General features: G+C 46.9%; 122 protein-coding genes (2 of these 122 only partly in view). 79 read left to right on the top strand and 43 right to left on the bottom strand.

Translation table 11 applies throughout. From position 1 onward, the window contains the following. The 5 genes in view from lepA to pgk are tightly spaced (at most 34 nt apart) and all read left to right on the top strand, a layout consistent with a single transcriptional unit that may run on beyond the window. Positions 1-1,032, top strand: partial view of a translation elongation factor 4 gene (gene lepA, locus QBE54_RS07190; RefSeq protein WP_369017521.1) — the 3' portion only. The gene continues 774 nt to the left of window position 1, outside the view; only the last 1,032 of its 1,806 coding nucleotides appear in the window; the start codon falls outside the window, past its left edge; the stop codon is at positions 1,030-1,032. Then, positions 1,029-2,174: a radical SAM family heme chaperone HemW gene (gene hemW, locus QBE54_RS07185; RefSeq protein ID WP_369017520.1), complete on the top strand. Its 1,146-nt coding sequence runs from the start codon at positions 1,029-1,031 to the stop codon at positions 2,172-2,174. Before lepA ends, hemW begins: the two co-directional genes overlap by 4 nt. 27 nt (positions 2,175-2,201) lie before the next feature. Then, positions 2,202-2,885: a rhomboid family intramembrane serine protease gene (locus tag QBE54_RS07180; protein ID WP_369017519.1), complete on the top strand. Its 684-nt coding sequence runs from the start codon at positions 2,202-2,204 to the stop codon at positions 2,883-2,885. A gap of 34 nt (positions 2,886-2,919) precedes the next feature. Then, a complete protein-coding gene (locus QBE54_RS07175) occupies positions 2,920-3,360 on the top strand; it encodes an HPP family protein (RefSeq protein ID WP_369017518.1) in 441 nt (146 codons plus the stop codon). Between the two features lie 32 nt (positions 3,361-3,392). Next, on the top strand, positions 3,393-4,586 hold the full coding sequence (gene pgk, locus QBE54_RS07170; protein WP_369017517.1) for a phosphoglycerate kinase: 1,194 nt from the start codon (positions 3,393-3,395) through the stop codon (positions 4,584-4,586). On the opposite strand, the gene QBE54_RS07165 is transcribed toward pgk, so the two are convergent. Beyond that, positions 4,587-5,045 (bottom strand): Mut7-C RNAse domain-containing protein, encoded by a 459-nt coding sequence (locus QBE54_RS07165; RefSeq protein WP_369017516.1) that lies wholly within the window; start codon positions 5,043-5,045, stop codon positions 4,587-4,589. A 44-nt stretch (positions 5,046-5,089) separates the two neighbouring features. Here QBE54_RS07165 and QBE54_RS07160 point away from each other — a divergent pair, with 44 nt between their 5' ends. Further along, positions 5,090-6,655 carry a ribulokinase gene (locus QBE54_RS07160; protein WP_369017515.1) on the top strand — a complete coding sequence of 522 codons (1,566 nt, stop codon included), beginning with the start codon at positions 5,090-5,092 and terminating at the stop codon, positions 6,653-6,655. Between the two features lie 32 nt (positions 6,656-6,687). On the opposite strand, the gene purH is transcribed toward QBE54_RS07160, so the two are convergent. Beyond that, the gene (gene purH / locus QBE54_RS07155) at positions 6,688-8,274 is read right to left on the bottom strand and encodes a bifunctional phosphoribosylaminoimidazolecarboxamide formyltransferase/IMP cyclohydrolase (protein WP_369017514.1); all 1,587 of its coding nucleotides are present in this window, start codon (positions 8,272-8,274) and stop codon (positions 6,688-6,690) included. A gap of 75 nt (positions 8,275-8,349) precedes the next feature. Between purH and rbsK the strand changes: the two genes are divergently transcribed. From rbsK to hflX, 72 genes are all read left to right on the top strand, one after another. Continuing rightward, positions 8,350-9,306: a ribokinase gene (gene rbsK / locus QBE54_RS07150; RefSeq protein ID WP_369017513.1), complete on the top strand. Its 957-nt coding sequence runs from the start codon at positions 8,350-8,352 to the stop codon at positions 9,304-9,306. After that, a complete protein-coding gene (locus tag QBE54_RS07145) occupies positions 9,293-9,958 on the top strand; it encodes an MgtC/SapB family protein (protein ID WP_369017512.1) in 666 nt (221 codons plus the stop codon). The genes rbsK and QBE54_RS07145 overlap by 14 nt, the downstream gene beginning before the upstream one ends. Positions 9,959-10,018: 60 nt before the next feature. Beyond that, the gene (gene hisS / locus QBE54_RS07140; RefSeq protein WP_369017511.1) at positions 10,019-11,317 is read left to right on the top strand and encodes a histidine--tRNA ligase; all 1,299 of its coding nucleotides are present in this window, start codon (positions 10,019-10,021) and stop codon (positions 11,315-11,317) included. Continuing rightward, positions 11,287-13,056, top strand: coding sequence for an aspartate--tRNA ligase (gene aspS, locus QBE54_RS07135; protein WP_369017510.1), 1,770 nt, complete (start codon positions 11,287-11,289; stop codon positions 13,054-13,056). Before hisS ends, aspS begins: the two co-directional genes overlap by 31 nt. A gap of 232 nt (positions 13,057-13,288) precedes the next feature. Further along, positions 13,289-15,232 (top strand): S1 RNA-binding domain-containing protein, encoded by a 1,944-nt coding sequence (locus QBE54_RS07130; RefSeq protein ID WP_369017509.1) that lies wholly within the window; start codon positions 13,289-13,291, stop codon positions 15,230-15,232. Then, entirely contained in the window at positions 15,229-16,266 is a 1,038-nt protein-coding gene (locus QBE54_RS07125) for an ExsB family protein (RefSeq protein WP_369017508.1), read from the top strand. Before QBE54_RS07130 ends, QBE54_RS07125 begins: the two co-directional genes overlap by 4 nt. Further along, positions 16,223-18,841: an alanine--tRNA ligase gene (gene alaS / locus QBE54_RS07120; protein WP_369017507.1), complete on the top strand. Its 2,619-nt coding sequence runs from the start codon at positions 16,223-16,225 to the stop codon at positions 18,839-18,841. The genes QBE54_RS07125 and alaS overlap by 44 nt, the downstream gene beginning before the upstream one ends. Next, a complete protein-coding gene (gene ruvX, locus QBE54_RS07115; protein WP_369017506.1) occupies positions 18,784-19,254 on the top strand; it encodes a Holliday junction resolvase RuvX in 471 nt (156 codons plus the stop codon). The genes alaS and ruvX overlap by 58 nt, the downstream gene beginning before the upstream one ends. Further along, on the top strand, positions 19,232-20,218 hold the full coding sequence (mltG, locus tag QBE54_RS07110) for an endolytic transglycosylase MltG (protein ID WP_369017505.1): 987 nt from the start codon (positions 19,232-19,234) through the stop codon (positions 20,216-20,218). The genes ruvX and mltG overlap by 23 nt, the downstream gene beginning before the upstream one ends. Continuing rightward, positions 20,215-20,721, top strand: coding sequence for a YqeG family HAD IIIA-type phosphatase (locus tag QBE54_RS07105; protein ID WP_369017504.1), 507 nt, complete (start codon positions 20,215-20,217; stop codon positions 20,719-20,721). The genes mltG and QBE54_RS07105 overlap by 4 nt, the downstream gene beginning before the upstream one ends. A 4-nt stretch (positions 20,722-20,725) precedes the next feature. Next, entirely contained in the window at positions 20,726-21,577 is an 852-nt protein-coding gene (locus QBE54_RS07100) for a shikimate dehydrogenase (RefSeq protein WP_369017503.1), read from the top strand. Between the two features lie 50 nt (positions 21,578-21,627). After that, positions 21,628-23,325: a type II secretion system ATPase GspE gene (gspE, locus tag QBE54_RS07095; protein ID WP_369019413.1), complete on the top strand. Its 1,698-nt coding sequence runs from the start codon at positions 21,628-21,630 to the stop codon at positions 23,323-23,325. 77 nt (positions 23,326-23,402) lie between these two features. Next, positions 23,403-24,464 carry a type IV pilus twitching motility protein PilT gene (locus tag QBE54_RS07090; protein WP_369017502.1) on the top strand — a complete coding sequence of 354 codons (1,062 nt, stop codon included), beginning with the start codon at positions 23,403-23,405 and terminating at the stop codon, positions 24,462-24,464. 3 nt (positions 24,465-24,467) lie between these two features. After that, positions 24,468-25,700: a type II secretion system F family protein gene (locus QBE54_RS07085; protein WP_369017501.1), complete on the top strand. Its 1,233-nt coding sequence runs from the start codon at positions 24,468-24,470 to the stop codon at positions 25,698-25,700. Between the two features lie 67 nt (positions 25,701-25,767). Beyond that, entirely contained in the window at positions 25,768-26,313 is a 546-nt protein-coding gene (locus QBE54_RS07080; RefSeq protein ID WP_369017500.1) for a type II secretion system protein, read from the top strand. Between the two features lie 45 nt (positions 26,314-26,358). Further along, complete coding sequence (locus QBE54_RS07075; protein WP_369017499.1) at positions 26,359-26,811, top strand: A24 family peptidase; 453 nt, start codon at positions 26,359-26,361, stop codon at positions 26,809-26,811. Next, positions 26,801-27,256, top strand: a complete 456-nt coding sequence (locus QBE54_RS07070; protein WP_369017498.1) for a GspH/FimT family pseudopilin — start codon at positions 26,801-26,803, stop codon at positions 27,254-27,256. Before QBE54_RS07075 ends, QBE54_RS07070 begins: the two co-directional genes overlap by 11 nt. Beyond that, on the top strand, positions 27,253-27,600 hold the full coding sequence (locus tag QBE54_RS07065; protein WP_369017497.1) for a hypothetical protein: 348 nt from the start codon (positions 27,253-27,255) through the stop codon (positions 27,598-27,600). Before QBE54_RS07070 ends, QBE54_RS07065 begins: the two co-directional genes overlap by 4 nt. Further along, a complete protein-coding gene (locus tag QBE54_RS07060; RefSeq protein WP_369017496.1) occupies positions 27,572-28,060 on the top strand; it encodes a type II secretion system protein J in 489 nt (162 codons plus the stop codon). The genes QBE54_RS07065 and QBE54_RS07060 overlap by 29 nt, the downstream gene beginning before the upstream one ends. Then, positions 28,038-28,424, top strand: a complete 387-nt coding sequence (locus QBE54_RS07055) for a hypothetical protein (protein ID WP_369017495.1) — start codon at positions 28,038-28,040, stop codon at positions 28,422-28,424. The genes QBE54_RS07060 and QBE54_RS07055 overlap by 23 nt, the downstream gene beginning before the upstream one ends. A 4-nt stretch (positions 28,425-28,428) precedes the next feature. Further along, a complete protein-coding gene (gene pilM / locus QBE54_RS07050) occupies positions 28,429-29,403 on the top strand; it encodes a pilus assembly protein PilM (protein WP_369017494.1) in 975 nt (324 codons plus the stop codon). 86 nt (positions 29,404-29,489) lie between these two features. Beyond that, positions 29,490-29,954, top strand: a complete 465-nt coding sequence (locus tag QBE54_RS07045; protein WP_369017493.1) for a PilN domain-containing protein — start codon at positions 29,490-29,492, stop codon at positions 29,952-29,954. Beyond that, a complete protein-coding gene (locus QBE54_RS07040) occupies positions 29,944-30,483 on the top strand; it encodes a type 4a pilus biogenesis protein PilO (protein WP_369017492.1) in 540 nt (179 codons plus the stop codon). The genes QBE54_RS07045 and QBE54_RS07040 overlap by 11 nt, the downstream gene beginning before the upstream one ends. Continuing rightward, the gene (locus tag QBE54_RS07035; RefSeq protein WP_369017491.1) at positions 30,480-31,037 is read left to right on the top strand and encodes a hypothetical protein; all 558 of its coding nucleotides are present in this window, start codon (positions 30,480-30,482) and stop codon (positions 31,035-31,037) included. The genes QBE54_RS07040 and QBE54_RS07035 overlap by 4 nt, the downstream gene beginning before the upstream one ends. Before the next feature lie 35 nt (positions 31,038-31,072). Continuing rightward, positions 31,073-32,746: a hypothetical protein gene (locus tag QBE54_RS07030; RefSeq protein WP_369017490.1), complete on the top strand. Its 1,674-nt coding sequence runs from the start codon at positions 31,073-31,075 to the stop codon at positions 32,744-32,746. A gap of 8 nt (positions 32,747-32,754) precedes the next feature. Then, entirely contained in the window at positions 32,755-33,270 is a 516-nt protein-coding gene (locus QBE54_RS07025) for a shikimate kinase (protein WP_369017489.1), read from the top strand. Next, complete coding sequence (gene aroB / locus QBE54_RS07020) at positions 33,251-34,348, top strand: 3-dehydroquinate synthase (RefSeq protein WP_369017488.1); 1,098 nt, start codon at positions 33,251-33,253, stop codon at positions 34,346-34,348. Before QBE54_RS07025 ends, aroB begins: the two co-directional genes overlap by 20 nt. After that, the gene (gene aroQ, locus QBE54_RS07015; protein WP_369017487.1) at positions 34,345-34,779 is read left to right on the top strand and encodes a type II 3-dehydroquinate dehydratase; all 435 of its coding nucleotides are present in this window, start codon (positions 34,345-34,347) and stop codon (positions 34,777-34,779) included. The genes aroB and aroQ overlap by 4 nt, the downstream gene beginning before the upstream one ends. A 3-nt stretch (positions 34,780-34,782) precedes the next feature. Then, complete coding sequence (locus QBE54_RS07010; RefSeq protein ID WP_369017486.1) at positions 34,783-35,832, top strand: aminopeptidase P family protein; 1,050 nt, start codon at positions 34,783-34,785, stop codon at positions 35,830-35,832. 17 nt (positions 35,833-35,849) lie between these two features. Beyond that, the gene (gene efp / locus QBE54_RS07005) at positions 35,850-36,416 is read left to right on the top strand and encodes an elongation factor P (protein ID WP_369017485.1); all 567 of its coding nucleotides are present in this window, start codon (positions 35,850-35,852) and stop codon (positions 36,414-36,416) included. Positions 36,417-36,425: 9 nt separating this feature from the next. After that, positions 36,426-36,746, top strand: a complete 321-nt coding sequence (locus QBE54_RS07000; protein ID WP_369019412.1) for an Asp23/Gls24 family envelope stress response protein — start codon at positions 36,426-36,428, stop codon at positions 36,744-36,746. A gap of 15 nt (positions 36,747-36,761) precedes the next feature. Next, positions 36,762-37,193 carry a transcription antitermination factor NusB gene (gene nusB, locus QBE54_RS06995; RefSeq protein WP_369017484.1) on the top strand — a complete coding sequence of 144 codons (432 nt, stop codon included), beginning with the start codon at positions 36,762-36,764 and terminating at the stop codon, positions 37,191-37,193. Further along, on the top strand, positions 37,190-38,083 hold the full coding sequence (locus tag QBE54_RS06990) for a polyprenyl synthetase family protein (RefSeq protein ID WP_369017483.1): 894 nt from the start codon (positions 37,190-37,192) through the stop codon (positions 38,081-38,083). Before nusB ends, QBE54_RS06990 begins: the two co-directional genes overlap by 4 nt. Further along, positions 38,083-38,913, top strand: coding sequence for a TlyA family RNA methyltransferase (locus QBE54_RS06985; RefSeq protein WP_369017482.1), 831 nt, complete (start codon positions 38,083-38,085; stop codon positions 38,911-38,913). The genes QBE54_RS06990 and QBE54_RS06985 overlap by 1 nt, the downstream gene beginning before the upstream one ends. A gap of 50 nt (positions 38,914-38,963) precedes the next feature. Further along, positions 38,964-39,434 (top strand): hypothetical protein, encoded by a 471-nt coding sequence (locus tag QBE54_RS06980; protein ID WP_369017481.1) that lies wholly within the window; start codon positions 38,964-38,966, stop codon positions 39,432-39,434. Further along, on the top strand, positions 39,431-40,288 hold the full coding sequence (locus tag QBE54_RS06975) for an NAD(+)/NADH kinase (RefSeq protein ID WP_369017480.1): 858 nt from the start codon (positions 39,431-39,433) through the stop codon (positions 40,286-40,288). Before QBE54_RS06980 ends, QBE54_RS06975 begins: the two co-directional genes overlap by 4 nt. After that, entirely contained in the window at positions 40,282-41,973 is a 1,692-nt protein-coding gene (gene recN, locus QBE54_RS06970; RefSeq protein WP_369017479.1) for a DNA repair protein RecN, read from the top strand. Before QBE54_RS06975 ends, recN begins: the two co-directional genes overlap by 7 nt. Beyond that, positions 41,960-42,727 (top strand): hypothetical protein, encoded by a 768-nt coding sequence (locus tag QBE54_RS06965; RefSeq protein ID WP_369017478.1) that lies wholly within the window; start codon positions 41,960-41,962, stop codon positions 42,725-42,727. The genes recN and QBE54_RS06965 overlap by 14 nt, the downstream gene beginning before the upstream one ends. Beyond that, positions 42,693-42,914 (top strand): ferredoxin family protein, encoded by a 222-nt coding sequence (locus tag QBE54_RS06960; protein WP_369017477.1) that lies wholly within the window; start codon positions 42,693-42,695, stop codon positions 42,912-42,914. The genes QBE54_RS06965 and QBE54_RS06960 overlap by 35 nt, the downstream gene beginning before the upstream one ends. A gap of 5 nt (positions 42,915-42,919) precedes the next feature. Then, positions 42,920-43,972 carry a 3-methyl-2-oxobutanoate dehydrogenase subunit VorB gene (vorB, locus tag QBE54_RS06955; RefSeq protein WP_369017476.1) on the top strand — a complete coding sequence of 351 codons (1,053 nt, stop codon included), beginning with the start codon at positions 42,920-42,922 and terminating at the stop codon, positions 43,970-43,972. 6 nt (positions 43,973-43,978) lie between these two features. Further along, complete coding sequence (locus QBE54_RS06950; protein ID WP_369017475.1) at positions 43,979-44,734, top strand: thiamine pyrophosphate-dependent enzyme; 756 nt, start codon at positions 43,979-43,981, stop codon at positions 44,732-44,734. Then, the gene (locus QBE54_RS06945; RefSeq protein WP_369017474.1) at positions 44,724-45,281 is read left to right on the top strand and encodes a 2-oxoacid:acceptor oxidoreductase family protein; all 558 of its coding nucleotides are present in this window, start codon (positions 44,724-44,726) and stop codon (positions 45,279-45,281) included. The genes QBE54_RS06950 and QBE54_RS06945 overlap by 11 nt, the downstream gene beginning before the upstream one ends. After that, positions 45,271-45,933 (top strand): CBS and ACT domain-containing protein, encoded by a 663-nt coding sequence (locus QBE54_RS06940; RefSeq protein ID WP_369017473.1) that lies wholly within the window; start codon positions 45,271-45,273, stop codon positions 45,931-45,933. Before QBE54_RS06945 ends, QBE54_RS06940 begins: the two co-directional genes overlap by 11 nt. Before the next feature lie 2 nt (positions 45,934-45,935). Then, positions 45,936-46,496: an NUDIX hydrolase gene (locus QBE54_RS06935; protein WP_369017472.1), complete on the top strand. Its 561-nt coding sequence runs from the start codon at positions 45,936-45,938 to the stop codon at positions 46,494-46,496. After that, on the top strand, positions 46,493-47,659 hold the full coding sequence (locus tag QBE54_RS06930) for a phosphopentomutase (RefSeq protein ID WP_369017471.1): 1,167 nt from the start codon (positions 46,493-46,495) through the stop codon (positions 47,657-47,659). Before QBE54_RS06935 ends, QBE54_RS06930 begins: the two co-directional genes overlap by 4 nt. Next, positions 47,619-48,452, top strand: coding sequence for a purine-nucleoside phosphorylase (locus QBE54_RS06925; protein WP_369017470.1), 834 nt, complete (start codon positions 47,619-47,621; stop codon positions 48,450-48,452). Before QBE54_RS06930 ends, QBE54_RS06925 begins: the two co-directional genes overlap by 41 nt. After that, entirely contained in the window at positions 48,430-51,033 is a 2,604-nt protein-coding gene (locus QBE54_RS06920; RefSeq protein ID WP_369017469.1) for a CBS domain-containing protein, read from the top strand. The genes QBE54_RS06925 and QBE54_RS06920 overlap by 23 nt, the downstream gene beginning before the upstream one ends. Positions 51,034-51,070: 37 nt before the next feature. Beyond that, positions 51,071-52,027: a tryptophan--tRNA ligase gene (gene trpS / locus QBE54_RS06915; protein WP_369019411.1), complete on the top strand. Its 957-nt coding sequence runs from the start codon at positions 51,071-51,073 to the stop codon at positions 52,025-52,027. Beyond that, positions 52,017-52,616, top strand: a complete 600-nt coding sequence (locus QBE54_RS06910) for a hypothetical protein (protein ID WP_369017468.1) — start codon at positions 52,017-52,019, stop codon at positions 52,614-52,616. Before trpS ends, QBE54_RS06910 begins: the two co-directional genes overlap by 11 nt. Then, on the top strand, positions 52,606-53,169 hold the full coding sequence (gene scpB, locus QBE54_RS06905; protein WP_369017467.1) for an SMC-Scp complex subunit ScpB: 564 nt from the start codon (positions 52,606-52,608) through the stop codon (positions 53,167-53,169). Before QBE54_RS06910 ends, scpB begins: the two co-directional genes overlap by 11 nt. Continuing rightward, a complete protein-coding gene (locus QBE54_RS06900) occupies positions 53,138-53,893 on the top strand; it encodes a pseudouridine synthase (protein WP_369017466.1) in 756 nt (251 codons plus the stop codon). The genes scpB and QBE54_RS06900 overlap by 32 nt, the downstream gene beginning before the upstream one ends. Beyond that, positions 53,880-54,410 carry a cob(I)yrinic acid a,c-diamide adenosyltransferase gene (locus tag QBE54_RS06895; RefSeq protein WP_369017465.1) on the top strand — a complete coding sequence of 177 codons (531 nt, stop codon included), beginning with the start codon at positions 53,880-53,882 and terminating at the stop codon, positions 54,408-54,410. The genes QBE54_RS06900 and QBE54_RS06895 overlap by 14 nt, the downstream gene beginning before the upstream one ends. Before the next feature lie 31 nt (positions 54,411-54,441). Beyond that, entirely contained in the window at positions 54,442-54,816 is a 375-nt protein-coding gene (aroH, locus tag QBE54_RS06890; RefSeq protein ID WP_369017464.1) for a chorismate mutase, read from the top strand. Beyond that, positions 54,813-56,165 (top strand): 3-phosphoshikimate 1-carboxyvinyltransferase, encoded by a 1,353-nt coding sequence (gene aroA, locus QBE54_RS06885; RefSeq protein ID WP_369017463.1) that lies wholly within the window; start codon positions 54,813-54,815, stop codon positions 56,163-56,165. The genes aroH and aroA overlap by 4 nt, the downstream gene beginning before the upstream one ends. After that, the gene (gene cmk / locus QBE54_RS06880; protein ID WP_369017462.1) at positions 56,162-56,812 is read left to right on the top strand and encodes a (d)CMP kinase; all 651 of its coding nucleotides are present in this window, start codon (positions 56,162-56,164) and stop codon (positions 56,810-56,812) included. Before aroA ends, cmk begins: the two co-directional genes overlap by 4 nt. Beyond that, positions 56,809-57,684: a 4-hydroxy-3-methylbut-2-enyl diphosphate reductase gene (gene ispH, locus QBE54_RS06875; protein ID WP_369017461.1), complete on the top strand. Its 876-nt coding sequence runs from the start codon at positions 56,809-56,811 to the stop codon at positions 57,682-57,684. Before cmk ends, ispH begins: the two co-directional genes overlap by 4 nt. Beyond that, entirely contained in the window at positions 57,650-59,026 is a 1,377-nt protein-coding gene (der, locus tag QBE54_RS06870) for a ribosome biogenesis GTPase Der (protein WP_369017460.1), read from the top strand. Before ispH ends, der begins: the two co-directional genes overlap by 35 nt. Then, on the top strand, positions 59,007-59,930 hold the full coding sequence (gene xerA / locus QBE54_RS06865) for a site-specific tyrosine recombinase/integron integrase (protein ID WP_369017459.1): 924 nt from the start codon (positions 59,007-59,009) through the stop codon (positions 59,928-59,930). Before der ends, xerA begins: the two co-directional genes overlap by 20 nt. 56 nt (positions 59,931-59,986) lie before the next feature. Next, a complete protein-coding gene (gene hslV, locus QBE54_RS06860; RefSeq protein WP_369019410.1) occupies positions 59,987-60,463 on the top strand; it encodes an ATP-dependent protease subunit HslV in 477 nt (158 codons plus the stop codon). A gap of 12 nt (positions 60,464-60,475) precedes the next feature. Beyond that, positions 60,476-61,867, top strand: a complete 1,392-nt coding sequence (gene hslU / locus QBE54_RS06855) for an ATP-dependent protease ATPase subunit HslU (protein ID WP_369017458.1) — start codon at positions 60,476-60,478, stop codon at positions 61,865-61,867. Between the two features lie 165 nt (positions 61,868-62,032). Beyond that, a complete protein-coding gene (gene rpsB / locus QBE54_RS06850; protein ID WP_369019409.1) occupies positions 62,033-62,890 on the top strand; it encodes a 30S ribosomal protein S2 in 858 nt (285 codons plus the stop codon). Continuing rightward, a complete protein-coding gene (gene tsf, locus QBE54_RS06845) occupies positions 62,890-63,498 on the top strand; it encodes a translation elongation factor Ts (protein ID WP_369017457.1) in 609 nt (202 codons plus the stop codon). The genes rpsB and tsf overlap by 1 nt, the downstream gene beginning before the upstream one ends. Continuing rightward, complete coding sequence (gene pyrH / locus QBE54_RS06840) at positions 63,488-64,234, top strand: UMP kinase (protein ID WP_369019408.1); 747 nt, start codon at positions 63,488-63,490, stop codon at positions 64,232-64,234. The genes tsf and pyrH overlap by 11 nt, the downstream gene beginning before the upstream one ends. Continuing rightward, complete coding sequence (gene frr / locus QBE54_RS06835) at positions 64,218-64,784, top strand: ribosome recycling factor (RefSeq protein WP_369017456.1); 567 nt, start codon at positions 64,218-64,220, stop codon at positions 64,782-64,784. The genes pyrH and frr overlap by 17 nt, the downstream gene beginning before the upstream one ends. Further along, the gene (gene uppS / locus QBE54_RS06830; protein WP_369017455.1) at positions 64,781-65,476 is read left to right on the top strand and encodes a polyprenyl diphosphate synthase; all 696 of its coding nucleotides are present in this window, start codon (positions 64,781-64,783) and stop codon (positions 65,474-65,476) included. The genes frr and uppS overlap by 4 nt, the downstream gene beginning before the upstream one ends. A gap of 14 nt (positions 65,477-65,490) precedes the next feature. Then, positions 65,491-66,297 carry a phosphatidate cytidylyltransferase gene (locus tag QBE54_RS06825; protein WP_369017454.1) on the top strand — a complete coding sequence of 269 codons (807 nt, stop codon included), beginning with the start codon at positions 65,491-65,493 and terminating at the stop codon, positions 66,295-66,297. 6 nt (positions 66,298-66,303) lie between these two features. Then, positions 66,304-67,458 (top strand): hypothetical protein, encoded by a 1,155-nt coding sequence (locus QBE54_RS06820; RefSeq protein WP_369017453.1) that lies wholly within the window; start codon positions 66,304-66,306, stop codon positions 67,456-67,458. Then, the gene (rseP, locus tag QBE54_RS06815; protein WP_369017452.1) at positions 67,452-68,498 is read left to right on the top strand and encodes an RIP metalloprotease RseP; all 1,047 of its coding nucleotides are present in this window, start codon (positions 67,452-67,454) and stop codon (positions 68,496-68,498) included. The genes QBE54_RS06820 and rseP overlap by 7 nt, the downstream gene beginning before the upstream one ends. After that, positions 68,498-69,637 carry a (E)-4-hydroxy-3-methylbut-2-enyl-diphosphate synthase gene (ispG, locus tag QBE54_RS06810; RefSeq protein WP_369017451.1) on the top strand — a complete coding sequence of 380 codons (1,140 nt, stop codon included), beginning with the start codon at positions 68,498-68,500 and terminating at the stop codon, positions 69,635-69,637. Before rseP ends, ispG begins: the two co-directional genes overlap by 1 nt. After that, positions 69,582-70,829 carry a proline--tRNA ligase gene (gene proS, locus QBE54_RS06805; protein ID WP_369017450.1) on the top strand — a complete coding sequence of 416 codons (1,248 nt, stop codon included), beginning with the start codon at positions 69,582-69,584 and terminating at the stop codon, positions 70,827-70,829. The genes ispG and proS overlap by 56 nt, the downstream gene beginning before the upstream one ends. Positions 70,830-70,847: 18 nt before the next feature. After that, a complete protein-coding gene (locus QBE54_RS06800; RefSeq protein WP_369017449.1) occupies positions 70,848-71,486 on the top strand; it encodes a glycosyltransferase family 2 protein in 639 nt (212 codons plus the stop codon). Between the two features lie 10 nt (positions 71,487-71,496). Further along, entirely contained in the window at positions 71,497-72,783 is a 1,287-nt protein-coding gene (gene hflX, locus QBE54_RS06795) for a GTPase HflX (protein WP_369017448.1), read from the top strand. 105 nt (positions 72,784-72,888) lie between these two features. Here hflX and QBE54_RS06790 read toward each other — a convergent pair whose 3' ends face one another. The 24 genes from QBE54_RS06790 to QBE54_RS06675 form a co-directional block, all read right to left on the bottom strand. Further along, the gene (locus QBE54_RS06790) at positions 72,889-73,203 is read right to left on the bottom strand and encodes a DUF1844 domain-containing protein (protein WP_369017447.1); all 315 of its coding nucleotides are present in this window, start codon (positions 73,201-73,203) and stop codon (positions 72,889-72,891) included. Continuing rightward, positions 73,190-74,146 carry a tRNA (adenosine(37)-N6)-dimethylallyltransferase MiaA gene (miaA, locus tag QBE54_RS06785; protein ID WP_369017446.1) on the bottom strand — a complete coding sequence of 319 codons (957 nt, stop codon included), beginning with the start codon at positions 74,144-74,146 and terminating at the stop codon, positions 73,190-73,192. The genes QBE54_RS06790 and miaA overlap by 14 nt, the downstream gene beginning before the upstream one ends. Next, a complete protein-coding gene (miaB, locus tag QBE54_RS06780) occupies positions 74,118-75,410 on the bottom strand; it encodes a tRNA (N6-isopentenyl adenosine(37)-C2)-methylthiotransferase MiaB (protein ID WP_369017445.1) in 1,293 nt (430 codons plus the stop codon). The genes miaA and miaB overlap by 29 nt, the downstream gene beginning before the upstream one ends. A 151-nt stretch (positions 75,411-75,561) precedes the next feature. After that, entirely contained in the window at positions 75,562-75,828 is a 267-nt protein-coding gene (locus QBE54_RS06775; RefSeq protein ID WP_369017444.1) for a stage V sporulation protein S, read from the bottom strand. A gap of 62 nt (positions 75,829-75,890) precedes the next feature. Next, positions 75,891-76,664, bottom strand: a complete 774-nt coding sequence (locus QBE54_RS06770; RefSeq protein WP_369017443.1) for a TIGR00282 family metallophosphoesterase — start codon at positions 76,662-76,664, stop codon at positions 75,891-75,893. 12 nt (positions 76,665-76,676) lie between these two features. Beyond that, positions 76,677-78,206 carry a ribonuclease Y gene (rny, locus tag QBE54_RS06765; RefSeq protein WP_369017442.1) on the bottom strand — a complete coding sequence of 510 codons (1,530 nt, stop codon included), beginning with the start codon at positions 78,204-78,206 and terminating at the stop codon, positions 76,677-76,679. An 82-nt stretch (positions 78,207-78,288) separates the two neighbouring features. Beyond that, positions 78,289-78,756 carry a regulatory protein RecX gene (locus tag QBE54_RS06760; protein ID WP_369017441.1) on the bottom strand — a complete coding sequence of 156 codons (468 nt, stop codon included), beginning with the start codon at positions 78,754-78,756 and terminating at the stop codon, positions 78,289-78,291. Then, a complete protein-coding gene (recA, locus tag QBE54_RS06755; protein WP_369017440.1) occupies positions 78,734-79,792 on the bottom strand; it encodes a recombinase RecA in 1,059 nt (352 codons plus the stop codon). The genes QBE54_RS06760 and recA overlap by 23 nt, the downstream gene beginning before the upstream one ends. 7 nt (positions 79,793-79,799) lie before the next feature. Continuing rightward, the gene (gene thpR / locus QBE54_RS06750; protein WP_369017439.1) at positions 79,800-80,369 is read right to left on the bottom strand and encodes an RNA 2',3'-cyclic phosphodiesterase; all 570 of its coding nucleotides are present in this window, start codon (positions 80,367-80,369) and stop codon (positions 79,800-79,802) included. Continuing rightward, positions 80,359-81,621, bottom strand: coding sequence for a competence/damage-inducible protein A (locus tag QBE54_RS06745; RefSeq protein WP_369017438.1), 1,263 nt, complete (start codon positions 81,619-81,621; stop codon positions 80,359-80,361). Before QBE54_RS06745 ends, thpR begins: the two co-directional genes overlap by 11 nt. Next, complete coding sequence (gene rimO / locus QBE54_RS06740) at positions 81,618-82,961, bottom strand: 30S ribosomal protein S12 methylthiotransferase RimO (RefSeq protein ID WP_369017437.1); 1,344 nt, start codon at positions 82,959-82,961, stop codon at positions 81,618-81,620. The genes QBE54_RS06745 and rimO overlap by 4 nt, the downstream gene beginning before the upstream one ends. Then, positions 82,958-83,722 (bottom strand): helix-turn-helix domain-containing protein, encoded by a 765-nt coding sequence (locus QBE54_RS06735; protein ID WP_369017436.1) that lies wholly within the window; start codon positions 83,720-83,722, stop codon positions 82,958-82,960. Before QBE54_RS06735 ends, rimO begins: the two co-directional genes overlap by 4 nt. Next, positions 83,715-85,958, bottom strand: coding sequence for a DNA translocase FtsK 4TM domain-containing protein (locus QBE54_RS06730; protein ID WP_369017435.1), 2,244 nt, complete (start codon positions 85,956-85,958; stop codon positions 83,715-83,717). The genes QBE54_RS06735 and QBE54_RS06730 overlap by 8 nt, the downstream gene beginning before the upstream one ends. A gap of 15 nt (positions 85,959-85,973) precedes the next feature. After that, the gene (gene pnp / locus QBE54_RS06725; RefSeq protein ID WP_369019407.1) at positions 85,974-88,103 is read right to left on the bottom strand and encodes a polyribonucleotide nucleotidyltransferase; all 2,130 of its coding nucleotides are present in this window, start codon (positions 88,101-88,103) and stop codon (positions 85,974-85,976) included. Positions 88,104-88,117: 14 nt separating this feature from the next. After that, entirely contained in the window at positions 88,118-88,387 is a 270-nt protein-coding gene (gene rpsO, locus QBE54_RS06720) for a 30S ribosomal protein S15 (protein WP_369017434.1), read from the bottom strand. After that, positions 88,378-89,373, bottom strand: coding sequence for a riboflavin kinase (locus QBE54_RS06715; protein WP_369017433.1), 996 nt, complete (start codon positions 89,371-89,373; stop codon positions 88,378-88,380). The genes rpsO and QBE54_RS06715 overlap by 10 nt, the downstream gene beginning before the upstream one ends. After that, positions 89,370-90,260: a tRNA pseudouridine(55) synthase TruB gene (gene truB, locus QBE54_RS06710; RefSeq protein WP_369017432.1), complete on the bottom strand. Its 891-nt coding sequence runs from the start codon at positions 90,258-90,260 to the stop codon at positions 89,370-89,372. The genes QBE54_RS06715 and truB overlap by 4 nt, the downstream gene beginning before the upstream one ends. Beyond that, positions 90,257-91,252: a bifunctional oligoribonuclease/PAP phosphatase NrnA gene (locus tag QBE54_RS06705; protein ID WP_369017431.1), complete on the bottom strand. Its 996-nt coding sequence runs from the start codon at positions 91,250-91,252 to the stop codon at positions 90,257-90,259. Before QBE54_RS06705 ends, truB begins: the two co-directional genes overlap by 4 nt. Beyond that, on the bottom strand, positions 91,224-91,604 hold the full coding sequence (gene rbfA / locus QBE54_RS06700; RefSeq protein ID WP_369017430.1) for a 30S ribosome-binding factor RbfA: 381 nt from the start codon (positions 91,602-91,604) through the stop codon (positions 91,224-91,226). Before rbfA ends, QBE54_RS06705 begins: the two co-directional genes overlap by 29 nt. 62 nt (positions 91,605-91,666) lie before the next feature. Then, positions 91,667-91,948, bottom strand: a complete 282-nt coding sequence (locus tag QBE54_RS06695) for a DUF503 domain-containing protein (protein ID WP_369017429.1) — start codon at positions 91,946-91,948, stop codon at positions 91,667-91,669. Further along, complete coding sequence (gene infB, locus QBE54_RS06690) at positions 91,945-93,873, bottom strand: translation initiation factor IF-2 (RefSeq protein WP_369017428.1); 1,929 nt, start codon at positions 93,871-93,873, stop codon at positions 91,945-91,947. The genes QBE54_RS06695 and infB overlap by 4 nt, the downstream gene beginning before the upstream one ends. Continuing rightward, positions 93,842-94,174 carry an RNase P modulator RnpM gene (rnpM, locus tag QBE54_RS06685; protein ID WP_369017427.1) on the bottom strand — a complete coding sequence of 111 codons (333 nt, stop codon included), beginning with the start codon at positions 94,172-94,174 and terminating at the stop codon, positions 93,842-93,844. The genes infB and rnpM overlap by 32 nt, the downstream gene beginning before the upstream one ends. Then, positions 94,146-95,225 carry a transcription termination factor NusA gene (nusA, locus tag QBE54_RS06680; RefSeq protein WP_369017426.1) on the bottom strand — a complete coding sequence of 360 codons (1,080 nt, stop codon included), beginning with the start codon at positions 95,223-95,225 and terminating at the stop codon, positions 94,146-94,148. Before nusA ends, rnpM begins: the two co-directional genes overlap by 29 nt. Positions 95,226-95,403: 178 nt before the next feature. Further along, a complete protein-coding gene (locus QBE54_RS06675) occupies positions 95,404-95,868 on the bottom strand; it encodes a QueT transporter family protein (RefSeq protein ID WP_369017425.1) in 465 nt (154 codons plus the stop codon). A 55-nt stretch (positions 95,869-95,923) separates the two neighbouring features. On the opposite strand from QBE54_RS06675, the gene QBE54_RS06670 reads away from it, so the two are divergent. Continuing rightward, positions 95,924-97,873 carry a penicillin-binding protein 1A gene (locus QBE54_RS06670; RefSeq protein ID WP_369017424.1) on the top strand — a complete coding sequence of 650 codons (1,950 nt, stop codon included), beginning with the start codon at positions 95,924-95,926 and terminating at the stop codon, positions 97,871-97,873. 9 nt (positions 97,874-97,882) lie between these two features. Here the strand turns inward: QBE54_RS06670 and QBE54_RS06665 are convergent, their stop codons facing one another. From QBE54_RS06665 to QBE54_RS06585, 17 genes are all read right to left on the bottom strand, one after another. Beyond that, positions 97,883-100,249, bottom strand: a complete 2,367-nt coding sequence (locus QBE54_RS06665; RefSeq protein WP_369017423.1) for an endonuclease MutS2 — start codon at positions 100,247-100,249, stop codon at positions 97,883-97,885. After that, a complete protein-coding gene (locus QBE54_RS06660; protein WP_369017422.1) occupies positions 100,212-100,775 on the bottom strand; it encodes a CvpA family protein in 564 nt (187 codons plus the stop codon). The genes QBE54_RS06665 and QBE54_RS06660 overlap by 38 nt, the downstream gene beginning before the upstream one ends. Beyond that, positions 100,765-103,146 carry a phenylalanine--tRNA ligase subunit beta gene (gene pheT, locus QBE54_RS06655; protein ID WP_369017421.1) on the bottom strand — a complete coding sequence of 794 codons (2,382 nt, stop codon included), beginning with the start codon at positions 103,144-103,146 and terminating at the stop codon, positions 100,765-100,767. The genes QBE54_RS06660 and pheT overlap by 11 nt, the downstream gene beginning before the upstream one ends. A gap of 12 nt (positions 103,147-103,158) precedes the next feature. Continuing rightward, the gene (gene pheS / locus QBE54_RS06650) at positions 103,159-104,187 is read right to left on the bottom strand and encodes a phenylalanine--tRNA ligase subunit alpha (RefSeq protein ID WP_369017420.1); all 1,029 of its coding nucleotides are present in this window, start codon (positions 104,185-104,187) and stop codon (positions 103,159-103,161) included. A gap of 86 nt (positions 104,188-104,273) precedes the next feature. After that, on the bottom strand, positions 104,274-104,627 hold the full coding sequence (rplT, locus tag QBE54_RS06645) for a 50S ribosomal protein L20 (protein WP_369017419.1): 354 nt from the start codon (positions 104,625-104,627) through the stop codon (positions 104,274-104,276). A gap of 20 nt (positions 104,628-104,647) precedes the next feature. Next, complete coding sequence (gene rpmI / locus QBE54_RS06640; protein WP_369017418.1) at positions 104,648-104,845, bottom strand: 50S ribosomal protein L35; 198 nt, start codon at positions 104,843-104,845, stop codon at positions 104,648-104,650. A 13-nt stretch (positions 104,846-104,858) separates the two neighbouring features. Further along, a complete protein-coding gene (gene infC / locus QBE54_RS06635) occupies positions 104,859-105,407 on the bottom strand; it encodes a translation initiation factor IF-3 (RefSeq protein WP_369017417.1) in 549 nt (182 codons plus the stop codon). 31 nt (positions 105,408-105,438) lie between these two features. Then, positions 105,439-106,446 carry an ABC transporter ATP-binding protein gene (locus tag QBE54_RS06630; protein ID WP_369017416.1) on the bottom strand — a complete coding sequence of 336 codons (1,008 nt, stop codon included), beginning with the start codon at positions 106,444-106,446 and terminating at the stop codon, positions 105,439-105,441. Continuing rightward, the gene (locus tag QBE54_RS06625) at positions 106,443-107,441 is read right to left on the bottom strand and encodes an ABC transporter ATP-binding protein (protein WP_369017415.1); all 999 of its coding nucleotides are present in this window, start codon (positions 107,439-107,441) and stop codon (positions 106,443-106,445) included. Before QBE54_RS06625 ends, QBE54_RS06630 begins: the two co-directional genes overlap by 4 nt. Before the next feature lie 12 nt (positions 107,442-107,453). Further along, positions 107,454-108,335, bottom strand: coding sequence for an ABC transporter permease (locus QBE54_RS06620; protein ID WP_369017414.1), 882 nt, complete (start codon positions 108,333-108,335; stop codon positions 107,454-107,456). A gap of 3 nt (positions 108,336-108,338) precedes the next feature. Beyond that, positions 108,339-109,370 (bottom strand): ABC transporter permease, encoded by a 1,032-nt coding sequence (locus QBE54_RS06615; RefSeq protein WP_369017413.1) that lies wholly within the window; start codon positions 109,368-109,370, stop codon positions 108,339-108,341. Positions 109,371-109,445: 75 nt separating this feature from the next. Then, positions 109,446-111,293: an ABC transporter substrate-binding protein gene (locus QBE54_RS06610; protein WP_369017412.1), complete on the bottom strand. Its 1,848-nt coding sequence runs from the start codon at positions 111,291-111,293 to the stop codon at positions 109,446-109,448. Positions 111,294-111,361: 68 nt separating this feature from the next. Further along, positions 111,362-112,402, bottom strand: coding sequence for a nicotinate phosphoribosyltransferase (locus QBE54_RS06605; protein WP_369017411.1), 1,041 nt, complete (start codon positions 112,400-112,402; stop codon positions 111,362-111,364). 39 nt (positions 112,403-112,441) lie between these two features. Then, positions 112,442-112,669 carry a preprotein translocase subunit SecG gene (secG, locus tag QBE54_RS06600; RefSeq protein WP_369017410.1) on the bottom strand — a complete coding sequence of 76 codons (228 nt, stop codon included), beginning with the start codon at positions 112,667-112,669 and terminating at the stop codon, positions 112,442-112,444. 2 nt (positions 112,670-112,671) lie between these two features. Beyond that, positions 112,672-113,445, bottom strand: coding sequence for a triose-phosphate isomerase (tpiA, locus tag QBE54_RS06595; protein WP_369017409.1), 774 nt, complete (start codon positions 113,443-113,445; stop codon positions 112,672-112,674). A 2-nt stretch (positions 113,446-113,447) separates the two neighbouring features. Next, positions 113,448-114,452, bottom strand: a complete 1,005-nt coding sequence (gene gap / locus QBE54_RS06590) for a type I glyceraldehyde-3-phosphate dehydrogenase (protein WP_369017408.1) — start codon at positions 114,450-114,452, stop codon at positions 113,448-113,450. Positions 114,453-114,580: 128 nt separating this feature from the next. Then, positions 114,581-114,629 carry the final stretch of an ABC transporter ATP-binding protein gene (locus QBE54_RS06585; RefSeq protein ID WP_369017407.1) on the bottom strand. The gene runs 1,058 nt beyond the window's last position, so 49 of the gene's 1,107 nt are visible here — the last part of the coding sequence; its start codon lies off the right edge, out of view; its stop codon occupies positions 114,581-114,583.

Below are 114,629 nucleotides of genomic sequence, written 5' to 3'. Positions count from 1 at the left end.
GTAGGGTATTTGGCCTGCAATATGAAGAATATCCGGGATGCCCGAGTTGGTGACACCCTGGTTTCTGCTTCCGACCCCCAACCTCAGCCTATACCCGGTTATAAGAAAGTAAAACCTATGGTTTTTTGCAATTTCTATCCGGTACAATCAGAAGATTATCAAAGACTAAAAGATGCACTGGAAAAACTCCAGCTTAACGATGCAGCACTCAGCTTTGAACCCGATTTTTCAGAAGCTCTGGGCTTTGGTTTTAGCTGCGGTTTTTTGGGGCTTTTGCACATGGAAATCACTCAGGAACGTATCGAAAGAGAATTTGGGGTGGAAGTTGTGGCCACGGCTCCCCATGTCGTGTATCACGTACTTACCACTCGGGGTGATGTGGTCGAAGTAAAGTCGCCTAAGGATTTTCCTTCGCCTACCGAGATAGAAGAAACTGAAGAACCCTATGTGTTGATTCAAATTATCACTCCTCCAGAGTACATTGGGGGAATAATGGAGCTCTGCCAGGCACGCAGAGGAATATTTAAAGACATGGTTTACTTAGATGCCGAGAGAGTGCTCATTAAATACGAAATGCCCCTGGCTGAAATACTGCTTGATTTTTACAGTCGGCTTAAGGCTTTGAGTCGTGGCTTTGCAAGCATGGATTATGAGTTTGCTGGCTATCGTCCCGCCAATCTGGTCCGGGTGGATATTCTGGTCAACCGGGACCGGGTGGATGGACTGTCTTTTATATGTTGCAAGGAACAGGCCTATCATCGTGCCCGACAGGTGGTTTCCCAGCTCAAAGAAATCATTCCCCGACAGCTTTTCGCAGTGGCTATCCAAGCCAGTATTGGAGGTAAAGTTATTGCCCGGGAGGACATTCCTGCCCTGCGTAAGGACGTCCTGCAAAAGTGCTACGGTGGAGACGTGACCCGCAAAAGGAAATTGCTTGAAAAGCAAAAAGAAGGCAAAAAGAGGATGAAGGCAATCGGTAAAGTGCGCATACCCCAAGAAGCTTTCCTGGCGGTCTTAAAAAGTGGACAATGAGAACGCTCTCACTTTACCTGCACTTCCCGTTTTGCCTTGGGAAATGCACCTATTGCGATTTCGCCTCTTATCCCTGGAGCTCGCATCACGACAGAAATAGCTATCTCGCCTTGGTTTGCACAGAGCTTTCGCTCAAGGTCAAATTTTTTGAACTGGAAGGGAGTGTCTTAGAGAGTGTTTACTTTGGTGGGGGCACTCCTTCCTTGCTCGATGCCCCCTCAATAAGTAGCTTCTTGCTTTATCTTCAACGTTTCTTCAGATATTCAGGAAAAGTGGAGATTACTGTCGAGGTAAATCCGGGAACCGTTGACCAGAACTGGATCCGTGAGGTTGCTCGTGGAGGAGTGAACCGCATCCAAGTAGGTGTGCAGAGTTTTGATCAGCGCTTTTTGCTCTTTGCAAAGAGAGCTTGCAAAGTAGAGGACATTTACGCTATTTTGGAGTTACTCAGCACCCAGGGCTTTCAGAATTGGGGGGCAGACCTCATTTACGGCTGGCCTTTTCAGGGTTTTGCTGAGTGGCAAAAAGAGGTGAAAGAACTCCTCAAATTTGAGCCTTGCCATGTTTCCATTTATGAGCTTTCGCTGCATTTTCCTTCCCCCATGGCTTGGTTTGCAAAAAGACATCCCCGCAGCTTCCCCTCCGATGATGAGAAGGCCAACTGGTTTTCCTGGACCAGAGAATGGCTTATCCAAAGGGGTTACCTCCACTATGAGATTTCCAACTTTGCCAAACCCGGCTTTGAGTGCCAACATAACCTCCGCTATTGGCGTAACGAAGAATACCTCGGTTTAGGAGTAGCCGCTTGGTCCTACTTGAGAGGTGAACGCCACCGAAATTCCAGGCATTTGAGAAACTACCGCTTTCATCTTGAAAACGGCTCTTTGCCAATCGAATATCGGGAAGCCCTTTCACTTCCCCAAAGACTGGATGAAGAAATATTTTTACGTTTGAGAACCAGCGAGGGATTGGATACTGAAATACTTAGCCAGAGGTATCCCGTTGCACTGGTTAAAGAGAAAATCGAACGTATGGAATTCCTCCTGCAAGAAGGCTTTCTGCAGAAAGAAGGTTCTCGTTACTTTCTTTCTGCAAAGGGAATGCTGGTTGCCAACCAAGTTTTTTCCGAAATTATTGATTGAAGCCACTTTTTTTGCTATTTTTAGTGCATGATTCCGATTAGAGATGAGTTACCAACTCGTAGATTTCCTTACGTTACGGTTGCACTCATCATTTTGAATGTATTGTTCTTCCTGTACGAGCTAAGTCTGGGCTCCCGCCTCGAAGCTTTTGTTTACCAGGCAGGGCTGATTCCAGCAGTACTGTGGGGCAAGGTCCATTTCTGGACAGGTTTACCCTCCTACCTCCGGATTTTTTCCTCCATGTTCTTGCATGGAGGATTTGCGCACCTTTTTTTTAACATGCTCTATTTGTGGATTTTTGGTAACAACGTCGAGGATTTCCTGGGGCATTTTCATTTTCTCCTCTTTTACCTGAGTTGTGGTCTTTCTGCTGCACTGGTGCACGCTATACTCTTTCCCACCTCAACTGTTCCCGTAATAGGAGCGAGTGGGGCCATAGCTGGAGTTATGGGAGGATATCTGGTGCTTTTCCCTTACGCTCGGGTTATTGTCCTGGTTTTTCTTGGTTTTTTCGTCACTTTCATACGTGTTCCTGCTGCAACACTCTTGCTTTTGTGGATTTTTCTGCAGATAATGTATGGGGTTTTTTCCTTTGCTCTGCCCAATGCAGGGGGTGTCGCCTGGTTTGCCCATATAGGCGGTTTTCTGGTGGGAGCTCTCTGGTGTAAGATGATAGCGAGCAGTTATTACTATAAAAAGTTTTTCTGGTAATCTGGAATGATAAAATTAAAAGGGGGCAAAAACGGTGTTAGCTGAAGAAATTATGTCTTCAGAAGTTTTTACAGTAAACGATTTCGACCCGCTTTCCGAAGTGCTCCATTTTCTGGATCGCAGAAAAATCGATGGAGTGCCGGTTGTTGACCTGGAGCAGCGCCTGGTTGGATATTTTTCAGCCAAAAAATTCATGCAGTTAGTATCAGAAGAAGCCCAGAAAGAAGTAGCTTTGGGTAAACCGTTTTCCAGGTCTTTTGAAGAAGTGTTGAAGGAGTATGCTTCCAGTGAAATTTCAGAGTATATGATGGAAAATCCCGATTACTTGGAAGCCGATGAAGAAATCGATGATGTACTTGACTTTCTCATGAACACCGACATGGAAGTTGTTCCGGTTATAAAAGAAGGAAAAGTAGCTGGTGTCATTTACCGAGCTCGTTTTTTAAACGCTTTGCTCAAAAACAAGGGTAAGTGATTTATACTGAAAGATAAAAGGAGGTAGGAGGCATGAACAAAAAAACCATAAAGGACCTTAGCAAAGAGGAGCTTCAGGGTAAGAGAGTGCTGGTACGGGTAGACTTCAACGTGCCACTCAACGAAAAAGGAGAAGTTACCGATAATACACGTATTGTGAGCAGTCTGCCCACCATTAAATACTTGCTTGAAAATGGTGCTAAGGTTATACTGGTTTCCCATCTGGGAAGACCCAAGGGTAAAGTTAAGGAAGAGCTACGCATGGACCCTGTAGCCCGGGAACTGGAGAAGCTCCTGGGGAAGAAGGTGCACAAAGTAAACCAGTGCATTGGGGAAGAAGTGGAAAAAGCAGTAACTGAGCTGAAAGAGGGAGAAGTATTGCTCCTTGAAAACGTTCGCTTTTACCCTGAAGAGGAGGCTGGCGATGAGGAGTTCGCCCGCCAGCTTGCCAAACTGGCTGACATCTATGTCAACGACGCCTTTGGCACTGCCCACCGTGCTCATGCTTCAACCGCTGTGGTCGCTAAGTTTCTCCCTGCTTATGCAGGATTTCTTATGGAAAAAGAGCTTCAGGTGCTGGGTGAGAAGCTCAATAATCCTGACCGGCCATTCTTGGCCATCCTGGGTGGAGCAAAAGTCTCAAGCAAAATTGGTGTTATCCGGAAACTACTTGAGAAAGTCGACATCCTGCTTATAGGCGGAGGCATGTCCTATACTTTCATCAAAGCCATGGGTTATGAAGTGGGTACCTCTCTCCTTGAAGAGTCCATGATTGAAGAAGCCAGGAAAATCATGGATAAGGCAAAAGAGCTGAAGGTAACCTTTGAACTTCCTGAGGATTTTGTGGTTGCCCCGGAAGGCAAAGAAGGGGTGCCTACTCAAGTGGTAAAATGGAATCAAATTCCCCCTGACATGGGTGGCTTTGATATTGGTCCTGAAACCGTAGAAAAGTTCGGACGCTTCATAGCAGGAGCAAAAACCATTTTCTGGAATGGACCGCTGGGGCTCTTTGAAGTGGATGCATTTGCTAAAGGAACCATCGAAATTGCCAAAAAGGTAGCTGCAAGCGGTGCAGTTACCATTGTTGGTGGTGGAGACACCATCGCAGCAATTAAGAAAGCAGGGGTTGAGGATAAAATCACCCATATTTCAACTGGAGGAGGGGCATCACTGGAGTTTGTTGAGGGCAAAAAGCTCCCCGGAGTGGAGGCGCTTCTTGATAAGTAGTTATTCTGATTTGTTGGCTACGCACTGGCAGAGATGGGTAATCTTCTGCCAGTGCGTTCCTGGCCAGTATACCCTCTGACAGGAAGGGCATTGGGTAAACTTATCGAAACTTTGATATACAAAAAGAGGAATGTGCTTTTTAGCCTGGTCACGGCTGATTGGCACCAGCACTTCGTTGCAGTGGGGACAGCGTGATTCGTCGAGCCTGGGAGACAATCTAAAACGTTCAAAAACCTCTTGAAGTTGTTCCTGAAGAGAAAGAGATTCAATAAGACACACCAGGTTTGGTTCCAGACGCTGCATCTCGCGGTCCCGAGTAAGAATGAATCTTTTCTCAAAGCGGGCAAGAGCTATTATTTTCTGATCAGAAAGATAGCGTACATAAAGAGTATCGTAACCGCTAATCCTTAGCCATCGCGCCAGCTTACCCAGCATGCAGTCAACGATAAATTTAACCATGGCAGAATTATTATACCCCTTTTGGAGGGATGGGAGGTTTTAGAATGCCGGAAGTTGGGCCTCCGTACTTTTTGGGAATTGTGGTTGGTACCCAGGGGCTACAGAGTGGAATTTTTGACCTGCGTGGCAACGTGGTGGCTATGTCCTTTTATTCCTATCCAGAGTATCACCCTCGACCTGGCTGGGCTGAACAGGACCCTCTCGACTGGTGGAAGGCAGCTCAAGACACAGTAAGGCGTTGCATTTTTGAGGGGGAAGTGCGCCCTGAGGATATTGCAGCCATCTCGGTTAGTGCCGTTTCCTGCACCGTCCTGCCAGTGGACCGCTTCGGTAACCCCAAGTATCGGGCTATCATGTGGATGGATGTCAGAGCTTTTGAGCAGGCAGAAAGGATTAACGCTACCCAAAACCCCATCTTACGTTATGCTGGGGGTCATGAATCCCCAGAATGGATGATTCCCAAAGCACTGTGGATTAAGGAGAACCTGCCTGAAGTTTTCGCCAACGCAGACCTGATTGTAGAGTGCCAGAACTGGATGGTTTTCAAATTAACCAATCGCTGGGTTACTTCACTCAACAACGCAATTTGCAAGTGGAACTACTGCCCTACTGAGGGTGGTTGGCCAGTTTCCCTTTTAAGAGAACTACGATTTGAAGAAATTCTGGATAAGTGGCCCCGCGAACTCCTTGCAGTTGGGCAGCCAGTCGGAGAGCTTACTAAGCACGCCGCGTACGAACTGGGTCTTACACCCGGCATTCCAGTTATCCAAGGCGGTATCGATGCTTACGCCGCAATGGTAGGCCTTGACGTAGTGCATCCCCAGCGGCTGGCTCTGGTTATCGGGCCTTCTACCTGCCACATGGCTGTTTCCGAACACCCGATTTTCAGCTCTGGTATCTGGGGACCGTATTACGAAGCAGTAGTCCCCGGTCTGTGGATTCTTGAAGGTGGTCAAAGCTCCACCGGTTCGATCATCAAATGGTTTGGAGAAAACTTTGCGCCTGAAGAGTGCCGTGAAGCCTGTGAAGTTGGAGAAGACCTCTTTGTAGCACTGGACAGAATTGCCGCCCAAGTAAACCCCGGCGCTGATGGTTTAATCGTGATTGATTACTTTCAGGGCAACCGAAGCCCCTACCAGGACCCGCTGGCCAGGGGAGCCATATGGGGGTTGTCTTTGAGCCACACTAAAGCCCACATCCTGAGGGCGGTTTACGAAGGTACGGCTTTTGGTACCTATCACATCCTGGAAACTCTGGCCAGAGACGGCTTTGAAGTTCAAGAGGTCTATGCCAGTGGAAGCGGAGCAAAAAGCAAGCTCTGGCTCCAAATTCACGCTGACGTAACCAACATACCCATTTATCTGACCACTGTTGAGGAAACCAGCGTTCTGGGCACCGCGATTTTTGCCGCTTATGGGAGTGGCTTTTTTGAAAGCATTGCCGATGCCACCTTAAGGATGGTCAAAGTCTCTGGGCAGATTTATCCCAACCAGAATCACCATGAGATTTACCGTTTTTACTATGATAAATATGTCCGTAGCTATTTTGCTTTGCGGGATTTGATGCACGAGGTTTCAAGCAAAGAAGGAGGGAAACGGTTTTCTACCTGAGGGGGGTATCCGGGGGATACCCCCCTCCTGGTTCAGTGCTTAAAGTGCCGTATCCCAGTAAACACCATGGATATTCCCAGCCGATTGCAAGCCTCGATTGACTCCTGATCTCGTATAGAACCGCCGGGCTGAATGATAGCCGTTACACCGTATTTTGCTGCTTCCTCCACCACGTCTTTGAAAGGAAAGAAAGCGTCGGAAGCAAGAACCGAACCTTGAGTCTGATTCTGGGCTTTAATCACGGCTATTTTTAAAGCATCAATACGGCTCATTTGTCCTGCTCCGATGCCTACCGTCTGCTTGTTTTTAGCCAGGACGATAGCGTTGGACTTCACAAACTTGGCCACTTTCCAGGCAAAATAGAGGTCTTCCCACTCCTTTTCGGTGGGCTGTTTCTGAGTGACTATCTGAATTTTTTCTTTTTCAAGATCTATAGCATCAACGTCCTGAATCAGCAATCCACCATCGACCTTCTTTATGTCAAAAGAGGCGCTCTCGGCCAGAGGTGCTCTAAGGATACGGAGGTTTTTCCTGCTGGTCAAAATCTCGAGCGCTTCTGGTTCGAAATCCGGTGCAATAACCACTTCCAGGAACAGTTTTTCAAAAACCTGGACGCTTTCTGGAGTTACCTTTCTGTTGAAGGCCACTATACCACCGAAAGCCGAAACTGGGTCTCCTGCCAGGGCCTTTCTGGCTGCCGCAGCAAGGTCTGGGTCGGAAGCCACCCCGCAGGGATTGTTGTGCTTCACAATCACTACCGCAGGGTCCTGAAACTCCCGCACCAGAGCGAAGGCAGCCTGAGTATCGTAGAGGTTGTTAAAGGAAAGTTCTTTCCCGCCCAGTTGTTCCAAATGGTTCATAAAACCAGAAGTGTCAAAAGAGAGATCCTGATAAAAAGCTGCCTTCTGGTGGGGATTTTCACCGTACCGAAGGTCTGCTTTCTTGGTCAAAAAGATATTCACATACTCGGGAAATTCGGCCTCTTCTTTCTGGGATAATTTGCTGAGGTAATTTGCAATCTGGCTGTCGTAAAGAGCAGTTCTGGAAAAGGCTTTTATAGCCCACTCGAGGGCCTTATCTTCACTGACCGCCCCGCCGTTTTTCTTCATTTCCTCTATCAGTTCCGGATACTGGTTTGGTGAAGAAACAGTGACCACATAGCGATGATTTTTGGCTGCTGCCCGCAGTAGGGTAACTCCCCCAATATCGATTTCTTCAACCACCTTTTCCAGATCTTTTTCCTGAGAGGCAATCATTTTTTCGAAAGGATACAGATTACAAACCACCAGATCTATGGGCTGAATGTTATGCTTTTGAAGGTCTTCTACATCCTGAGGAAGCTCTCTCCGAGCCAGAATACCGCCTTCAACCGCTGGATGCAGCGTTTTTACCCTTCCTCCCAGGATTTCCGGAAAGCCAGTTATTTCGGAAACCTCTTTTACTGGAATTCCCATCTCACTGATAAACCTTGCCGTACCACCAGTAGCTATAAGCGTTACCCCCTGGTTGTACAAAAAGGCAACCAATTCTTGAAGACCACTCTTGTCAGAGACGCTCAACAGGGCTGTTTTTATGCGGATCACCGTTTTACCTCCTTTGAGGGATGGTTTTTGCAACATTGAAATTGTAAAATAAAGAAGCTTTCTTGAAAAGGTTAGTGGAGTGAAACAGGGCAGGAAAGGAGATAAACCAAAATGGTAAAACCGAGAATCCTGGTGGTAGGCAGTATGAACATGGATATGGTCCTTGAAATTGAGAGGATGCCTGCTGCTGGAGAAAATCTTTTCGTAAGAAAGTTTTCCATGCATCCAGGGGGAAAGGGCAATAACCAGGCCATTGCTTGTTCGAGATTGGGTGGCATAGTGCGCATGGTGGGGAAGGTAGGCAACGATGACTTTGGGGAGCGGTTATTGCTTAACCTGGAACAGGAAAATGTGGATTACTGCTTTGTTTTCAGAGAAGAGTTGGTGCATACCGGTTTGGCTTTCATTTTTGTGGAGGAAAATGGGGAAAATCGCATACTGGTTGCTCCTGGAGCCAATATGGCACTGAGTTGCGAGGACCTGGAACGTACAACCCACCTTTTTAAGAGTTCTGATTTCTTACTCCTGCAGCTTGAAGTTCCCCTTGAGGTGGTGAAAAGGGCTATCGAGATAGCCCATGAAATTGGCTTGCGAATAATCCTTAACCCTGCCCCTGCCCGGCCTTTCCCACTTGAGATACTGGGACCTCGGGATATCATCACTCCCAATAAATACGAAGCCGAAGTGCTGAGTGGAGTAAAAATTGAAGTAATTCAAGACGCTATACGAGCTATTAAACTCCTTGACGAACGATGTCCCTCCTGGAAGGTGATCACCCTGGGGGAAATGGGAGCCGTTGCCAGTTACCAGAAAGACAGCTTCATCTATCTACATCCCAGAAAGGTAGAGGTCAAGGATACCACTGCCGCTGGCGATGCCTTCAATGCAGGGCTGGTGGTGGGAATTGCCCAGGGCAAAGAATGGATTGAAGCATTGCTACTTGCTAACAATGCTGGTGCCATTGCCTGTACCAAGATAGGAGCCCAGAGTGCACTACCTTATTTACGAGACATTGAGCGTTTCGTGAGCAAGAACGGAAGAGGTGAGTTTGAAATTGTTAACCTTTGATATGTCCTGGGGGGAGCAGGGAGACATTGTCTTACGGCTTTTTGCAGCCTTCTTAGCTGGAAGCCTAATTGGCTTCCAGAGGGAACGAGCGGAAAAGCCAGCAGGCCTGAGGACCCACATCCTGGTTTCGGTAGGATCCTGCGTGATGACCCTGGTTTCGCTTCTGGGTTTTACGCGCTTTGGCTCTGATCCTGCTCGCATAACTGCCCAGATTGTAAGTGGAGTGGGCTTTCTGGGAGCAGGAACGATTTTTCGCTATGGCTGGGGGGTAACTGGCCTGACCACCGCTGCCAGCCTTTGGGCAACCTGTGGCATAGGCATTGCTTTTGGCTCTGGACTGTACTTTCTGGGCTTTACAGGTACTGGGTTTGTGATCTTTACCCTGGCTGCCCTCCGTTATCTGGAAAGCTTCCGAAAAGGGATAACCTACCTTTCCATGCGTCTTTTAGACCGTCCAGGTTCCCTGGGGGCGGTAGCCTCACTACTTGGCAAACTCGGGGTGGACATCAAAAACGTGGAACTCAAAAAGGGAGAAGAAAAAGATTTGGTGACCTGTATTATGGGAGTGCATATCCCACCCCACTTCGCGGTTGAACAAATGGTGGAGTCATTGCAGGAGCTCGAAGTGGTGAGAAGGATTGAGGTGCGTTGATTGAAAAAGGGGAAAGTGTGCAATACAATATATAAATCCCATTCTGGCGAGTGAGAGAAGATGCAAAAAGTACGTGCGCCTAAAGGAACCAAAGACATTCTGGGTGAAGAAATCCGTATCTGGCATTTTCTGGAAGAAACGGTTCGTGAAACTGCCCGTTGTTTCAGCTATCAGGAGATTCGGACTCCAGTGTTCGAACATACCGAGCTTTTCCAGAGAAGCGTTGGCGAAGCAACCGACATAGTGCAGAAGGAGATGTATACCTTTCTCGATAAGTCTGGCCGAAGTCTCACCCTGAGACCCGAGGGTACTGCAGCAGTAGTGCGGGCCTATGTTGAACACGGTTTTCACGTGAAAAAACCCCGGGTCAAGTGGTACTACCTGGGGCCCATGTTCCGTTATGAACGGCCTCAGGCGGGAAGAATGCGGCAGTTCCATCAGTTTGGTTTCGAAGCCATTGGTTTTGCCGGCCCCGGTGCGGACTTAGAAATTATACTGATTGCCTGGTTCATTTGTCAGCGTTTAGGTTTACCCCAGCTTTCTTTGGAAATAAACAGCCTGGGATGCCCTGAATGTAAAGGAAAATACCTTGACGAACTGATAAAGTTTTTGCAAGAGCATAGTCAGGAGCTCTGCGTTACCTGCAGGGAGCGCGCACAACGCAACCCTTTGAGAGTGCTCGACTGTAAAAACGAAGGTTGCCAGAGGGTTTTTTCCAATCCTGATTTTCCAGTTATCCAGAATTTTCTCTGCGAGAAATGTGCGGAACACCAACGAAGAGTTGAGGAAGGGTTGAGAAAGCTCCAAGTGCCCTTTCAGGTGAACCCCCGATTGGTGAGGGGTCTTGACTACTACACACGCACTGCCTTTGAAGTGAAAAGTGGTGAATTGGGTGCTCAGAACGCAGTGATGGGTGGTGGTCGCTATGACGGCCTTGCTGATTTCCTGGGAGTAAAGGGTGTAGCTGGTGTGGGCTTTGCAGCAGGTATGGAGCGGTTAGTTCTTTTGTTATCGGATAAAAAAAGCGTGTTTGAGGAAAAAGGTCCCCTGGTTTATCTGGCTCCGCTTTCTCCTTCAGCAGAGTCCCAATGCTTACGGCTTGCCCTGAAGCTTGCCGACTTGCACGTTCCCTTTTACCTTGGTGAAGCAGAGCGCAGTCTCAGGGCTCAGCTCAAGGAGGCCCAGAATGCGGGAATCCGTTTTGTGGTTCTTTTGGGCGAAGATGAGGAACAACGTGGAATCTTTTCCCTGAAAGACCTGGACCGGGGAATCCAAGAGGGATATTCTGAAGAAGAGCTTTTAAGCTTTCTGGAGAGGGAGAGAAGAAAATGTTGCGTACACACACCTGTGGAGAGCTGAGAAAAGAAGATATTGGAAAAGAAGTTGTTCTCTGTGGCTGGGTTAGTAGATTACGCCATCACGGTGGAATTGTCTTTATTGACTTGAGAGATCGCTATGGGCTGACTCAACTGGTGGTGAACTCCCAAGACCCTGCTTATGAACAGGCCGAAGAGCTCCGGATTGAGTACGTTGTTCGAGCTTTTGGAGTAGTCAGAGCAAGACCTGAAGGAATGGTTAATCCCAACCTTCCTACCGGCGAGATAGAGGTAGCAGTTAATCGGCTGGAAATCCTTTCTCAATCTCAGCTTCCCCCTTTTGAAATAGAAAGCCGCAAGGAAGTTGACGAAGCTTTGCGCCTGCGCTATCGATATCTTGACCTGCGCAAAACTAAAATGCAACGGAATCTTTTGCTCCGACATCGTGCTGCCTGGGCAACCCGTAATTTTTTGAGCTCCGAAGGTTTTGTAGAGGTGGAAACTCCCTTCCTCACCCGGAGCACTCCGGAAGGAGCCCGCGACTTTCTGGTGCCCAGCCGCTTGAACCCCGGTAATTTCTACGCTCTTCCTCAATCTCCGCAGCTCTTTAAACAGCTCCTGATGGTTGCCGGCATGGACCGCTACTTTCAAATTGTGCGCTGCTTCAGGGACGAAGACCTGAGGGCCGATCGCCAGCCCGAGTTCACCCAGATAGATCTTGAAATGTCTTTCGTAGATCGAGAAGATGTACTCTCGGTGGTAGAACGATTGATGGTAGAGCTTTTCTCCCAAACGCTTGGTGTATCGCTTTCCATTCCTTTTCCCCGACTGAGCTGGGAAGAAGCCATGGCAAAATATGGCTCTGATAAACCAGATTTGCGCATTCCATTGTGTATTGACAACCTGAATGATCTCTTTCAGGAAGAAGAACTTCCCGGTCAAAAAGAGGATAATGCAGATAACTTCTTAGTGGCAGGGATATTTTTCGAATCCTGGCAGCAGTTTTCGCGCAGGTTAGCTGATGATTTTTCAGAGAGAGCCCGGGAGAGAAAAATCCACTTCAGCTTTTTCCGAAAAACCCCTGAAGGAGTCAGCTCACCACTTAAAAAGAAACTTTCTCCTTTCTGTTCTGAAAAGATAGAGCAGCGTTTCTGCTTTGGAGAAAATTCGGTTTTGCTTCTTGCCTGGGGCAACAGGGAAAGGGTCCTGGAATTTTTGGGAGAAATCAGGGTAGAAGTGGGACGCCAACTGTTCCCGGTGTCGGAGAAGGAATTTTCTTTCCTCTGGGTGGTGGATTTTCCGCTCTTTTTCTGGAACGAAGAGGAGAAGCGCTGGGACTCCAGTCACCACCCCTTTACTTCTCCTTTCGATGAGGATATACCACTCCTTGACGTTGATCCTGCCCGGGTTCGTGCCAAGTCCTACGACCTGGTCCTCAACGGCTACGAGATTGCTTCAGGAAGCATCCGGATTCACCGGCGGGATCTTCAGGAAAAAATTTTCAGGTTGCTCAACATTGGGGAAGAGGAAGCTAAACTAAAATTTGGCTTTTTGCTGGAAGCCTTTCAGTATGGATGCCCTCCTCATGGGGGGATTGCCGTGGGTTTCGATCGACTGGTTATGCTTTTGTGCGGAGAAAAATCCATCCGAGAGGTTATTGCTTTTCCCAAAACCCAGAAAGGAGTGTGTCTGCTTACCGACTCTCCGGCACCGGTTTCTGAAGAACAGCTGGAGGTGCTGGGGATTACTTTGCGGGATACTTGCAATTTGAAAAGAGGTTAGTATTGTGCTATTATTTAGGTGTGAAGTAAACGGATTTGGCCCTGCTTTGCAGGTGATGCCAAAAGAGGCTTTGACCCAACATCCTTGTCTTGGGAGCTTATCTTCGGGTAAACCGTGGTTTGCCCGAGGGGCACCCACTTTTTTGAGGGCGAGGATCAAAGCAGTTGGCACACCGCAAAAGCGGGGCCATAATTTGTGATAGAGGGAAATCGGAGGAAGGAGAGTGTGTGGTGTGAGTGAAGAAAAAAGTATGGACCTTTTTAACGAGAACCTCGAGAATGTCCGCCCCATTAAAGTAGGTGAAATCCTCAAGGGCAAAGTCATCAAAAAAGGAGAAGAAGGCTATTTCGTTAACATAAATTACAAAGCTGAGGGGATTCTTCCTTTTTCTGAAAAAGCCCTGGGAAGAAGCGGTGAAGTCAAGCACGAATTGCAAGAAGGAGAAGAAATATGGGTTATGGTAAACCGCATTGATGAACAGGGCTATGTCTGGCTTTCCCGGGAACGTGCCCGCTACCAGGGTGCCTGGTTTGATATAGAGGAAAGTGTGCGTGAACAAAAACCCCTCCAGGCCAAAGTGGTGCGCAAAGTCAAGGGAGGGCTCATTGTTGACATTGGTATCAATGCTTTTCTTCCCGCCTCCTGCATTGACGTCGTCCCGCAGAAAAATCTGGATGAGTGGATAGGCAAAACTCTGGAAGTGAGGGTAATTGAAGCGGATCGCAAAGCCAGGAATGTAGTGGTTTCTCGTCGCATAATCCTTGAAGAAGAGGAGCGACGGAGAAAGCAGGCCCTTATAGACTCCCTTGAAGTTGGACAAGTGCGTAAGGGTGTGGTAAAGAACATCACCAGTTTCGGTGCTTTTGTGGACCTGGGAGGTCTGGATGGTTTGCTGCACGTTTCGGAACTTTCCTGGGGGAGAGTGAACAAAGTTGAAGATGTGCTCCAGAAGGGCGATGAAGTAGAAGTCAAAGTTATTGCCTGGAACCCTGAAAAAGAGGAAGTCTCCCTGAGCTTGAAAAGGTTAACTCCGGACCCCTGGGATAGCATCACTGAACGGATAAGCCCTGGAGATATTGTGAAAGGCAAAGTGGTTTCCATGCGTGATTTCGGCGTCTTTGTGGAAGTCGAAGAGGGAATAGAGGGTCTGATTCATGTTTCAGACCTCTCCTGGAGTTACGTACGTCACCCTCGAGAAGTGGTCAAGGTGGGCGATGTCGTCGAAGCACGAGTGCTGGAGATTGACCCTGAAAACCGCAAGCTTTCCCTGGGCTTGAAACAAGTTTTCCCGGACCCCTGGGAAAACATTGATGAAAAATGTCCCCTGGGAAGCACGGTAAAGGTTCGGGTTACCAAAATCACGCCCAGGCGTGCCCTGGTTGAAGTTGAGGAAGGCATTGAGGGTCACATTCCACTGGAAGAACTCTCCTGGAAGAGAATCACCAGAGTTAACGAGGTTGTCAGGAGAAACCAACTGGTAGAGGCGAAAGTCATCGATGTGGACCGGGAGTCAAGGCGGGTTACCTTTAGCATCAAGCAACTGCGCCCCAATCCCTGGGAGGAAGTGGCCCGTAGATGGAAGGTCGGCGACATGGTAGAAGGGAAAATTCAGCGCTTGATGGGATTTGGTGCTTTTGTTGAGCTTGCCCCCGAGGTTGAAGCGTTATTGCCTCTCTCTGAAATTGATTGGGAACCGGTAAAACACCCAGGTCAGGTCTTAAAGAAAAACCAGAGCCTCCAGCTCAAGATCATAGAGTTTGTCCCCGAGGAGCAAAGAATCGTGGTTAGCCGTAAGGCCCTGCTTCCCGACCCCTGGGAAAGGGTAAAAAGCAGGTATCCGGTAGGAAGCATCCACGATGGCAAAGTAGTAAGACTGGTTGATTTTGGCGCCTTTGTGGAACTGGAAGAAGGATGGGACGGTCTGGTCCACATCTCCGAAATTTCTGAAGAACGCATTTCTTCCCCAGCCGAAGTGCTTTCGGTCGGTGAAAACGTTCGGGTGAAGGTTATCAAGCTGGACGACCAGGAACGCAAAATCGGGTTGAGCATTAAGCAAGCCCAGAAAGAAGAAATGCTGACCAGCAAAGAGGAAACCTCTGCCCAGGATGGAAGAGTGACCCTGGGAGATGTTATTGGAGAAAAGCTGAGCTCTATCCTCAACAACCTTCGTAAATGATGCTGGATAAGGAACGTTCTTCGCTTTTTAAGCTTTTTAGTTCGGTCAAGGAAGAACTGAAGAACGTAGCTTCCTCTTTCGAAAAAGTGGTAGTTGCTTTTTCGGGGGGCGTAGACAGTACACTCGCCCTGTTCATTGCTATCTGTGCGCTGGGCAGAGAAAAGGTTATTGCTTGCACCGTAGACTGGGGTAAGTACTTACCCTCCCAGGCAAGAAGGAATGTGGAAGCGTTGGTTCGCGAATTTGGAGTAAAGCAGGTATGGATTGACGGAGAAAAAGATATTGTCTCTGTGGCCCGGGGAGGTCCTGCTTGTAACCGCTGTACCCGTAAAGCCAAGTTGGGCAAAATAAGGGCTCATTTTGGTGAAAAAGTGCTTATCGTGGGAGGGTTTAACCGCAGCGACAGCTGGGGTATGCGGGGAATCAAGTTTTTTAACGGCACCTTTTCGCCGCTTTTTCAGTTTGACAAGACAACGATCCTGAAACTTGCTCATTTTCTGGAAATTCCAATTCTGCGCATTGGAGAAAACGAGCAGCGAGAAGGCTGCTTTCTGAAACACCTTTTAAAACCCTTGGCTTCGGACTTCCATGGTAGCGCTGTGGCCAAGAGTAATGCCTACCTTTTGAACACCCTGGAGCGCTCAAACTTTCATGCCCGAATAGCCAACGTCAAAATCATCGGCACCCTTCGCAAAAACATCGCTCTGGTGAACCTTTCACCCTCTCCACCCCCCACCCTGCGAAAAACACTGGATGCAAACCTGCGGGCAATTTCGGAAGTTGATGAAATTTTCTGGGTGGAAAAACCACTCACTCTGGTAGCCAGAGCAAATCCTGGCCAGTATAATAACGCTGAGGCTCTCTACTGGATAGAGCGGGGGAAACTGCAACCAGACTTTGTGGTTCCCATAACAGTGCGATGGTTACCATCCACCAATCGGCGCTTGAACACTTTTCAGGTTGTGGACTTCGAAGAAAGGCGGTCGAGCTATGAACAGCAACCAACTGAGGCAGCTGTTTCTATCCTTCTTTGAAGAAAAAGGACACCGGGTCCTTCCCAGTGCTTCCCTGATACCAGATGATCCTACTCTCCTTTTGACCATAGCGGGTATGGTTCCCTTCAAACCTTTCTTCCTGGGTAAAAAAGAGCCCCTGTATCCGCGCGTGTGCACGGTCCAAAAGTGTGTACGGGTGAGCGACCTGGACAAGGTGGGCTTTACCAGGCGCCATCATACTTTTTTTGAAATGTTGGGCAACTTCTCCTTCGGAGATTACTTTAAAAAAGAAGCCTGCATCTTTGCCTGGGAGTTCCTGGTGCACAGGCTGAAGCTGTCTGAAGAGAAACTCTGGGTTTCGGTTCACGAAAAAGACGAAGAAGCTTTTCACATCTGGAAGGACGTGGTGGGGGTACCTGAAGAGAAAATCGTCCTTCTGGGGGATGAGGACAATTTCTGGGCCTCTGGTCCCGTGGGTCCCTGCGGTTACTGTTCAGAAATCTATTTTGACTTTGGAGAGAGGCTTTCCTGTGGGAAGCCAGAGTGTAAACCCGGCTGCGATTGTGACCGCTATCTTGAGGTCTGGAATCTGGTATTTATGGAATTTGACCGACAGAGCGATGGCAGCTTGCGTGAGCTCCCGCGCAAAAACATTGACACCGGAATGGGGCTGGAGCGCATTGCCTCGGTGGTGCAGGGAGTAGACAGCAATTTCGAAACCGATCTTTTCCTACCCATCATCGAAGAGCTCAAGAAGCGGAGCGGACTTGATTACCATTCTTCTACTCTTCCTTTTTTTAGAGTAGTTGCTGACCATGTGCGGGCAGTTACTTTCTTGATTGCCGACGGAATTTTTCCTTCCAACGAAGGCAGAGGCTATGTCCTGCGCAGGTTGATTCGCAGAGCCTATCGCTATGGCAGGAAGTTGGGACTTGAGAAGCCTTTCCTGTATGAACTGGTCTTCAAAGTTATTGAAATAATGAAGGATTTTTACCCAGAGCTCGTTGATAAATCACGCCTGATTTCTCAGGTAGTTTTTCAGGAAGAAGAAAAGTTCGACCTTACTCTGAAGTCAGGGCTTTCTCTGCTGGAAGAGATGGTGAGCAAAGCCAGAAAAGAAGGGCTGAAAACAGTTTCAGGTAGGGAAATATTCAAGCTTTACGACACCTATGGTTTTCCAGCCGATGTGGCTCGGGAAGTGCTTCAGGAAGAGGGCCTGGACTATTCTGATGAAGAGTTCAAGCAGGAAATGGAAGCCCAGCGCCTGCGGGGCAAAAAGGCTTTCCAAGAAAAAGAACAGGCACTCAGGGATTACAAAGCCCTTGAAGAGGCGCTTGGTTCATTCAAAAGCGAGTTCACAGGCTATGATAGCCTGGAAGGGGAGAGCAAAATTCTGGTTTTGTTGAGCAAAGAAGGCTTCTGTGACCAGGCTGCACAAGGAGAAGAGGTTTTTCTGGTCCTGGAACGGACTCCCTTTTACCCGGAAAAAGGTGGTCAAGAATGGGATACCGGCTTTATCATTGCCCCACAGGGGTTGGCAAGGATAAATAGGGTTTTCTTGGTGGGGGAGTCCTGCATTGTCCATCAAGGACGGGTGGAACGAGGCAGGCTGCAAGCGGGCGAGGTGGTGGTTGCCCGGGTTGATTCCCGAAGAAGGAGAATGCTGGCTATTCATCACACCTGCACCCATCTGCTTCACCGGGCGCTGCGCAATCTGCTTGGAGAACAGGTTAAACAGGCTGGTTCCTGGGTAGGTGAGCAGGGGTTGAGGTTTGACTTTGCCCATTTTGCTCCCCTCACTGAGGAGGAAATCAAAGCGGTGGAAGCAGAAGTCAACGCAAAAATTTTTGAAGACCTGCCAGTTGTGGTGAGCTATACCACCCTGGAGGAGGCCCGCCGGAGTGGAGTGATTGCTCTTTTTGACGAGAAATACCAGAAAGAGGTACGGGTAGTGCGGGTTTTGGGGTACTCTGCAGAACTGTGCGGAGGAACACATCTTACTCGAACTGCTCAAGCTGGCCTTTTTCGAATAATTTCTGAAGGAAGCATAGGTTCTGGCATACGCCGTATAGAAGCTGTAGCTGGTCCACTGGCTCTGGAAAGGTTCCAAAAAGACGCACAATTGGTAAAATCGCTTAAAGAAGCGGTTGAAATCGATGAATCGCAACTTCTTGATAAAGTGCAGGGGTTACTCGAAGAGAATAAGCAGCTTAAAAAGGAGTTAACTCAGTTTAAAAGACAGGCAACAGTGGACCTCGTTCGCCAGAAAATCCTGGAAAGCAAGGAACGGGTATTTTCCCATCTCTTTAGCGACGCCTCCTTGGATATCGAAACTCTGCGTCCAGTTTTTGATGAATTACGAGACCAGCCTCTTTCCCGGGTGGTTGTTTTGGGGATGGAAAAAGAGGGTCGAGTTCAGGGTCTGGTGGGCACCACCGGACAATTAGTAAGGAATCTGGACCTTAAAAAGCTGGTCAAAGAAGCCCTCAAGGTTTCCGGGGGTGGGGGAGGAGGTCGACCTCACCTGGTCCAGTTTGGGGGTGTACCCCGGGACAAATGGGCAGCGTTCGTGGAGGAACTGTGCAGGCTGGTAAACAGAGAATCCCCAGAATAATGGCTATCGACTGGGGAACCAGGCACCTGGGCCTGGCTTTCAATCGGGGCAGCAACTTTGCTTTTTCAGGGGGAGTCTTGGCTGGAGGCACTCTCCAGGAGACGGTCTCCAGAGTACTTGAGCAAGCCCGAAAAAACCAAATTGAGCTTATCGTGGTGGGTTTTCCGCTGCGGCTGGGAGGAGAGGAAAAGCGGGAGGCCAACCTGGTGAGAAAGTTCCTGGAAAAGCTAAAGAAAGAGTTTTCCGGAGAAGTGGTTCTCCTCGATGAGCGTCTCACCACCAAAGAAGCAGAACGTAGGCTACTCGAAGCGGATCTTTCCCGTAGTCGGAGAAAAAAAATCATTGACCAGCTTGCAGCGGTTATCCTGCTTGAAACCTACCTTAAACGCTATGAAGTCAAAAACCGTTCTTGAGCTCTCCCTTTTGTGGATAATATGTGTTCTGGTCTATCTTTGGTTTTACGCTGACTTTTCCGAAGGGGAAAGTTTTAAAGAGGTGCTGATTCCCAAAGGGCTGTCGGTGAGGGAAATAGCGCTTCTTTTGAAAGACGAAGCAATCATTCGAAATCCCTGGCCTTTCCAGGTCATGGCTGGTTTGGTTGCTCCCCGGGGACTGCGTGCTGGGAGTTACCTCCTAAAACGAGGAATGCCCCCTGCACAACTCGTGGAAATACTTACCAGGGGTGAACAGCTCCTCGTTAAGGTTACCTTTCCAGAAGGCTTCACTTCTCAGCAAATGGCCCAGGTGCTGGAAGAAAAGGGGATTTGCTCCAAGGAAGAATACCTCTCTCTGGTTGATAATCCTACCCTTTTTGATCGGGAGTGGTTGAAAGGACTCTCTTCCTTAGAAGGTTTTCTTTTTCCAGATACCTATTTTTTCTCAGTGCCCGCTTCCCCTCATCAGGTCATCGAAGCACAGCTTGAGCGCTTTGAAGAAACTTTCCTGAGAGAACATTACTGGAAGAGCGAGGCCCCGCTTCCTTTGCAGGGCCTGGTTATCCTGGCCTCACTGGTAGAGCGGGAAGCCAAAGCTGCTGAAGACCGTCCCCTGATTGCTTCTGTATTCCTGAACCGCCTGCAAGCCGGCATGAAGCTGCAATCCTGTGCCTCTGTAGTTTATGCTCTGTATAGGGAAAAGGGGGTCTGGGTTGACCATCTAACGCTTGAAGATTTAAAAATCAATTCTCCCTTTAATACTTATCTTTCCAAGGGGCTTCCTCCCCAACCTATTTGCAATCCGGGTCTTGCTTCTTTGCTTGCAGTACTTTATCCTGAAAAAAGCGACTACCTTTACTTTGTGCTCGGTGAGGATGGTCGGCACCGTTTTTCTCGTACTTACAGGGAACACCTTGAAAACCGGGAGCAGGTTACCCCATGAAGTCTCTGTTTCGCAGATGGCTGCCGGACCTTTACGTAAGAAAACTTTCTGATATTCCTCTTGATGCACTGCGCAAAAGAGGAATAAAAGGTTTTATTCTGGACCTTGACAACACCCTGGTGGCCTGGAATGGATACCAGCTTTCTCCAGATACCGTTTCCTGGATGCAACGGGTTAAAAACCTGGGCTTTCAAGTGTACATTGTTTCCAACGCTCTACCGCGGCGAGTCCGCTACTTTTCTGAAAAGCTTGAGGTTCCGGGAATCCATTCTGCACGCAAGCCACGCCGTCGTGGATTTCGGGAAGCGCTCAAAGCTATGGGCCTGGAACGCTCAGAAGTGGCAGTAGTAGGGGACCAGGTGTTCACTGATGTGTGGGGCGGGAATCGGATGGGTCTTTTTACCATCCTGGTCATTCCGCTCAACAAAAAGGAATTTCTTTTGACCCGCCTGGTCCGCAAAATAGAGAGATGGTTACTCAAAAAGCACTGGAGGAAAGCATAGTGCCATGCGGATAACGTCAGAATTTTCACTGCTTGCGCTCCTGGGACATCCTGTCCAGCATTCCCTTTCTCCTCTTTTTCAAAACGCTGCGCTCCAGAAACTGGGACTTCCCTATGTGTACCTTGCTTTCGATGTTGCTCCCGATGATTTAAAAGATGCGCTCTATGGCTTGAAAGCGCTGGGATTCAGGGGTGCCAATCTCACCGTGCCCCATAAGGAACTGGCAGTGAATTTTATGGATAGCCTGCATGAGCATGCTGCGTTGCTGGAAGCAGTGAACACCGTGGTAAACGAAAACGGAAAGTTGGTCGGCTATAATACTGATGTAATAGGTTTTATGAAAGCCCTGCACAAAAATGGGGCACAGCTTGAAGGCAGAGAGGTACTTCTCTTGGGAGCCGGAGGGGCAGCCCGAGCAGTGGCCTGTGCACTGAATGAAGTAAAGGTTACCAGAATATGGGTTGCTAACCGTAGCTGGGAAAGAGCCAGGCTTTTTCTGGAGTGGTCTCGCAAAGCTCTCACCTGTCCGGTGGAGAGTCTAAGCTGGACAAGCCTTTTTGAACAACCAGATAAAGAACCAACCTTCAGGGAGATTTATGCTATAATCAACGCAACGGCACTGGGCTTAAAAGGTGAGGAGATACCCCTTCCCTGGGGATATCTTTCAGGCCTTCACTGGGTTATAGACCTTGTCTATGGCAAGAAAGGAACGCCGCTTGTGAAAAAGGCAGAGGAGAAAAACATCAGGAACTTTGACGGAAGGGATATGCTGATTTTTCAGGGAGCGGAAAGCTTCCGATTGTTTACTGGGCACCAGGCCCCGCTTGATGTGATGTTCGGGGCACTCGAAAGCTAAATGCCGAAGGGGGTTTCTGTTTGGCTACCAATCACACACAGCTTCCTTCCCTGAATTCGCGAAAACTGGGTGAAATACTGGTTGAGCGGGGCAAGATAACCCCTCAGGAGTTGCAGGAAGCACTAACAATTCAGAAGGAAACCGGCGAAAAGCTGGGTGAAATTCTCCTCAGAAAAGGCCTGGTTACGGAACGAGACCTTTTTGACGCCCTTGCCCAGCAACTGGGAGCTCCCTACGTGGACCTCAGCAATTACCTGATTGACCCCAAGGTGGTCGCCCTGCTTCCCGAAAAGTTCTGCCGCCAGCACAAAGTGGTTTTGATAGGAGAGGAAAACGGTACTTTGCTTTTGGCCATGGCTAACCCTGTGGACGTGGTAGCCATTGACCGGGTAGAGATGATGACCCGTCGTAAAGTGAAACCCCTTATGGCTCCCGCAGAAGATATTGAAAGAACCATAAACACCTATTACGGCATCGGAGAATCGGTTGAAGAGATTGTGAGGGAAGTAGAAGATGAGGGTGGAGCGCTTGCTCTTTCTATGGATGAAGAGGAAATCCGCATCGACCAGCTCCGGGCCTTGGGTGAAGAAGCTCCTATCGTGCGGGTGGTCAACATGATCATTCTCCAGGCTATCCGCAGTGGCGCCAGCGACATTCACATTGAGCCCCAGGAAGAGAAAGTGCGCATTCGCTTCCGGGTTGATGGTATTCTTCGGGATGCAACCTCCACCTCGGTGAAAGTCCACCCCGCCCTGGTCTCCAGGGTGAAAATTCTGGCCCGGATGGACATCGCCGAGCGCCGCCTGCCCCAGGACGGCCGCTTCCAGGTAATGGTTGACAACCGGGCTGTCGATTTCCGGGTATCCTCGCTTCCCACCATTTACGGCGAAAAAATCGTGATGCGCATTCTTGACAAATCTGCTCTGGTTCTGGACTTAGACCGCCTGGGTTTTGAACCTGAAGAACTCGAAAGGTTTTATCGGATTATCCAGTACCCCTACGGCATGATTTTGCTCACCGGACCTACCGGAAGTGGAAAAACCACTACTCTGTACTCAGCGCTCAACTTTATCAACAAACCCGATTTGAACATAATCACCATTGAAGACCCGGTAGAGTACCGCCTGGAGGGTATTAACCAGGTACAGGTAAAACCCCAAATTGGCCTCACCTTTGCCAACGTTTTACGTTCCATCATGCGTCAGGACCCTGATGTCATCATGGTGGGTGAGATTCGGGACCGCGAAACGGCTGAAATAGCGGTTCACGCAGCGCTCACCGGGCACCTGGTTTTCTCCACTCTGCACACCAACACTGCCTGTGGAGCAGTAATCCGGCTTGCTGAGATGGGTGTAGCCCCTTACCTGATTTCTTCAGCCCTGGTTGGTGCCGTGGCTCAGCGCTTGGTGCGCAAGATATGCACTTTTTGTCGGATACCTATTGAGGTGAAAGGAGAAATTGCTCGGGAAATAAGCGAGGGTGAAGAGAGCGTGGTCACCGTGTATCGAGGCAAGGGTTGTTCTCGCTGCAACCAAACCGGCTACCGAGGCAGAGTAGCAGTGAGCGAGGTCTTAGTCATGGACGAAGAATTGCGGCAGATGGTGCTTTCAGGAGTCACCGAGCGGGAGCTTGCCCGCAAGGCGCAGGAAAAGGGTATGCGTACCTTGAGAGAAAACGCCCTGCGCAAGGTCCGCGCAGGTATCACCACCATTGAAGAGGCTTACCGGGTAACCGGCAATTTTCTGTAAAAATTTCTTTGATTCGTTCGATTGCCTCTAAAGTTTTTTTCCTCTTTACCGATATATAAAAGAGAAGAGGATACGCTATGGATATTATTGAGCTTTTGAAAGAGGTAATTGAGCGGGGAGCTTCAGATTTGCACCTTACGGTGGGAAAACCTCCCACTTTTCGGATAGATGGGAGGTTAATTTTTTCTGACCATCCCCCTTTATCTTCCCAGGATACCGAGGAAATGGCTCGCTCGCTCCTTGACAGCAAGAGATGGCAAAAGTTTGTGGAGGAAAATGAGCTTGACTTTTCAACCGGCATTCCCCAGGTGGGACGTTTCAGAGTGAACGTTTATCGCCAGCGCGGCTCCTGTGGTCTGGCAATACGTGCTTTGAGTTACCACATACCCTCCATGGAGGAGCTGGGGCTTCCGGTCTCTGTTCTGCAAAAGCTGGCTTCCCTTCCTCGGGGGCTGATTCTGGTTACCGGACCCACCGGAAGCGGAAAGTCCACCACTCTTGCTTCGATGATTGACTACATCAATTCCACTCGCTCCTGCCACATCGTTACCATCGAAGACCCGATTGAATACTTGCATGCCCATAAAAAAAGCCTGGTCAACCAGCGGGAAGTTGGCTCCGATACGCCGTCTTTTGAAAGTGCCCTGGTCCATGCCCTGCGCCAGGACCCCGACGTTATACTGGTTGGGGAAATGCGTAACCTGGAAACCGTAAACATCGCTCTCCAGGCGGCAGAAACCGGGCACTTAGTCATGGCCACGCTGCACACTAACAACGCTCCCCAGAGCGTTGACCGTATCATCGATATCTTCCCCCCTCACCAGCAACTCCAGGTGCGGGTTCAGCTGGCAAGCTGTATCCAGGGGATAATCTCCCAGCAGCTGCTCCCCCGAGCAGATGGTAAAGGCAGAGTGCCTGCCTGTGAAGTGATGATTGCCAACAACGCTATCCGCAACCTGATTCGCGAAGGTAAATCCTACCAAATCTATAGCGTTATGCAGACCAATCGTGCTCAAGGCATGATAACCATGGATCAGGCACTTTTTGAACTTTACCAAAAGGGGTTAATCACCTGGGAAAGTGCGCTGGAGCGGGCAGTTGACCCCAAGGAACTCTTGCTCTGGAAAGGTGGCAAGTAAAAGATGCCGAGTTTTGTGTACCGGGCACGGGATTTTTCAGGCAAGTTAATCGAGGGAAAGCTTGAAGCCCAGAGTGAGCGGGAAGTGGCAGCAGTCTTGCGGGAACGAGGATATTTCGTGACCGCCATTCAGGAGGACCGTCCCCAATTCCTTCAGAAAGAAGTGCGCCTTTCTCTGGGAACGCAAAGAGTGGGCTTAAAAGATCTTGCTCTCTTTGCCCGGGGTTTGGCAGTAATGCTTGAAGCTGGAGTTCCTCTTCTTTCGGCTCTCTCCAGCCTGGCCCAGCAAACCAGCAACCGCTCTTTTGCCACGGTCATCAGGGATATCGCCTCCAAAATCGAGCGGGGCTATTCCTTCTCTCAAGCAGTGGCTGAACACGTGAATGTCTTTGGAAGGGTGTTTTTGGGCATGGTGCGCTCGGGGGAAGCAGGAGGAAGTTTAGACAGCGCCCTTTCCAGTTTAGCCGATTACTTCGACTGGGAAAAGGACCTGCGCGATAAGGTGCAGTCAGCTATGTATTATCCGGTGATTCTTCTTGTGGCCATGATTGCCGCTTCCTTTTTCATGGTTTACTTTGTGTTTCCCCAGTTTGTGATGCTTTTTGAAGGCCTGAACATTGAGCTTCCTCTACCCACGAAACTGCTGCTTTCTATGGTTCGCTTGGTGAACACTTATTGGTATGCAGTGTATGGGGGTTTGCTGGGAAGCTTCGCTTCTTTTCTGCTTTATGCCAAATCTGAGCGAGGCAGGAGGTGGTGGGATAGAAAAAAACACCGTTTAATGCTTTTTGGAGAGCTCTTTCAAAAGCTGGTTTTGTCCAGGTTTTCCTGGGTGTTGAGTGGGCTTTTGCGGAGTGGCATGTCCATGGTGCAGGCTCTGGAGGTGACCGCTGAAGCCGTCAGCGACTACTATGTGGCTGATATCCTGCGCGAAATTGCCTCAAAAATCCGTCAGGGAAGAAATCTCACCCAGAGCATGGGTGATTACTCTTTCTTCCCCCCTTTGCTTTTGCAAATGGTCAGCGTGGGAGAGGAGTCGGGAAACCTGGAGGCCACCCTCAAGCGGGCTAATGAACTGTATGACAAGGAAGTGAAGATTTTTGTAGAGCGGCTTTCTACCATGATTGAGCCAATTCTCACTTTGATTGTGGGAGTGGGAGTTTTCTTCATAGCACTGGCTTTCTTCATGCCCATATTCGAGATGGCTTCCCAGGGGATGCAAAGCAGTGGCTTTTAATGATGGCAAGAAATTTTATCCTGAAAGTTTAGAGATAAGCGTGAAAATCAACTGGAGGTGAAAAACCGTGTGGAGTGTGATCAGAAAAAAGCAGCGCAAAAAAGGTGAAGAGGGTTTCACTCTGATTGAGCTCATCGTGGTGGTAGCCATTTTAGGATTCCTGATGGCTATAGCCATTCCCCGTTACCTCACCGCCCGAGTAACCGCCGCCCAGAGCGCAACCAAAGCTAACCTGCATAGCTTAGCCAGCGCCTTAGAACTTTACGCAACTGAAAACAACCAGACCACGTATCCGGCAGCCGCTGATGTAAAGAACTGGCTGGATGACTATATTGCTCAGGCACCCACACCGCCAGCGGGAGGCAATAATTACGTGTATGCACCCCTTGACAGCAGTGGTACACAAACCGGCACTTTTACCAGCTTCGTCATCTGGGATCCCAACTCTTACGGTGGCAAGTGCTATGCTGTGGGCCCAGCTGGCGTGATTGGAGAAGGGGCAATTGATGAGGATGGTGAAACTGTAAATGACGCCATCGTAGAAGCTATCAACGCAGCAACAGGCCTTTCGTTAACCGCATTACCAACCACAACTCAAACCCTCGACTGGTAATCCTTTTCCCCAGAAAGCCCTTGGGCTTTCTGGGGAGCCCCTCCTATGCTTTTCACCATCTTTTTCCTCATCCTTCTTTTTCTAATAAGCTGGACTGATGTGCGCGAGTTGCGCATACCCGATGTACTTTCTTTTTCCCTTCTGGGGCTGGCGCTTTTTCGGGCATTCTGGGTGGGAAATCCGGTCTCTTTTTTCCTGGGTGCTGCCTTCTCTTTTGCCTTTTTCTTTCTGCTTCACCTCTTTTTCCCCCGGGGTATTGGCTTTGGTGATGTGAAACTTGCGCTGGGAGTGGGGCTTTTTCTGGGCTGGCCACTTGCTGTTTTGGCGGTGTTTTTTGCTTTTTTATTTGGGGCTCTGGTTGGTGTTTTGCTCATTGTCCTGCGCAAAAAAAGCCTCAAAGACGCCCTTCCTTTTGCTCCTTTTTTATCCTGCGCTGCAGTAGTGACTTTATTTTTTGGAAACTCTATTTTAAACTGGTACCTGTATGGTGCCTTATAAAGCAAGAAAAAGGGTAAAAAACGGGAAAACTGCAGCAGGTTTCACCGTTTTGGAGTTGGTACTCACTGTTTCGCTCTTTGCCTTGCTTTTAAGTTTTGCTCTGCCGCCTCTCACTCGCTTTGCAGAGAGAACCTCCCTGGAAAGCACCGCCTCCTTGCTTGCCCAATGCCTGCGCCTGGCTCGGGTAGAGGCCCTAAAGCGCGGAGGGTGTGTTTCCATCTTTTTCGGTCAGGACTTTTTCGCCCTCTACTACCCTGATGGAAGCACAGCGAGCTTTTCCCTGCCCCAAGGTGTTGCGGTGAGTTACACCAGTTTTCCGGGACAGCGCCTTTTCTTTTTCCCAAGTGGAGTTCCTGCTTCAGGAGGCAGTGTGACTTTGGAAAGCGGTGGAAACCGCCTCCGGCTTTTCATCACTCCGGTTACCGCAAGGGTGCGTCTTGAATGAGCCGTTTTACAGAGAACCGGGGAGTTACCCTGTTGGGGGTATTGATTTTTCTGGGTTTTCTCTCTTTTTCCTTTTTTGCACTGGGAAGGAGCATCGCTTTGATTGAGCGTCTAAAAAGAGAAACCCGCTCCAAAAAAGAAGCACTCTTTCTGGCTGTAAACACTCTGGAACACCTGAAAAAAGAGCCTCTCCAAATCCCCACCCAGGGAGAGGTGAGTGAAGGAAACCTCCGGGCAAGGTTCAGGATAGAGGAGTTTTCAGAAGACCTTTTGCTCTTTAAGGTAGAAGTTTTCGAAAAAGAAGGCAGAAAGCTCTATGCTCTGGAAACGCTGGCTTTTAAGTAATAAGGAAGAAGGGTTTTCGCTGCTTGAAGTGCTGCTTGCGATTTTTCTCTTGGGTGCGGTGGTTGCCTCTTTTTTCTTCTTTCTGCGCAACTTTTCAGCTTATCAGTTGAAAAGCCAGCTTTCCTTTGAAGAGGAGGCCAGCGAGCTGGTTGCCTCCCTGGCTGTGCTCGACCTTTTGCGCTACGGGAGTTCCCCACTGGCACATACTCAGGGAACACGTCTCAAAGTCTGGATGGGCAGAAATCCCCTCGAGATTTACGCTTTGCAAGATGCTTTGCTCATCAAAAATCGGGGTGTGGCCAATCCGGTGGCTACTTTGGAAGGACTGAGGCTTTCCTTCAGGATTTTGCCCTCTGAAGAAGGGCAATTTGTGGAATTTACGCTGGACTTTCAAGGAAGCAATGGACATCACTTGAGGACGCTCTGTGGAGAGGTAATTGGCGAAAAAATTTATCGTTGAGGAAAAGGGATTTGTGGAAATAGCGTTAATCCTGGTCTGCCTTGCGCTCCTGGGTGCTCTTTTTCTCATTTCAGGGAGTGTACGCTCCCAGTACCAGTTGGTAGAGGCTTACTGCACGAAGGTGTCTCGGGATTATCGCTTTGAGGGGGTGCTCTGTGAGGCAGTAAGCAGGATTAAGAGGGGAGAAGAAACTATAGACGCTGCTTCTTCCTTTGCAGAAGGTTTCTGTTTTACGGCCTTTAATGGTAAAATAACTCTAAAACACGAATCTGGCGCTTTCTGGGAAGCAGAGTATTCCAGGGAAGAAGCGGGTGTGGTGGTGAAAAATCTGGTCACCCCGTTCACGCTTCCCTATGTGAGGTAAGCAGATGCTGGGCATTGACCTTGGTTCCTATGCGCTGAAATATGCGCTTTCAGAGCGTAAAAAAGGTGCAAGTTTTGAATGCAGAAAAGCGGGATTGCTGGCTTTTGCCAAGGATATTTTTTCGCGAGGGGATGTCAAAGATACTGCGTTTCTCACTTCTGAGTTGCGTGATTTGTGGCGCAGGCAACGACTCCCCCGGGAAGCGGTGCTTAGCCTCCACCATCCTCGCATGGTCATTCAGCGTGCCTCTTTACCCCGGATGAGTGAGGAAGAGCTGAGAAATGCTCTGCACTGGGAAGTCCGTTCTCTGATTCCTGGTGAGGAAGACCTGCAAATTGGCTGGTATGCGCTGCGAGAAGAAGCCGAGAAAGTGGAAGTGCTCTATGCTGCTATTCCCTCGGTGGTCCTTGGGGTATACCTTGAGGCCTTCCGCAGGGCAGGCATCCGCTTGGAAGGCGTGGAGCCCCAGGTGCTGAGCTTTGTGCGAGGGTTTTTGAGTCTGTATCCTGATTATGTGGATCGGAATTCCTTTATTCTCCTTGATGTTGGCTTCAGCAAAGGAATGGTCCTCTTTTTCAAAACCGGCTTTGTTTTCTCACGCTACATCGACTGGGGGTTGCGCAGGCTCTGGCAGTATTTAAGAGATAAGTTCAACTTGCTTCCTGTAGAGGCCCTGGACCTCATGAGAAGGCCTGTTTCCGAAGCCCCTCCGGAAGTGTATGAAGCTGTGGACAGCGAGATTCAGGAATTCCTGCTCGAGTTGCGGCGCTCCCTAACCTTTTTGCAGACTGAATACGGACCGGATGCCCTGGGAGAGTTTTTCCTGTGTGGAGGAGGAAGCACCATACCTCTTTTTAAAGCCAGAATTGAGTCAGAACTTAATTTGACCTTGCGGGACGTTGCCCTGCAACAGGCTGAAAAAGCCATACCCAACCTTTCTCTCATGCTTGGTGCGGTAGGTGCATCCCTTTGGAGCTGAAAAACGTTTACCCAGTAAAAGTGAATCTCCTGCCTGCTCAGCTCACAGTTAAAAAAACCCCCAACTGGGTACGTCTTTTTTTTATGGTGCTTTTGATATCACTCTCGGTCCTTTACGCTTTTTCCTTTTTAATGCTTTCTGACAAGGTTTTCCTTGCTCGAACCCAGACGGAAGAATTGCGCTCCCGGGTGGAGGTCTTGAGGCGGGAGGAGCAAAAGCTCAGAAACGTTGAAGAAAGGGTTGCTGCCCTCGAGAAGAGATTGGATCTTTTGCAGAGTCTGGTTGGAGCAGAACCCGATTGGTTGCGGGTGTTTGAAGCCATAGGTAATAGTCTTCCTGAAGACGTTTATCTTGAGCGGTTTCGGGCTTCTCAAGGGGAAATGCGCCTTGAGGGAAAGGCATTCAGCATTTTCAGCATTGCACAGCTAATAAGCACTCTCTCTAACTACGAAGATCTTTTCCGGGAAGTGGACCTTGAATCGCTGTCGCTTGAAGAGAGTCTGTACAAATTTACCCTGAAAGCGGGGCTGGTGGAAAAGAGTGCGTCTTGAAAAAAGCTGGCCGTTCATTTTAATGGTTTGGGGTGGAGCGCTGCTGGTCTTTCTTTATTTTCTCCTACAGCCCTTAATCTTTGAACTTGACCGCATCAAGCAAGAAAGAGAGAATCTCGCCCAGCAGGTTTTGAGATTGGAACGTCGGGTGGCCAGCCTGCGAGCTATGGAAAAGCGCCTTGAAGAGCTACGTTCCACGGTGGAAGCCATCGAAGCACGTCTTCCTCAGGAAAAGGAAGTGCCCCAGCTCCTCCTTGCTGTGGAAGACGCTGCTTTCCTCTCGGATTCAGAAGTAGAATCCCTAACCCCTCAGGCTCTAAGAAATGAGAAAGACTACACCGAGGTTCCCCTAAAAATAAAGCTGCGCTCTTCGTATCGAGGAACGCTCCTTTTTTTGAATACCTTACGCCGTATTCCGCGCCTCATTCAGCTTGAAGAAATCAGCTTCGTTCCTGGTTCAGAAGGTGGCTTCGACGTCGACCTCACTTTGAAGACCTACATTCTCGGGGTTTCAGGAGGCAACAGGTGAGAAGTCAGGAGTTTTACCTGGAAATCGCTCTGGCGGTATTGATTGCCTTTCTGGCTTTTTCAGGCATCCGAGTTCTGGATGTGGCCCTGCAGCCCCAGGAAGCTTCTGTCTTGCTTCCGCAACGACTGCAGGATACTGCTCCCAATCTCCTCAAAAACAGAGAGCTTGAGAAACTATTTCCCACTGCTTATCCTGATGCACAACTCCTGGCCTTCCGAGATATTTTCGAGCCACCACCCCAGCCAGTTGCGGCGCTTGCGGCCCAGGAAACGGTAAAATATCCCCAGGAAGAGGGTTCTGTGCAGGTTGCACAAAGTGCAGCTCCTGGCTCTCAGGAAGAAACAGAAAAAGCGGAGCAGCAACCCGAAATCAACCTGAAGGGCGTCGTTCTTTCCCCTCAAGGGCAGGTGGTATTACTCGAAATCGATGGCCAAATTGAATTTCTAACTCCTGGAAAGACCTTGTCTTCTGGAATAAAATTGGTTAAAGTGAAAGAAAAAGAAGTAGTTCTTGAATATCAGGGGAGGGAAATGACATTAAACCTTGCCGACTAACATCTTCGAAGTGCCTTTTTTTCTGGAGCATTGTTTTGCTTGGGGTTTTATTCCTTATTCATTCTGCTTCTGCGCTGGAGCTTACTCATTTTTTCTGGAGAGCCGATGCCGAGGAAATCAAACTCACCTTCAAATTTTCGGGAAAGACAAACTGGAGCGATGTCTCTCCAGATCCCTTCCACATCGTCCTTCAAGTTGAAGGAGCGGTGAACGCCCTCTCTTACGCCGAAAGAGCTATGGGAGTGGGGCCTCTGCGCAGGATAATTTTCAAACCCCACCAGGAAGGTCTCAAAATCTGGCTGGAACTCACCGAGAAAGTAGCCTATGAAGTCTATGAAGAGGCTGGAGGTAGACTGGTAAGTGTTCTCCTGAAAGGCCCTTTCCAGGGAGCTCCACAGAAGAAAAACCTCCTTTCCTTTGATTTTCGGGATGCTGACCTGCGGGACGTTCTCCTGGCTCTTGCCAAAGCTGAGGGTGTGAATATGGTCATTGACGATTCGGTAGAAGGCAAAATCAGCGTTTCTTTTGAGGGTCTAACCTTCGACCAGGCGCTGAGCTACATTCTGGGAATGAAGGGCCTGGCCCAGATTCGCTTTGGGAACAACGTCATTGTGGGAGACCGGGAAGTCCTGGAAGAAAACTTTGGGCTGCTTGAGGTCCGCCGCTACAGTCTCCGTTTTGCAAACCCTGAGGATGTGAAAAACGCCCTTTCTCTGGTAATCCCGGACCCGGAGAGAATTCAGGTGGACCTGGCCTCAAAAAGCTTGCTTATCAAAGGAAGAGCACCTGAATTCGCCGAAGTCGAAAAAATTCTTGCAGAAATGGACCGCCCCCTGGAAACTCGGGTTTTTACCTTGAGTAACAACCTTTACCAGGATGAGGCTGAATTTAGTAAGTTCAAATCGCTCTTGCAAATCATTATTCCTGATGAGGAACGGGTGGAGTACGATTTTGCTCAAAAATCCATAATTGTAAAGGGCACCAAAGAAGAGTTGGAAGCAGTGGGTGAGCTTCTTGAAAACCTGGATCGGAAACGTCCTCAAATTATGATTGACGCCAAGTTGGTGGAAATCAACCGGGATAAAATAAAAGACCTGGGAGTCAGCTGGAAAGTTGGTGGCGAAGAAGGTCAGATTTCTTTCGGTGAAATTGCCTTAGGAGGTACCATGGAGCGCCAGGATCTGGTAGAAGCCACTATTAAGGCGCTGGAAACCAAAAATCTGGCCCGTTTAGTGGGCAATCCCCGTATTCTTACTTTGAGCGGCAAGGAAGCCCGCATTGAGGTAACCGACACTATCCCCTATCTTGAAACCTCTGTGGATGCTGAAGGAAATAAAAGTTATACTGTGGTTAAGGAAACAGTAGGCGTAAAGCTCACGGTGACGCCGCTTCTCGCCTCCGACGGCAAAGTGCTGGTACAGGTTAAGCCTGAAGTCAGCACTGGACAGCTTACCGAAGTGAAAGCAGAAGGGCTGAGCTGGACGGTTCCTCAAACCTCGGAAAAAGTTGCGGAAACCACTGCTCGACTGCGCCCCGGAGAGACCCTGGTCATTGGTGGTCTAATCCGCAGCGAAGACATCGAGAAGATAACTCGCATTCCTCTTTTGAGCGATATTCCTCTGCTGGGAGAGTTTTTCACCCTGCGTAACACCACCCATAAAGAGACCGAACTGGTGGTCTTCCTTACTCCCCACATCATCGACTATTGAGGATCGCTATGCCAATCAAGAATATAGCACTTCTGGGTTTCATGGGTTGTGGAAAGACCACTGTGGGACGTTTGCTGGCCAGAAAGCTGGGTTTCCGATTTTTGGACACCGATTCTCTGATTGAAGAGAAAAGCGGCTTGAGCATTCCACAGATCTTTGAGCGCTTTGGAGAAAAGCATTTCAGAAAGCTGGAAACTCAGGTGCTTGAAGAAGTTGCTTCCTGGAAAAAGCTGGTGCTTTCCACAGGTGGGGGCTTGCCCATGAAAGACGAAAACTGGAAACTCCTCCAGGAAAAATTTCTTACCGTTTTTATCGAGGTTCCCTTTGAAACTCTCTGGAGAAGAATTGCTGCTGACCCCGGACGCCCTCTTCTCCGTCGTTACCCCCGGAAAGACCTGCTCGAGAAGTTGTATTTAGAACGCCTTTCGCGTTATCGTCAAGCGGATGTTATAATTAGTGCTGGAGAATCAACTCCAGAGGAAATTGCCGAGGCGATTATTGACCATGCGCAAGCTGATTGTTGAAACCAGAGACCGTGTTTATCCAGTGTTCATAGGGTATGGTCTTTTTGAGGGGGGAATACTCTCTGAACTGGATTTACCATTTAGCAGTGGAGCGCTGATAACCAACCAGAAAGTGGGCCCCCTGCATGCCGAAAAAGTCAGTCAGGCTTTCCTGAAGCGAGGATTCAGGCTTTCCTCTTTAGCACTTCCCGACGGAGAAGAGTTCAAAACTTTGGCCTCTGCGGAAGTGGCCTATCACTTTCTGCTTCAGGAAGGACTTGACCGCAAAGGCTTTCTGGTAACCCTGGGGGGTGGAGTAATCACCGACTTGGGAGGGTTCGTGGCCTCCACTTTTATGAGAGGTATTGCCTATTACCAGGTTCCCACCAGTCTCCTGGCTCAGGTGGATAGCTCGGTAGGGGGGAAAACTGGTGTCAACCTGGAAGAAGGGAAAAACTTAGTAGGCACTTTCTATCAGCCTTACGGTGTGATTATAGAGCTCTCTTTCCTGAAAACGCTGCCTGAGCGGGAATACCGGGAAGGCCTTGCGGAAGTGGCTAAGGCGGCCTTTTTAGCTGGTGGTGAGTTTCTGGAAGTTTTGCGTGTACAAAGTGAAGCTCTTCTTGGGCGGGACTATAGCGTCTTGGAAGATGTGGTGGAAAGAGCGGTGCTCTTCAAGAAAGAAGTCGTGGAACAGGATGAAAAGGAAAAGGGGTTAAGAAGTATTCTCAATTATGGTCATACTGTAGCTCACGGTCTGGAAAGGGCTCTTGGCTATGGTACCCTGCGCCATGGCGAGGCGGTGGCTATCGGTATGATGGTGGAAGCGATGATAGGCCTTGAGCTGGGAATTACCAGACCCCAAGTCATCGAAATCCAGAAAGTCATCCTGCAGGAGCTGGGTCTGCCGTTACGAGTTGAAGTTGCCCTGAGCGCGGAAGACTTTTGGGCAATACTCAAGTACGACAAAAAAAGGGAGGCACAACATATCAAATTTTCCCTGCTCAGAGATTTTGGTGACCCCGTTTTTGGAGTCAGCGTTCCCGAGGAAACGTTTAAAAAGGTTTTTGATTCTGTGAGAGGAGCGGTTTTACAATGAAAATCTTGGTCGTCTTGGGTCCCAACCTTAACCTTTTAGGCAAGCGAGAAGTGAATATATACGGCACCATGACTTTTCCGGAGCTGGTGGATTGCATAGAACAGGAAGCCGAAAAACTGGGTATGGAAATTGAGATTTTCCAATCCAACCATGAGGGAGCAATCATTGATAAAATACAAAAAAGCGCCCATTTTGACGGTCTAATTATCAATCCAGGTGCGTTGACTCATTACAGTATTGCTCTTCGAGACTGCATTGCTGCAGTGGGTATTCCCACTATTGAGGTGCACATGTCCAACGTTTACGCCCGGGAAGAATTTCGCAAGCATTCGGTTATAGCTCCTGTGTGTTGGGGACAGATTTCCGGACTGGGCCATTTGGGATACCTGGCTGCCCTGCACGTTTTTTCAAGAAAAGAAGAAGAGGCTTGAGCTATGCTGAAGTTGCACGAGTTGCAAAAGAAACTGGTTGCAGAGGGTAACCTTCCTTTTCTCATCCGTGAGAGGAGCAATCTTTTCTACTTGCTGGGTTTCCGAGGTTCAGCAGGCCTGCTCCTGGTTTTTCCTGAAGAAGCGATTTTCATATGTGATGGCCGTTACAGCGTTCAGGCCCGGGAAGAAGTCCCTCAGGAAATTACGGTCAAAGAGTATCGGGAAAAACCTCTGCTGCTTATCAACGAACTCCTTAAAGAGCGGGGACAGAAAACCCTTCTGGTTGAGGAATCCCTGCCCATCGGAATGGTCAAAAAACTGGAAGAGCAGGGCATCAGCGTGAACGTGGCTCCTCCTTTCCTTGCCAGTTTGCGTTCCCGAAAATCCGATGCGGAGCTTGCCAAAATCTTGAAAGCGGTCGAGATATCCGAGCAGGCCTTTTTGGAAACCCTTCCGCTGCTTAAAGTCGGTGTGAGGGAAAGAGACATCGCTCTGGAACTTGACTACAAAATGCGCCTTGGAGGTGCTGAGGAGCTGGCTTTTCCAACCATCGTTGCTTTTGGAGAGCGTTCGGCTCTTCCCCATGCTTCTCCAGGCAAATGGGCCTTAAAAGAGGGAGACTGGGTGCTTATTGACTGGGGAGCGAGGGTGGAAGGATACTGCGCAGACATGACCCGAACGCTGTGTTTTGGCGCCAGTGACACCCAGTTTGAAGAGCTTTTTGAAGCCGTTTTCGAAGCCCAAAAAAGAGCTCAGGCCATCCTTACCGAAGGTGTTGAAGCTGGGAAGGTGGACGAGGCTGCCCGCTCCTTGTTAAAGGAAAAGGGCTGGGGAGAATATTTTGTACATGGCCTGGGCCATGGAGTGGGCGTTGAAGTCCATGAAGAACCCCGACTTGCTCCCCAAAGCGAAGTGGTGCTTAAAAGCGGTATGGTGTTAACCATTGAACCGGGGGTTTACCTTCCCGGGAAGGGTGGGATCAGGCTTGAAAACCTGTTTTTCCTGGATAAAGAAAATCTGCGCAAACTGAATAACTTACCTGAAAGAATTTGAGGGAGGTCTGTATCTCTATGCCTGACTACATTTCGAGCAACGACCTGCGAGTGGGAAACTGCATCGAGGTCGACGGAAATCTCTACATTGTGGTTGCTTTTCAGCACACCAAAGTCGGTAAGTGGGGAGCAATTATCAAAACCAAGCTCCGGGATGTTAACACTGGATTGATAATTGAAAAGAGCTTCCGAGCTGGAGAAAAAGTGATCAGAGCGGTCCTGGAAGGGAAAAAGGCCCAGTTCATGTATGCTGACAATCAGGGTTACCACTTCATGGACCTTGAAAACTATGAGGAGGTTGTTCTGCCTGAAGATCTGATAGGAGAAGCAAAGGACTTTCTGGTTGACGGCTTGGAAGTGGAACTGCTCAAATATGGTGATCGGGTAGTTGGTGTTAACATTCCCTCTTTTGTGGAACTTGAAGTGGTCGACACTTCACCGGGCATACGTGGTGATACGGCCTCTGGCGGTTCTAAACCAGCCGTACTGGAAACTGGCCTCACCATTCAGGTTCCTCTGTTTGTCAACAAGGGTGACCGGGTAAGGGTTGATACCCGGACCCGGGAATACCTGGAAAGGGTGTAGTTGAGGGTTGTGCGAATTGCAGAAGTCAAGCGCAGCGAGGGCAAAATTACCTATCCTTATGGAGTTTTGCAACGCATTGTGGCCTTTCTGGCACTCAAGGTTCCCGGCGTTGAAGCTCTGGACAGAGGAGTTGAGGAAGGAGTAAGGCTGGAGATAAGCAGGGGGCTGGTGAACATCAGACTTTACTTAATTCTTAAGCTGGAGCGCCGGGTTCCAGAAATAGCCTGGCAACTGCAAAAGTTCCTCAAAAATAGTGTCGAAGAAAAAACCGGCCTTCGAGTTGGCAGCATTGATGTTTACATTCAGGATTTTATCGAAATTGTTATTTGAAGCGGGTGAACCCTGGTGCGAAGAAAGGCCAGAGAAATAGCTTTGCAGGTGCTCTTTCAAAAAGATTTGCGAGAGTGTTCCCTTGGGGAAGTGCTCAGGTACACGGAGCTACCCGAGGAATGGGATGAGGAGACACGTGCTTTTTTCTTTCAGCTGGTGCGGGGAGTAGACCGCAACATAGATTTCATTGATGCCGTTCTGGCTAAGACGGTCGAAAAGTGGAGCTTGAGCCGCATGATGAATGTTGACCGCAATATCCTGCGCATGGCAACCTTTGAAATTATGTTCATGCCGGATATCCCGGTGGGAGTTGCCATTAACGAAGCAGTGGAGCTGGGTAAAAAGTACGGCAGTGAAGAGTCGGGAAAATTCATAAACGGAGTGCTGGCCAAACTGGTTAAAAAAATCGAGTGCAAAGAGATAACTGTGGAGGAAAGCTCAAAGTGAAAACGGTGCTTGACTACTTGGAAGAAAACGCTCTGCTGGTTGATGCTTTTCTGGAAGAAAAACTCCGTTATCAGAATGCGCCCCCGGTGCTCGAAAAAGCAATGCGCTATGGAACCATTGGGGGAGGGAAAAAGGTAAGGGCTTCGTTGCTCTTTGCCTCTGGAGAGGCTTTTGGGGTGGAAAGAGAAAAGCTCCTGCCCCTAGCTGCAGGTATTGAAATGATTCACTCTTTCTCGCTGGTGCACGACGACTTGCCCTGCATGGACAACGATGATTATCGCCGGGGAAAGCTGAGTATGCACTGTGCCTTTGGAGAGGCTATGGCGGTTCTGGTTGGAGATGCCTTGCTGGTTGAGGGCTTGCGCATTTTTGCAACCGACCAACGCTTTCTCAAGGAGTTCGGGAAAGAGTTGATATGGGAAATACTGGTGGTTCTTTTTGAAGTTCTGGGGGTGTCCGGTATGCTGAGCGGGCAGGTGCTGGACATCCAAAACGAAGGACAACCAGTCAGTGAGTCGGTGGCAGAGCAGATAATAGTCATGAAAACTGCACGCTTTATTCAGGCGGCGGTGCTTTGCGGTGCAATACTTGGCGGAGCTGGAAATGCAGAGCGCTCCTTACTGTCTAATTTTGGGCTGCTCCTGGGAAAGTGTTTTCAGCTTAAAGACGACCTTCTGGATGTCACCAGTTCCAGGGATAAGCTTGGTAAAACCGCTGGCAAAGACCTGATTCAAGAGAAAGCAACCCTTTTGCGAGCAACAGGGTTTGAAAACGCAAAAAGACAGCTCCAGAGCTGGTATGAAGAAGCGCTGGGTGTACTTTCTCACATCAGGCGTCCTGTTGGTCGCTTACGGGACATTGCGCGCTTTGTGGTGGAAAGAGAACATTGATGACCTGCAAAAAGCTGCGACTGGATGAACTGTTGGTAAAACGGGGCCTGTGCGAGAGTCGCGAAAAAGCAAAAAGATTGATTATGGCTGGCAAAGTCTCGGTGCGGGGACATTCTTACCCCCTCAAACCGGCTACTCGCATTGAAGAGGAAGCAGAGATTGTTTTGCTCGAGGAGCCACGCTTTGTGGGTAGAGGGGGCGAGAAGCTGGAACACGCCCTGCGGACATTTAGCATTTCAGTTGCTGGAAGAGTATTTCTGGATGTGGGTGCCTCTACCGGAGGGTTTACGGACTGCCTTCTCCAATGGGGTGCAAGAAAGGTTTTTGCGGTTGACGTTGGCTTTGGTCAGCTCCATGAAAAGTTACGCTCCAATCCCCAGGTGGTGGTAATGGAACGCTGTAATGCTCGTTTTCTGAACAAAGAAATGCTGGGCGAAGAAGTGGATGGTGCGGTTGTTGACGTATCTTTCATTTCTCTGTGCCTCATTCTACCGGCTGTTGCAGGAGTGGTCAAAACGGGCGGAGACGTGGTGGCTCTGGTTAAACCTCAGTTTGAAGCAGGGAAAGAAGAAGTCCCCCGGGGTGGAGTGATTCGGAAGCGAGAAACCCATGAAAGGGTCTTAAAAAAAGTAATAGAGTGTGCCGCTTCCGTAGGGTTTCTTTTCAAAGGGCTTACTTTTTCTCCGCTTCGCGGTGATAAGGGCAACATTGAGTTCTTTGTGCACTGGGTTCGGCAAAGTGGGAGCCTGGAGCACCAGGAAGAGCTGGAACTGAAAATCCGGGAAACCGTGAATGAGGCCCATCACCTTCTAATGGGTGATGCACTATGAGCTGGCTTTACCTGCTCTTGCTCCTGACAGCTTTGCTGGGAGGGGTTTGCTTGACTGTCTGGTTTTTGCGCTGGAGGCGCTCTCACCTCCAGCGAAAAGCCTGGCGTAGAGCTAAAGCGGCAGAGGATGAAGCGGTTTCCCTTCTTGAAGAAGCAGGCTTCAGGATTCTGGCTCGACAACCCTTGCGGAGAGTGAATATAATGGTAGATGGAAAAGTGGTGGGATTTGAAATTCGCCCTGATTTCTTGCTTAAAAAAGGAAAGCGACTTTATGTTGGCGAAGTTAAAAGTGGCAAGGAAACGGCCTTTCTTTTTCGACCTTCAATAAGGAGGCAGCTCCTTGAGTACTTTGTCGCCTACCGTCCTTATGGGGTAATTCTGGTGGATGGAGAGCAAAGGGAAATACACCAGGTATTTTTTCCGGAACTGGCTTTGAGGAGCAACCGTTGGAAAGGTCTCTGGGTGCTGATTCTGGGTGTCTTTCTGGGAGTACTGCTTGGAAAATGGGTGGGTGGAACTTGAACGGAACAGATGAAATTCATATTTTTGTCAAAAAAGAGAGCCCCGAAGTTTTAAAAGAAGCACAAAAGTTGCAGAGTTTCTTGGCAAGTAGAGGCCACAGAGCTTTGATTCTGGATTCTGCAACTAATCTGGTCGGAAAACCCGCGTTGGTCTTCGTTCTGGGAGGAGACGGTACTTTTCTGAATGCTGCCCGTTGGTATGCACCTTCTGGGGTTCCCCTGCTGGGAATAGATATGGGAGGATTGGGTTTTCTTGCTTCAGTGAGTGTTGATAACATGCTTGATGCGGCCCTGGCCGTCCTGGAGGGTCGTTTCCGTCAAAGCAAAAGGATGATGCTTGATTGCTTCGTCCATTATCGAGGAGGCAAGGTGCAGCAGGACATTGCCCTTAACGATGTGGTTATCTACAGAGGTGCTTTTGCTCAGATGATCAGGCTTTCCACGTACGTTGACTCTGATTTTTTGGCTTCTTTTCCCGCTGATGGCTTGATTGTGGCCACTCCCACTGGGTCCAGCGCCTATTCGCTTTCAGCGGGGGGACCAGTGGTGTATCCGGAACTCGAGCTTTTGATCATCACCCCCATCTGTGCCCATACCCTTTATGCCCGGTCGGTGGTAACTGCTCCCAGCTCAACTGTTAAGGTGGTTCTGGAGTCTGAAAAGGAAGGCACTATGGTAACCCTTGACGGTCAGAGAGGGTACGCCCTGCACCAAGGAGAGTTTATCGTGGTCAAAAAGTCCAACGTTGAGTTGTTGGTTCTGCATCCCTTTGACGAGCAGCCCTTTTATTCCCTGTTGCGTAGAAAGCTTTCTTGGGGTATGGATATCCGCAAGCGGGTTGATGGAGAATGCTAAAGGAACTGGTAGTTAAGAATCTGGTTATTGTGGAATATCAGAATATTGCTTTTGATAAAGGCCTCAATGTCCTGACGGGTGAGACCGGTACTGGTAAATCTCTGGTTGTCGACGCACTGGCTCTGCTTTCTGGAGTGAGAGCCCGAGAAGACCTGGTCAGAGCACAAGCTCCCTGTGCGCTGGTGGAAGCTCTTTTTGGTATCGAGAACAACCCGGAAGTTCAAGAGCTACTTCGAGAAAACGACCTGTTGCACGGCGATGAGGTGGTGCTTTCCCGGGAAATTTCTCCTCAGGGTAAGAGCAAATGCAGGGTCAACGGCCGGTTAGTCCCTCTGGCTTTTCTCAAAAAGCTAAGCACCAAGCTGTTTGATATTTATGGACAGGGCGAACAGGTGAGTTTTTTTGAGCCACGCAATAAACTTCGTATTGTGGACGCGCTGCTTGGGGGGGAAGCTTTATCTTGGAAAGAGGAATATCGCAAATTATTCAGAGAGTGGAAAGCAGTTGCTGATAAGCTGAATACCTTGGGGAAAGACGTGGAGGAAAAACTTTCCGAGCTGCAACGAGTTGTTGAAGAGCTAGATTCGCTGGGCCTTGCGGAAGAGGAGGTATTTCAGCTGGAGAGTGATTTCAACCGTATGGCCCATGCACAGCGTTTTCTGGAGGTTTTGGGAAAGGCATTGCGCGAAATCGAAGGTGATGATTTTGAGGAGGGTATTTTGAAAAGGCTGAGCCAGCTCGAAGAAGATTTACGCTCTTTGCCTCAGGAAAACGCAAGACTTGAGGAGCTTGAACTTGCCATTCAGAACATGAATGGAGTTTATGCAGGTTTACAGGAGGTTTCCTATCTCCTGGGCAAACTCAGGGAGAGTTTCTGTTTTTCCGAAGAGGAGATTAGAGAACTTGAGGAGAAAATAGCGCTCCTTGAGCGCCTGAAAAGAAAATATCGTTGCTTAACCACAGCGAGTTTCGTCACTTTCCAGAAAGAAAGCAGAAGAAAGCTGGTGGAGCTTGAAAACACCCGTTCGCTGGTGGAAAGTTTGCAAGAACAAAAAGTGCTTCTGGAAGAAGAACTGGGTAAGCTTTCCGAAAAGCTCTCGTTGGCAAGAAAGAAAGCGGCGCAGAGCTTTAGCGAACTAATTGAAAAAGAGCTTGCTCAACTGGGACTTGAAAAGGCACGCTTCAAAGTGGATTTTGGCAGGGAACGAGCTTTTACTGAGGAAGGGACCGATGTGGTTGAGTTTCTCATCTCCGTCAACCCGGGTCAAAAAATGGGTAAAGTGCTTGAAGTCGCTTCGGGAGGAGAAATTTCTCGCATCGTGTTGGCTATTAAGTCTCTGATCTCTGGCCTGGAAAGTCTACCGGTTCTGATTTTTGATGAGATAGACCAGGGAGTGGGAGGCAAGACCGCTTTTTGGGTCGGTGAGCGGCTGAAAAAGCTGGCTGAAAATCATCAGGTGATATGTGTAACCCATCTGCCCCAGATAGCCTGTTTTGCCAATCACCACCTCAGGGTGAGAAAGCGTTTCGCCGAGGAAAGGGTCGAAGTCGAAGTACAACCCCTTCAAAAGCCTGAGGAACGTATCGAGGAGCTGGCCCGGATGCTTGGAGCAGAAGAAGGAGACCACTTTGGGGTGGAGTACGCACGAACCTTACTGGAGAGAGTCAGTGGTGCGGATACTTAAAGCAGGTGGTTTTTTCACCGAAAGCTGGCAGGATAGCGAAATTATAGTCCTTGGTGGACCAAGTGGCACTGGAAAAACAGAGCTGACCCTTAACCTGGCTACCTATTTACGAAAGACTCTGGTTCGAGGATGTGAGCTTCTGGATCTTGATTTTGTGAAGAGCGACTTTACTCTGCGCAGTGGGCGCTATCGTCTCGAAGTTCCCCTCCGCCAGAGCTTCTCGGTTGCTCGCTTTTCAGAGTATCCAGTCTGGGAGAAAGATGTTCTGAAGCTGTTCAGTGATGCTTCACTGGAAAGTCCACTCATAATTGACCTGGGTGGCGATGAGCGCGGCCTGCGTATTTTCAGAAGTCTGGCTCCATTTTGGCAAAAAAAGCGAGTCTACTGCAGCTTGGTGGTCAATTTTCATCGCCCTTTTTTTGAGTCAGTGGAAAGCTACTCCTCTTTTGTGTACCAGACAGAGAAGCGAGTGGGAATTCGCTTCCATTCGCTGATTTTAAACGATCATCTCGGCCACCACACCGATGAAACACTGGTAAAGCAAGCCTTTGAAAAAGCGACTCTGCTTTCTCAAAAGCTTGCTTTACCAATCTGGTTTGTGGCAGTTTGGGAAGAGCTGGGGTTGCCTTTTTCTTTTCTGGACTCTTTGGACTGTGCAGTTTTGGGTATACGTCGTTATCTTAACTTAGCCTGGAACGTGGGAGGCGATGAGGCCAATGGTGGTTTCCAAAAACACCAATCAGGTGATAATTGATTTCGAATTCTGCAAGGGGTGCGGTCTGTGCGTGCGGGTATGCCCCCGCAACGTGCTGGGTATTTCTGAAGACTTTAATTCCCGAGGATACTTTCCAGCTAAAGTTTGTGCACAGGAAAAGTGCATTGGTTGCGGTTTCTGTGCCGAAGTTTGCCCTGAAGTGGCGATTGCCGTTTATAAGGAGTGAGTACGGTGGAAAGAATTTTGATGAAAGGCAACGAAGCGGTTGCTGAAGCCGCAGTTCGAGCTGGCTGCCGCGTTTACTTTGGCTACCCCATCACTCCCCAGACAGAAATCAGCGAATACCTTTCCAAACGTCTTCCTGAAGTGGGAGGTGTTTTTCTCCAGGCAGAGAGCGAGGTGGCAGCCATAAACATGGTCTACGGTGCAGCAGCCACAGGCATGCGGGTGCTGACTTCTTCTTCAGGGCCAGGTCTGAGCTTGAAACAGGAAGGACTTTCTTACCTTGCTTCAGCAGAGCTGCCCTGTGTGGTGGTAAACATGGTTCGAGGAGGACCGGGCTTGGGCAATATTCAACCTGCCCAGAGCGACTATTTCCAAGCCACCCGTGGGGGAGGACATGGAGATTATCGGGTGCTTACCCTTGCTCCCTCTTCGGTGCAAGAACTCGTGGACCTGACCTATCTCGCTTTTTACCTTGCTGACAGGTATCGTAATCCAGTCGAAATACTGGGTGATGGCATGCTGGGCCAGATGATGGAGCCAGTAGTGTTCCAGGAACCTTCGCTACCCCCTCTGCCGGATAAAGATTGGGCAATCAAGGGGAAGGGGAGAGGGGAACGAAAGTACATTCTCTGTTTTGCTCTGGACCCCCGAGAGCTGGAAAAGCTTAATCTGAAATTGCAGGAAAAATACCTGCGCATTGAACAGGACGAGGTTCGCTTTGAGTATTTTGGTTCTCCGACTCCGGAAATGCTTCTCGTGGGTTTTGGAACCGTGGGTAGAATTTTAAAGAGCGTGGTGAGAGAAGGGGAAAGAGTTGGTTTGCACCTTGGTCTTTTGCGCCCCATCACTCTCTATCCTTTCCCTAAGCAGGCCGTCAGCGAGTGGGCACAAAAGGCAGGCCAGGTGTTGGTTGTGGAAATGAACCTGGGGCAAATGCTTGAAGATGTGCTGCTGGCTGTATCCGGCAAAGCTCAGGTGCATTTTTATGGGAGAACAGGAGGGATGATTCCCACCGTTGATGAGATACTGGAACGGGTCTTTGCACTGAGAAAGGGGTGATAATCCATGAAAGCAATATTTGAAAGACCCCGCACTTTGATAAAGAAACCTTTCACGTACTGCCCAGGCTGCCACCACGGTCTGGCCCAAAGGATTATAGCCGAAGTGATAGATGAGCTCAACATTGCTGATAAAACCATTGGGGTTGGACCGGTGGGTTGTTCAGTATATATCTACGAGTTCCTGGATATAGATTTTGTAATGGGTGCTCACGGCAGAGCTCCTGCGGTAGCCACTGGTATCAAGCGTTCGCTTCCAGACCGAGTGGTTTTTTCTTATCAGGGAGATGGTGACATTGCAGCCATAGGAACTGCAGAAATTGTCCACGCAGCCAACCGGGGAGAACTGATAACTTCTTTTTTTGTCAATAACGCTGTTTTTGGTATGACAGGAGGGCAAATGGCGCCCACCACCCTCCTGGGCCAGAAGACCAAAACGTCTCCAGAAGGCAGAGATGCCAGAATGCACGGTTTTCCCATGCGTCTTAGCGAAGTGCTGGCTACCTGTGAGGGTAGTGCCTACATAGCAAGAGCCGCTCTCACCAATCCCCGTTTTATTCGCAAGGCTAAGGAAATGGTACGCAAAGCGTTTCTTACCCAGATAGAAGGAAAAGGTTTTTCTATGGTGGAATTTCTTTCTCCCTGTCCTACCAACTGGGGTATGAATCCTGTGGAAGCAGTGGAATGGCTGGAAAAGGAAATGCTTGCCTATTTCGAAATTGGTGAAATCAAGGTTAGGGAGGACGTGTTCAATGCATGCTGAAGTGGTTATCGCTGGGTTTGGAGGACAGGGAATTCTCTTTTTGGGACGAGTCCTTGCTGAAGCAGGAATGATTGAGGGATACGAAGTCACCTGGTTCCCATCCTATGGACCTGAGATGCGAGGGGGAACAGCCAACTGTACGGTGATAATTTCTGAAGAAGAAATTGGAGCCACGGTTACCGCTCATCCTGATATTTGTGTGGTCATGAATGAACCGTCCTTGAGAAGGTTCGCCAGTTCGGTGCGCAAGGGAGGGCTTTTGCTGGTTAACTCTTCTCTGGTCTCCACGAGTTATCAATCCAGCGCGGTGGAAGTTTTAGAGATACCTGCAAACGAGCTGGCAAAAATGGTGGGCAATCCTCGGGTGATCAATATGGTGATGCTTGGGGGATTGTTAGCCAAAAGAGAGCTGGTAAAGTTTGCAAGCGCTGAAAAAGCGCTGCAAAACATTTTGCAGGGGAAAGAAGACCTATTGGAGGCCAACCTGGTAGCTCTTCGGGTAGGCCGAGATTTTGTCATCAAGGGGGGCGAGATACATGTTGGTTAGAGACCGGATGACCCGGGAAGTCATCACCATTAACAGTCATACTCCTATTCTGGAAGCCCAGAAAATCATGAAGGATAAAAAAATACGTAGGTTGCCAGTGGTTGATAATCAGAAGCTGGTAGGTATTGTAACCTATAATGACCTCCTTGAGGCAACACCTTCCAAAGTTACTACCTTGAGTCGTTTTGAACTGACTTATCTTCTGAGCAAGATGACCGTGGCTGAAATTATGAAAAAAATGGTTATTACCGTTTCTCCTGATACCCCCCTTGAGGAAGTGGCGCTGATTATGAAGCAAAATGAAATCGGTGGTGTACCTGTAGTTGAAGATTCAAAGGTGGTGGGTATTATCACGGAATCAGATATCTTTGAGGCTCTTGTGGAAACGTTGGGCGTTGAAGAGGGTGGAAGCAGAATTACTCTGGAACTTCCTCAAAAACCAGGCATCCTGCACGAAGTAACGGGTATCGTGAAAAAACACGATGTTAACATACTGAGCCTGGCTACTTTTTATGATGAGGAACATCCTCAATTCCGCTACGTGGTCATGCGCGTTGCCGTTCGCGACCCGGGTCCGCTTGTGGAAGAACTCAGTCAACATCCAGAAATAGTGGTCAAACACGTATGGGTTAGCCCGGAAGAGGAGGTATAGCGGTGTTTTATCGCTTTGAGGAAAATCAAGAATTGTCTTTGGAAACTCCAAAACTTGAGCACAGCGAACTGATCCTGGATGCCTGTATTTTCAAGGTGGTTCGCAACACTTACCAGGGGAATATGAAGCGGATTTTCATTCAGCACCCGGGAGCAGTCAGCATTGTAGCGACTACCACCTCTTCGAAAATGCTCCTCATCAAGCAGTTTAGGGCTCCAGTTGGTGAATGGCTGTGGGAAATTCCAGCCGGTACACTGGAAAAAAACGAGTCGCCCCTCCTGTGCGCCCAGCGAGAGCTTGAGGAGGAAACGGGGTATGTTTCCCAGGACTGGGAATATCTTTTTCAAGTAGTCCTTGCTCCCGGCTACAGCAGTGAAGTAATTCACTTTTTTAGAGCTCGTAATGCAAAACCCGTTTCCGAACCCCGCCAGGGAGACACGGATGAGCTTATCTACTGCTGGGAGGTGGACACCAAGCAAGCCCGTCAGATGCTCCAGAGTGGCGAAATAAAGGATGCCAAAACCATGGTAGCCATATGGCACTGGCTGGGAGAGAAACAATGAGAATTTTTATAGCGCTCCTGGATGGGGTGGGGGTGGGAGAGTTGCCGGATGCGAGTCAGTACGGCGATCAGGGTAGTCACACCCTGCGCAACACCTCCCAAGCAGTAGGAGGATTGCGGCTGCCCAATCTGGAAGCACTGGGCTTGGGTTGTATTGATTCCATAGAAGGGGTAGCGCCGGTTCCCAATCCCAAGGGATATTATGGAAAGATGCGCGAGCGCTCGGCGGGCAAGGACACCCTCACCGGTCACTGGGAAATTGCAGGCATTATTCTGGATAAACCTTTTCCCGTTTATCCTCGGGGGTTTCCTCCTGAGGTTGTGCAACGTATCGAAGAAGCCATTGGCAGGCCCATTCTCGGCAATAAGCCCGCTTCAGGCACGGCCATAATTGAAGAGTTGGGCGCTGAACACCTGCGCACTGGCTATCCCATAGTTTACACTTCTGCCGATTCCGTGTTGCAAATAGCAGCCCATGAAGAGATTATTCCTCCTCCTCAGCTGTATGAAATGTGTCGAAAGGTTCGGGAAATAATGACTGGAGAACACGCTGTGGCCCGGGTTATCGCCCGCCCTTTCGTGGGTTCACCGGGTAAGTTCGTACGTACGCCTCGTCGCAAAGACTTCTCACTTCCACCTCCTTCCCAGACGGTGCTTGATGCCCTGGTTGCTTCTGGCAAAGAGGTAATCGGTGTGGGAAAGATTGGAGAAATTTTTGCCTTTCGGGGTCTAAGTGACTCCATAAAGACAGCTGACAATGCAGACACCTTCCGAGTGTTTTTAAAGCTTCAGAAAAGCGGTCGGGGCGACCTAATATGGGCCAATTTCAATGACTTTGACACCCTTTACGGGCACCGCAACAACCCTCAAGGTTTTGCGCAAGCGCTTCAAGACTGGGACGCCACCTTAACTGATTTCCTGGCTTCCATGAGAGAGGAAGATCTCTTGATCATTACCAGCGATCACGGTTGTGACCCCACAACTCCAAGCACCGACCATTCCAGAGAATATGCCCTGCTTCTGGTCTATTCTCCCAGCAATCAGCGAGGTCGGAGCCTGGGTGTCAGAGATACTTTTTGCGATGTGGCACATTCTATAGCAGAATTTCTGGGAGTCAAATGGCATGGACCTGGCACAAGCTTTGCTTCAGAAATTTTGTCCTGAAAACATTCGTCTTGCTGCCGAGTTTTTCGCTGCCCACTTGAAAATGGTTCCCACAATGACTTTTGTTCTCGGTTCGGGATGGGACCGTGTCTTGTGGGAAATAGAGGTGGTGCAGGAATTCGACTATCGAGAGTTTTTTGCCCTCCCAGATGCCATACCCGGGCATCGCTACAGAATTGTGATGGGCCAGTGGAAGGGTAGGGGAATCTTGTTTTTTATGGGAAGATTGCATCTCTATCAGGGCTACAGCCCCTGGGAAGTGGCTTTCCCGGTGCTTTTTTCTGCTCTGGCGGGGGTTTCGACGCTGATTTTGACCAACGCTGCAGGAAGCCTGAGAAGGTCTATTGAGCCTGGAACGCTGGTGATAATTCAAGACCAGATTGATTTTACCTTCTTTCCAGATTTTCCCTGTAGCTTACGTCCTTCCTACGATAGCTTTCTAAGCTCCTTGCTTTTTGAGCTGGCTTGTGAGAAAAGGATTAAGGCCTGGAAAGGTATTTACGTGGGTGTGCTGGGACCTACTTACGAAACACCCCAGGAAATCCGGATGTTGAGGAAAATCGGTGCTGATGTGGTGGGTATGTCCACCGTAAAGGAGGTAAAATTGGCCTGTGAGCTGGGCATGAAGGTCGCTGGGATTTCGTTGGTAACCAACTGGGGGAGTGGTATTTCCGGGAAACCGCTTTCTCACGCCGAAGTTTTACGGGTTGTTGCTCAGCAGGAAGAGAATCTGCAAAAGCTTTTTCAGTGTTTTGTGGAGGAGTTATACGGTGCAAATTGTAGTAGCCCATGAGGGAACTGACTTTGACGCTTTTGCGTCTATGTATGCTGTGACCCGTCTTTTTCCTTCTACCCAGATAGTTCTGGGAGGTAGCGTAAACCGCAATCTGAGGCGCTTTCTTTCTCTTTATGGGCAGTTTTTTGATTTTTTGAAAGAGAAAGAAGTGTTTTGGGAAGAGGTGAAGAAGGTTTTTGTGGTGGACACCTCTTTCGTGGAGCGAGTGGGCAAAGCAGGCTTGCTTATCAAAGAGGGTAAGGTGGACTACTACATCATCGACCATCATTTAACCGATGACCAGGAGAAAAGAAGTGAGAAAGAGCTTTTACTCAAGCGGGGAGCTTGTTCGACCATCATGGTTGAGCTTTTGCAAGAACAAAAGATAGAAATTAATTCCCTGGAGGCCACTTTGCTTGCTCTGGGCATCTACGAGGATACGGGTTTTTTTACTTTTTCCACCACTACTTTTCAGGACCTGGAGGCTGCTTCTTTTTTGCTCCAAAAAGGAGCATTGCTTTCTTTCATCCCCCGCTTCACACGTATCCAGCTTACTTCTATTCAACGTCGTATTTTAAAGGATATGATAGACTCTCTGGAAACCAGAGAAATTGCAGGTTGCGTGGTTCACTTCACCCAGGTGAAGCCCCCAGAGTACGTGGAAGGAGTTTCTTTTCTGGTCCACAAACTCATGGACCTTGAGGAAATAGATGTTCTCTTTGCCCTCTTTGCCATGGAAGAAAAGACTTACGTCATTGCCCGTAGCAGGATTGAAGAGATTGACTTAAATTGTGTGTTACAGGAACTGGGAGGTGGAGGACACCGCAGTGCAGCTTCCTGCAGCGTAAAGGGAATGTCGTTTTCCGAGGTTCGACAAAAAATCGAAGAAGGCATGCAACGCTGTGTTCGCCTGGTGAAAGCCAGAGAAATCATGTCTCATCCAGTAAAAGTGGTTTCTCCATCGACCACTGTGGAGGAAGCATTTTCTACTATGATGCGCTTTGGTTTTTCAGGCCTGCCGGTGGTTGAAGATAACAAGCTGGTGGGACTTATTTCGCGCAAAGACGTGGAAAAGGCAATAAGTCATGGGCTCCACAACGCTCCGGTTAAAAGCTTCATGAACCCTCAGGTGATAAGCGTTGAGCCTGAAGATTCTATTTTCAAAGTGTGGCAGCTCATGGTAGAGCAGGACATTGGCCGAGTACCGGTCACCAGAAATGGTTTGGTCCTGGGCATTATAACCCGAAGTGACCTTTTGAGAGGCTTACACCAAAGACAAAACCTGGAAATACGGAGCTTGAAGCGCGTTAACTTTGCCGAAAAAATCTTTACTCATTTTAACCGTGAGGACCTTCAGTATATCCAGCTTATCTCGGAACTGGCCAAGAGGAAGCGCACCAGGGTTTACCTGGTTGGTGGAGTAGTTAGAGACCTTATCCTGGGCTTTCCCAACTACGACCTGGACCTGGTAGTCGAAGGCGATGCTATTGAGTTTGCCAGTTTCGTGGCTCAGAAACTGGAAGCAAAATTGGTCACCTATCAACCCTTTGGTACTGCTTCTCTTTTCGTGGGTGAGCGAAAAAGAAGAATAGACTTTGCTTCGGCCAGACAGGAATTCTATGCCTATCCCGGTGCACCTCCTCAGGTAGAGCACAGCAATCTGCGACGTGACCTTTTCAGAAGAGATTTCACCATTAACGCCATGGCAATAAGCATCTACCCCGATGATTGGGGGGAACTTTTTGACTTTTTTGGCGGTTTTAAAGATTTACAGAAAAAACTCATACGAGTTTTACATCCACTCAGTTTTGTGGAAGACCCGGCGAGAGCGATAAGAGCAGTCCGCTTTGAAAAGAAGTACGGTTTTCAAATCGAACCCTTCACCATGAGTCTTCTCAAGCAGACCGTTCGTGAAGGATTGCTGGCAAAAATTAAGCCTGACCGCCTTAAAGAGGAAATCCAGCTCATTTTACGACTGCCCGGATTTTACTCCTATTTACAGCGCCTGTACCAACTGGACATGTTTCCATATCTTTTTCCAGGTTGTGTCTGGAAAAGCGATTACGATATCCTTTACCCCAGGCTTGAAAGACTGATTCAGGAAGAAGCATCTACGGAAAGACTGGATTTCTTCCTCTTGAAAATGACGCCCCTGCTTTCTGACATCCAGTTTGATTCCTTGGAGGCGTTTGTGGAGCGCCTCCACCTATCCAAACGTTTTTATTCTCAAGTAAAAACCTATCTCGGAAGACGAACTGTACTCGAGAGAATCTTGCAAGAGAAAACCTCCCCTCCCTCGCGTGTCTTTGAAGTGTGCTCGGAAATACCACTTGAATTTCTGTATTTTACTCTGGCCAAATTTCATGATCAGGACCTGGCAAGGGAACGAATCAGAAACTACCTGACCAAATGGAGGTTTGTCAAGCCAGAGCTAACCGGCTCTGACCTTAAACAACTGGGCATACCTCAGGGCCCAATTTATGCTAAAATTTTGCGAGAGTTGCAGAAAGCCAGGATTGATAACCTGGTCTATAGTCGTGAAGAAGAAATAGCGTTAGCCATAAAACTTTGGGAAAGGATGAAAGCCAGTGACCAGTAAAGAGAAAATTTTCAGCGGCATGCGTCCCACTGGTCGGATGCACGTGGGCCACTACTTTGGCGCTTTACAAAACTGGGTTCGTCTTCAGGATGAATATGACTGCATCTTTGGCGTAGCTGACTGGCACGCCTTGACGACCGCTTTCGATAATACTCAAGAAATAGAAAAAAACCTGATAGAAATGGTCACTGACTGGTTAAGTGTAGGGCTGGACCCCGAAAAAAGCACATTGATGGTTCAATCCCTGGTTCCGGAACACGCCGAACTAAACCTACTTTTTTCCATGATTACTCCTGTGGGCTGGTTGGAGAGGAACCCGGTATTGAAGCAGCAACTGCAGGATATGGGTCTGAAGGAAGCAGTGGGTTTTGGGCATCTGGGTTATCCGGTGCTGATGGCAGCAGATATTCTGATATACAAGGCGTCGCGAGTTCCGGTTGGTGAAGACCAGGTTCCACATATCGAAATCACCCGTGAGATTGCCCGTCGCTTTAATTTTCTCTACCAGTGTTCGGTGTTTCCCGAACCAGAAGCTTTGTTGACCTCTTCACCTCGAATTCTGGGAATTGATGGCAGAAAGATGAGCAAAAGCCTGAATAATTACATCGCCTTAAGCGATACCAGAGAAGATATCCAGAAAAAAGTAATGGCCATGTTCACGGATCCCGAGAAGATTCGGCGCCATGACCCGGGACATCCAGAGCGTTGCAACGTGTTTACCTTTCATAAAGCGATAGCCAACCCCAAAGCTGAAGAAATTGAGCGGGATTGTCGTAGTGGTTCCTTAGGGTGTGTGGCCTGTAAAAGGCAGCTGGCCGAGCTACTTGCCGACTTTATTGATCGGGTTACCTTCCTGCGTACGAGATACCAGGGGAAGGAAAAGCTAGTTCGGGAAATCCTTGTTGAGGGAAGCCGAAAAGCTCGAGAGATTGCTCGCAAAACGATGGAAGAAGTAAGAGAGGCGATGAAAATTTCTTATGGAATTGCTCGATAAGTGGAGCAAGGTTGACTTTGCAAAAACGACTTCCTTTATGGAGCGGGTAACCCTGGTTGAGGAATTGCTTGCTGATATCGAGCAGGCTATCAGTGATATTCTTGGCGATGAAGAAATTGAGGAACCGGAACCAGCACTGGATTCTTCTCCCTATCCGGAAAAAAGCTGGTTGGATGAAATAAGCGAGCTTCTCGCTGCTTTGTACGAGAGGGAAGAAAATCTGTTTAAGGCACCGCGAGAGCGCTGGAGTGGGCTACAGCGTAAAAAATACTCTGACCTGGAAGAGCTTGACCTGGCAGAGCTTCTAAAGCTCTGCCAAACGCTACTTTCTGCGCAAAAAATGGAAAACGTCTTACCGTTGGACGCCCAATTTGCAACGCTGGTTGAAAAATGCAGGCAAAGGGTGCTGGCTATCATCAAAAAGCAAGAAAAAAAAGAGTATGCCTGGTCGGTATTTTTCGAGCATGTTCGCTCAAAGAAGGAAGCGATTGCTACTTTTTTGGTTCTTCTGGACCTCGTTTTCAGAAAGGTCCTCTTTTTGCGGGAGAGAAACGGCGACTACGTTTTGAGTACCAAGGATGAACGGTAAACACTTAAAAACTAAAGAGTTGGTGGAAGCCCTGTTGTTTTCTTCTCCGCGCGCTCTCGCTTCGGAAAAAATATGCGAAGTCCTGGGGTGCTCTCTCGAAGAGGTCGAAAAAGCATTACAGGAACTTTATCTGGAACTGAAGAAGCGCGAAGGCGCCATTGTGGTGCGCAAAGTAGCCGGTAAATGGCAAATGGTGGTTCGCCCCGAAATTGGCTCTTTTTTAAAAGAAAAGCTGCAGGTTGTTTCTCAGGGTAAGCTCTCCAGGGCAGCTTTGGAAGTGCTGGCAATCGTGGCACTTCATCAACCAGTAAGCAAAGGAGAAATCGACTTAAAACGGGGGGTTGATTCAGGAACCGTTCTGCGGTCTTTGCTCGAAAAAGGGTTGGTTTCAGTGGTCACCGAAGATGCGGGTAAGAAGTTTCCTCTCAAGTACCAGGTAACTGAAAAATTTTATGAAATTTTTGGATTGGAAAGTGAAGAGGCTTGGCGTAGAATATGCGATAACCTGCTGGGAGACGAACATGGAAGAACGTTTAAACAAATTTCTGGCTAAAGCCGGCGTTGCTGCGCGAAGAAAATGTGATCGTTTAATTCAAGAGGGTCGTGTTATGGTAAATGGTGAAGTAGTACTTTCGCCAGGATACCGGGTTACCGAGAAAGACCGCGTAACCGTGGACGGTAAGCTGGTCGAATGCACAGGGAAACAGCATGTTTATCTCCAACTTTACAAACCTCGAGGTTATCTGACCACTCTTTCTGATCCTCTGGGAAGGAAAACAGTTGCTGACCTTCTCCGAGATGTGCCGGATCGGGTCTTCCCGGTTGGTCGTCTGGACCAGGACAGCGAAGGTTTGTTACTTTTCACCAACGACGGCCAGCTTGCTTATGTTCTTGCTCACCCTTGCTTTGAAGTCGAGAAAAAGTACCTGGTTTATGCTTCAGGCAAAGTGACCCCGCAAGAGTTGGATACGCTTAAACGGGGTATAAGGTTTAATGACCAGGACTACCGGATTCGCGAGGGTTTGGTGATTGAAAGCAATGCCTCTTTAAGCCTGGTTGAAGTAATCCTTACTGAAGGGAAAAAACATGAAGTGAAAATTCTTTTTGAGGAAATCGGACATTCAGTGTTACGACTTATTAGAATTAAAATGGGTCCTGTGGTTCTGGATTCTCGGCTTCTTCCTGGGAAATGGCGTTATTTGACAAGTCAGGAAGTAGAAGCCTTGCAAGATTTAAAAACCAGCCTCCTGCGAGGAAAAACCAGTGAGAAAACCTGAAGGAAAAGGCCTGGTGCAACTTTACATAGGTGATGGAAAGGGTAAAACCACGGCTTCCTTGGGGTTAGCGCTCCGGGCAGTTGGTTGGGGATGGAAGGTTCTTTATCTCCAGTTTTTTAAAAAGCGTTTTACTGGCGAACTGGCTTCCACACAATGTCTTCCCGGTGTAGAATTCTACCAGTTTGGTTCTGGCGAATTTCTTATAGGTCGCGAACCTTCGGAGCTGGATTTTAAAGAGTTCAGATGTGGTTGGGAAGTAGCAAAGAAGGCCTTGCTCGAGGGAGGATGGGACCTTCTGGTGTTGGACGAATTTTGTTATGCTTTCCTGTATCAATTTTTGAGTTTTCCCGAGTTCGAACAGGTTTTGCAAAATAGAGTGGAATCTCTTGAAGTGGTGATCACAGGTAGAAAAGCACCTTCAGAACTCATTGAAAGAGCGGACTTGGTTTCAGAAGTCAAGTGTTTGAAACATCCTTTCCAAAAAGGGATTCCCGCTCGAGAGGGTATAGAGTTTTGACAGTAACTGCTTTTAAGGAGGTCGAGTATTATTGATACGGGGAATAAGAGGAGCCGTGGTTGTGGATAGCGATGAGGCGCTTCAGGTGAAAAAAGCGACTCTGGAGCTTTTTGAAGCGATTATGGAAAAGAACTTACTCAACGTTGAGGACATTGCGGCAGTTTTCATAACCCTAACTCCTGACATCCAGTCCGTTTTTCCCGCAGAGGCTATAAGGGAGCAGGAAAAGTTCCGTTATATTCCCATCCTCTGCGCTCAGGAAGCTCAGGTAGCAGGTGGACTGAAAAGATGTATACGGATTATGGTACTGGCCAATACGCCCTTCGACCAGGAAACGGTGAGACACGTTTATCTTGGAGAAGCAAAAAATCTTCGTAGAGATCTTTTAGGTGAGGTTGAGTCATGAAAGTCGCGCGGGTGCATCCAGCGAACCATCCCCTTACGGGTTCTGTTCTTTGCGCTCGAGACAAATCCTTGAGTCATCGAGCAGCAATTCTGGCTGCCCTGGCCCAGGGAACCACGAAAGTGTCTGGGTTTTCTTTTTGTGAGGATTGCCTTTCTACGCTGTCTTGCTTGCGTCAATTTGGGGTCAGAATTAAAACCTATCCGGATGTGGGTAAAGTGGTTGTGGAGAGTGGTGGTTGGAGAGAACTCACAGAACCTGAAGACGTCCTCTACGCTGGTAACTCGGGCACCACGGCGCGCCTTTTGTGTGGAGTGGCTTCTTGGATAAAGGGGCTCACCATAATTACCGGTGATGCAAGTTTGCGCCGTAGGCCCATGCGTAGGGTTATTGAGCCTCTTTCTCTTACCGGCATTCAAATTGGAGGACGTGACAATAACCGATTTCTACCCGTTTTTATTCGGGGCAAATATCCTCTTACGCCCTTTGAGTACCGCCTTTCCGTTGCCAGTGCTCAGGTAAAGTCAGCACTGCTCCTTGCAGCACTGGGAGCTGATGCCCCCTCCTGTGTAAGAGAACCCTTTGCGTCCCGAGACCATACTGAAAACATGCTCTCTTACCTTGGAATTCGTTTGGAGCGAGAACCTGGCCGGGTAGTAATTCATCCTCCTGCTAAACCGCTAAAAGCCAGAGATTTTTCTCTACCTGGAGATGTTTCCTCTGCTGCTTTTCTGGCCGCAGCGGCGCTGATGGTACCTGATTCTGGCATCTACATCCAGGATGTAGGGCTCAACCCCACCCGGTCTGGTTTTCTGGAGTGCGTTTCTCGGATGGGTGGTCAAGTAAAAATCCACAATTTGAAGGAAGAATTCGGTGAACGTCGAGGAGATTTGGAAGTTGCCTTTTCTTCTTTACGCGGTGTCAGTATTGGCAAGGAAATCATCCCTTCACTCATTGATGAAGTGCCTATCCTTTCGGTTCTGGCCACTCAGGCTCAGGGGGTTACTTTCATAACCGGTGCGGAGGAGTTGCGGGTAAAAGAATGTGACCGCTTGCGAGCAATGTATCTGGGTCTGAAAACCCTTGGGGCCAAGGTAGAGGAGCGCAGTGACGGACTGATCATTGAGGGTCCCGTTACGCTGCACGGAGGCAGAGTGGAAAGCTTTGGGGACCATCGTATTGCCATGAGTTTTGCCGTAGCAGGTCTGATTGCCAGGGAAGCGGTTGAAATCGTGGACGTTGACTGTGTGAAAATAAGCTATCCAGAATTTTTTGACCACTTACAATCGCTGGGTTGTAAAAGGGTGGAGTTTTACGAAAGTGAGGAGGAAGGAGAGAAGAGCTGTTTATGAAAAAGACAATTGCCATAGACGGTCCAGCAGGAGCTGGTAAAAGTACGGTAGCTTCTGAGTTAGCGGCAAGACTGGGTTATCTCTACGTAGATACCGGTGCAATGTATAGAGCGGTGACTCTCTTCCTGATTCTCAGGGGAGTGGACATTCAAAACCAGAAATTGGTGCAGAAACTGCTTGATGAAGTCGAAATCGAGCTCACCGAAGAAGGCAGGGTATTCCTCAACGGAAAAGAGGTAACCCGGGAAATTCGAACCCCCTTGGTGGACCAGATGGTCTCTCCGGTAGCTGCCTTGAAAGAAGTGCGTCGGTTCTTAAGAACCAAACAGCGCAATCTGGCCCTTTCACGTCCTTCCGTAACCGAGGGTAGAGACATTGGTACAGTTATCTTGCCGGATGCCGATTTGAAAATTTTCCTTACTGCTTCCCCTGAAATCCGAGCCCGGAGAAGATGGTTACAGCTTAAAGAGCGAGGACAAAAAATAGATTACAAACTGGTCTTGAGGAATATTTTGGAGCGAGATTACATTGATTCTAATCGCAGCGAAGCACCCCTCAAGATGCCCGAGGGGGCTTTATTAATAGACTCCTCATTCTTGAGCAAAGAGCAGGTGGTGGACCTGATCTATAATCTGGTGCGACAATGAGTAAGAAGGTGTTGATAGCTAAGAAAGCTGGATTTTGCCCTGGTGTGGAGAGGGCTTTTCGGAAGGCTCTCCAAGCTTTAGAGGACAATCAGAAGCCGGTTTTTTTGCTTGGGGAACTGGTCCACAATCGGCAGGTTATGGAGTTTTTAATCAACAAGGGAGCGCTGGTTGTTGATAATCTCCTGGATATCCCTTCGGGAGCAATAGTAGTTACTCGCTCCCACGGCATCAAAAAAGAAGATCTTGAAATCTTAAAAGCAAAAGGAGCAAAAGTTGTGGACACTACCTGCCCACGAGTCAGGAAGGCACGTTTTCTGGCTCAAAGAATGCAAAAAGCAAACGAAGGCCTGGTTGTTCTGGGAGATTTACAACACCCGGAGGTTGAAGCTTTGCTCAGTTATCTTAAACCCGAAGTGGTGGTCTGCAGCAAAAATCCTGAAGAATGGGAAAATATGGCGCAATGGTTGGAACAGTGGCACTCCGTTGGATTGGTGGAACAGACCACGCTTCCCAGGTTTGTGGTGGATGAGTTCAAGTTGTGGTTCAAAAGACGCTTTTCAGACGTTATGCTTCAAGTTGCTTATACTCTTTGTCCAGAAACCGAAGAGAGACAGCAAGAACTCCTGGAAACGATACACAAAAGAAAAATCGATGTGGTAATAGTGGTAGGAGGCAAAAACAGCGCTAACACCCGGGCACTGTTCCTTCTGGCACAGCAGAAAGGAGCTAAAGTCTTCTGGATTGAAACTGCAGAAGAGCTTTCCTCCTTGCCTCAGCTCGAAGGTGAGATTTTGCTGGTAAGTGGTGCTTCCACTCCTTGGGCTATAGTGGAGGAGGTTGGAAAACGCCTTCAGACAGAAGCTGGTGAGTAAAATGAACGAGGGCAAAAAGCAACCGCTGGTTGCAATAGTGGGAAGGACCAACGTTGGGAAATCCACCCTGTTTAATCGCTTGGCAAAAAAGAGAATAGCCATCGTGGACCCTACACCAGGGGTAACCAGAGATTTTTTGGAAGAGATTGTTGATTTTCAGGATATAGAAGCCAGGGTTGTGGATACCGGAGGTATTGAATTTAACCCTCAGGAGCCTCTTCAGAGTGCGGTTGAAAGAAAAGCTTGGGAGATTATCGAGGAAGCTGACCTGGTGATGTTTGTGGTTGATGGAAGAGCATCTCTCACCCTTCCTGAACAGGAGTTGCTTGCTCGTCTGCGCCGCCTGGGAAAGCGACTACTGCTCGTAATCAACAAAAGGGAGGGAATGACCCACGAAGTTCCGCCTGCTGACTTTTTCAGCCTGGGTGTTGAGAACATGTTACAAGTATCTGCATTGCACGGTGATGGAATAAGACGCCTCAAGGAAGTAGTAGGTGAAATCCTGAAAGAAGTGGTTTCTGAGGGCAAATTAGCAACCTCACCGCAACGGTCTAAAGTAGTAGTGCTTGGGAAACCCAATGTGGGCAAGTCCACTTTGTGCAACTTGCTTTTTGGTCGGGAGCGCTGTATCGTTAGCGATGTACCGGGAACCACCAGAGATGCTGTCACCATAGCCGTTGATACTCCCTTTGGTCATTACCAGCTGATTGATACGGCGGGACTGATACGAAAGGCCCGCCTTCAAGACGCAGTTTCTTTTTATGCGCAGACCAGGGCTCAGCACGCCCTGGAGGAAGCTGACTTGTGTATCCTGGTGATTGACCCCCTGAGCGGGGTTACTCGCCAGGATAAGAGAATTGCCGCTCAGGTTGCTGAACACAAAAAATGCTGCCTGGTTTTCCTGAACAAATGGGACCTGGTGCAAAAGCTTAATCCCGGTTTCCCCCAGGCCAGGATTGAAGAGTGGGCTCGTCGTGACCTGAGCTTTCTCCATTATGCAAGCTTCCTGATAGGCTCAGCACTGGACACCAGTATTAGGGAAAAAATTTTTGCGGCCCTGGCTGGTATAATTACTCGTTATCATCAGCGAGTCAAAACCAGTGTTCTCAACGAGATTCTGCAACAGGAACTGAGTGAACTCAAGACAAAAGGTTTTTTGCCTGAAAGGAGCAAGCTCTACTACGCAACCCAAACCCGTATTGCTCCCCCTTGCATACGTGTTTATACTAACTCCATGGACGAGGAAACGAAAAAGAGAGTTGCCAAAATCGTGGAACAAGCATTAAGGCGAAGGCTCAACTGGGAAGGGGTGCCGCTGGACGTTGAACTACAAAGAAAATGATTTTATAAAGGCTTTTACCCAGTACCTTGAAGCGGAGCGCGGCTATTCGTCGCACACTGTTGAGAATTACCGGCGAGTAGTTGAACAATTTGCTCTTTTTTTACAAGGCAGAAAGAAAAACTTGTTGGAGGTCACTCCGGAAGAAATCAGTTCCTTTCTGGTTCACCTCAAGGTCCAAAATGGACTGAGCAGAGTTTCGCAACAAAATAGACTCTCCGCTCTGAGAACGTTTTATCGTTTTCTGAAAAAGAGGGAGCTGGTACCTTTCAATCCTGCACAGGAAGTGGGTGGCATCAAAACCGAAAAGAAGTTACCAGCTTTTTTAACGCTTTCAGAAATCGATAAACTGTTATCGTTCTTGAAAAAGAAGTACCTCGAGAATAAATGTTTTCTTAATGCTCGTAACTGGGCAGTTTTCGAACTCTTTTATGCCAGCGGCCTTCGAGTCAGCGAACTGGCAGACTTAAAAAGAGAAAATGTTGACTTGCATAACCGCCTGGTGAGAGTACACGGGAAGGGCAAGCGAGAAAGGATTGTGCCTTTTAACGAAAGCGCTCGTCAGGCACTGCAGGAATACCAAGTGTTCAGAGGGCTTTTTGAAGATAAAGAAGGATACTTTTTTGTAAACCGCCGAGGAGGAAAATTGAGTACCCGAGGTATAAGAAAAATATTCGAGCGGGTTTTGAAAGAAGCCGGCATATTGGAGAAAAAAGTTTCTCCACATACTCTAAGACATACTTTTGCGACGCATTTCCTGGCTGGTGGTGGTGAGTTGAGAGTAGTGCAGGAAATGCTTGGCCATGCCAGTCTTTCCACCACACAAATTTATACCCACATAGATTGGGAGAGGATGCGTAGAGTGTATGATCTCACCCATCCTCATTCTGGGAGGCGAGGAAATTGAACCAAAATTTTCATGGGACTACGGTCATCGCTGTGTTGAAAGAGGGTAAAGGAGCCATGGGCTGTGACGGGCAGGTCACATTTAACGAGGCTGTGTTGAAGCATGGAGCTCGCAAAATTCGCCGCCTCCTGGAGGGCAAAGTTCTGGTAGGTTTTGCTGGTAGCGGGGCTGACTGCCTGGCTCTTCTGGAACGCTTTGAAGAAAAGTTGAACACCTATAGCGGCAATTTGCCCCGAGCGGCTATTGAGCTTGCCAAACTGTGGAGAACGGACAGGGTACTGCGGCATCTCGATGCATTGCTTCTGGCAATGGATAGTTCACATATTCTCATTATTTCTGGACGCGGCGATGTCATAGAACCTGACGAGCCGGTTGCAGCAATTGGTTCAGGAGGCAATTACGCCCTTGCTGCTGCTAAGGCACTGCTCCGCAACACTGACCTTCCACCAGAAAAAGTAGTGGAAGAATCTCTAAAAATAGCTTCGGAGATATGCATTTACACCAACCAGCAGTTAACACTTGAGAAACTTTAAGGAGGCTATACGATGATAGACGAGTACCTGACTCCTGAAGAGATTGTTAAAGAGCTCGACAAGTACATTGTGGGTCAGGAAGCAGCGAAAAAGAGCGTGGCTATTGCTTTACGCAACCGAATAAGACGTCGCAAACTTCCTCCCGATATTGCTGAAGAAATCACCCCCAAGAACATCATCATGATTGGACCAACTGGTGTTGGTAAAACCGAAATAGCTCGCCGTATTGCTCGGCTCACGGCGGCTCCCTTTATCAAGGTTGAGGCCACCAAGTTCACCGAGGTAGGATACGTGGGTAAGGATGTGGAGTCCATTATTCGAGACCTGACCGAGCTTGCAATTAGAATGGTTAAGAGTGAGCGGATTCAAAACCAGGAAAAAAGAATAAGGGAATTGGTGGAAGAACGAATTCTTGATGCTCTGCTTTCCAAAAGTAGTAGCGAAATTTATTTTGATGAAGAAGCAACCTCTTCAGAGTCACCGCACGTAGACGTGGTGTGGCCAACAGCTTCATCATCTCTGCAGCGCACCAGAGAAAAGCTTAGAGACAAACTTCGCAAAGGTGAGCTCGATGAAAGGATTATAGAGATAGAAGTGGAAGAAAGCTCTTCACCAGTAGAGGTGATTGCCTCATCGGGAGTGGAAATGCTGGGTATAGATCTCAGAGATATGTTTGGCAGTATGTTTCCACCTCGCAAAAGAAGAAAGAGGGTGAAAGTCAAAGATGCCAGAGAAATTCTCTTTAACCAGGAGGCACAAAGACTGATTGATATGGAAGAGGTCACTGCAGAAGCAATACGCCGTGTGGAAGAAAGTGGTATTGTTTTTATCGATGAAATCGACAAGATTGCTTCTCCTGCAGGTCGTGATACGCATGGCCCCGACGTTTCGCGAGGTGGAGTTCAGAGGGACCTTTTGCCTATTGTGGAAGGGTCAACGGTGCTTACTAAGCACGGTCCAGTCAGAACCAACCATATTTTGTTTATAGCGGCTGGTGCGTTTTCCCAGGCTAAACCTTCCGACCTTTTGCCCGAGCTTCAGGGGCGATTTCCCATCAGGGTAGAACTTTCGCCCCTTTCTGAAGAAGACCTTTATCGCATTTTGATTGAACCCTACAATTCTCTGGTCAAACAGTACAAAGCCTTACTGGCTACCGAAGGGGTGGAACTCGAATTCACTGAAGAAGCCCTGCGTGAGATAGCAGCCATTTCTTATCGTTTAAACCAGAAAATGGAAAACATCGGCGCAAGACGATTACACACGGTCATGGAACGGGTACTCCAGGAGGTCTCTTTCAACGCTCCTCGACTTAAGGGACAGCGGTTAGTAATTGATAAAGACTATGTAATCGCACAACTTGAAGATGTACTGAAGGACGAGGATGTAGCTCGCTATATACTTTAATCGATGCACTTGTTGCAAACTTTTCCCCAGCCGTGCTATACTTACCAAGGCTGTTTTTGAAGCCAAAACGCTTGTGGAGTGTGAACCGGTGTTCTCCAGTTCTGGAGAATGAGTTTACTCCACAGAGGAAAGAACCGGAAGGAGGTATATTCAGTGATTGTTACTATGAAACAACTTCTTGAAGCTGGTGTGCATTTTGGACACCAGACCCGCCGCTGGAACCCAAAAATGAAGCCTTACATTTTCACCGAGCGCAACAACATCTACATCATCGACCTTCAAAAAACAGTAGAGCTCACCGAAAAAGCCTATAACTTTGTGCGGGATTTGACCAAAGAAGGTGGCATAGTGCTTTTTGTGGGCACCAAAAAACAAGCCCAGGAATCCATCCAGCAGGAAGCTACCCGTTGTGGCATGTTTTATGTTAACCAGCGCTGGTTGGGTGGAATGCTGACTAATTTTGCAACCATACGCCGTAGTATAGAAAAACTGAAAAGGTTTGAAGCAATGGAAGAACAGGGCATTATGGAGCGTTTGCCCAAAAAGGAAGTCATGCGCATCAGAAAGCGCAAAGCACGTCTTGAGAAGTACCTGAGCGGTATCAAAGATATGGAAAGACTTCCTGACTGCGTTTTTATTGTTGATCCTCGCAGAGAAAGAAATGCGGTTCTCGAGGCCCGGAGAATGGGCATACCCACAGTTGCCATTGTGGATACCAATTGCGACCCCGACGAGATTGATTACGTAATTCCTGGCAACGACGATGCCATTCGAGCCATTCGTCTTTTTGCCTCTATCATCGCTGACGCAGTGCTTGAGGGTCGGCGTCTGGCTCAAGAGGGTAAAGAAGAAATTCCACCAGTAGGCGAGGTTGCACAAGCCGAGGAAGTTGCTCAGGAAGGTGTTTCTGAGGAAGAGATTCCCGTCTCTGAAGAACCAGTGGATATCCTCGAAGAACTTCAGAAAGAAGAATTCGAGGAAATTGGAGAGGATGAAGAAATAAACAGTGAGGAGGATAAGTGATGGTTGAGATAGGAGCAAAGGAAGTTTACGAACTTCGTAAGCGCACCGGAGCCGGTGTAATGGATTGTAAAAAAGCTCTGCAGGAGTCCGGTGGTGATTTGGAAAAAGCTTGTGAAATTCTACGCAAAAAGGGTATAGAAACTGCAGCCAAAAAACAGAGTCGTGTGACTAAGGAAGGGCTGATTGGTTCTTACGTGCATACCGATGGAAAAATCGGTGTGCTGGTAGAGGTCAACTGTGAAACAGACTTTGTTGCCCGAACGGAAGAATTCCAAAAGCTGGTTAAGGAGCTTACTCTGCAGATTGCTGCCCAGGCACCCCGCTGGATTGCTCCTGAGGATGTTCCTGAGGAAATAAAGCGTCAGGAAGAGAACATTTACTGGGAACAGCTCAAAGAGAGCAACAAACCGGATCATGTAAAACAGAAAATAGTGGAAGGCAAGATGAAGAAGTTTTACGAAGAAAACTGCCTGTTAGAGCAGGAATACATTAGAGACCCAGACAAAAAAATTAAAGACCTGGTAGTTGAAGCGATAGCCAAATTGGGTGAGAATATAGTAGTCAAGAGGTTTGTTCGCTTCAAGCTGGGTGAAGAGGATGAACAGTGATTCTTCATTACGCTTTAAGAGAATTCTTTTAAAGCTTTCTGGAGAAGCGCTGGCTGGCGCTCTCTCCTGGGGTATTGATGTCCGTTTCCTTGATTATCTCAGCGAAGAAGTAATCAAAGTGAGAAATTTGGGAGTAGAAGTTGCCATAGTGGTAGGTGGGGGCAACATCTTTAGAGGGCGCTCTGCAGATAAAGACGGCATCAGTAGAGTAACTGCCGATTATATGGGCATGCTGGCCACAGTAATCAACGCCCTTGCTTTTCAGGATTTCTTAGAAAGCAAGGGCGTTCCCACCCGTGTCCAGACGGCAATTGAAATGCGTGCCATCGCTGAACCCTATATTAGAAGGCGAGCTATTCGGCACCTTGAAAAAGGAAGAATCGTTATTTTCGCAGCTGGCACTGGCAACCCATATTTTTCCACCGATACGGCCGCTGCCTTGCGAGCTGCTGAAATACGAGCAGAAGCGGTTTTAAAGGCTACCAAAGTGGATGGCATTTACGAGGCTGATCCCCTTTTGCACAAAAACGCGATTAAGTTTGAGAAATTGAAGTATCTGGATCTCCTTAATAAGGGACTCAAGGTTATGGATTCTACCGCAGTTTCACTGTGCATGGAAAATAATATTCCCATTATTGTGTTCAGTATTAGTGAACCGGATAGTCTGGTCAAAATAGTTACCGGACACCAAATTGGAACTTTTGTTGGGAGGGAGGAAGATGCTCGACAAGGTTAAAGAGTTATTGAAAGACATCAAAAAAAGGATGAAGCAAGCAGTGAGCGTAGCCCAGGAAGAGCTCTCTCATGTGAAAACCGGTCGTGCTTCTCCAGCGCTGGTGGAAAATGTCCAGGTCGAGTACTACGGCACGTTAGTCGAATTAAAGCAGATTGCATCCATTACCACCCCTGATGCCCGCACCATACTCATCCAGCCCTGGGACAAAGCTTCTCTGAAAGCCATTGAGAAAGCAATATGGAAATCAGAGCTGGGTTTTAATCCGGCAGTGGATTCTGATGTGATAAGAGTTGCAGTTCCTCCACTCACTGAGGAACGAAGGAGAGAAATAGCGAAAATGGCAAAAAAGATTGCCGAGGACGCGAAAGTGGCTATACGTAATTTGCGTAGAGAAGCCAATGAAGAAATACGTAAGCTAGAAAAAGCAGGCGAAATATCTGAGGACGAAAGCAAGCATGCCCAGGCTGAAGTTCAGAAGCTCACCGATGAACACATTAACGAAATAGAGGGATTATGGGAACGTAAAGAGAAGGAAATAATGGAACTATGAACCCTGAACTAAAGCACATTGCGATAATTATGGACGGAAACGGCAGGTGGGCGGAAAAAAGGGGGCTTCCTCGTATAGAGGGCCATCGTAAGGGTGTGGAGGTTATTCGGGACATTGTAGCGAAAAGTTCTGAAAAGAAGCTGGTTTCCCTAACGCTTTATTCTTTTTCTACTGAAAATTGGAGAAGACCACTTGGTGAAGTCCAGGCCCTGCTGAGGCTTTTTGAAGAAAGTATAGACCGATACGGTCCCGAACTTAAGGAAAAAGGGGTTAAAGTCATTTTTATTGGTCGCAGAGAGGGTCTTCCAGAAAATCTGGTTGCCAGAATGGCACAGCTTGAAGAAGAAACTACCCACAATACTGGCCTAAAGTTAAACATCGCCCTCAACTACGGAGGGCGTGACGAAATTTTACGAGCCTTTCAGAAATGGTTTGCAGTTTATAGAGGCGATTTTGAATTTCTCAGAGAAGAAATTTTCTCCCGTTTTCTGGATACTGCTGGGCAACCAGATCCTGATTTGGTAATTCGCACTGGGGGAGAACAGAGGTTAAGCAATTTTTTGTTGTGGCAAACAGCTTATGCTGAGCTGTGGTTTACTTCCACTCTGTGGCCGGATTTCACCCCTGAAGAATTTGAGGTGGCCATAAGCGATTTTTCCAGGAGGAAAAGAAAATTTGGGGGAATTCGCTGAAAAGCACTGTTTCTATGGAAAGAAACGAACTCAGGCAAAGGACGTTAAGCATTGTAATTACAGTTCCTCTTTTTTTGATTCTGGTTCTTCTCAATAAATGGAGTTTTGTTTTTCTTTTCTGGACACTTTCACTCCTGGCCATGCGAGAGTTTTCAAGGATGGTTTTTACGAGAGAAGAAAGAACTTTTGCTTTAACCCTTTTTGCTGTTGCATCTTTTTTGGTCTATGGAAAAGTCTTTTGGGAAGCTGCAAACATTAATCATCTCTTACTTACTGGTTGGTATGGGCTATTCATAGCCTTAATTTGTTGGAGTATAGGTGATCTATCTCGACTTTTGGAAAGGCTGGGGCTTTTTTTGTTTGGTGTTCTTTACTGCTTTCTCCTGCCCCTTTCCTGGGTCAAAGTGGGCATAGAGTGGGGCAGACTGACAGTAATAGGTTTTGCTTTGGTGGTATGGTTGAACGACATTGGAGCATACCTTCTGGGTAAGCGATGGGGAAAACACAAAATAGTCCCCCGCTTGAGTCCGGGCAAAAGTTGGGAAGGATTTTGGGGAGGTCTGATTTGCGCTGCGCTGGGGGCTTATCTGGTCGGGGAGTTTTCACTGTGGCCTTTTTCAGAAAGTGCGAGCTGGTGGTTCGGCTTGGCTCTGGGAAGCGTAGCTTTTCTGGGAGACCTTTTGGAATCCGGCTTCAAGCGTCGCTCAAACCTCAAAGATTCAGGGTTTTTTTTGCCCGGCCACGGAGGTGTACTGGACCGTTTCGATTCCTTCTTCATGGTTGGGCCTCTAGCATACCTTTTCTGTACAATTTGGAGGTAGAAGGCTTTGAAAGTTGCTATTCTGGGATCTACTGGATTTTTAGGTACTCAAATTTTGGAAGTACTTTCTGAATACCCCGATAGTTTTGAGATTTGTCTTCTAAGCGGCTTCAAAAATTACCGGAAGCTGAGAGAGCAAATCGATGCCTATCATCCCGATTACGCTTTCCTCAAAGAAGTGAAGGAGGAAAAAATCAATAATACGGTCTTTTTATCTGAAGAGAAGTTGAGAGAAGTTCTCTTTTCCTCAAAAATAGAAGGGATTTTCATTGCCTCGGCCGGATTGGATTTTCTGGATATTTTTGCAGGCCTGTTAGGTCTTCCTAAAACCCTCTGGATAGCCAGCAAAGAGCTAATGATAGTTGCTGGCGAAATTCTGAAGAATAAAATCTCCGTGTTTGCCAATCAGAACCTGATACCCCTGGATAGCGAACACTATGCGTTGTGGAGCATCCTTAAGGGCATGCAGGACCCTGGACGGGTAGAAAAAGTTTATTTGACCGCTTCCGGTGGTCCTTTTTACGAATGGCGGGGTAGCTTTGAAGACATAACTCCTGAAATGACCCTGGCTCACCCCAACTGGAAGATGGGTGACAAAATTACCGTCGATTCGGCTACTCTGGTCAATAAAGGGCTGGAAGTAATAGAAGCCTGTTACCTGTTCGAGCTTTCTTATCATCAGATTGATGTTTTTGTACAGCGTGAAAGCTATCTCCACGCCGGGGTTAGATTAAAGGATGGTATGTATCACATGGTTATGTTTCCACCCGATATGAGAAAGGTCATCAGAGCCTCACTATATCCTTTCTTAAAAAAGAAGACGATGCCGAGCCCGGACCTTTTTGCGCAAGAGTTAGGTGGAGTTCGCACTCTCAGTTTTGATTATCCGGTCTCTGAGCGTTTTCAGGGCTTTTACCTGGCACTGGAAGCGGCCAGGAAAGGAGGGGGGTATCCGGCGTTTTTCTGCGGAGCCGACCAGGCCTGTGTCGAAGCTTTTCTTACCCGCAGGTTATCTTTTGGAGAGATAGCAGTGGTACTTGAAGAATGTTTACAAGCCAGGGTTCCTAATCCTTCCAACCTGCAAGAAGCCTTTGAAATATATCAGAGGGGCTATCATCTGGCTAAAGAGCGTATCGTTGTGCGGGGGCGCTCTCAGTGTTAAGTTTTTTGGCTTTCATTTTCGTCATTGGGCTTTTGGTAACCTTCCACGAGTTCGGGCATTTTATTTTCGCCCGCCTGTTTGGGATTAAGGTACTCAGTTTTTCGATTGGTTACGGACCACCGATTTTCTCCTATCGTGGTAAGGAAACGGAATTTTCGATACGCTTGCTTCCCTTGGGTGGCTTTGTAAAAATGGCTGGCATGGAGGGAAATCCTATCGAAGGTTACGAAGAAGCTCAGGTGCCACAGGCACAGCGCTTTGACGGGAAACCAGTATGGCAGCGAAGTCTGGTCGTGCTTGCTGGACCGCTGATGAACATCGTTCTTTCTATATTGCTGGTGTTCATTGTTTTTCTGGCAGTTGGCGTCCCTGCACAGGAGTTGAGAGTTATCGAAGTCATTCCTGGTGGTCCTGCCGATAGGGCTGGTTTGCAAGCAGGAGATGTAGTGCTTCAGGTAAATGGCAAAACTATGGACCTGGAAAAGTTTGTTTCTTTTCTTTCCCAAAGTGCAGGAAGGGAGATAGAGCTGACCATTCAACGCCAGGGTGAGACCAAACGGATAACTGTTGTTCCGGAGTGGGATGAAAATGAAGGTAGGGCGCTGGTGCGTGCGGTTTTCGGGATCAATAATCGCCGGGTTAATCCCTTGCTGGCCCTCGGGAAAAGTGCTTATACGGTGATCAACTGGTTTTTGCTGAGTATAGTGGGCCTTCTCTACACATTGCTTGGCAGGTTGCCTCTGGAACTGACCGGTCCTTTGGGAATTGCTCAAATGGCAGGTCAGGCAGCAAGTCTGGGATTTTTAAACTTGCTTATGTTTTCGGCCATCATCAGTGTTTTTCTGGCCATTTTTAATCTGCTTCCCATACCTTTGCTCGATGGTGGTCACTTGCTGCTTTTTCTGGTTGAAAAGATACGCGGTAAACCTTTGGAGCAAGAAAAGATAGGATTGATTTACCTTATTGGAATTCTTTTTATCTTTCTTTTAGCTGTTTTTGTTACCTATCAGGACGTCATGAGAATTGTGGTGGGTGACTGATGCAGAGAAAAGACACCAGAGAAGTAGTTATGGGAAAGCTGGTTATCGGTGGCCAAAACCCCGTCTATGTAGAAGGAATGGGAAGACAGAACCCTTATCAGGTGGAACTGGCTATTCAGGAAATTAACAGGGCTCAGGCTGCAGGGTGTGAAATTTTTCGTCTCTCTATTCCCGAAAAGGATGCATTAGAAGGAGCAAAGAAAATCAAAGAGTGGACAAAAATACCCCTTATTGCCGATGTTCACTTCGATCTTGACCTGGCCACCGAGTGTGTTCGTTTGGGGTTTGAAGCAGTGAGAATCAATCCTGGAACCCTGGGGGACCGGTCGCGCCTTGAGGAGCTTTTTTCTGTGTTGCAAGACCACAATACTGTCTTGCGAGTGGGAGCCAACGCCGGTTCTCTTCCTACCCACCTTAGAAGCCTTCCCCGGGTGGAGGCACTTTTTGAAAGTATCGCCGAAATGGTGGATTTCGCAGAAAAAAAGGGAGTCAGAAATTTATTCCTTTCCGCAAAGTCAACAGAAGTTGAAGAAACGGTAGAAATCAACCGCCGATTGAGTAAGGCTTTTCCCTACCCGATTCACATAGGTGTTACTGAAGCTGGTGAAGGGTTAGAAGGCGTAGTAAAATCAGCGCTGGGTATTGGTTTGGTCCTTTTTGAAGGGATTGGGAACAGTATCCGGGTTTCTCTGACGTCTCGAGATCCGGTACTTGAAGTAAAGGTAGCCTGGATGATTCTCAACTTTTTGGGCTTACGTAAAAGAGGAGGGGAGATTATTTCCTGTCCTACCTGTGCACGCTGTCGGGGAGATGTGGTTGGCGCCGTGGAGAGGGTAAAAACGTTTTTCGAGGAACAAGGAATTGCGCCTCCTTTTCGAATAGCTATAATGGGATGTGAGGTAAATGGACCTGGTGAGGCCAGGGAGGCAGAAGTGGGGTTAGCTTTTTCTCGTTCGGGTGCAATTATTTTCTCAAAGGGGAGAGTAGAGAAGGTTGTTTCAGACCGCGAAGTTCTGGAATATTTTATCGCATTTCTGGCTGAAAAAATAAAGTCAGTTGAAGGCAAAAAAGGGGGTAGTTCCTTTGAAGATGTCAGCTCTGTTTGCCCCAACTTTGAAAGAAACTCCTCAGGAAGCTGAAGTTGTAAGTCACAGTTTAATGCTCAGAGCAGGCTTGATTCGTCAGCTTTCCTCTGGTATTTACAGCTTCTTGCCCTTGGGGCTTCGAGTTTTGAACAAGATTATCGAGATTGTAAGAGAAGAGATGAACCGGGCTGGTGGCCAAGAACTCTTGCTCCCTGCTTTACATCCAGGTGAATTGTGGAAAGAAACAGGCAGGTGGGATATTTATGGTCCGGAGCTAATTCGTTTTAAAGACCGGCGAAACCGCGACTTCTGTTTAGGCCCCACCCATGAAGAGGTCATTACGGACTTGGTGCGTCGAGAAGTTCGCTCCTATAAACAGCTTCCCCTCATGCTTTACCAGATACAGACCAAATTCAGGGATGAAATAAGACCTCGCTTTGGTGTTATGCGCTCGAGAGAATTCCTTATGAAAGACCTTTACAGCTTCGATGTGGATTACGAAGGCCTGAAGAAAAGCTATGAAAAAATGTACCACGCCTATTGCAGAGTTTTTGAACGCTGTGGCCTCGATTTTATAGCTGTGGAAGCTGAGTCGGGAGTCATCGGTGGGGATGTATCTCATGAGTTCCTTATCCTCGCTGACTCAGGTGAGGAAAAGGTGGTCGTTTGTCCTTCCTGTGGTCTGGGTAGCACTGAGGAACGGGAAAAGTGCGCACGGTGTGGTACTCCCCTGGAAGAGAAAAGGGGTATAGAAGTGGGGCATATCTTCCAGCTGGGTACCAAGTACAGTGAACCCATGAAAGCGTATTTTGTTGACCGAGACGGCAAGGAGAAACCTATAATCATGGGCTGCTATGGCATAGGAATCGGCAGGACCATGGCTGCAGCCATTGAAGCCCATCACGACGAGCAGGGAATTAAGTGGCCTTATTCCATAGCTCCTTATCAGGTGATCGTTATACCAGTCAATGCCAGTAATGAGGAGCAAATGCAGGAAGCCCAAAGGATTTATGAAGAACTTTTGAATCAGGGCTTTGAAGTGCTTCTTGATGACCGCGACGTAAGTGCCGGTGTAAAGTTCAATGAAGCAGACCTTTTAGGTTTTCCCGTCCAGGTAATTGTGGGAACAAAATTTTTGAAAACGGGCAAAATTGAAGTAAAATTTCGTATGACAGGAGATAGAGAGGAACTCTCTGCACAGGAAATCGTAAACCTGGTGCACCGAGCAAAAAGCGGTCTTCGTTGATGGAGGCGTTAACTTTTAATGAGTAAAGTAACCGCAATAATTGCTGCTTATAACGAAGAGAAAACTATAGGGCCAATTCTTGATGTTCTGAAGAACTCGCCTTATGTGGAGCAAGTCGTTGTGGTTAGCGATGGCTCCACAGATCGCACGGTGGAAGTGGCCAGAAATAAAGGGGCTGAAGTGGTTGAGCTGAGCTCCAACATTGGCAAAGGTGGTGCTCTCTACCGGGGGCTGGAATATATAAGGACGGACGTTGTTTTATTACTTGATGCAGACCTGGTAGGTTTGCAGGAATTCCATGTGAAAGACCTGGTTGAACCAGTTTTGAAAGAAGAAGCGGATATTACCATTGGTGTCTTTGAGAAGGGAAGGCTGGCTACTGATTTTGCTCAGAAAATAGCGCCCTTCCTCTCCGGGCAGAGAGCGATTAGAGCTGATCTGCTGCAGAATATTTCTGACATGGAAGTTTCCAGATTTGGTGTTGAAGTAGCCATCAACCGCTACATACGAAGAAATGGCGTCAGAGTGAAACTGGTAAATTTGCCGGGGCTTACCCATGTCATGAAAGAGGAGAAGTTTGGTCTGGTCAAAGGTTTTAAGGAGCGAATGAAAATGTATTGGGAAATACTTAAAAACGTCTATCAAGGGGGTCGATAAGCAAAAAGCTATGAAGGATTATGAACACTTCAACTCACGCAAAAGCGCGATTGTGGTGGTTCGCGATGCTTCCTCTCGTGCTTTTTCTGAGGAAGTGCTGGTGGCAGAAATAAAGGAGATAGCCAAAAGCGCCGGTTTTTGGGTATCTGAGGTTTTTGAGTGTACGGTTAGAACTCCTTTTTATCGTTATTATCTAAGTCGGGGCAAGGTCGAAGAAATCAAGCGACGATTGGAAAGTTTGCCAGAAGTTGGATTTGTCATCCTCAGCACTGAAGTCACTCCTTCCCAGCAACGTAATCTCGAGAACGAATGGCAAAGGAGAGTTCTCACTAAGAGTGAGGTTATTCACGAAATATTTGCCGAGAGAGCTAAAACCCACGAAGGTAAGATACGTGTCGAATTAGCTCGCTTACGCTTTGAGCTCTCCAGGCTACCCGGCAAAGGTCATGTCCTTTCCCGAACCGGTGGAGGTATCGGCACCAGGGGACCGGGAGAGCAAAAAATAGAGGTTGAACGGAGAGCTATTAAGAGAAAAATCGCTTTTCTTGTCCAGCGTCTGGAACAACTTGAGAAACAGAGGAAAGTTCAGAAAAAATTGCGCAATGAAAACAAAGTACCAGTTGTTGCCATAGTTGGTTACACTAACGCAGGAAAATCAACGCTGCTTAACACCATCACCGATGCTGCAGTTGCCGTTAAAGACCAAATGTTTGTAACACTGGATACTGTTTCGCGGGAGAGTTTTTTGCCGGGTGTCGGTAAGGTAATTTTTAGTGATACAGTGGGTTTTATCAGGGAAATGCCTTCCACAATTCGAGATGCTTTCAAAAGCACGCTTTTGGAAATCAAGGAAGCAGACCTTATCCTTGAAGTTTTGGACATTACTGATCCTCAGTACCGGACGCATTTCCAGGTTATCAATCAAACGCTCAATGAAATCGGTGTTGGAAATCATCCCAAGATCCTGGTTCTTAACAAAGTGGATTTAATCTCTGGGCAAATACCTAACCTGGAACGAGATTTTTTGGAAACGACTTCTTCCTGCGTTTTTGTTTCTGCTAAGAAAAAAATCGGTATCGAAAATCTGCGTAGAGAAATTGCAGCTTTGCTCTCCAAAAAAATGGTAAAACTCATTCTTGAGATTTATCCTACCCAGGTACAGGAACTACAGCGTGAAATCTATCGCTTTGGCTACGTAGAATCGGTGGAAAGCGTGAAAAACGGGGAAAAGATAAGGATGCACTGTGTAGTACGCAGAGAGAGCAAGGATTATATTGAGAAAAAGGCAGCTGTTTGACCTTTCATCGTTAGTGAGCTCGGCATTTTAGTTCCCATAATATATATTATGTAAAATTTTTATTAAGGCATAGCACGCTGTTACGGTAAATACAGTACACTGTGGTCAGCTCTCGGCAATTTCTTTCATTTTCTCAATAAAGTTCAACTGCAAATTCGCAAGATGAGCTTCAAGTTCTCGATTTTCCTCGCGAGAAAGATCCTTCTTGATTTCTCCAAGAATAACCGAATAAAGGTCTATGGCTTTTCTCGCTTCTTCAAGGTCTACCAGGATTTGACCGGTTTCCGGATGTGCTATCAAACCCAAGTACTGCCAGGCCTTTGCTGAAAGAAGATTTAAGAAATAGTAAACGAGGTCTTTTATTTTTCCAGGTTCCTGAGGAACCTGTTTTTCCTGGTTGGTCCTATCATCGTGGTTCAAGGTTTTCCACCTCCTGTAAGATATTTTTGAGATATTCTACAAGGTAAGCAAACGCTTCGTCTTTTTCTAACCATAAAATGGGTTCTTTGCGAAACCAGGTTAGTTGTCTTTTTAAGAGCGACAGAGTGCCTCCTTCAATCTTTTGGAAAGCTTCTCTGGTGCTAATTTTACCCTGAAGAAGCGCAACAACAGGTCTGTAAGTGAAGTTGCTCAAGGCTGGTGCCTCCGGTGGGTAACCCATACTCAGCACCCGATGAGTTTCTTCTACCAAACCTTTTGAGAACATCTTTTCAATTCTCTCCCGAATCCTTTTTTTGACGATGTTCTTATCAAGTTTAATCCCAACCATCACCAATTGCTTCTCGTTGCCACTCTTTCTCCTTGTAAGCAATGAAGAAGGCGCCTTACCTGTAGTGATAAATATCTCCAGTGCTCGCATTAACCTCTTTTTATCGGTTTTTCCTATTTTCTGAGCGCGCTGCGGATCGACTTCTCGCAAAAGAGCAAAAAGCTGGGGTGCGCTCATTCGGTCCAGGATAATACGCATTCTCGAATCAGGAGCAACATAAGGTAGCGATGCCTCATTTTTAAGCGTACTGAGGTAAAAGGGAGTTCCTCCAACCACAACGGGGATTCTTCCCCGAGAAAGGATTTCTCTGTGCAAGGCGGAAGCGCTTTTTTGAAAGTCAAAAGCACTCCACTTTTTGTCTGGCTCCAGAAAGTCTATCAGATGGTGAGCAACTTTGGCTCTCTCTTCGGGCTCCGGCTTAGCAGTACCGACATCCAGGTATTTATATACTGCCATGGAGTCAGCATATATAAGTTCTATCTTTTCCAGCCTTTCAGCTATGCGAAGAGAAAGCTCCGTTTTGCCTGAAGCAGTGGGCCCTACAATGCAAATCCAGGGTATCTGTTCAGGCTTTTTCAGCAAAGATTTTGCCATCGCGTATGTCAGTAATTTTAACCAGCAACATATCTCCGGGTTTTAGGCTGTTTTTCACGCTACTTTCGATAAACACTCTAAGGTTGGAAGGTGTTCTACCGGAGAAAGTCTTTTCCTGCTTATCTATTAGTAAGGCAACCGTTTTGCCACGTAGCTTTTCCACTCTTTTCTGGTACACTCTGCGCACCAGTTGATTAAGTTCAAGAAGTCTCCTCTTTTTCTCCTGGGGTGGAACACTGTCAACCATTGACGAAGCTCGAGTTTTGGGTCTTGGCGAATATGCAAAGGTATACGCAATCTCAAACTGGACTTTTTCAACCACTTCCAGAGTTTGCTGAAAATCCGCCTCCGTTTCTTCCGGAAACCCAACGATGATGTCAGTACCAATGCTGGCATCAGGTATGGTATCTCTGATATAGGAAGCAATTTCCAAATATCGTTCCTTAGTATATCCCCTGTTCATTAGCTCCAGTATTTTATTCGATCCCGCTTGTATGGGAAGGTGAAAATAAGGACACAGTACTTTACTTTCTTTGACCAGGTCAACAATACTTTCCCGCATATCTTTGGGGTGAGAGGTGATAAAGCGAATCCAGACCCGGGAGGGCCTCTCCTCAACCAGCTTTTCTATATTCTCCAGGAGCTTTTCAAACCCCCACTTTAAACCCAGGTCTTCGCCATAACTGTTAACATTTTGACCCAGCAAGGTCACTTCCTTGAAGCCTTCTTCCAAGATTTTTTGGAGCTCTTCAAGAATGAGCTCCATTGGCTTACTTCGTTGAGGTCCAGTGGCATAAGGAACCACACAATAACTGCAAAAGTTGTTACATCCATAGGTAATGGGCAAAAAAGCTGATACTCCTGGCTTTCGAGAATATCCCGTTTCCAGAAATTGTCCTTCAGGCTTTGACCAGAAGGCAAGCTGCGGTTGAGTATCTTTTTGCTTCTCAAGTCTTTTCTGGATCAAGAGAGGAACTTCTTCCAGGTTGTGAGTGCCCAGAAGCACGTCAATATTGGGAACATGATGCAACAACTCTTTCTGGTAAATCTGGCTCATGCAACCACAGACCAAGATGATGGGAAATCCGTCTTTTCTTTTTTGGCTTGCAAATTGCCCTATAATGCTCACTGCCCGGTTTTTGGCATGCTCTCTAACCGCACAGGTGTTAAAGACAACAATATCCGGTTCCTCTCCCTCAAGGCAAGCTTTAAAACCTGCCTTTTTTAGGAGATACTCAATATGTTCTGACCTGCTTTGATTCATCTGACAACCAAAAGTAATGACCTTAAAGCACAAGCGAGGAGAACTCAAAAAACATCACCCAACGCTACAATAACTATCAATCTCGATTTTTATTCCTTATGAGCCTGTGCGTTCTGGCACAGGCTCATACTCTGGCTACCTAATTTTACATTCAACCGCTACGGGGTTTGACTATTAGCTTAATCGCTGTTCTTTCCTCTCCATCAATGGTAATATCAGTAAATGCTGGGATACACACCAAATCAATGCCACTTGGTGCCACATAGCCTCGCGCAATGGCAATCGCTTTAATTGCCTGATTTACTGCACCAGCACCGACGGCTTGGAGTTCAGCAATTCCCTTTTCGCGTATTGCTCCAGCCAGAGCGCCTGCTACTGCATTTGGGTTGGATTTGGAAGAGACTTTTAAGACATCCATGTTGTATTCCCCCCTGTGTTATAGTTTTTATTTTTCTAACCATTTGATCAAAAGCTGGTAGGTCATTTTACTGATACACGACTAATTTCCGTAGTTTTTCCGGTAGAATCATCTACTTCCACCACGATACCGTTTAACACTACATCATTCTTAGCAACTTTAAATTTGGTAGGTAAAGCAGTTAAGAACCTGCTTAATACCTGCTCTATCTCTATCCCAATAACCGACTCTCTGGAACCCGTCATACCAATATCAGTAATATACCCCGTTCCCTTGGGCAAAATGCGCTCATCAGCAGTAGCCACATGGGTGTGCGTACCAAACACGCAGGAAACCCAACCATCAAGGAACCAGCCCATAGCTATTTTCTCCGAAGAAGCCTCAGCATGAAAATCCACCAAAATGATATTTGTAATTTGACGCAGGGTCTCTACTTCGCGCTTTACAGTGCGAAAAGGACAATCCAAAGCCGGCATAAAGACCCTGCCACTCAAATTAACAACTGCCCATTTGATGCCCCGAGTTTCGAGAACAATTGAACCTCTTCCAGGAACTCCCGGGGGGTAGTTAAGCGGCCTGAGCAGCCTTTCCTGGTTGTCGATGTAAGCGCTAATTTCTTTTTTATCCCATATATGATTGCCAGAAGTAATGACCTCCACTCCGTAGCCAAGAATTTCCTCACAAATTTCAGGGGTTATCCCCATGCCCCCAGCAGCATTTTCCCCATTGACTATCACAGCGTCAATTGCCAGTGCTTCTCTCATTTCAGGAAGTTTTTTGTGTAGTATGTTCCTCCCGGGTTTGCCAATTATGTCACCAATTATTAAAAAACGCATAGATATCCCTCTTTATTTGGCATATTCTACAGCTCGAGTTTCTCTGATTACTGTAACCTTAATCTGTCCCGGGTATTCAAGTTCCTTCTCTATTCTCTTCACCACTTCATAAGCTAATTTGGCTGCCTGTGCATCGTTCAGCTTTTCTGGTTTCACAATAATGCGCACTTCTCTCCCTGCCTGTATGGCGTAAGATTTCTCAACTCCTTCAAACGAGCTGGCTATCTTCTCCAGTTGTTCCAATCTCTTTATATATACCTCGAGACTCTCACGTCTTGCACCAGGTCTGGATGCGGAAATGGCATCTGCGGCCTGCACCAACACTGCTTCAATGCTTCCAGGTTCTACTTCACCATGGTGAGACTCTATAGCATTAATGATCTCTTCTTTTTCTCCATAGCGTCGAGCCACGTCCGCGCCTATGAAAGCATGGGGACCTTCAACTTCGTGGTCCAGAGCCTTGCCGATATCGTGTAAAAGTCCTGCTCTTTTGGCAATATTAACCCTTACTCCCAGTTCAGCCGCCATCAAGGCAGCAAGATGGGCCACTTCCTTGGAGTGCTGCAGTACATTTTGTCCATAGCTGGTACGAAAATACAGCTTGCCAAGGAGTTTCACTATTTCTGGATGTACGTTCTTAATGCCCGTATCAAACAGTGCCTGTTCTCCTTCCTGAAGCATTTTTTCCTCAACCTGTATTCTTGCCTTCTCAACCAGCTCTTCAATCCGGGCTGGATGGATTCTGCCGTCCAGAATGAGTTTTTCTAACGCTATCCGGGCAATTTCCCTACGGATAGGGTCAAAACAGGAAATAATAACTGCTTCAGGCGTGTCATCAATGATCAAATCCACACCGGTTATCATCTCAAAAGTGCGGATGTTCCGTCCTTCTCTGCCGATAATCCTGCCTTTCATCTCATCACTGGGAAGAGTTACCACAGAAACAGTATTTTCAGCGGTAAAATCAGCTGCATAACGTTGAATGGCTTGAGTAACAATCTCTCGCGCAATTCTTTCTGATTCCTTTCTGGCCTGCTCTTCTGCTTCCTTTATTTTCAAGCCAACTTCATGTTCCAGAGTCTTTTCAACTCTGGTTAACACTTCCTGACGCGCTTCTTCCCAGGAAAGATTGGCAATGCGGTGTAATTCTTCCATTTCTTTTTCTCTGAGCTTTTCAGTCTCCTGCTTGATTTTTTCAGTTTCCATTAAAAGTTCATTTAACTGGTTTTCTTTCTTCTCCAGTTGCTCCATTTTGCGTTCCAGATTTTCTTCTCTCCGCAAGAGGCGACTCTCAAAGTTCTGGAGTTCCCGGCGCTTGCGTTGTATTTCTTCTTCCAGCAATTGTTTTTCTCTCAAAATTTCTTCTTTAGCAGCAAGTAAAGTCTCTTTTTTGATGTTTTCTGCTTCTTTGTGTGCTGCCTCAAGAATTTCCTGTGCGCATCTGGAAGCCTTCTGTTCAAGGATTTTGATGTGCAAGGTTTTAATATATATTCCCGCTATGGTTCCTACCGCAATTCCTAACAATATATATGCCAAAAACATGATTGTGTTCACCCCTTATTCACTTTTCAATGTACGCAGAAAGGTGTTGTGAAAATAATTCTAATGACCTGGCTAACTGAAGTCAAGGAAGTGGCAAATCTTCCTGATAGCGTCGCCAGGCTTCTTGAATGGCCTCATGACTAAATCCTTTAGCTGCCAGTTTCCTTAGTAGTCGGGCCTGGTCAGCTCCACGTGGAGTGGTCACCCAGTTTTCCAACAGACGTTTCGCATCCTGGATTTCGTCTTCCAGAGGGTAGAGCTCTCGCAATAGCTCAATGAGCTCCTCCGGTAATCCTTTTTCCTTTAATTTTTCCCTTATTTTCCAGTACCCCCAGGAAGTAGCACTTCTTTTGCTCCTCAGATACTCTTCCAGATATTTCCGGTCATCAAGATAGCCCCACACTTTTAACTTTTCAATCGCTTCTTCTACCTTCTGCCAGTCCAGATTTTCCTTTTGCAATTTATCTCGCAATTGTTTCTCGGTGAGCATCTTACGAGACAAAAGCATTAAACTTTTTTTGAGCGGATCAGGATTCTTTTTTGACTTCATCGGTTTCTTTGCTATCCTCGGTTTCATTCAGAGCGATACGAGGGTCAATTCCAAGCTCGTTCAAAGACTGATACAGGATTTTCTCAGCCACTTCCGGGTTTTCCTTCAAAAACTGGCGAGCATTCTCTCTACCCTGCCCCAAGCGGTAATCCTCAAAAGAATACCAGCTTCCTGATTTTTTGATGACCTTAGCTCGTTCCCCTAAGGCGAATATCTCTGATTCTCTGGATATGCCTTCTCCATAAAAGAGGTCTATTTCAGCCGATTTGAAAGGTGGAGCTAATTTGTTCTTAACAACTTTTACCACCGTTTGTGCACCAATGGTTTCATTGCCCTGATTAATGTAAGCTTTTCTACGAACATCTATCCTTATGCTGGCGTAAAATTTCAGGGCCCTGCCTCCAGGAGTGGTTTCGGTAGGCCCGTATCCAAAACCCATCCTTATTTTTTCACGCAACTGGTTAACAAAAACCACCACCGTTTTGGTCTTACTGATGTAGCCGGTTATAATTCGCAAAGCCTGGGACATCATGCGCGCTTGGAGCCCAATGCTTGCTTCATCAATGCCACCATCGAGTTCCGCCTTAGGCACCAGGGCGGCCACTGAGTCAAGAACAATGATGTCAATGCCTCCGCTTCGAGTAAGTGCATCGACGATATCAATGGCCTCTTCCGCAGTAGTGGGCTGGGCCAGAAGGAGCTTATCAGTCTGCACACCAATTTTCTGAGCATAAGTGGGATCCAGAGCATGTTCTGCATCCACAAAAACTGCAAGGCCTCCCTTTTTTTGCGCCTCAGCTATGGCATGCAGGGCAAGTGTTGTTTTTCCAGAAGCTTCGGGACCAAAGATTTCGATTATTCTGCCCCGAGGCAAGCCACCTACTCCAAGAGCTATGTTTAACAGAATGGAACCAGTTTTAATTACTTCTACATCGCTGATTGCCAAACCCTTGCCAAAAGGCATGACCACTCCTTTACCATATTTTCTCTCCAGATTGCTTATAGCCTGTTTAATCATTTCATCACGTTCGCTCAATTTCCTATCACCTCTTTAGCGGGTAGAAACTTAATTCACTATAAATAGGACCACGAGGGGTTAGGGTACTCTTGTATAGAGTTATTCGATAAAGGTTGGTGGCTATCTTCCCTGGTAAGCGAAAGTTTTCCAGGTCTACTCTTTTCGGCTTACGGAGTCGGGCTATGGTTAAATGGGGGACAAAGGCTTTTTCTTCTGCTTCAATTTTGAGTACTTCCCATAGTTGATGATTCAACTCCTCAGCCAGTTGCTTAATTCTGTCTTCTGCCAGGGCATCAAAACCCATCCAGATGACCCGTGCTCTTCTCGGCTCTGGGAAAACCCCGATTTTGCTGATAAACGCTGGTATTTTGGGGAAGGAAGCAGCTATCCGTTCAGTAATACTGGATATAAGGGGAAGCCAACTACTATTCATAGCTCCAAAGAAACGTAAAGTAAGGTGCACCTGCTGTGGGTTAACCCATTTTGCTTCTGGGAAGGAAGTCTTGGCATTCCCAATGAATCTTGCTATCGCTTCTTTCGCTTCCTCTTCAAGGTCCAGGGCAATAAAGCATCTCAGGTTTACCTCATTCTCCATTGTCTAAGCACCTCTTGGAAAGAAGGAGAAAAAGCTGGGAGAGCGCTTCCTGGGTGGTCCGGAATTTTATGGTTGTCCTCGCTCCGTGGAACTGATAGCGGTGAACTTCCAGATGTTTCCCCCAAGAAATTCCTATATATACCAAACCCACGGGTTTGAGTTCAGAACCCCCACCGGGTCCGGCAATACCGGTTATCCCCACGCCAATATCGCTTCCAGCTCTTTGAGCAACGTTTTGAGCAAGTAAAGAAGCCACTTCTTCACTCACCGCACCATGGCGGTGTATCACCGCAAGTGGAACATTCAGGTCGTCTGCTTTGGATTGATTGCTGTACACTACGTACCCCCGCTTAAAATAGGTGGAACTACCAGGCACGTTGGTTATGCGATTAGCCAGCAAGCCCCCGGTACAGGACTCTGCAGTGGCTATGGTGAGCCGGTGCTCACGCAAAAGCTGACCCACTGCTTCCTCCAGAGTATCCGCGTAAGTCGAAAAAAGCCGGTCTTTGAAACGCTGTTTTATGCTCTCCAGTATTTGTTGAACTTTCTGGTTTTCCTCTGGCAGAGGATTTCTGAAGGCATACAGATAGAACCAGATTTCTCCAGAACGGGGTATAAAAGCTGGACTAATCCCTGAAGGCAAGTCTACAAGAAAGTCCTGAAGCTGGCTGGCCAGCTCCGATTCTCCTATGGCGCAGAGCTTCAGGGTCTCAGTTTTAAAAAAGCTGGGTTGAGGATTGCTGATTTGCTCATCTATGTAGTGCCAGAAAAATTCTACTTCTTGAGGAACTCCTGGAATGACAAATATTTTTTTATCGCCTTCCTGGATTAAAAAACCTGGAGCAGTGCCAACTCTGTTTTGAAGCATTAACGCTCCTTGCGGTATCAAAGCCTGCTTTTTGTTGTTTTCTGGAGGCTCTTTTTTCCTAATGCTAAAATATATTTTTCTGATTTCTTCCCAGGCTTGAGGCAAAAAAACCAGTTCCCTCTTCAAGGTTTCAGCTACTGCTTCACGAGTAATGTCATCTTCGGTGGGACCCAGACCACCACTGACAACCACGAGTCGTAGCTCCTCTTTCTGGATCAGAAAGCGTAAGGCCTGAATAATAGCTTCTTTATCATCAGGCACAAACATAGTGTATTCAGTTAGAATTCCTTTGTCCAAAAGTTTGTTCCTCAAAAATTCTGCATTGCTGTCTTTAACCAGGTTGGTGCTCAATTCGGTTCCTATGCAAAGAATAGCCGCTCTCAAAGCACACCCTCCAAAAGATAAGTTTTGCCAGCAGTAACTTTCATGGTGCAAATAGTTCCCGGTTTAAGGTGTTTGTTTCTGGTTTGGATCTTTACCTCACAGTCCACATCAGGTGCATCTCCATAGCTTCTTCCCAGGTAGTAAAGCATCCTGGAAGAACCATTGTTCTCCCAAAGAGGGCCTTTTTCAACAATGACTTCGACAGTGCTTCCAACCAGAGCCCGGTGGCGTTTCCTCATAATTTCTTCCTGTTTTTTCCTGACGGCTTTCAACCTTTGAGTCTTCAAAGAGGCTGGTACCTTGGGAAACAATCTGGATGCAGGAGTTCCTTCCTGCTCAGAGTAAGCAAACACCCCTGCCCTTTCAAAGGAAAGCTCCTCCATGGCCAGGAGTATTTTCTGGAAAGATGACTCACTTTCACCTGGGAAACCAACCATAAAGGTGGTCCTTAAAAACAATTGAGGTATGCTCTTGCGCATGGTCCTCAGAAAATAAAAGGTCTTTTCAATATGTGCTGGACGATTCATTTTGACAAGGATATCCGGATCTACGTGTTGCAGAGGAATGTCCAGATATTTGACTACTCTCTTACTATTTGCAAATACCTCAAGAAACTCCTCGCTAAGACCCTGAGGGGAAAAATAAAGTACTCTTAACCAATGCTCTGAAGAAAGGAGCTGATCAAGAGTTTTTAAAAGATCTGGCAAAGCTCTTTTTCCGTAAAGGTCAACACCGTATGAAGCGGTATCCTGAGCAATCAGAATGATTTCCTTTACTCCCATTTCCAGAAAATTCTCAACTTCTCTAACAATGGAGTCAATGCTTCTACTACGCAGTGGTCCCCGGATGGCAGGAATCACGCAAAAACTACAGCGATTGTTACACCCTTCAGCTATTTTTAAAAAGCCCAGATAAGGAGGTCCGGAAATCACTCTCTCCGTAGTATGGTCATAGAGATAAAAAGGACTGTCGGCAACAACCTTTTTGGGAAGCACTCTGTCAAGCAGATACGGCAAATCTGGAAAGTCATTCACCCCTACCCAAAGATCTACTTCTGGGTAAAGAGAAACCACACTGTCCCGAAAACGCTGAACGTAGCAACCAGCAACAACGATTTTCTTAGCTCGATGTTTCTTCTTAAGCCCTACAATTTTCCTTATCCATGCTTCACTTTCTTGGCAGGCTTCCTCAATGAAAGCGCAGGTATTCAGGATAACAACTTCTGCCTCTTCAGGAGACACCAGAGCGCATGGCTCCCGAGTCAGAAGTTTGCCCAGGATTACTTCGGAATCCACCAGGTTTTTATCGCAACCCAGAGAAACAAGGGCCACTTTCTTCATGGAGTAAAACTCCGTGCAAACTCTCCCGAGTTTTCAGCGAGATATCCTTCGTTGCCAGACTGGTCCACAAATTTTACCCGATTGCCTTCTCGGCCGGCAATTGTTATGGGAGTAACGCTACGCAAAAGGTATCTTTTACCAGGAATGAGTATTCCCTGAAAAATCGTTTTCCCCTCAGATTCCACCTCTACCCAGGCCAGGTCTTCAGGTAAAAGAGTGATGGAAAGCACCGGAGGTTCCGGCGGAGAAGAGCTTTCTTCTATGGTGGTTTCTGCTTCCGTCTCAAAGTTTTGATTATCTGCTGTGTTGTTTCCAACGTTCTGAAGTGCTACGGTAGTAGATTGTTCAGGCAGCATTGTGGAGTTGTAATGGTAAAATACAAGTATGACCCCCAGTGCTAAAGCTGCCGCAACACAGACAAACAGAAAGGTGCGCACCATTTGCATTTTTTTCGAGCTTGCAACGCCTGATCTGGGTTTCTTCTGAAAATCCTGGTGAGTTTTCCTTTCGCTTTTTTCTCTCTCTTTAAAAGAAGCAATAATAGGTTCTGGGTTAAGACCCAGAAAGCGACAATAGGTTTTGAGGTAGCCAATGGTGTAAGCTTTTCCAGGTAATTCGTCCCATTTCTCTTCTTCTATGGCTTCCAGGTATCTTTTAAGAATGAAAGTGCTTTCCTGTGCTTCTTCAAGGGTGATGCCCTTTTCTTCCCTTTTGCTCCGCAGGGTTGCTCCAATACCCAGATTGTTTTCTCGGTCAGGCATTATAGCCACCCTTTTTCCCAATTATTACCTTTCTGGATTTGCTCCCTTCATAAGGACCTACTATACCTTCTCTTTCCATTCTTTCTATCATTCTGGCTGCCCTGTTGAATCCAATTCTCAGTCTTCTCTGCAAAAGAGACGTTGAGGCTCTTCCTGCCTCAACAACTACTTTCACCGCTTCTTGATACAGTTCGTCTTCTTCTGAACCTTCCTCCACTATTTCTTCTCGAGGGTTAAAGTTAAAAGAGTAAAAAATTTTGCCTTGCTCTTTCTGGACAAGCCAGTGTTCGATAACTCTTTTAGCTTCACGAGTGGAAACAAAGCTTCCCTGTCCCCGGATGGGCTTGTTGGCCCCCACTGGTGAAAACAGGAAGTCACCGTTTCCCAGCAGTTTCTCCGCTCCTGACCCATCAAGTATGGTTTTAGAATCTGCCTGAGAGGACACTGCAAAAGCCAGTCTCGAGGGAAAATTTGCTTTTATGAGACCTGTTATCACGTCTACAGATGGCCTCTGAGTCGCTACTACCAGGTGCATACCTACAGCTCTCGCCATCTGGGCCAATCTGCATATCGAGGTTTCCACTTCAGATGAAGCGGTCATCATTAAATCAGCCAGTTCATCAATTACGATTACCACGTAGGGTAGCTTTTCCTCTTCACTAACAAGATAATTGTATTCTTCAATGTTGCGTACTGAAAGATCGGAAAGCATATCATAGCGTTGTTCCATTTCCCGACACAGCCACTTTAAGAACTTAACCGTTTTCCGTACTTCAGAAATCACTGGAGCACAAAGATGGGGTAAGCCCTGGTATATGGACAGCTCTACTCGTTTAGGATCTACAAGGGCTATGCGCAACTGGTTGGGATCAGCCCTGAAAAGCAAACTCATCAAGATGGCATTAATACATACGCTTTTACCGGAACCTGTCGCTCCAGCGATAAGCAGGTGGGGAGCTTCCCGTAGGTCCCAAATTAAAGGCTCTCCAGTAACGCTCTTACCAAGTGCGATTTGCAGGGGAGACTTGCTGTCCTGAAATTGGCTACTTTCTACCAGCTCTCGAAGAGAAACAATTTCCTTGTAGCTGTTCGGTATTTCTATTCCCACTGCTGCCTTGCCGGGTATAGGTGCCTCAATCCTCACTGCTGCAGCAGCAAAGGCAAGTGCTATGTCGTTAGAAAGATTGACGATTTTATTGACTTTGATTCCCGGAGCAGGTTGAAATTCATACCTGGTTATGGTGGGACCCACCTGAACACTTATCACTTTTCCAGGTACACTAAACTCAGACAGGGTTTGTTCCAGTTTAAGAATATTTTTGGTAATATCCGTTTTGAGGTTCTTCTCTTTCGCTCTGCCTTTGCGGTGGTAATCAAGAAGGTGGGTAGGGGGAAGAGTCCACCCTGTTTTCTGGCTGTTCTCAGTTGTTTTCTTGGGTTTTGCACCAGCCCGGAGAAGAAAACGCTTCTCTCCTTTTCCAATCTCCTGGTCCGAAAGCTCAGGAACTGGCTTTTCTTCAGGAGTTCCAGCAACTCTGGATTCAAAATCACTGGTGCTTTTTGGGCTCTCCTCGGTAAAGGTAAACACTTCTTCTGTAAAGATTGAGCCGGGCAGGGAGGTTTCCTGCAGGGTCGGGCTATCCGAAATTGCATTCTCCGGTGTATCTTTTTCTCGACCCTGAAAAACGAACTCTTTTGTAGGGTGCCTTCTGTGAATATCTGCAACCTGCCTGCTCTTTCTGAATAAACGGTGATGCAGGTTGCGCAGGCCAGCATATGCCTTTCGAAATACCCTGCCCTCTCCCACCAGATAGGTGGCCAAGATGGCTACAGAGATGAGCAAAAGCCAGGCTCCTGCTTTCCCAAGGTAATAGACCATTTGGTCATAAATCAACTGCCCCAGCTTGCCGCCCATGGAGCCCGAGGGAAGAAAAAACGAAGTTTCTTCACTTTTCTGATGACAAAGGGTCACAAACACCACAAGCCAGAGCGCCAAAGCAGTTAACCTGCTGTAGACTTTAAAACGTCGGGGTCGGGAAAAGGTAAGCACCTCAACCACCAGGTAGCCAAGGTAAAAGGGGACAATATAGCTACCCAGCCCCAGTGCTTTCAGCAGATTATCCTTCATAAAAGTGCCCATTATTCCAACATCTAAAGAAAGGAGGGCCAGAAAAAGATATATTGAAAACAGGCTTAAAAAAGAAGTTACCAAAAGTTTTACTTTGAGATTAATCATAAAAGTAAAAGGAAATTATTTTTTTCTGAAACTTCTGCTGCGTTCTTTTTCCTGGCGTGGAGCATTACTGGCCAGTGCTTCTTTGTGGCTGAGAGTTATTCTCCCCAGAGAATCTATACCTATGACTTTGACCAGGAGATCATCACCCACTTTCACAAAATCCTCAACTTTGCGTATTCGTTCCTGGGAAAGTTGTGAAATATGGCAAAGGCCTTCTCTGCCTGGGAAAAGCTCTACAAAAGCACCAAAATCTGTGGTTTTGGTCACTTTGCCCAGGTATATTTTGCCAACTTCGACGTCCTGTGTAACCGCTTTTATCATCTCAATAGCTCTTTCTTTGCCTTCCTCCGTCTTGGAAAAGACGATTACTCTCCCGTCTTCTTTAATGTCAATAGTAGTACCTGTTTCCTCAATTATTTTTTTAATCACTTTGCCACCAGGACCAATCAACGCACCGATTTTATCGGTGCTAATGGTTATAGTAGCAATTCTGGGAGCATATTTGGAAACTGAACTGCGAGGTTTCGACAAAACCGAATCCATGATATCCAGTATATGGAAGCGACTTTCCCGAGCTTCCTGAATTGCTTCGGCAAGGATTTCCACAGGCAAACCATGATTTTTTACATCCAGTTGAATGGCAGTTATGCCTTGCCTGCTTCCAGCTACCTTAAAATCCATTTCTCCATAATGGTCTTCAGAACCCAAAATATCACGCAAAAGCACATAGTCGTTGTTTTCCCCAAACATAAGCCCAATAGATATCCCCGCACAGGAAGTACGTATAGGTACTCCAGCATCCATTAGAGAGAGACTACCACCACATACCGTTGCCATTGAAGAAGAACCATTAGATTCCAGTACTTCGGAAACCACTCTGATGGTATAGGGAAATTCTTCCTCGGGGGGGATGAAACATTCCAATGCCCGCTCTGCAAGAGCACCATGGCCAATCTCGCGACGTCCCGGACCCCTCAAAGGACGTACCTCTCCGGTGCTGTAGGGTGGGAAGTTGTAGTGGAGCATAAATCTCTTTGCTTCTTCTTCCTGTAAGCCGTCTACTTTTTGTTCTTCGCTGGTAGCTCCTAAGGTGGTTATAGCCAGAACCTGGGTTTGTCCCCTCGTAAACAAAGCGGAGCCGTGCGTCCGTGGTAAAACACCGACTTCACAGCTAATGGGACGAATCTCTTTAGGGGTTCGACCATCCTGGCGTTTTCCAGTTTTCAGAACCAACTGATTAATTTCTTCCTTGACAACTTTCTCCCAGGCGTAAGTGAACCCCTCCAGAGTAGCAAATTCAGCTTCGCATTCTTGAAGAGCCTTTTGAAGCAACTCTTTCATTTCTTTTTCTCGTGCACTCTTTTCGGGTATGCTTATCGTGGTTTGAATCTGAGACAAGAATTTTTCTCTCAACCAGCTTTCCAGGCTTTCAAGGTGCATGGGTTTTTGAACTTCCTGTTTGGGTTTACCAATTCGCTCGATTATTTCTTGCTGTTCCTTGATAATTTGCTGAATCAACTGGTAGCCCTTGTACAGGGATTTCACCACTTCCTCTTCCGATACTTCCTTACCACCGGCCTCGATCATGGTGATTCCCTTATCCGAAGCTGCTAACACCAGATCCAGACGACTCTCATTGAGTTCTTCCAAAGTGGGGTTTAAAATGATCTCGTCTCCAATGATACCCAAGCGGCAAGCCCCAAGAGGTCCTGCAAAGGGTATACCGGATATTCCCAACGCCACAGAAGCACCTATAATGGAAATCACTTCAGGCGGATGAAGCTCATCTACCGACAGAACGGTGGTAACCACCTGAATATCATTATAAAAAAGCGGCGGAAAAAGAGGCCTGATTGACCTATCTATGAGCCGGGCACTCAGGATGGCCGTATTACGGGGTTTGCCCTCCCGCTTAATAAAACCACCAGGTATCTTACCAGCAGCATAAAATCGCTCTTCAAAATCAACCACCAGAGGTGTAAAATCAACCGCCTCACGTGGCTGATCAGAAGCAGTAGCGGTAACCAAAATTACAGTATCACCATATCTTACAGTTACCGCACCACCTGCTTGCTTTGCTAATTTCCCACTTTCTATAACTATAACTTGATCTCTACCAAATGGAATTTCAAAAGTGTGTATAATGATTGCAACCTCCTTTACTTTCTCAAACCAAGTTTCTGAAGTATGGCGTAGTAGCGGTCCACATGATATTTTTTAAGGTAATTGAGCAACCTTCTTCGCTGCCCAACCATCATAAAGAGACCTCTTCGAGAATGAAAGTCCTTAGGATGTTTTTTCAAATGTTCAGTAAGTTCCTTTATTCTGGTAGTAAGAATTGCTATTTGAACTTCTGGAGAACCAGTGTCTTGTTCGTGAATCTTAAACTGTTCTATTATCTCTTGCTTTTTTTCTTTAGCTAATACCAACTTGAATTGCACCTCCAATTCGTAACGTTCAAATGGTAGTTTACCACAGCAGGATACTGATGTAAATATTGTTTAAGGTGCTCTGTGTCTCTCAAAATCTGTTGCTTGAGTTCGGAGAGACTGGGGAAGGTAATTTCTGGACGCAAGAATCGCCAGAGATACACCAAAAAGCGCTGATTATACAGTTCCCGATACGCCAAGTCGGGCATGAAAAACTCGATAACCCGGCGTTTCCCTTTGTTCAACACCGAGGGTTTGGTACCACAGTAAACCAGAGCTGGTTGTCTGATCTCCTGGTCCCAACTTTCCACAACACCTGCATAAACTCCAGCTCGGGGCAATTTTTTCTGAGAAGGTGGGTAAATATTCCCGGTGGGAAACCCCAGCTTCTGCCCTATTCTTGCTCCAGGACGGGTCTTGCCGATAATGAAAAATGGGTAACCGAGCGCTGAATTCGCTTTTTCCACTAATCCCTGCTCGAGAAAGAACCTTATAAGTGAACTCGAGATAACGGTATCACCAAATTTGACTGGAGGCACAATTTCTACCTCAATACCTCTTTTGTTCAACTCTTCCTTGAGAAAAAAGGTGTTTCCTGAAGCCTGAAAACCAAAACGATAATTTGCACCCACAAATACCACAGAGGGACGATAAATCCGGTCCAAAATGTCAATGAATTCTCCAGGAGAGAGGAGTCGCAAGCGATTGTCAAACCTCCAGAAACGGAGAGTGCTTTCAGGGAAAAAAGACTTAAAGAGAAGAAATTTTTGCGAGTAAGGAGTTAAATACTTTACCACCCTGCTTCGAGTAATAAAATTACGAGGGTGAGGATAAAAAGTGATTACTTCCAGTAACTTGTTTCTCTTTTTTGCTTCCTGACTTGCAGCACGCAAAACTGCACGGTGTCCGGAGTGGACACCGTCAAAAAAGCCCAGTGCAATTATTTTACCCTTGACGGGCAAAAGATGGTTTTTGAGGAGTTTCATAATAGTTTATCTTTCAGCACGATTTCAGGCCTTAACGTACCTTCGAATACTTCTCCCAGACCCAAAAAGCGCTCGTCATGATATATTTTGTACATTCCTGGGGACGAAAACACTGGTGCCACCGGATTACCATTGATGAATCTCAGCGCTTCTTTTTCACCCAGATGTAGGTCAGAAATCCAGTAAAGAGCTTTATCCGGGGAAAGGCTGTGTGCCATAAGATAATCTGCAGTTAGCGTTTGCGAAGAGACGTCTATACTGTCTTTTACAGAAAAGTTACCCACTCGTTCCCTGAGCAATGAGGCAAGATATGCTCCTCTTCCAGTTACCCGACCAAGATCGTTGGCCAGCGCTCTTATATAAGTTCCACTTGAGCACTCCACCAAAATTTCTGCTTCCGCAAAAACACCTTCTTTAAAATCGATGAGCTCTAACTGATATATCGACACTTCTTTGGTTAGCTCAGGAATGCGTTCCCCTCGCCGCGCTTTTTTATAAAGGGGCTCACCTTGCAGCTTTCTTGCTGAAAAAGGAGGTATTTGCTGAATGATTTTCCCTTTAAAACGGGATAGAGCTGTTTCAAGTTCCCGCAAACTCAGGGGTCGGAAATCAAAACTTTCGATTTGCCCCGTCACATCATACGTATCAGTAGCAATACCGAAACGCAATCTGGCAAGGTAAGTCTTGGGCAAGGCCTGAAACAAAGAAGTTAACCTTGTAGCCTTACCCCAACATAAAAGCATTACTCCTCTTGCAAAGGGATCCAGAGTGCCTGTGTGCCCCACCTTTTGTCCCAGGATTTTCCTGGTCTTTTTCACAACCGACATGGAGGTAAGCCCAACCGGTTTGTAGAGGTTCAATAGGCCACCGTTTTCCAGCTGTCTCATAAGACGCTCTTTTTGGTTAATAGCTCCTGGTCAATGTAATTTCGAATAAATTGCAAAACCTGAATTTTAACTGTTTCGAAATTACCCGTTATCTTAAATCCAGCCGCTTTTTCGTGACCTCCCCCTCCAAAATGATGAACAATTGGTAAAAGGTTTAAGTCGTCTTGAGAGCGAAGACTGACTTTAAAGGAAGAAGGCTGAGTTTCCTTGAAAAGAACCGATAATCGGGAACCAGGTATAAAAAGACCATAGTCAACGATTCCCTCTGTGTCATCTTCATGGGCACTGGTAGTCTTAAAATCTTCTTGAGTAACATAAATAGAAGCTATTCCGCGTTCCGCATCGTATTCCATCTTGCTCAGGGCCCTACCCAAAAGTCTTAAGGCTTCCAATTTACGATATCGAAAAGCGTGCTTGATTATCTGCGACAAAGACGCTCCTTGTTGAGTCAACTCGCTTAATACCTCAAGCAAATAGGTGTTCATCTCCACAAACTGAAAGTTGCCTGTATCAGTGATGATCCCGGTCAAGATGCTGGTTGCTATTTCTCTGGTGAGCACAAAGTTATTTTCTTTAATCAATTTGTACAGAAGTAGACTGCACGAAGGAGCTTCAGGGTCCACCAGGTTTACATTGCCGAAATACTGATTGTCCGGGTGGTGATCAACGTTAACAATAATTTGGTAATCGCCGGCTGTTTCGGCTATTCGGCCAGTTCTTTTTAAATTGGAACAATCAACGACTACCAGGACTTCTTTCTTAAAATCAGAACTCGCGAATTTCTCTATGACATTTACGCCTGGTAGAAACTCGTAGAAATAAGGAACAGGAGCGTCATAAACAACTCTGGCTTTTTTATTAAGACCCTTCAAGAGGAAATAAACAGCCAGTGCTGACCCAATACCGTCACCATCTATGTTCTGATGAGAAGTGATCGTAAAATAATCTTTTTTCTTAAAAACATCAGCTACCTTCCGAAACGTTTCCTGCATCTTTATGCTCTTCCTTTTCAATACGTTTTATAAGTTCTACAACCTGAAAGGCTTTCTCCAGAGTGGAGTCTGGTACAAACTGTATCTCGGGCAAAGATTTTATCACCAATCTCTTAGAAAGCTCTCTTTTTATGAAACCCAGTGCTTTCTGCAAAGCTTTGAACTGCTCCTCGGAATTTGTTTCTGCAAATGAGGAGCTGATGAATATCTTGGCAAGCTTCAAATCCGGGCTTACTTCAACCCTTACAATGGTAAAGCGCTTGAGGCGAGGATCACTGGTTTGGGAGAGCAATATTTTGGATACTTCTCGCTTTATTAGCTCAGCCACTCGTTTAGGTCTCTGTTCTTTCATCAAATTCACCACGACTTTTCTTTTAGCTTTTTGCAACCACTTAATGGTTCTACGCTACCTGGTCAATATATCTCCGTATTCAGGCTAGTGATTTCAAAACGTCCGTCATCTTCAAGAAACAGAACAACCCGCTCGAGAAGATTCCGTACGCCAGCTTCGTCAATTCCAATGCAGGAAACACCGAGAACGCCTTCTTTATGATTTGTTCCATTGCTTTCTTCGATTACAGAAACGTTGAATTTATTACGCAATCGCTGCTTTACGGAATTCATGACTCTTCTTTTGTCTTTAAGAGAGAAGCTTTCATTAATAAAGATGTTAATTTGACAAACACCCACTCTCATTTTTCTTCACGAATGAGATAAGCCTCCAGTATATCTCCTTCTTTAAAATCCTCGAATTGATTCAGACCTACACCACACTCGTATCCCTGCGTTACCTCTTTCACATCGTCCTTAAATCGTTTGAGCGAGCTAATCTTTAGCCCTTCTTGGATGGTTTCCCCGTTTCTGATTACCCTAACCAGAGCATTCCTCTCCAGTTTACCATCTATTATATAGCAACCTGCAACTGTTCCAGTTCTGGGAATCTTGAAGACAGCCCTGACCTCGGCTCTACCTATTACTTCTTCCACCTTTACAGGCTCTTTCATCCCCTGGATAGCCCGCTGCAGATCTTCTATCAGGTCGTAAATTATCCGGTAAGTTCTCACATCCACCTTTTCTCTCTTTGCTGTTTTTGCCACTTCGTTGGGTAGTTTCACGTTGAAACCAATGATAACTCCCGAAGAAGCTGAAGCAAGCATTACGTCGGCTTCGGTTACATTGCCAACTCCTTTGTAAATCACATTCAGTTTCACTTCATCAGTGCTGAGTTGCGAAACCGCCTTCTCCACCGCTTCTAAGGAACCCTGAAAGTCGGCTTTAAGCAATAAATTTACTTCTTTGGTTTTACCCTCTTCTCTGGCAAACAGCTCTTCGAGCGATATCAGCTCCCTTTCAGGGGTCTTAAGGTTTTTCTCTCTTGCTATTTCTGCTCTCCGTTCGGCGATAATTCTGGCTATTTTCTCGCTTTCAGTAACCATTAGCTTCGTTCCCGCAGGTGGGAGGTCAGTAAAACCGACCACTTCCACAGGAGTTGATGGTTCCGCTTCCTTCATCGGTTTTCCAAGGTCGTTGAAAAGGGAACGGACTTTACCCCACGTGGTACCAGCAACAAAGTAATCGCCAACCCTCAAGGTACCTTCTTGTACTATAACTGTTGCCACCGGACCCTTACCGCGATCTATTCTGGATTCAATAGTAGTCCCTACAGCATGCCCTTCCTTTCTGGCCTTTAATTCCAGAAGTTCTGCCTGCAACAGAATCATCTCCAGAAGCTCGGCAATTCCCTTCTTCTGGAGAGCGGAGATATTGACACATATCGTTTCTCCTCCCCACTCCTCGGGTACCAGTCCCCTTTCAGCAAGTTGCTGCTTAACCCGGTCAGGGTTTGCCCCTGGTTTGTCGATTTTGTTAATAGCTACAATAATTGGGACATCGGCTGCGCGTGCGTGCTGGATTGCCTCTTCGGTTTGAGGCATGACTCCATCATCTGCAGCGACTACCAGAACAGCAATATCGGTAACCTGAGCGCCTCTGGCTCGCATGGAGGTAAACGCTTCGTGTCCTGGAGTATCTATGAAAGTAATTTTCTGGCCATTGATTTCTATCTGATATGCTCCAATTTTTTGGGTTATACCTCCAAGCTCGGATTCCGCAACTCTGCTTTTTCGAATGGCGTCCAGAAGCGTGGTCTTTCCGTGATCCACATGACCCAGTATAGTTACCACTGGGGGGCGAGGTTGGGGTTCAAAGCTTATAGCCTCAAGGATTTTTTTCTTAACGTCTTCTTTCCACTCTATCTCCCAACCTTGCTCTCGAGCCAGTTTTTCCAGAGCCAGGGGAGGCAAAGGGTTTCGAGTGTCGAAGATGATGTTCCAGTCTGCAAGGCGGATGATGATATCGTCAAGATCTTGGTTAAACAGTTTGGCAGCATCTCGCAAGGTAACTGGCGCATCAATAGTTATGGTACGCTCCTTCTTTTTTTGCAGTTCTTCCGCTCTTTTTCGGCGATAATCTATTTCTTCCTTGATGAGTTCCACCAGGTCATCATCAATGGAACTCATATGATTCTTAACTTCGGCACCCAGGTCTTTTAAAATGTCAATTAATTCACTGGTAGGTATACCAAACTGCTCAGCAATCTTGTATATCCTTATTTTGGGCATTTTCTACCTCCTTTCCCTCCAGAGAGTTTGTTAGCAGGTGCTTTTTAAGATTTTCAATCAGTGTTTGAAATTCTTTTTGGGAACACTCCGTTTTCAAAGCCTGCGAAATTCCTTTAAGATTTATTCCGGCAACGCATTCTGGTTTAGGACATACATAAGCTCCTCTACCCGCCTTTTTGCCGGTATCGTCCACCAAAAGCTCTCCCTGGGGGGTCTTCACTATCCTTATTAGCTCCTTTTTGGGTTTTCTTTCACGACACCCTACACACATTCTAAGGGGTATCCTGCGTTTCTTCACCATCACCAATCTCCTCTTCTTCGCCAACAGGTATTCCCTTAATATCTATTTTCCATCCTGTTATTTTTGCCGCAAGTCTTGCGTTTTGACCCTCTTTCCCAATAGCCAGGGAAAGCTGGCTTTGGTCTACGTATACCGTAGCAACCCGCTGCTCTTCGTCAAGCTCAACCCTTTTTACTTCGGCAGGATTGAGGGCTTCAGCAATAAACTCTTCTGGTCTTTCGCTCCATAAAATAATGTCAATCTTTTCTCCTCGTAACTCGTCTATGATATTTCTTATTCGAGACCCTCTGTTGCCAATGCAGGCACCAATGGGGTCGATTTTTTTATCGCGTGCCTCGACTGCTACTTTAGACCTCACTCCAGGCTCTCTGGCTATCGCTTTTATGTCAACCAGTCCATCGTGAATTTCGGGGATTTCGAGCTCCAGAAGTCTCCGCACCAAGCCAGGGTGTGTCCTGGAAAGAATGATTTTTGGTCCTTTGGTAGTTTTACGCACTTCTACAATGTAAAACTTCATTCTCCCTCCAGGACGATATACCTCGGATGCAACCTGCTCTGGAGCAGGAAGAATGCCGGTGGTCTTCCCAAGATCCACTATGATGTTGTTCCCCTCCTGATAGCTAATCAGACCGGTAATCACTTCTCCTTCTTTTTCATAAAATTCTTCATAAATCAGCTCTCTTTCAGCCTCTCTAATGCGCTGCAAAATCACCTGTTTCGCAGTTTGAGCAGCGATTCTTCCAAAGTTGTGAGGGGTTATCTCCACTTCAACCCAGTCTCCAATGTCAGCTTCCAGGCCCTGTTTTCTAACTTCTGTTAGAGAAATTTCGGTTGCCCGATCTTTGGGGTTCTCCACCACCAGTTTTTTGGCCAGTACCTTTATTCTTCCACTCACCGGGTCAATAACTACAGATACCCCTTTGTGGGAACTCTTAAAATTCTTGCGATATGCTGACAAAAGTGCGGCTTCCACAGCCTGCTTAAGGGTCTCTTTTGGAATGCCTTTAGTTTTTTCTATCTGCTCTATGGCCTCAAATATTTCTCTACTCATGCTAACCCCCTGTCTGATGAGGTTAAACCCTGCCCTTGGCGAACGTCACAAAAAAAGAACAAAGAGTGGGCCGTAACCCACTCTTTTGAAATCAAAGGACGTCTCGCACAATATTTTAAGGCAATTTTTGTCTTAATGCAAATTTATCGTCTCAGCTAAAAGCTGATCGCAGTTGAAATTATTTACTAAAGTGAGACCTATTTCTTTTCATTAAGAAATGCAACACAGGATATCCAATAGCCAAACAGGCGATACTTTCTCCCAGCATGATATAAGCCACTGAATACCAGTAAGGCACTTTCAAAATAAAAGCGAGGTAGGCAGACACACCAAAAGCATTGAGAAAAATGGGAGGTAGTGGAGCAAGCCATGCCCTGGGTGCTCGAGAAGTCAGGTATCCAGCAAGCAAGGTGAGTAGGCTTCCAAAAATGACATCGTATATTCCTATGTTACCTGCAAGGTTGGCAAGCAAACATCCCAGAGTGAGCCCCCAGATGGCTTCAGGATAAATGAAAGGCAAAACAGTAAGAGCTTCCGCCACTCTCACTTGGATTGGTCCATAGGAAAGAGTGTAGAAAGGAGGAAGCACAGTGAGAACAACATAAATGGCGCAGATAAAAGCGGCTCGAATTAATTTTTTCATTTACGCTGCCTCCATTGACTGAGATTGAGTTTAATATATTATAGAAAAAACATTCTTGAAAGAACGAACCAAATTGAAAAGAGAGAACAATAAAAAGAAAAAATCTACGTCATTTTTGCGGTGGGTATTTGCTTCTTTTCTGGTGGGTTTGTTAACCGGGATTGTTGCTGTGGGATTGGCCTGGTTTCTTTGGGGAAGCGAGCTCAAAGCGGTATCCGCCCAGATTGACAGTTTCCGACCCAAATTCACCACCCGGATTTACGATGCAAGAGGTCGCCTGGTGGACGAGGTTTTTGTGGAAAATCGCGAGTTTGCCAGTTTTGAAGAAATACCAGAAATCTTAAAAAAAGCGTTCATTGCCAGCGAGGATCAGCACTTTTATTCTCATCCCGGTGTCGACTTAACGGGTATTGTACGAGCCTTTCTGGCTAACATCGAAAGAGGTTGGGGAGCTGAGGGAGCAAGCACGATAACACAACAGCTGGCCCGAAACCAGTTTCTGGAACTTAGAAAAACTTTCGATAGAAAAATCAAAGAAGCCATGCTTGCCATTCTGCTGGAAAAAAAGTATCCCAAGGAAAAGATACTTGAAGCCTACTTGAATCAGATTTACTTTGGACATGGTGCCTATGGAGTCAAGAGTGCTGCTCGGGTTTTCTTTGGGAAAGACCTTTCCGAGCTGAATCTTGCCGAATGTGCCATGTTAACCGGGATAGCCCGTTCACCGTACAACTTTTCCCCTTATATTGACTTCGAAGCAGCGCAGAGACAGCAAAGAAGGGTCCTGGAAAGAATGCAGGAGTTGGGATTTATTACCCAGAAACAGAAGGAAGAGGCTTTAGCAACACCCATCGTACTTGCGGGTCTTGAAAAGAAACACTCACCAGCCCCCTATTTTGTCGATTTTGTTTTGAAAGAGCTTTTAAAGCTTTATGACGAAGAAATGGTTTTTGGAGGAGGCCTAAAAGTATACACTACCTTGGACCTTGATTTACAGAAAAAAGCAAAGGAAGCACTTCTGGAAAGTGGTTTTCAGGGGGCCATACTGTGCATGGACCCTGCTACAGGCTTCATTAAAGCTATGGTTGGCGGCAGAGACTATCAGGAAAGTAAGTTCAACCGTGCCTACCAGGCACATCGTCAACCCGGTTCTACTTTTAAGCCCTTCATCTATACTGCAGCCATGGACAGTGGTTTTACACCCAGTAGCATCATCGTCGATGAACCAATCACTTTTCCCAATGGATGGGAACCTCAAAACTATGACCGTCGCTTTCGAGGTGAAGTAACCTTAAGAGAAGGGCTCGAAGAATCCATCAACATTGTAGGCATTAAGCTACTCCAGGAAGTTGGCATTGATAGGGTTATCGAATATGCAAGGAAAATGGGTATACAGAGTCCGTTGCGCAAAGATCTCTCTCTGGCTTTGGGCACCTCTGAGGTAACGCTTCTTGAGCTGGTGAGGGCTTACAGTGCTTTCGCTAACCAGGGTAAAATCCCGCAACCTGTAGCCATACTTAGAGTCGAAGACTTCGATGGTAAAGTGATTTATTCTAACTCTCCTTCAGTTAGGCAAGCTATCTCTCCTCAAACCGCTTACATTATGGCCCGACTCTTGGAAGGAGTCCTCCTGAGAGGTACCGGTAAGCGAGCCTACTTTGGTCGACCCGCTGGTGGGAAAACTGGAACCACTGAAGACTACGTTGATGCCTGGTTTATCGGCTTTTCTCCTCAACTGGTTTGCGGAGTCTTTGTTGGCAATGATGATCGTACTCCTCTTGGTCCCAGTAAAACGGGAGGTGTAGTTGCTGCTCCCATTTTCAAAAAAGTTATGGAAGCTTATCATCGGGATCTTCCGGTCAAAGATTTTACTAAGCCTTCCGGGGTTGTAGAGCTGGAGGTTTGTGCTAAAAGTGGGCTCCTTCCTTCTTCCACTTGTCCTCGCGTGAAAACCGCTTTCAAGGAAGGTACAGAACCAACCTTTATCTGCAATCAGCTACATTGATTAAACACTCTACTTGAGCTTTACCACGGTTACTCCTAAACCACCCTCTTGAGGAGTTCCAGTACGGAAACTTTCTACAAAGGGCTGCTGCTTCAAGTATTCATGAGTAATTTTACGCAAAACTCCTTCTCCTTTACCGTGGATTATGTACACTGTTTTAAAACCAGCAACGAGGGCTCGATCCAGGTATTTTTCAAGCTCCATGAGTGCTTCCTGCTGGGTAAGTTTGCGTATTTCCAGTTCGTTGGTAATAGTCTTTTTTGAGGGGACAGACACCCTTACTGGGGAAGAGTTTTGAAAAGCTTCTTCTTGTTCCACACTCTTCAGTTCACCTTTAACTATTTTGTCCAAGGGAACTTTTACTTTTTGGCCCTTGATTTCCACAATAGCTCTTTTTTTCCTCGTATTTACAGAAATTACTCTACCCCACTTTTGAAAGTCGGGGAGATAAACGTGTTCCTCTCTTTCGGGAACATAAGCTTTCTTTTTCTCCTCAGCCTCAACCTGCAAAGCTTGAAGATGTTTTTTGCTCTGAGCGATTACTTCTTTAAGTTCCTGATAAACGGTCTCATTCAAGGCGTTTTCCTTTCGCAATTTACCCACCTTGTTGGCTATTTCCTGTTGAGTTTTACGAAGATATGCCTGCATTGTGGCAGCGAACTCCGCTACCACTTCTTTTCTCTTCTTTTCGAGTTCTTCTTGAAGCAAGTGCAGCTCTCGTTCCTTGCTGCTAAGCCTTTCCTCTTTTTCTCGAAGCCTGGATAGAATCTCTTCCATTTCTTTCTCTTTTTGTTCAAGCGAAAGCAGAAGGTTGTTGACCACCAAGTAATCCTGGTCTATTTTCTGCAATGCTCTTTTTATAATTTCCTCAGGCATGCCTATAAGTTCAGCTACCTTAATACCAAAGCTACTACCAACCTTTCCTGTCTTAAGCTTGAAGGTCGGCCTAAGAGTAACTGGATCAAATTCTAAAGAAGCAGACTTGATTTTTTGGTTTTTGTCGAAGGCAAATTTAATTTTAGGCAAGTGCGTGGTAGCAACACAGAGAACACCCTTTTCAGCCAGGAACTCTAAAAGGGCAACGCCCAGTGCAGAACCTTCTTCGGGGTCGGTGCCACTTCCAATCTCGTCGATAAGAAAAAGGGAATCGGGTTTGAGTTGAGATATAGCTTCCTTTAATTTAGACATTCTGGACGTGAAAGTGCTCAGATTGTTTTCCAAGTTCTGATGATCTCCTATATCCACATATATTTCTTCGAGCAAGGGAATAACTGAACCTTCCCCAAGAGCTGGTGGAATACCACAATGCGTAAGGTACACGTTCATGGCCAGAGCTTTGATGAGAACAGTTTTCCCCCCCGCGTTAGGTCCGCTAACCACCATGACCGGTTGTGACGAGTTTATATCAAGGTCAAAAGGTACAGCTTTTTCCCCCAAAAGAGGATGTCTACCCTCTTTGATGTACAACTGGTTTTTACTCAATGACGGAACACAGCCTTTCCAGGTGCAAGCAAGCGTTGCTTTGGCCTTAATGAAATCGAGCTGAACCAGGTTGTAAAAGCTACGTTGAAGAGCTTCGAGCTGAGTGCGCAGCAGGTCGGAAACCCGGCTAAGTATGCGCAGTATTTCTTCCTGTTCCTGAGAACGAAGGATTTCAATCTGATTATTTAGCTGCAAAATGGGTTGGGGTTCGATAAAGACGGTTGAACCGCTCGAAGAGGAATCTATGACAATTCCCTGAATCTTAGAAGCCTGGCTTGCTTTAACAGGTATAACATATCTTCCCCTGCGGACAGTATGTATTGCCTCCTGCAATAGTTTTTTTTCGTAGTAATGTCGAACCAAATTTCTCATTACTTGCTCTATTTCTGCCTGAAGGTGCTGGATCCTGGTTCTAATCTTAAGTAGATTGGCACTGGCTGTATCCAGAACCTTGCCCTCAGGAGATACTGTCTTCTCAAGTTCTCTTTTGACCTCACTCAGGTCATCAATTTTCTGGAAATATTTTTTTAGAGAAGGATATTTCTCATCAAGAGACAAAGAACGAACGGTGTTTTTTAGATTAGACGCTATACTGGAGAGACGGAGTATTTTGATTAACTCTTCAGGGTATAAAATACTTCTTTCTTTTGAAAGCTTGTTCAGGGTTTCCCGCAGGTCCTCAAGCTGGTCGAAGTCCAAGCGAGTGTCAAAAGTTAGCATCTCCATATACTCTTTAACTTCCCATAAGCTCTGGGCAATTTCTTCACTCGAAGCGAGAGGTTTTATCTGCATGACCCATTCCCGGGTCAAGCCACAACTGCAGCTTTTAGAAAGCCTTTCAACGATTTTATGAAAATCAAAACTCTTCAAGATCTCTTGAGAAAGTGCTTTCATCTTCTTCCAGACCTTTTTGAAATATATCCTGTAAAAGCTCGGTGTTCGGTATCTGGGCGGTCCAGGAATACAAATAGATTAGCGAAGGCTTAGTTATTTCCTTGTACAGGAAAGAGTGTTTCACTCCCCTGTCCAGGAAATCCAAAAACTGAAAGTTCGCTATTAGCACCGTTATAACTATAACCCAGAGGACACCCTTGACTATTCCAACCGGTATTCCCAGTAGAGAATCAACCCAGGTAACACCCAGAGTCTTGAAAAGGGTGCGAAAGCGAATGCCGATCCAGGAGAGTACAAAAACGCTGGGCAGAAAAAAGAGTAAAAAACCAGCTATTAACAACAACAAACCATTACTTACGGGCAGTAAAAAACCAGCTACCTGTGCTCCCCATCTTAACCCCAGAATAACTCCGACAACCACTCCGCATAGACTCAAAAACTCCCGACTGAACCCCCGTACCGAACTCACAACAATGTTCAGCAAAATTATAACGAATCCAATCAGGGTGTACCAATCAGTGATCAAACGTCACGAATTCCTCCCTTAGATGTACCCCCTTTACTTGCTTCAGTTCGCTTTTGATGCCTGAAATCCATTCTTCAACTTCTGTTTCATCAAGCGTCTTTTGGGAAGAACGAAAAACAATGCGGACAGAAATTCCCTTTTTGCCAGGCGGAAGGGGTTTGCCCTGAAACAGATCAAAAATTTCTATTTTTTCAACCGGGATAGCTTCTGAAACCACTTTTGTTCTAATTATTCTCTGAATTTGCTGCCACGATATATCGATATCAGTTACCAGAGAGATGTCCCGGTACGCTGCTGGAAAAGCTGGTATTTCTCGCAACTTAAACTCGTTTTCAGATGGAACCAATTCAAACAATTCCTGGAGAGAAAGTTCGCAAACAAAAACCTTTCCCCAGAAATCAAACTTCTTTACCAGTTCTCCACTAAGCTTGCCTACCCAGCCCAGATTTCGCCCTTTAACTTTCAGCGCGCAGGAAAAAGGCTCTTCGAGAAAAGGATAAAATCGAGGCACAAGTTCGAAGTCTTCGTTGCCAACACCACTGATTTCCAACACTTCTTCGATTAAGCCTTTCAGAGCGAAAAAGTCTTGTTCTCCTTCTTTGCTCCATAACAATGGCCTTGAGTTACCACAAAGCGCCACAAAAATTGCGTTAGTTTCAGAAAATGGCTGATCTGCTCCCTTGTCCAGACGCGAGAAGGTTTTACCTATTTCAAAGAGACCCCAATCGGAATTCCCTACAGTTACGTTGTTTTTTATGACCTCTATTGCAGAACACAGAAGAGCAGGGCGTAACACAGAGTGTTCTTTGGTGATGGGGTTATTTATGGTTACCAATCTCTCCCTAAAACCAATAGCTTCTGCCGTCTGCTGATTAATTAGGGAGAGAGAAATAATCTCTTTCAAGCCTCGATTGACTAAAAAACTCCTGATTTTTTCTTCGTATTTCTTGTGAGGATACGGATTCCCCGGATCGAAAGGAAAACTGGGTATCGTGGCAGGAATTTTGTGGTAACCGGTGATTCTTCCTATCTCTTCTGCAAGGTCTACCTCCTGGGTAATATCGTGCCGCCAAGAGGGAACTGTGACTTGAAAGGAATCTTGCCTTTCAAAACTTATTTCAAAACCAAGTCGCTCCAAAATGGAAACGACTTCCTGTTGTGAAGTTTCAAAACCCAGGATTTCTTCAATCCCCCTTTTTTTGCAGGTAATGACTCTTTTTTCTCGAGGTAGGCTTCCAGCCAGCAACCACTGCCTGTTAATGCGACCACCAGCCAGCCTTTGCATCAAGTGCAAGGCTCTCTGGGAAGCAAATAGTACCATTCCGGGATCCACTTTCCGTTCAAACCTCGAAGAAGCCTCAGTTCGTAGACCAAGCTGCCGCGAGGTTTTTCTCACCGAATGAGGGGCAAAAATTGCTGCCTCCAAAAAGATGGAAGAAGTGTGATAAGTAACTTCAGAATCCAAACCTCCTATTACACCCGCAATCGCTATGGCCGAAGTAGCATCTGCAATCACCAGATGGGAAGGATTGAGAGTGCGCTCTACTCCATCGAGGGTCCATATTTTTTCACCAGAGAAGGCTCGGCGGATGATTACCTTCTTACCGCGAATTTGCGCGGCATCGAAAGCATGAAGAGGCTGTCCGGTCTCCATCATAACCAGATTAGTAATGTCCACCACGTTGTTTATGGGTCTGAGTCCAAATAGACAGAGTTCTTTTATGAGCCACCAGGGAGAGGGTTTTATTTCAACATCCCTGACCAGTTTTCCAGAATAAAACGGGCAAAGCTCTTCGTCCTGATTTTCTATGGTAAATTCTTCTTCCCAGTCTTCTTCGCTCAAGGTCACTTCCGGAAGGATAGGCTCCAATCCAAAGCCCGCCCCGATTTCGCGAGCAAGCCCCGCTACGGAAAGACAATCACCTCGGTTAGAGGTTATTTCCAAATCCAGGATGGGGTCATTTCCAATCAGAATTTCAAACAGAGGTTCTCCCTCGGGAATTTCGGAGTCGATAACTATAAGAAAGGGAAAGAGCGTATCATTTTTTCCGTCTTTCCAGGGTACAGGGGAAGGTCTATTCCCATCGCTTAAATTAATCATTACTTTACTACCTAAGGGCGGTACCCCCCACTCTTCCACCTTGATTTGGTAGATTTCAGAACCACACTTGACTGTGCAATACGCAATACCGTTTGCTTTTTGAATCTCAGTAAGCACTGCTGAAAACAGGCGTTCTTCAAATAGCTCCTTAGGATATGAAATTCTCTCCACCGTGAGCCCCTGATTGGTAAGCTTGTCAGCCAATTCTTCCGGTGAAAAAGAAACATCGTCCAGTAAGAACCTTTTCAATACTGCAATGGGTAGCTTCATATTGCCTTTCTCCTATCGAAAGGTTTTGAACTGGTCAAGGAAACGTACATCGTTATTATAAAACCATCTGATATCGGGAATACCATATTTTAACATGGCAATTCTTTCTACACCCATTCCAAAAGCAAAACCCCGGAAGCGTTCAGGATCATACCCACCATTTCTTAAGACCTGAGGATGGACTAATCCCGCTCCCATTATTTCCAGCCATCCGCTATAACCACAGGAGCGACAACCCTCCCCCCCACACACGCCACAACTGATATCCACTTCACAACTTGGCTCGGTAAAGGGGAAATAGCTGGGTCGAAAACGTACCTCGCGTTCCTCTCCAAATAGCCTTTTCGTAAAAACCTGAATGGTGCCCTTAAGGTCTCCCATGGATATCTTCTCTGCAACCACCAACCCTTCTACTTGATGGAACATGGGGCTGTGCGTTGCATCAAACGCGTCTCTGCGAAAACACTTTCCAGGGACTATGACCTTGATGGGAGGCTGGTATTTTTGCATCACTCTTATCTGTGCTGGGGAAGTGTGGGTGCGCAGCAAAAAGTTATCCTCGAGATAAAATGAATCCTGTTCGTCTCGTGCTGGGTGGTCAGCAGGTATATTCAAAGCTTCAAAGTTGAAATATTCAGTCTCTATTTCAGGACCTTCTTCAACGCGGAACCCCAGAGTTTGGAAAATCTCTATAATTTGCCGTAAAGTGATAGTCAGAGGATGAAAAGAACCACACCAACTCCTTTTGCCAGGAAGGCTCAGGTCAACAGTCCTTTCGGTCTGGGCTCTGGCTTTTATTTCTTGAGCCTTTTTCTCGAGCAAAAAGGAAATTTTTTCTTTGAGTTCGTTCAGCTTCCCACCTATAACCTTTCTTCCCTGTGGCTCCAAGTCTTTCAGGTTTTTGAACAACTCATTAATTTTACCCTTGCGACCTATAAACTTGCCCTTCAACTGGTTCAATGAAGATAAGTCCTCAATGTTTTCCAGTTCCTTGAGGAACTCAGAATAATAGGAGTCAAAATCCACATTCTGGATTTTCATTCTCGCTTTTTGCCTCCCAGACAAAACTCGAGTGGTCTGCAGAAAACAGGCTCCTGGTGAGCTTTTGCAGACCACTCGAATGGTAACTAAAGGTTGCTTTTGGCTATTTCAACGAGTTTCGAGAAAGCAGAAGGATCCGCAATGCAAAGGTTAGCCAAATTCTTGCGATCCACATTGATACCTGCTTTTTTAAGGGCTCCGACAAACTTACTGTAACTCATCCCTTCCTGACGAACTGCAGCGTTGATACGCACTATCCATAGCCTTCGGAAGTCTCTCTTTTTGTTCCTACGATCACGATAAGCATAAGCGAGAGACTTAATAACCTGTTCCTTGGCACGACGGTAAGAACGTGAACGAGCCCCGCGATATCCGCTGGCCATTTTCATGATTTTCTTTTTTCTGTGTCGAGAAACAACACTGTTTTTTACTCTGGGCATTTTCCAATTCACCTACCTCTTTAACAATAAGGAAGAACCGCTTTTATTCTTTTCTGCTCAGCCCCAGCGAGTACCACTGCTTTTCTCAATCTGCGTTTCCTTTTGCGACTCTTTTTAGCAAGAAGATGGCTTTTGTAAGCCTGAGACCGTTTCACTTTTCCGTGGGCAGTTATTTTAAATCGTTTGGCTGCTCCCCGATGGGTTTTCATCTTAGGCATCCTTTTTTCCTCCTCATTTTTTGGGTGCCAGAGTTACAGAAAGATTTCTTCCTTCCTCTTTTATATCATGTTCCTGTTTGCTGATTTCCTTTAAATCGTTAATAATTCTTTGCAAAAGCTCGACACCTTTCTCTTTAAAGGCCATCTCTCGACCTCGAAAACGGACTGTAAACTTAACTCGATTCCCGTCTTCGAGAAATCGTATGGCGTTTTTAAGTTTTACCTGGTAATCATGAACGTCTATTTTGGGACGCATAGTAAGCTCTTTTAATTCCGAACCTTTCTGCTTCTTGCGAGACAACTTAGCCTTTTTCTCTTTTTCATACTTAAACTTTCCATAGTCCATGATACGACACACCGGTGGGTTGGCGTTGGGTGCGACTTCAACCAGGTCTAAACCAGCTTCCTCGGCTAAAAGCAATGCTTTTTTCAAGGGCACTATACCTATTTGATGCCCCTCTGCGGAGATAAGTCGTACCTCTTTAGCACGAATTTGGTTGTTTACCCGATACTTAATTTCTACTATAATTATCGCCTCCTCAAGCCTGGCATTTTTCTGCAAGGTAGCAAAAAAATATCATATTTGATTTAGTTCAGTCAACCTTTTGATTTTCAACAATTTTCAGACTACCAGGAAAGTGACAGGCCACCCAATGGCCTGGCTGGACTTCAAGTAGATCCGGTTCCTGCGAAGCACACAAAGGCTGACTGACTGGGCAGCGGGTGTAAAAACGACAACCCGCAGGGGGATTTATAGGGCTTGGAACGTCACCTTTGAGAATGATCCTTCTCACCTTGTAGTCGGGATTTGGAACGGGTACCGCGGAAATAAGAGATACTGTATAGGGATGAAGAGGATTTTCAAAGAGCGCTTCTTTGGAAGCAATTTCAACCGCCTTACCCAGATACATTACCATAATGCGGTCGCATATGTACCTGACTACGGCCAGGTCGTGAGAAATAAAAATATAAGTTAGAGAAAATTCATCTTTTAAGTCCTTAAGCAGGTTAATTATCTGGGAACGAATGGATACATCCAGCGCTGAAACGGCTTCATCAGCGATGACCAGTTTCGGTTTCAGTGCCAGAGCTCTTGCAATGCCTATTCTCTGTCTTTGTCCCCCCGAAAACTCGTGGGGATATCTTTTGAGGACGTCTTTCGATAGGCCCACCTTTTCAACCAAAACCTCAACCATTGCTTTCCTTTCTTTCGCGTTCCCTATACGATGTGTTGACAGTCCTTCTTCGATAATGGCTCCCACGCTCATGCGGGGGTTTAAGGAGCTGAAGGGATCCTGGAAAATCATTTGAATATTACGCCTCAGCTTGCGAAGTTCAGAATCAGACAGCGAGAAAACATCCTGGTTTTCAAAAAGGACTTTTCCCGAAGTTGGAGTGTGGAGCTTGAGCAGGGTCATACCCAATGTGCTTTTTCCACATCCTGACTCCCCAACAATGCCAAAAGTCTCACCCTGTCTTACTTGAAAGCTCACCCCGTCCACTGCTTTGACAAAAGCCACTGTTTTCCTAAACACTCCAGCCTTTATGGGAAAATATTTTTTTAGGTTTTTTACCTCAAGGATGAATTCAGAATTTCTCATCCTCTGGCTCTCTCTTCAGTATTAATTTTTTGCCAGAAGTGGCAATAGACAAAATGCTCTCCCTCAAGGTGAATTCGCGGTGGATCTTCAGCGCACTTTGTTTCCGCAAAAGCGCAACGGTTACGAAACCTACAACCCTCTGGAAAAGACAAAGGATCTGGAACCATACCCGGAATGCTTTCCAACCTTTCCTGTTCAGTATCCAGGCGAGGTATAGAGCGCAAGAGCCCCAGAGTATAGGGATGGGTTGGTTTTTTAAAGACTTCAAAGCGCGTCCCTTCTTCTACAATTTTTCCAGCGTACATCACCACTACCCTATCAGCAAGATCGGCTACAATTCCCAAATCGTGAGTGATGAGTATTACTGCCATATTTAACTTTTTTTGCAAGTCTTTGATAAGTTCCAGAATCTGGGCTTGGATGGTTACATCCAGAGAAGTTGTCGGCTCATCGGCAATAAGCAATTTGGGATGGCAGGAAAGAGCCATCGCAATCATGGCCCTCTGTTTCATGCCTCCTGAAAGCTCGTGGGGATATTCGTAAAGCCTTTTTCTTGGTTCAGGAATACCAACCAGCCTTAACATTTCTTCAGCTCGTCTTTCAGCTTCTTTTCTGCTCACTTTCTGATGAAGCATAATTGCCTCCATTATCTGGTCTCCAACGGTGTATACCGGATTTAAAGCTGTTGCTGGTTCCTGAAAAATCATGGATATCTCTTTACCCCGTATCTCCTGCATTCTGCTTTCTGGCAACGCAAGCAAATTTTGCTCTTGAAAAATTATTTCGCCACTCTTTATAAGGCCATTAGGATCAATTAATCTCAGAATGGCCAGGGAAGTTACGCTCTTACCACAACCAGATTCCCCAACCAGAGCAAGCGTTTCACCTTCTCTTACTTCGAAATTGACTCCATCTACCGCTTTCAACTCTTCCTTGTTTTCGTTATAAAAGTAAACTCGAAGATTCCTGACGATTAGCAGGCTTTTTCTTTCCAATTGGGTTACCTCTTACATTTTTAGTCGCGGATCGAAAACGTCTCTTAAGGCGTCACCGACTAAATTCCACGATAGAACGAAAAGCACCATAGCTGTTCCAGGAAAAACGGTCATGTACCAGTACTTAAGCGCTTCGCCCTGACCACCCAGCATCCAGTTGCGAGCATAGTTGAGCAGTGCTCCCCAATCGGCATAACCCTGGGGAGCTCCCACTCCCAGAAAGCTCAGTGCAGAAGCAGTTATGACCAGCGAACCCATACGCATGGAAGCTTGAATCAATACGGGAAATATGGTATTGGGCAAGACATGGCGCATAATTATCTTGAAGTCTCTAACTCCCAGAGCTTTGGCAGCCATAACGTACTGCTCTTCCTTAACCTGGAGTATGTTGCCCCGAATCAATCTTGCCGGATACATCCAGCTAAAAGCAATCATAGCAATCATCACCTTGTCAAGACCAGTACCCAGGATAGTGGTCAGCACCATTGCGGCCACCAGAAAAGGAACGGCAAGAAATATGTCAGTAATTCTCATCATCACTTCGTCAAGCAATTTTCCAAAGTACCCCGATATGGAACCAACAATTAATCCAATAACTGTAGAAATGAGCGTCACTATAATGCCTATTTTGAACGCAGTTCGGGTGCCCCAGATGACACCGTAGAAGATGTCTCTTTTACCAGCCACTCCAAAAGGGTGTTCCGGAGAAGGAGGTTGGGGGTTAGAACTCCAGGTGACAACGGGCATCAAATAAGGATCTCTCCCCGGCTTCGGTGGTGCAATGAGTGGTGCCAGAAGAGCGATGACCACAAAAAAAACTAAAAGAGAAATGCCCAGTATGGCTGACGCGTTGGAAAAAAGTTTCTTAAGAATTCTGCGAGTTTCTGCTCTCAACTTTTATTCTAACCTCACCCGAGGATCAATTAAGGCATAAGAGATGTCTACCAACAGATTGCCTATTACCAGTATAAAGCCAAAAAACAGCGTTCCTCCCATGATGGAGGCGTAATCAAGTTGCTGAGCAGCAAGTGCCATAAAGCTCCCTATGCCCGAACGATTGAAGATAGTCTCTACAATAACTGTTCCGGCGAGAAGACCAATAATGGTCTGTCCGCTTACCGTAGCCACAGGAATCATAGCATTGCGTTTGGCATGCTTGTTAATAACTACTCTCTCAGCTAAGCCCTTTGCTCGAGCAGTTCGTATATAATCTCTTTGTAGAACCTCAAGCATTGAGGAACGAGTTATTCTCAAGATAAAAGCAAAACCGACGTAGACCAGCGTCAAAACCGGACCGGCCAGATGCCGCAGGGCATCTACAAAAACATCAATTCTACCGTTGAGTAAGGCATCAACAGTTGGCATACCAGTTATTTGCCTGAAGGTCGGCGACTTAATCACTTCCTCTGCCCATATACTTAGAGTGCCAGGCGGAAAGACTCCCAGGGTGCTGTAAAAGACCATGAGCACCAGCAATCCGAAAACAAAGTCTGGGAAAGACCATCCTACCACCGCAAATATGCGCAGACTGTGATCAAGAAAACGATTATGATGGAGTGCTGAAAGAATGCCCATCCAGGTACCAAGCAGGATAATGGGTATTACTGCAAAGATGGTGAGTTCCAGCGTGTAAGGGAAGCGCTTTAGAATAGCTTCATACACTGGTTCTTTTCCAACGTATGACCAACCCAGGTTTCCACTGAATAGGTTCTTAACCCAGCGTGCGTACTGAACAATGATCGGATCATCCAGGCCATACAGTTCGATTAATTTATCGAGGTCTGCACCTTTCAAGCGTTCAGGGCTGTTAATAAAAGTGGCCAGGCGTTGATAAGGACTCAAGGTTCCAATCATCAAAAAAACGATAAGCGATATACCAAACAAGGTTAAAGGTAAAAACAAAAGTCTTCTAATGATGTAAAAAATCATAATCTCTGATCGTGCTCCCTCTCATTTTGCAAGAAGAGGGGATTGTGTAATCCCCTCTTCTTGCAAGGTTTAAGGTTACTCCTCTTTCCACACTCCGTCAAAGTTAACCTCACCCGGACGCATAGGATTGAACATCCATCCCTTCACCCAGCTTCGCATGGCAAAAATATCTATGGGCTGATAGAAGGGGATACCCAGCGCGTTTTCGTAAGCGATTTTCTGTATCTCTTCGTAAAGTTTTTGCCGTTCTTCCGGGTTAGTTTTAGCTATTGCCTCTTCAATGAGAGAATCAAGGTTTTCCTGGGCAAACTTTATAAAGTTTTCGCCCTGAGTGGTTCCATATACACCGTTACTGTGATAGTAGGTAAAAATGAAATTGTGAGGATCTGGATAGTCTGCCAACCAGCCGATTACAAAAGCGGGCAACTGGCCACTTCGGTAAGCGTCGAGATAGGTCGGCCACTGCACTCCTTGCACTTCTATCTTGAATTTGGGATTCAAGGATTCGATGTTTTCCTTAAGCATTTCACAAGCAGTCTGGCGAGCTTCGTTACCAGTATTGTAGAGGAGAGTTAATTTGAAGCCCTTTTCCCATATTTCTCCGTTCCAGGCCTTTTGAAGTTCTTCCTTAGCTTTTTCAAGGTCAAACTGGTACATGGGTAAGTTTTCGTTATATCCCAGAAGACCTCTGGGGAGTACCGAGGGTATTCGGTATGCATACCCGTTAAGAACTTCGTTGATAAAGGTTTCATAGTCAAATGCGTAGCAGAAAGCCTTGCGCACATGGATGTCGCTGAAAAAGTCGGGGGGGATACCCTCTCCGTCGAGCTTTCCGCTACCCAAATATTTACTTTCTGGAACCACATTCCAGTTGAAGTGCATCGCGGTTATAACCAGACGTGCACCTTCGCGGATGACCACGTTTTCCATCCCCTTGACCTGATCTAAGTACTGGAGTGGGGTGTAAATCTGGTCAGCGTCTCCTGCCTCAAGCATGGCCCTGCGGGTGCTCCATTCATCAATACCCCAGATGATAGCTTTGGCAATTTTGGGCTTTTCTCCCCAGTAATTTTCATTGCGCACCAGGGTTACCTTCTGTTGGGTTCTGTCCCATTCAGAAAGTACGAAAGGCCCGGTACCGATTGCCTTTTCGTAAAGAGGGCTTTCTTCTTTTTTAAGGTTGTGGTACTTCCACCATTCTTCCGGCTTTCCGTCCCAAAGACCCAGCTCCACGCAGGTTTCTTTATCAAGGATTGCACCCCAACTTGCGTTCTGGGCCAGTATACTCAGGAACGGAGCGAAAGGTCTCACCAGGTGAAACACCACATTATCTCCCTCTACTTCTATTGCTGGGTCAATGTATTGATTGTAAAAATCAACCAATTTTTCTTCGTAAGCAGGGTCTTTCAGAGTGCCATCCTCGTTGAACATGTCACTCCAAGCTATACCCACTTTGTCAGCGACAAAGTCTTCTATGGTTTGATAATTGAAGAGAGCTTCAATAATCATCCACATTGGCCCTGCATGAGGGTCGAAAAGAATACCTCGTTCGAAACTGTATTCAACGTCCTCTGGAGTAAGGGCGTTTCCGTTGTGAAAAGTGACACCTTTCCTTATGGGAAACACGTAAGTTTTTCCATCGTCTCTGATAAGCCCGTTTTCTACCGAGGGCACTTCAGTAGCCAGTCGAGGAACGAACTCAGTAATACTTTCTCCTTTGTAGGCAATCAAATTTTCGTACACAAAATTGATAACCTCACCACTGGCTGTATCGTAAGCGTAGTGGGGATCTAGTGTATCCGGCTCTCCAATGCCAAGGTATATGTAGGTGTCCGGATTTTTGACTTCAGCCATTGCTAAAGATAAACTGCTCACAACCCAAAAAACCACAAGCAAATAACTCAAAATCTTCCAGTTTCTCATACCTATTCCCCCTTTTCTAAGATTTTTTAATCAAGCCAAGAACAGGTTCTTTTTCAAACCTCACCTCCCTACTTCAACTTTTTCAAGCGTGGATTGGGTATTATTCCTGGGATCCTCCCTCTTTTAGCAATTTTTTGACCAGCTACTTCTTTTATATCCATGGTCATATCTATAGGACGTGCCCCACTTATGTAGCTTCCCACTCCAAACATGTCTGCATCCTCTCTGAGAAGCGCTATCTTTTCAGGATTCAAGCCTCCCGAAACCACTATTTTAACCCAAGAAAAACCTGCCTGATCGAGGCGAATTCTCACCTCTCTGACCAGTGCTGGAGATACACCACCTCGTTCTTCAGGAGTATCCAGGCGCACTCCAGCCAGCTTTTCTCCCAGCACTTTAGCCACTCTGAGTGCTTCCTCTGCCTCGTCTTTGAAAGTATCCACCAGTATTATGCGAGGGAACTGGCCTGGTAATGCTTCCTCAAAAGCCTTGGCAGCAATGACCGTATCGCCCGTGATGAGGATGGCTGCATGAGGTATGGTTCCTCCTGGTTCCCTCCCAGCAAGTTTGGCTCCCAAAATACAAGCGCAGCCATCAACCCCTCCAACCAGAGCGGCACGTTCCATAACTGGAGCTACTGCAGGGTGAACATGTCTTGCTCCAAAAGCAAGCACTGCTTTTTTGCCCGCTGCTTTCTTGCATTCCCGAGCAGCAGTAGCCCACCCACTGCTTTGAGCCAGAATTCCCAAAAGAGGCGTTTCAAAAATACCAAACTCCGAGTAAGGGCCTTTAATTCTCATTACAACTTCCTTGGCTTCAAAAGTATCTCCTTCTTCGAGGGACCACACCTCAACCTTACTTTCCTGAAGTAAATTCAGGACTTCCTGAACTCCACACATTACACCCTCCCGACGAGGGAATACTTCAGCAACTACCAAGGTGTCCTGCAGGTTGAGATGCTTGAGAATTTGCTGGGCACTTACAAAATAAATGTCAGTAGTATAGCCTCGTTTGATTTCTTCGTGGGTCGCTGAATAAAACAACCGCTCCGGAGAGGGGTGGAATACAGAAACCTCTTCTATGCTGTTAATCCACCTGTTTTGCAACATTTCAGTCCCTCTTGGTTTTAAAGCATTAATCGCGTGCTCTTAACGGTATATAGTTAGGGCAAAAACAAGGGAAAGCGACATAAAGATTACTGAAAAAAGTACGGTAAGCTTGGTAAGCAGAGGAAGATTTTTGAATTTGCTACTCCGGTCTGCCCGGGTTGCTCCGCCAAAAATACCTCCACCCATTCCCGCTTTACGGGGTTGAAGAATTACAGTAAGAATCAAACCCACACAGATTAGAATTTGGACGATCATCCAGCCACTCATTTCTATATCCCACCTGATATCCTTGCAGTTTCTTTAATAATGTCGAGGAATTTACCAGCATCAAGACTGGCTCCTCCAACCAGCGTTCCGTCGATATCTTCCTGGTTTACAAATTGACCAACATTTTCTGGGCTCACGCTTCCTCCGTAGAGAATCCTGATTTGCTGGGCCTTTTCGCTGCCAAACTGTTCAGAAAGTTTTCCTCTTACGAAAGCTATGGCTTCCTGAGCATCCTGGGGAGTAGCTGCCTTACCAGTTCCAATAGCCCACACTGGTTCGTAGGCAATTACTATCGACTCAACATTGGGAAAGGTAGTAATGCCTTCTATTCCCTTTTCGAGCTGATAAGCCAGGATTGCTTCAGTTTCTCCTCTTTCCCTTTCTTCAAGAGTTTCTCCAACGCAGAGGATAGGCCGTAATCCAAGCTTCAACGCAGTCTCCACCTTTTTGCCTACCTCTTCGGCTGTTTCTCGAAAGATGTGTCTCCTTTCGGAGTGGCCAAGAATCACATATTCGCAACCTAACTCAAGAAGCATGGAACCCGAAATTTCACCCGTAAATGCGCCCTTGAGTTCCCAGTGCATGTTCTGGGCTCCCAGTTTTACTGACGAACCTGCGAATTTCTGAGAAAGTGCATACAGGGAGGTAAAAGGAGGACAGATAATAACCTCTACACCAGGTGTGTCCAACTCCTGCAGTAAGGCTTCGGCATATGCCGAAGCCTCAGCAACAGTCTTGTTCATCTTCCAGTTGCCTGCAGCAATAGGTATTCTCATGGCTACAGTCCCTGCTCCATCATGTAGTTTGCAAGATCTACCACCCTGCAGGAGTAACCCCACTCATTGTCATACCAGGAGAGAACCTTAACCAGGTTGGCGTTAACCTTGGTAGACAAAGCATCCACAATTGAAGAATGAGCATCGTGCAGGAAGTCAATAGATACCAGAGGTTCTTCGCAGTAGGCAAGAATTCCCTTTAGTTCGCCTTCTGCAGCCTTTTTGAGTGCAGCATTAACCTCTTCCGCGGTAGTCTCTTTTTCCACGATAGCCACAAAGTCCACCACTGAAACATCAGGAGTAGGAACCCTGATAGCCATTCCATCCAATTTTCCTTCCAGTTCAGGCATTACTTTGCCAATAGCTGCAGCAGCCCCTGTAGTGGTGGGAATCATGGACATTGCCGCAGCCCTTGCCCTGCGCAGGTCCTTGTGCGGAAAATCAAGAATTACCTGGTCATTAGTGTAAGCATGAACGGTGGTCATAAACCCTCTTTGGATGACAAAGTTCTCATGAAGCACCTTTACAATGGGTGCAAGACAGTTTGTGGTACAGGAAGCGTTGGACACAATATGATGCTTATTTTTGTCGTAAGATGAATGGTTGACACCCATTACCACGGTTATATCGGGTTCTTTAGCCGGAGCAGTAATAATAACTTTTTTCGCACCAGCTTCAAGATGCAGGGAAGCTCCCTTGCGATCCCGGAATTTTCCAGTTGATTCTATCACAATGTCCACACCCAGGTCTTTCCAGGGAAGCTGAGCAGGGTCTTTCTGAGCCAGAACTTTTATTTCTTTGCCATCAACGACAAGCGCATCATCTTTATAGGAAATGCTGTTGGAGAGGGTACCATGAACTGAATCATACTTAAGAAGATGAGCCAGGGTTTTTGCGTCAGTCAAATCGTTGATTGCTACTACATTGACATTTCCAGTTTCCAGCATTCTTCTGAATACCAGTCTTCCGATTCTGCCAAAACCGTTTATAGCTATGTTCAAGTGCATCTACCTCCTTTGGTGGAAAATTTCTCTTTTTAATCATGCCAAATAATTATACACGAACCTGCTTCGTTGTAAAGAGACGCAAATAAAGTCCAAAAAAAAGGTGCCGCTTAAGCGGCACCTTTTCGAGCTTAAATGATTGCCTTTTCGGTGTCGATGTCAAAAACGTGCATCTTATCG

The organism is Thermatribacter velox, assembly GCF_038396615.1.
Taxonomy (GTDB): domain Bacteria; phylum Atribacterota; class Atribacteria; order Atribacterales; family Thermatribacteraceae; genus Thermatribacter; species Thermatribacter velox.
This window is presented reverse-complemented; position numbering and strand designations above follow the sequence as displayed.

Excerpts from the sequence above, each read along its gene's own strand:
- hemW (WP_369017520.1), top strand. The coding sequence starts at position 1,029 with ATGAGAACGCTCTCACTTTACCTGCACTTCCCGTTTTGCCTTGGGAAA.
- QBE54_RS07180 (WP_369017519.1), top strand. The coding sequence starts at position 2,202 with ATGATTCCGATTAGAGATGAGTTACCAACTCGTAGATTTCCTTACGTT.
- pgk (WP_369017517.1), top strand. The coding sequence starts at position 3,393 with ATGAACAAAAAAACCATAAAGGACCTTAGCAAAGAGGAGCTTCAGGGT.
- QBE54_RS07165 (WP_369017516.1), bottom strand. The coding sequence starts at position 5,045 with ATGGTTAAATTTATCGTTGACTGCATGCTGGGTAAGCTGGCGCGATGG.
- QBE54_RS07160 (WP_369017515.1), top strand. The coding sequence starts at position 5,090 with ATGCCGGAAGTTGGGCCTCCGTACTTTTTGGGAATTGTGGTTGGTACC.
- purH (WP_369017514.1), bottom strand. The coding sequence starts at position 8,274 with ATGTTGCAAAAACCATCCCTCAAAGGAGGTAAAACGGTGATCCGCATA.
- rbsK (WP_369017513.1), top strand. The coding sequence starts at position 8,350 with ATGGTAAAACCGAGAATCCTGGTGGTAGGCAGTATGAACATGGATATG.
- hisS (WP_369017511.1), top strand. The coding sequence starts at position 10,019 with ATGCAAAAAGTACGTGCGCCTAAAGGAACCAAAGACATTCTGGGTGAA.
- aspS (WP_369017510.1), top strand. The coding sequence starts at position 11,287 with ATGTTGCGTACACACACCTGTGGAGAGCTGAGAAAAGAAGATATTGGA.
- QBE54_RS07125 (WP_369017508.1), top strand. The coding sequence starts at position 15,229 with ATGATGCTGGATAAGGAACGTTCTTCGCTTTTTAAGCTTTTTAGTTCG.
- alaS (WP_369017507.1), top strand. The coding sequence starts at position 16,223 with ATGAACAGCAACCAACTGAGGCAGCTGTTTCTATCCTTCTTTGAAGAA.
- ruvX (WP_369017506.1), top strand. The coding sequence starts at position 18,784 with ATGGGCAGCGTTCGTGGAGGAACTGTGCAGGCTGGTAAACAGAGAATC.
- mltG (WP_369017505.1), top strand. The coding sequence starts at position 19,232 with ATGAAGTCAAAAACCGTTCTTGAGCTCTCCCTTTTGTGGATAATATGT.
- QBE54_RS07105 (WP_369017504.1), top strand. The coding sequence starts at position 20,215 with ATGAAGTCTCTGTTTCGCAGATGGCTGCCGGACCTTTACGTAAGAAAA.
- QBE54_RS07100 (WP_369017503.1), top strand. The coding sequence starts at position 20,726 with ATGCGGATAACGTCAGAATTTTCACTGCTTGCGCTCCTGGGACATCCT.
- QBE54_RS07090 (WP_369017502.1), top strand. The coding sequence starts at position 23,403 with ATGGATATTATTGAGCTTTTGAAAGAGGTAATTGAGCGGGGAGCTTCA.
- QBE54_RS07085 (WP_369017501.1), top strand. The coding sequence starts at position 24,468 with ATGCCGAGTTTTGTGTACCGGGCACGGGATTTTTCAGGCAAGTTAATC.
- QBE54_RS07075 (WP_369017499.1), top strand. The coding sequence starts at position 26,359 with ATGCTTTTCACCATCTTTTTCCTCATCCTTCTTTTTCTAATAAGCTGG.
- QBE54_RS07065 (WP_369017497.1), top strand. The coding sequence starts at position 27,253 with ATGAGCCGTTTTACAGAGAACCGGGGAGTTACCCTGTTGGGGGTATTG.
- QBE54_RS07060 (WP_369017496.1), top strand. The coding sequence starts at position 27,572 with ATGCTCTGGAAACGCTGGCTTTTAAGTAATAAGGAAGAAGGGTTTTCG.
- pilM (WP_369017494.1), top strand. The coding sequence starts at position 28,429 with ATGCTGGGCATTGACCTTGGTTCCTATGCGCTGAAATATGCGCTTTCA.
- QBE54_RS07025 (WP_369017489.1), top strand. The coding sequence starts at position 32,755 with ATGCCAATCAAGAATATAGCACTTCTGGGTTTCATGGGTTGTGGAAAG.
- aroB (WP_369017488.1), top strand. The coding sequence starts at position 33,251 with ATGCGCAAGCTGATTGTTGAAACCAGAGACCGTGTTTATCCAGTGTTC.
- aroQ (WP_369017487.1), top strand. The coding sequence starts at position 34,345 with ATGAAAATCTTGGTCGTCTTGGGTCCCAACCTTAACCTTTTAGGCAAG.
- QBE54_RS07010 (WP_369017486.1), top strand. The coding sequence starts at position 34,783 with ATGCTGAAGTTGCACGAGTTGCAAAAGAAACTGGTTGCAGAGGGTAAC.
- efp (WP_369017485.1), top strand. The coding sequence starts at position 35,850 with ATGCCTGACTACATTTCGAGCAACGACCTGCGAGTGGGAAACTGCATC.
- QBE54_RS06985 (WP_369017482.1), top strand. The coding sequence starts at position 38,083 with ATGACCTGCAAAAAGCTGCGACTGGATGAACTGTTGGTAAAACGGGGC.
- recN (WP_369017479.1), top strand. The coding sequence starts at position 40,282 with ATGCTAAAGGAACTGGTAGTTAAGAATCTGGTTATTGTGGAATATCAG.
- QBE54_RS06950 (WP_369017475.1), top strand. The coding sequence starts at position 43,979 with ATGAAAGCAATATTTGAAAGACCCCGCACTTTGATAAAGAAACCTTTC.
- QBE54_RS06945 (WP_369017474.1), top strand. The coding sequence starts at position 44,724 with ATGCATGCTGAAGTGGTTATCGCTGGGTTTGGAGGACAGGGAATTCTC.
- QBE54_RS06940 (WP_369017473.1), top strand. The coding sequence starts at position 45,271 with ATGTTGGTTAGAGACCGGATGACCCGGGAAGTCATCACCATTAACAGT.
- QBE54_RS06930 (WP_369017471.1), top strand. The coding sequence starts at position 46,493 with ATGAGAATTTTTATAGCGCTCCTGGATGGGGTGGGGGTGGGAGAGTTG.
- QBE54_RS06925 (WP_369017470.1), top strand. The coding sequence starts at position 47,619 with ATGGACCTGGCACAAGCTTTGCTTCAGAAATTTTGTCCTGAAAACATT.
- trpS (WP_369019411.1), top strand. The coding sequence starts at position 51,071 with ATGCACGTGGGCCACTACTTTGGCGCTTTACAAAACTGGGTTCGTCTT.
- scpB (WP_369017467.1), top strand. The coding sequence starts at position 52,606 with ATGAACGGTAAACACTTAAAAACTAAAGAGTTGGTGGAAGCCCTGTTG.
- QBE54_RS06900 (WP_369017466.1), top strand. The coding sequence starts at position 53,138 with ATGGAAGAACGTTTAAACAAATTTCTGGCTAAAGCCGGCGTTGCTGCG.
- aroA (WP_369017463.1), top strand. The coding sequence starts at position 54,813 with ATGAAAGTCGCGCGGGTGCATCCAGCGAACCATCCCCTTACGGGTTCT.
- cmk (WP_369017462.1), top strand. The coding sequence starts at position 56,162 with ATGAAAAAGACAATTGCCATAGACGGTCCAGCAGGAGCTGGTAAAAGT.
- ispH (WP_369017461.1), top strand. The coding sequence starts at position 56,809 with ATGAGTAAGAAGGTGTTGATAGCTAAGAAAGCTGGATTTTGCCCTGGT.
- hslV (WP_369019410.1), top strand. The coding sequence starts at position 59,987 with ATGGGCTGTGACGGGCAGGTCACATTTAACGAGGCTGTGTTGAAGCAT.
- hslU (WP_369017458.1), top strand. The coding sequence starts at position 60,476 with ATGATAGACGAGTACCTGACTCCTGAAGAGATTGTTAAAGAGCTCGAC.
- rpsB (WP_369019409.1), top strand. The coding sequence starts at position 62,033 with ATGAAACAACTTCTTGAAGCTGGTGTGCATTTTGGACACCAGACCCGC.
- tsf (WP_369017457.1), top strand. The coding sequence starts at position 62,890 with ATGGTTGAGATAGGAGCAAAGGAAGTTTACGAACTTCGTAAGCGCACC.
- pyrH (WP_369019408.1), top strand. The coding sequence starts at position 63,488 with ATGAACAGTGATTCTTCATTACGCTTTAAGAGAATTCTTTTAAAGCTT.
- frr (WP_369017456.1), top strand. The coding sequence starts at position 64,218 with ATGCTCGACAAGGTTAAAGAGTTATTGAAAGACATCAAAAAAAGGATG.
- uppS (WP_369017455.1), top strand. The coding sequence starts at position 64,781 with ATGAACCCTGAACTAAAGCACATTGCGATAATTATGGACGGAAACGGC.
- QBE54_RS06825 (WP_369017454.1), top strand. The coding sequence starts at position 65,491 with ATGGAAAGAAACGAACTCAGGCAAAGGACGTTAAGCATTGTAATTACA.
- ispG (WP_369017451.1), top strand. The coding sequence starts at position 68,498 with ATGCAGAGAAAAGACACCAGAGAAGTAGTTATGGGAAAGCTGGTTATC.
- QBE54_RS06800 (WP_369017449.1), top strand. The coding sequence starts at position 70,848 with ATGAGTAAAGTAACCGCAATAATTGCTGCTTATAACGAAGAGAAAACT.
- hflX (WP_369017448.1), top strand. The coding sequence starts at position 71,497 with ATGAAGGATTATGAACACTTCAACTCACGCAAAAGCGCGATTGTGGTG.
- miaA (WP_369017446.1), bottom strand. The coding sequence starts at position 74,146 with ATGGCAAAATCTTTGCTGAAAAAGCCTGAACAGATACCCTGGATTTGC.
- miaB (WP_369017445.1), bottom strand. The coding sequence starts at position 75,410 with ATGAATCAAAGCAGGTCAGAACATATTGAGTATCTCCTAAAAAAGGCA.
- QBE54_RS06775 (WP_369017444.1), bottom strand. The coding sequence starts at position 75,828 with ATGGATGTCTTAAAAGTCTCTTCCAAATCCAACCCAAATGCAGTAGCA.
- QBE54_RS06770 (WP_369017443.1), bottom strand. The coding sequence starts at position 76,664 with ATGCGTTTTTTAATAATTGGTGACATAATTGGCAAACCCGGGAGGAAC.
- rny (WP_369017442.1), bottom strand. The coding sequence starts at position 78,206 with ATGTTTTTGGCATATATATTGTTAGGAATTGCGGTAGGAACCATAGCG.
- QBE54_RS06760 (WP_369017441.1), bottom strand. The coding sequence starts at position 78,756 with ATGAAGTCAAAAAAGAATCCTGATCCGCTCAAAAAAAGTTTAATGCTT.
- thpR (WP_369017439.1), bottom strand. The coding sequence starts at position 80,369 with ATGGAGAATGAGGTAAACCTGAGATGCTTTATTGCCCTGGACCTTGAA.
- rimO (WP_369017437.1), bottom strand. The coding sequence starts at position 82,961 with ATGAAGAAAGTGGCCCTTGTTTCTCTGGGTTGCGATAAAAACCTGGTG.
- QBE54_RS06735 (WP_369017436.1), bottom strand. The coding sequence starts at position 83,722 with ATGCCTGACCGAGAAAACAATCTGGGTATTGGAGCAACCCTGCGGAGC.
- QBE54_RS06730 (WP_369017435.1), bottom strand. The coding sequence starts at position 85,958 with ATGATTAATCTCAAAGTAAAACTTTTGGTAACTTCTTTTTTAAGCCTG.
- QBE54_RS06715 (WP_369017433.1), bottom strand. The coding sequence starts at position 89,373 with ATGAAACTCCTCAAAAACCATCTTTTGCCCGTCAAGGGTAAAATAATT.
- truB (WP_369017432.1), bottom strand. The coding sequence starts at position 90,260 with ATGAGACAGCTGGAAAACGGTGGCCTATTGAACCTCTACAAACCGGTT.
- QBE54_RS06705 (WP_369017431.1), bottom strand. The coding sequence starts at position 91,252 with ATGCAGGAAACGTTTCGGAAGGTAGCTGATGTTTTTAAGAAAAAAGAT.
- rbfA (WP_369017430.1), bottom strand. The coding sequence starts at position 91,604 with ATGAAAGAACAGAGACCTAAACGAGTGGCTGAGCTAATAAAGCGAGAA.
- QBE54_RS06695 (WP_369017429.1), bottom strand. The coding sequence starts at position 91,948 with ATGAGAGTGGGTGTTTGTCAAATTAACATCTTTATTAATGAAAGCTTC.
- infB (WP_369017428.1), bottom strand. The coding sequence starts at position 93,873 with ATGCCCAAAATAAGGATATACAAGATTGCTGAGCAGTTTGGTATACCT.
- rnpM (WP_369017427.1), bottom strand. The coding sequence starts at position 94,174 with ATGGTGAAGAAACGCAGGATACCCCTTAGAATGTGTGTAGGGTGTCGT.
- nusA (WP_369017426.1), bottom strand. The coding sequence starts at position 95,225 with ATGAGTAGAGAAATATTTGAGGCCATAGAGCAGATAGAAAAAACTAAA.
- QBE54_RS06675 (WP_369017425.1), bottom strand. The coding sequence starts at position 95,868 with ATGAAAAAATTAATTCGAGCCGCTTTTATCTGCGCCATTTATGTTGTT.
- QBE54_RS06665 (WP_369017423.1), bottom strand. The coding sequence starts at position 100,249 with ATGAAAGCACTTTCTCAAGAGATCTTGAAGAGTTTTGATTTTCATAAA.
- pheT (WP_369017421.1), bottom strand. The coding sequence starts at position 103,146 with ATGAAGCTACCCATTGCAGTATTGAAAAGGTTCTTACTGGACGATGTT.
- pheS (WP_369017420.1), bottom strand. The coding sequence starts at position 104,187 with ATGAAAATCCAGAATGTGGATTTTGACTCCTATTATTCTGAGTTCCTC.
- rplT (WP_369017419.1), bottom strand. The coding sequence starts at position 104,627 with ATGCCCAGAGTAAAAAACAGTGTTGTTTCTCGACACAGAAAAAAGAAA.
- rpmI (WP_369017418.1), bottom strand. The coding sequence starts at position 104,845 with ATGCCTAAGATGAAAACCCATCGGGGAGCAGCCAAACGATTTAAAATA.
- QBE54_RS06630 (WP_369017416.1), bottom strand. The coding sequence starts at position 106,446 with ATGAGAAATTCTGAATTCATCCTTGAGGTAAAAAACCTAAAAAAATAT.
- QBE54_RS06615 (WP_369017413.1), bottom strand. The coding sequence starts at position 109,370 with ATGATTTTTTACATCATTAGAAGACTTTTGTTTTTACCTTTAACCTTG.
- QBE54_RS06610 (WP_369017412.1), bottom strand. The coding sequence starts at position 111,293 with ATGAGAAACTGGAAGATTTTGAGTTATTTGCTTGTGGTTTTTTGGGTT.
- QBE54_RS06605 (WP_369017411.1), bottom strand. The coding sequence starts at position 112,402 with ATGTTGCAAAACAGGTGGATTAACAGCATAGAAGAGGTTTCTGTATTC.
- secG (WP_369017410.1), bottom strand. The coding sequence starts at position 112,669 with ATGAGTGGCTGGATGATCGTCCAAATTCTAATCTGTGTGGGTTTGATT.
- tpiA (WP_369017409.1), bottom strand. The coding sequence starts at position 113,445 with ATGAGAATACCTATTGCTGCAGGCAACTGGAAGATGAACAAGACTGTT.
- gap (WP_369017408.1), bottom strand. The coding sequence starts at position 114,452 with ATGCACTTGAACATAGCTATAAACGGTTTTGGCAGAATCGGAAGACTG.